The organism is Cohnella cellulosilytica (assembly GCF_042431195.1).
Classification (GTDB): Bacteria; Bacillota; Bacilli; order Paenibacillales; family Paenibacillaceae; genus Cohnella; species Cohnella cellulosilytica.
The window spans coordinates 1-115,343 of record NZ_JBHMDN010000020.1; the positions used below are offsets into that span (position 1 = coordinate 1).

Genomic DNA, 115,343 nt, shown 5'->3' on the forward strand with positions numbered 1-115,343 from the left:
ACCTTCTTCTTCGCGTAAGTTGGGTTCGCATCCGGTTTTCAAGGCGCAAGCCTTGTGAGAAAGCAATCTGGTCTGGTGATGAAGGCGGAGGGGTTCCACGCGTAACCATCCCGAACACGACCGTTAAGCCCTCCAGCGCCGATGGTACTTGGACCGCAGGGTCCTGGGAGAGTAGGACGTTGCCAGGCTGGATTGTTTTTATCTCTATCGCTGTGTATAAGTAAGGACCATGCTCTCATAGCTCAGTAGGTAGAGTGCATCCATGGTAAGGATGAGGTCACCGGTTCGATCCCGGTTGAGAGCTCCATTTCCCTACTATAACATGGCCCCTTGGTCAAGTGGTTAAGACACCTCCCTTTCACGGAGGTAACAGGGGTTCGAATCCCCTAGGGGTCACCATTTCTTTCTTCATACCGCACATCGTGGAGGCTTAGCTCAGCCGGGAGAGCATCTGCCTTACAAGCAGAGGGTCGGGGGTTCGATCCCCTCAGCCTCCACCATAAATTCCTTCCGTTGGGGATTAGCCAAGCGGTAAGGCAACGGACTTTGACTCCGTCACTCCTAGGTTCGAATCCTAGATCCCCAGCCATTCTCGAGCCATTAGCTCAGTTGGTAGAGCACCTGACTTTTAATCAGGGTGTCGAAGGTTCGAGTCCTTCATGGCTCACCATTCTTTCCGACACCGGGCAGAATGCAAGCGAATGCGCGCGTATGGCGGAATTGGCAGACGCACCAGACTTAGGATCTGGCGGGAGACCGTGGGGGTTCAAGTCCCTCTACGCGCACCATAAACCGTAATGGAACTCTTAGGATCAATTGATCTTAAGGGTTTTTTTGATTTCATTGGCTATCATTTACCAAAATGTACTCCGCTCGAAAGTCAGGGATAGAACTCGCATTGAGTAATGTTTAAATCGAAATAAAATGCATATACTAAGATGAAGTTCCAAAGGTTCGATTAGTTCCTTTGTTTCTGTTTAATCATATGGTAAGATAGAGGTGAGGAGGTTGATTGACATGTCTAAAGTTTTGGGATATGTAACCCTGCCGAAAAGTGCTGAAAATCGCCTGCACAGTGAAGCTGAAATTACACTTGCAAAAATAAGGCTGCTTCAGTCTGAACTACGTCTTCGAGAAGCACAAGTCGTACCGTTGCTTTCCGAGGAAACTCTAAGAGAAGTGGAAGAGTCAGTTAAGTCCGTTTATCCGATGAATTTCTCCGATTCTGCGCTTAGCCTGCCAATCGTGCCGGAATATCTATCCGTTCGTGACGTTAGCAAGCTTACAGGTCTGGTTCCACAAGTCGTACGTCGCCATTGTGCAAACGGCAAATGGGAAGCTGAGCAAGTTGCTGGGGAACATAGTACATGGAGGATCAAACCGGAACCTTTTATGAAGTTTTCAAACTGGGAGACTTTTTTGAAGGAACGGGAACGAGAAATGAAGGGTTCGAAGAAAATAGTGGACCATGCCCTGGAGCTTTGGGATGGCGAAGGTCCAGTGGATTATGGCACCAAATGAGGGAGGGAGAGAGCGGATAAATGCCTGCGTATTTATTAGATTCAAATCTTTATCGTTACATGCACAACGATAATAATCAAGCATATCAAGCGGCTGCAAAAGAATTTTTTACTACTTTACGACAAGAAATTGCCGATAGCGATGGGCAATCGTTCATTTTACTCAGTGCTGAAGTGAAATGCGAACTTGAAGTTCAAATGCAAACACTCAAAGATAGAGACCAACGAATCATTAGTGGCATGCTCGAGGGATATACACCAGTGAGTACCACTTTTCCAGCTGACCTCGAGCATGACCTTCGAAAATTTAGTAATTACATACGTTCAACCAAGTTCAATGGCATCTTCAAAGATCCAAACTACAGATTAGACTACTTACGCGTTTCTGATACACGTATTCTCGTCGATTCTTACGTAAATGACGCCGTTCTGGTGACCGCAAATATTAAGGACTTCATTACCTACTCAGTCTTTTGCGAACCAGGTGAAAAGAAGCTATATGATTTCTTAAACAAGCGATATATTGAAGTGTCCCCAGAAGCGAGAGCAATGCTTACGGAAGACCCATCGTATCTCTCCATTAGAGCAAAACTTGAAGCCCTCCAACTTTAAAATCGAAAACCGCAGGATTCTTGTAAAATTGCAAGAGTCCCTTTTGAGTCTTGGTATACAAATTATAAATTTTTATCTCCGATTTGTCGATTTGCATTCGAGTCAAGGCCGCGGTCTAGTATTTGAATTGTGGTCCAGCCCGCAAATTCATCGAATAGGGATTCTAATATACACCCCCGTTGCCCGACCGTGCTTGCTGCGGATGCGAAGTCCGTATTTTTCGCCGTAGGCAAGTTTTAGACGCTTGTTTGTATTGATTAGGCCGATATGGCTTGAATATTCGCTGTCCTCGTTCAGTCTTTTTCTGATCTCTCTAAGCGTATCCCCGTCCATTCCGAGGCCGTTATCGAAGATGCATATTTTCAAGTGCGAATCGTCCTCCGTAATTTTAATCTTGATGACGCTTGTCCCGTCCTTCTCCTTAATGCCGTGATAAATACTATTCTCAACCAGTGGCTGGAACAGAAGCTTCATGAATTTGTAATTCGTAATTTTATCGTCGTACTGCCAGACGACCCGGAACATATCTTTGTATCTCGATTTCTGGATCTCGATATAGCTCATCGTATTGCTGATTTCCTCGGACAGCGTAATCGTCGTATCGGGATTTCCCAGAGAGTAATGCAGGATATGGGTCAGGGAGTCGATCATTTTACTGACCTCGTTCTGTTCCCCCGTAAGGCTTATGGACTTCCAGAAGATTGTTTTTAAGGTGTTGAAGAGAAAATGGGGGTTTATCTGAGACTGGAGGGCAAGCATCTCCATTGTTTTCAGCCTGTACTTCTTTTCGGAAAGCTGGACTTTAAGATAACTCTGTTCGATAAAAGTTTTGATTATATTTTGCAGGATGTATCCGTACTCGTCCTTGACCCTGGAAGGAAGCGCCGGCAGCTCCGCCCCCTTCTCCGCCGATTTTATGGTGGAAATGATCACTTTGAGGTTATTATAATTTCTCTTTGTGAAATAGTAGGACAATACGAAACCCAAAATAAGCGAGACGAGAAGGAGAAGAACCGTAATCAACAGCAAGTTCTCCGGGACCTTGTAGATCGTTTTTTTGGGCACGATCGAAATATATCGGAGAGAATAGCGGTCGGAGCGGATCTGCGAAATCATGTAAGGTTCGTTCTTGAGCTTTAACTCCGAGAAATCGGCAGTCTGGTCTCCGATTTGCTGAAGAATGCCGTTATCCAGACGACTGGCGCCGGTGCTGCTGGAGAGGATCGTGTCGTTCTCGTCCAGAGTAAAGACCGCCTGATCCCGATAAGACGTCAGTCCGTTCAGCATATGATCGATGTAATCCCCCTTGAGGTTCATCACGATGACGCCGTCCGCAACTTTGGAACCGGAGGTGTAGGTTTTTTTGTACACGGTGAGCAGATTGGCAGGGGCGCTGTTGAAGGAATACAGGTTAACATGCCGCAATTCTATCCACGTATTGACGCTGCTGCTGTCCCGGTAATGGATATAGCTGTCGTACCAAGACTTGTCTTCATTGGTTTCGAGTTTGGAAATACCGGATTCCGAGGCGAGAAAGACGCCCTGTTTATTGTCGATATAGACATAAATAGATTGAAGATACGCCTTCGAATTGACGGGAGCATCGATAATATGTTTGAAAAAATTCAGCATGTCCATGCTGCCGTAATCGGTTAAACCGTTTTCAAAAAGGGATTTCAATTTGATGCTGATATAGGCGTTCATGTTGAAGTTCAGGCTAAGCGAATCTATTTCGTTAAAAATGAGTTCCATGCTTTCTTTGGTCTGGTTCAGCAATTTCTGATCATTCTTGTTGATATCGTTAATGACAAAGTTGCGCGTAAAGGCGATGGAGAAACCGCCCAATATAATTAACGGGATTAACAGGGGAACGATAAAAAACATAAGGTTCTTAATAAAAAATTTTCTTTTCATGATTATCCGTATCCTATAGTTGATCTTGTTTGTTGGATTTTCTGTTTCTGTATTCCCGCGGGTTCATTCCATAATAGCTTTTGAAGGTGCGGGTAAAATTGAACGAGTTGCTGTAGCCGACCATGTCGCTGATCTCGTAGGTTTTATATTGGATATCATCGAGCAGCTCCGCCGCTTTTTTCATGCGGATCTCCAGAAGGTATTCCGAGAAGTTCTGCCCGGTCTTCTGTTTGAAAAATTTGCTGATATAATCGGGATTCATATGCACCTGATTCGTAAGGTCTTCAAGCGTGACTTCCCGGTAATGCGTCTCGACATAGCTTTTAATCGTGGAAATAATCTTCTCGTTAAAATTCATTTCCGTTCGAACGGGCTGCCGCTTTTTTTTATTCGTCGCATTCGCGGCTTGTTCTTCGTCCAGCTCGGATTTTATTTTTGAAAACACCCGAATCAGCTCATCGTAGTTGGTGGATTTAAGAATGTAATTTTTGGCGCCGTATTCGAGCGCTTTCTGGGCATATTCGAAATCTTTGTAACCGCTTAAAAAAATAATCCGGGACATGCATTTTAAGGTGTTCAATTCCCGCGCCAGCTCGAGGCCCGTCATAACGGGCATGGCGATATCGCAGAGGATGACGTCCAACGGATTCGTTTTCGCGAATTCCAGCGCGGACTTCCCGTTTTCGGCTTGGCCGACAACATCAAATCCGATGGCGTTCCAGGGGAAAAAACGACAGAGCCCGTTTCTGATTTCAAATTCGTCGTCTACAACCAAAAGTTTGTACATAGGCCCTCCATAAAAGTGTGAGCGATTCCATCCTTAAATTGATTATATCCCTGATGAATGAAAATGGAAGTGGATAAAGCCCCGTGAAAGACGATAGGCCGATTTTTGATTTCTAAAATCAATTAATGATATTTTATATCAACTCAGATATCTTAAAGGCCTTGATAGCGGTTGCTATAATCGACTAGGAAGTTAATTACCGAGTCTCTGAGGGGGAAGCATTTTGAAGAAACAGGTGAAATGGCTTGGCCTGGCTTGCATGACGGCCGTGCTGGGCGCGTCGTTGTCGGCATGCGGCGGGGAATCGAACAATCATACGGCGGATCAGACGACCGGGCAGCCATCCGCTGCCGCGCAGCCGTCGGACAGCGGACCGGCGAAGCCGATTACGCTGAGATTCTCATGGTGGGGATCCGATCCGCGTCATCAGGCCACTCTTGCGGCTATTGAAGCCTACCGGAAGAAGTATCCGAATGTGACAATCGAAGGGGAATACCAGGGCTACGACGGCTACCAGCAAAAATTGATGACGCAGATCGCTGGCGGCGCGGCGCCCGACGTGGTTCAATTCGACAATGTCTGGAATCAGGATTTGGGCAATCAAGGGGACGTCTTTGTCGACTTTAATCAGGAGGCGGACGTTGATCTGACGACTTTCCCCGAGAAGGTGCTGCAGGAGTACGGCACGGTTAACGGAAAGCTGATCGGACTTCCGATGGGGACGAATGGCTTTGGCCTTGATATTAACAAGCAGTTTTTTGAAACGCATGGCTTGTCCGCCGATACCGAATGGACCTGGGACAGCTTTATTGAAGCGGGCAGGAAAATCCATGAAGCGGACAAGGAAGCCTATCTCTTCAGCACGGACCTGGCGGCGATGCCGATCGTCGTGTTTGACCCTTACCTCCGGTCGAAGACGGGCGCTTACTGGCTGAACGACGATTACCAGGTAACCGCCTCCAAGGAAGAGCTGGCGGACGGATTCTCCTTAATTAAAGAGCTCTATGAAAGCGGTACCTTGCAGCCGTTGGGCGAGGCGGCCCTCTTCACCAGCAAGCTGGAGCAGATGCCCAAGTTCGTCAACGGGCAGATCGGATCGTCTCTCGAATGGTCCGGAACGGTCGGAAAATATAAGGCCGTCCTGAATGAAAATTTTGCCGTGGCCAAGCCGATCAAGGTCAAAGACGGCATCGATCCATCGATCTCCTTCAAGCCTTCCATGCTGTTGGGGGTGTCCAGCAATTCTGCGAATAAAGCGGAGGCCGTCAAATTTGCCAACTGGCTGCTCAATGATCCCGAGGCTGCGCTGATTCTTACGGATCAGAGATCCGTCCCCACGTCGGAAGCGGCCAGACAGGCTCTGGTGGAAGCCGACAAAATCGATCCGGACATCGCCAAGGTGGTCGACTTTACGTCCCAGGACCCCGCTGCCGCGCCGCCGGTGCTTCTAAGCAATGCCGAAGTATTTGAAATCGAGAAGGATGTCCTGCAGAAGGTGGCCTTCGCCAGCTTAACGCCGGAGCAAGCGGCGGATGAGCTTACGGAGCGCGTTCAGGCCAAACTGGACGAGCTTAAAGAAAAAGCCAAGTAAAGTCGAAACCGGATGCGAATAAAGCTCCAGGGCGATGCCGTATAAGGGATCGCCCTGGAGCAAGACACGGCAAAAATTTAACGATGATTGGTGACTGGAATGAAAACAATGGCAGCGATGAAAAAAGGGCCGACAAAGAGGTATATCGGACTTGTTTATATCTCCCCTTGGATTTTGGGTTTTCTCGTCTTTCAGCTGTATCCTTTTATCTCGTCCTTTGTTTATTCCTTTACGGACTATTCCATTACGAATACGCCCAGCTACGTAGGTCTGAAAAATTATATTACGATGTTTACCAAAGACGAGCTGTTCTATAAATCCTTGCTCGTAACGATTGAATACGTATTGATGTCGGTACCGCTGAAGCTCGCCTTCGCCTTGCTTGTGGCCGTGATGTTAAACGTAAACTTAAAATTCGTCAACATTTTCCGCACTGTATATTATCTTCCCTCCATCCTGGGAGGCAGCGTTGCGGTTGCCGTGTTATGGAAATTTCTGTTTGCCAAAGACGGTTTTATCAATAGAGTTATCGCCGCCGTGCATGTTCCGGAGATCGATTGGCTGGGAAGTCCCAAGATCGCGCTCTTTACGATAGGCCTTCTCACCGTATGGCAGTTCGGGTCGTCCATGGTGCTCTTCCTGGCGGGCTTAAAGCAAATCCCCGCCGAGCTGTACGAAGCGGGAACCGTCGATGGCGCAAGCAAAGTCAGGATGTTCTTCACAATCACGATTCCGCTGCTGACGCCGATCATTTTCTTTAACCTGATTATGCAGATGGTGAATGCGTTTCAGGATTTTACCGGACCGTTCGTCATCACGAACGGAGGGCCTTTGAACTCCACTTACTTGTATGCGATGAAATTGTACGACGAAGGCTTCAAGTTTTTCAAGATGGGCTATGCCTCCGCGCTGTCATGGGTTCTGTTTCTGATCATTCTGGGATTTACCGCGCTGACCTTTAAATCATCGGCATCCTGGACCCACTACGAGGATGGAGGAGATTTCTAGGTGAAGAAAGAATACAATCCGTTTCAGAAAATGGCAAGATACCTGTTGCTAAGCGCCTTCGGCCTATTGATGATCTACCCTCTTATCTGGTTGTTCTTTGCGGCCTTCAAGCCTAATAACGAAATATTCGGTTCGATTGCGCTGCTGCCCAAGGAGATAGTCTGGGACGCGTTCGCCAAAGGGTGGAAGGGAAGCGGACAGTTCAGTTTTGGCGTTTTTTTCACGAATTCCTTTATGCTGGTCATTCCGGTTGTCCTTTTTACGTTGCTGTCCAGTACGTTGGTCGCTTACGGGTTTGCGCGCTTCAAGTTCCCGTTCAAGAAACCGCTGTTTATTTTGATGATCTCTACGCTCATGCTGCCTAACGCCGTCGTCATCATCCCCAGATATATTCTGTTTAAGAACTTTGACTGGCTTAACAGCTATTTGCCTTTTACGATACCTGCGCTGTTTGCCTGTTATCCGTTTTTTATCTTTATGCTGGTGCAATTTCTCAGAGGTTTGCCAAGAGAGCTGGATGAATCGGCCACGGTGGACGGCTGCAATTCTTTTGTTATTCTGGTGAGGATCTTGCTCCCGCTGTGCAAGCCGGCGCTGTTCTCCGTAGGGATTTTCCAATTCATTTGGACATGGAATGACTTTTTCAATTCGATGATCTATATCAACAGCGTCAAGAAATACACGATCGCTCTGGGCTTGAGAATGTCTCTGGATAATACGGCGGCCGCAAACTGGAACCAGATTATGGCGATGTCGATCGTGGCTATCATTCCATGCGTGCTTATCTTTTTCTTTGCGCAGAAGTACTTTGTGGAAGGCGTGGCCACAACGGGAATCAAAGGATAAATAAAGCGAAGGAGTTGAATGGACAACATGTTGACCGCGTTTAAGGCAGCAGCCAGAAAATGTGCAATTACGCTCTTGATCGCTTCCCTGTTACTCAGCATGTTTGTGACGGGACAGCAGCCTGCTTATGCGGCTGCATCTGCCGCAGAAGTAACTGTAAACGCTAACATCACGACCAATGAAGTCTCGCAGCTTCTGGTAGGCGGATTTGCCGAGGATCTGAATCTGGCCATGGACGGCGGCTTTTATGCGGAGAAGGTGTTTAACCGGTCGTTCGAGTTCGGCTCCGAGGATGCGGCGCCCTATAATACGCCTCTGGCCGGATGGACCAAGGTTAGCCGGGGCGGCGGCAGCGGAACCGCTGCCGTGGAAAACATGAACCCGCTTAACGCCGTGAATACGCATTATTTGCATGTAAACGTGTCTGCGGCGGGTGACGGCGTGGGCATTTCCAATGCGGGCTGGTACGGCGTCAGCGTCGAAGCCGGCGCGGTCTATAACTACTCGTTCTATGCCCGGAGAGGGGCCGATTTCAGCTCGTCGTTAACGCTGGCGATCGAAAGCACGGACGGCACAAGCTATGGCCATGCAACGATCGCCTCTCTGACCGGAGAGTGGGTGAAATACGAGGGCACCCTTACATCCGGTGCCAGCGATGCGGATGCCAGATTGGTCCTGCTGGCGAACGGCACGGGGAATGTGTACCTGGATTTTATCTCCCTGTTCCCGGCCGAAACCTACAAGAACCGTCCGAATGGATTAAGGGCCGATATCGGAGAAGCTCTGGAGGACATGCACCTTGGATTCCTGCGTTTTCCGGGCGGCTGCATTATTCATATGCCTTCCTACCAATACAACTGGAAGGATCAATTGGGACCCATCGAAACGCGCAAGGAATATCCCAACCCCCAATGGAACTCCATGGACCCCCGGGAACATATGACGAACGGCTTCGGCATGTTCGAGTGGCTGCAGCTGAGCGAAGATATCGGCGTGGTTGCGGTGCCGGTTCTTCCCGTGGGCGTAAAGCATATCGGCAGCGCTCTTAGCCCCGATTCCGCCGCGATGGACCAGCTCGTGCAGGACACGCTGGATTTCGTAGAGTTTGCCAACGGCAGCCCGACTTCGACCTGGGGCGCGAAGCGCGCGGCTATGGGCCATCCCGAACCGTTTGGTCTGGAGTATCTGGCATTGGGTAACGAAGAGCATGACAGCGCCAATGCCAGAGCGGATATTACCAGAATATACGATGCGGTTCATCAGGCGTATCCGTCGCTCAAGCTGATCGTAACGGCATCGGACTCTCATTCCATGTATGAATTCAGCCAGCAATTGGGCGCTTACGAAACCGACGGCCACTATTATTACGACAGAGGCAGTCTGGACTGGATTCATTTTATTTACAACTATGACCGCACCTATCCGAAGGTGATGATCGGCGAATACGGTTCCAATCAGCGGGACGCTTCCATCAACGATGCGTTGGATATGGCCAAAGACAAAGCGGTATTCGAGAAAAACGGGGATATTCTGGACATGTCCTCTTTTACGCTGCTGAGAAGAGTGATCGATTTTGACAATGCCCATGTGTTCAAAAGCAACTATTATCACGTAGACAAGATGTGGGCGGAAAATCTCGCGGATTACAATGTGAATTTCAGGCAATCGGGCGACACCAGCCTTGTCGTTGTCGCAGGCAAGGATAACGAAACCGGCGATTTGATCCTGAAGCTTATCAATAACGGCGCGAATACGATTAATCCGAAAATTACGCTGAACGGAATGACGGGCATCTCCCCAACAGCCGATGTGACCTACCTGAAGCCCAAAGCTGCAGGCAACAAGGAGGCCAAGGACAACAATTACAGGCTGGATGGCAAAGGTCAGAGCACCGATCTGAATGAAGTGGATTACGGTACGACTACGGCAAGCGTAACCGGCAATCAGCTCGACTATTCGGTTGAGCCGTATTCCTTCTCCATCGTCCGAGTTCACGGCGACATTTCTACGAGCGACGCTTCAACCCTGCATGAGGCGGAAATCCTGAACGGCGGAGCGACGATCGCCTCCGGCCGCGCATTAACAGCCGAGAAGGAACTGCTGACTACTCTGAACGCCAGCAATAGCGTCTGGAGCAAGGCCGATCTTAAAGCGGCAGGCGAATTTGTCCGATACAACAATTTCAATGTTGCCGAAGCCGGCATCTATAACGTTAAGGTGGGTTATAAAAGCGGCTCCAGCCGCGCGATACTGCAAATGTCGATTGACGGAATCGCTCAGGGCTCGCCCTTCGATCAATATGCCGCCGGACAGAATTTTATGGAGGTCGATTTGGGGACGGCGACTTTAAGCGCCGGCAAGCATCCTGTCCAATTTACCGCGACAGGCAAGCATGCGTCTTCTTCGGGTTATATGGCGGCGATAGATTACATCCTGCTGACCCCTCTGCCGAGCGCGCCCGAATGGCAGACCGTCGAGACGGGCAGCACGCAGGTCAAGCTTGACTGGTCGCCGGTTCCCAATGCGGCGGGTTACGTATTGCAGTATGGAACGGAGTCCGGCGTCTACGCCGAGACTGTGGATTGCGGCAATACGACAAGTTATATCGTGAATGGACTGACCAACGATACCGAATATTACTTCGTCGTGCGCACGAAGTATGCCGACGAGGAGCAGAGCGAGGCATCCGAAGAACGGACCGCAGCTCCGTCGGCCGACAAGCTCTTGGCCCCGCAGCTGGTCAGTGTCGCGCCCGGGAACGGCAAGCTGACCGCTCAATGGACGCCGGTGGCGGGAGCGGATCATTATCGCATTGCGTACGGAACGGCGTCCGGACAGTATAGCGAGACAGTGGACAATATCACGGGAACAAGCAGCGAGATCGAGCCTCTCCGGGATTGGACGAGATACTATCTTGTCGTAACGGCGGTTAACGGAAGCGTGGAAAGCGATCCGTCAAATGAAGGGAACGCCATGGTCGAATCCGCCGGGCTTCCAAGCGGCGATGCATCGTTAAGCCAGCTGGCCGTAAGCTCCGGCACGCTCTTGCCGGCATTCTCGCCGGAGATTCGGAGCTATACGGTCAGCGTTGCCGACAGTGAGGCAAGCGTCGACTTAACGCCGACGGCGGCATCTTCCGCGTACAGAAGCATCACTGTAAACGGTGCGCCCGCAGTATCGGGTGCCGCAAGCTCCGTGGGGCTGGCTGCCGGGGATAACCGCATTCCTGTAGTCGTCCAGGCGCAGGATGGCACAGTCGCGACCTACACGATCAAAATAAGAAAAGAAGCGGGTTCGGGTGGCAGCACCGGCATGATCCCGGTTGACGATCCGAATATCCGGTATGTCGGACGTTGGGACAAGAGCGATTCCGCCAAGTACGGCAGCCATTGGGGCGGCGCCTATTTGAAGACGAGGTTTACCGGAACGACGGCAAGCATCCATCTGGGGAAAACAGCCGATATCCTCGTCAATATAGACGAGACCGGCGACAAGCTGCTGTCCGGCGTGAACGGCACGGTGAACTTGACGCAGGTCCCGCTGGAGGCCGGAACTCACAGTCTGCGAGTTGCCGCCCGGTATGCCGACGATGAATTGGTCTTCCAGGGCTTGGTGCTGGATTACGGAGCGACCACGGTTGAACCGCAAATTCCGGCCAATCCCGTTGTGGAATTTATCGGCGATTCCATTGCCGCAGGCATGGGGAACGCCAACGGCAGCGGAGACTCTTATGCCTGGCTGGCCTCCGATATTTTAGGAAACGAACATACGCAGATAACCTATCCGAACCTGTCGCTGGTCGATGGAACATCGTCGGGGGGAACGGCGGGGATGGAGGAAGCCTACTGGAAAATGAAAACGCCGGCATCCGCCGCCTCGGCCGATTGGGATGTTCACGCGTCAGCTCCACAGGCCATCGTAGTGGATTTGGGGTCTTACGACCGATATAACGGCGGAGATCCTGCAGAATTCCAAAGCCATTATATTCAATTCCTGGCTTCGCTAAGGGACAAGTATCCGAATGCGGAAATCTTCGCTTTAAGATTGTTTAACGGATGGCTCGAAACCGAGGTATCCAATGCCGTACAAGCGAGAATCGAAGCGGGCGATACGAAGGTTCGCTTCGTGGATACGACAGGTTGGCTCGATGGATACGGAACTCCCGGATCGGGGGACTACCAGAGCGACGGGATGAGCTTTCTTCCTACCCGGTCGGGTCAAGCCAAAGCCGCGAACAAGCTGGCGGCGGTTCTAAAGCCGTATTTGGCGCTTCCTTATATTCAACTGTGGGTTGAAGCCGAAGAGATGACCCTATCGAAGTATACGGTCAAAGGCAACGATTACGCGTCCATGCAGAAACTGATCGAAGTCGCTTCCGGAACCGGCTCGGCAAGCTATGTATTCGATCAGCCTTCCGGCGTCTACGACGTACAGGTTAACTATTTCGACGAGAATGACGGCACTTCGTCCTACAAGCTGTATGTGGACGACAAGCTGATCGATTCGTGGACCGCCGACCGTAATTTGAGTTCGGATGCGCCCGATCTGGATTCGTTAACCCGCAGGCTCATCGCGAACGTGGATATACCGGCGAACAGCACGGTCAGAATCGAAGGCACCGCCAGCAACGGCGAGCAGGCGCGGACGGATAAGGTCAAATTTTTCTCGCCTCTGGACGGCGCGTCCTTAAGCGATCTGTCCATCAGTCAGGGGACGTTGACGCCGATTTTTTCACCCGTCATTAAAGACTATTCGGCCATTGTGGCAAACGTTGTATCCCGCATGGACATTACGCCGACGGCTACCGTTCTCGGATACGAGGCTCTGACCGTAAACGGCGAACCCGCGGTATCGGGAGCTGCCAGCAGTGTAAATCTCGAAAATGGCGAAAATCGCATTCCGGTAGTCGTCAAGGCGCTGGACGGTGCGACCGCCACCTACATGCTTGTGATTACAAGGGAAGCGGCTCAGAGCGGCATTGCATCGCTCAGCGGCCTGACCCTCAGTCAAGGCGCGTTAACTCCGGCGTTTACGCCGGAAAATAGAGATTACGCGGTCTTGGTTGCAAACGATGTATCCACGTTAGACATTACGGCAACCGCGACTTCGCCGACCTACCGGAGCCTGACTGTAAACGGTGAGTCCCTGATGTCGGGAGCCGCAGGGCGCGTGCATCTGGCAGTCGGAGCAAACGCGATCCCGGTGGTCGTCACGGCGCAGGACGGCACAACTGCCGTCTATACGATCGTCGTCACCAGAGATGCGGATCACAGCCGCGATAACTTTAATACCATGCCCGCTGGAAGCGCGCCTGTGGGATGGGGCGTGAACACAAGCGTAGGGACGGTAACCGTGCAGGACGTTCCGAGCGCCGCGGACAAGAGCGTGCTGATTAATAAAGTCGGTACCGCGACGGGCTCCAAGACATCCTTGTATAAAGAGTTTGCCCCGCTAAGCGGAACAGTGGTCATTGAGGCCAAGGTCAGGAGAGAGAGTACCGGCAATCTGTGGTGTCTGCCTTATGTGTACGGCAGCGACGGAACTACGATGGCTGCAACGATCCAATTTGACAATGGCAATATTAAGGCGTACAGCAACGGAGGCTGGCAGACGCTCCAGCCATTCGCCGCAAACACGTGGTACGAGTTGAAATTGGTCATCGACACGGATACCGACAAATTCGATTTTTATGTCGACGGCGTTCAGAAGGTAACGCAAGGAGCGCTTAGAAATGCGGTCTCGGATATTGGCAAAATCGAATTCTACGCGGCGGATTTTAACGCCGGCACGACCTATGTAGATATCGAAAGAGAGCCGTACTCGATTGGCGACGCTGCATTAAGAGCGCTGGAGATCAGCTCCGGCACGCTGTCGCCGGCATTTGCGCCGAACGAAATGAATTACGAGGCAAGCGTTGCAAACCGCGTAACAAGTATCGGCATTACGCCGACGGTATCCGCTTCTGTATATCAGAGCCTTACCGTAAACGGTGTGCCCGCAGCGTCGGGAACCGAGACCAGGGTAGAGCTTGTCGAGGGTATTAACGACATTCCGATCGTCGTAATCTCGGAGGATGGAACAGCTGCTACGTATAAGATCAGCGTGACAAGAGCAGACGAGCCGGACCCCGGCGAAGGAACCGATCCGGTCGACAAGACGGCGCTGCAGATCGAAGCGAATGCGGATTCAGGCAAACAGGAAGCGGACTATACGTCGGAAACCTGGGGCCCGTTCGCAGCCGCTCTGACCGCCGCGCATGCGGTACTGGCGGCAAGCGACGCGACGCAAACTCAAGTCGATCAAGCGCTGCAGCGTCTGCAGGAAACCCGCGAAGCGCTCAAAGAGGTCCCGCCGAGAGCGGTAAGCGGCAGCTTCGCGGAGGGAACAAACATCGTAACCGTGGCGTTTGATAGAGGCGTAGCCTTTAACGGCGGAGCTTCGCCAAGCGGGTTCACCGTCACGGTTGACGAACAAGCAGCAACGGTTACGGCTGCCGTATACGAAACCGATCCGTCGACAGTGATCCTGGCATTGCCGGACGATATCCGCTTGTCCGTTGACGCGAACATCCGCATCGACTACGACGGAGCAGGCCGGTTGGTCGGCACGGGCGATCAAGGCTCGCCTGTGGGAAGATTTACCCTCATGGCCGAAAATCCGTTCGCGGCGGCTCTTCGGATCGTCGGACCGAGCGGAAATACGACCAACGCGAGACCTGCCATTTATGGCGGCGTTCATCCCGATGCCGACGCACTGACGGTAGCCGTAAAAGATGCCAAAGGCAATGCTGTCGGCGTGAACGGGAAGCTGAACTGGAGCCCCGGCGACGCAGCATGGTCTTACGACCTGAATCAGACGCTGGCTCCGGGCGCCTATACCGTTGAAGCGACGGCGAGAGACGGCGAGCGCACGGTGATGAAGACGAGATCGTTCGCGGTTCAGCGGGTTTCGTCCCCGGGCGGAGGAGGGTCCGTTCCATCGGAATCTACGGAAACGTTGGCGGTTGATGTCGTAAGCGGCGACGACGACCAAGCCGATATGGCCCAAGTGGAGATCAAACGCACGACCGGAAGCGACGGGCGTATTCACGACGAAGTGGTCTACACCCGGGACAAGGCGCGGGAAACGGTCGACAAAGCGTTGGCGGGCGGAAAACGCGCCGCGCGGATCGTCATTCCGGACGACCGGGATGCGGTCAGCGAAGTCAATCTTGAAATCCCGCAAGAGACGGCCGCATTGCTGCGGGAGAACGGCATCGACCTTGAATTCTTCAATCCGAATGTTTGGATTCAAGTGCCGAACGGCTCGCTCGGAGAATTGGAGAATAGCGTTTATTTCAAACTCGTTCCGGTTAAGGACGTGGGCGAACGCAACGAGCTTGAGGCTCGTGCGCGCGCGGAAGACGTCGTTCGCCAATGGGCCGAAGACGAGCTGATCGACGTGGTGGCAAGACCGATGAAAGTCGAGACGAACTTGACGAACCGGCCGGTAACGCTCACCTTGCCGCTGCGCGGCGTTGCGCTTCCCGAGAAGGAGAGCGAGCTTGCCGCCTACCTGGCGCAGCTGGGGATCTTCATCGAACATTCCAACGGCGAGAGAGAAGTGGCCGCAGGTCTGCTCGTAACGATGCCGGATGGACAGCCGGGGCTTCAATTCTCCATCGCTCAATTCAGCACGTTCGCGATCATCGACTTTAATCGGGCGATCGCGTTAAACCCCGAGCAGGGGCGGCACGAAGCTTACGTCGGCGGTTTCCCGGACGGGTTGTTCAAGCCGCTCGAGAACGTGACGCGCGAGCAATTCGCAGCGATGATCGCGCGTAATCTGGGTTATACCGAAGGCGTATGGAGCGGAGAAGCGCCGTTTGCGGACGTATCGAAAACCTCGTGGTCCGCGGGAGCCATCGCTTTTGTCAAAGAAAAAGGGCTGATGCAAGGAAGGCCGGACGGCAGCTTTAAGCCGAACGAAGCGGTCACGCGCGCGGAGATCGCCACGGTGATCGCGAACTATCGCGATCTGGCCGTCGAGAAGGGCGGAACGCTCGGTTTTAATGACATTGCGGGTCATTGGGCGCAAGGGAGCATCCGTGCGGCGCTGGAGGCGGGGCTGATCAACGGGTACGCGGACGGCAGCTTTAAGCCGGGCCGCAGCGCGACCCGCGCGGAAGCGGTTGCGATGCTCAACCGGATGTTCGGACGCGGGCCGCTTAACGGCGTCGAACAACCGTCGTTCCCGGATGTGCCGGCCGACTTCTGGGCCTTCAAGGATATCGAAGAAGCCGCGGCAGCGCATTTCTACATCATCGACGATAAGCGTCAGGAAGTCATCAGCCGATAGGTTGAAACGCGAACGAGGCCGAGACGGCGGGGATTGTCCCGCTGTCTCGGCTTTATTTGCCGAAGAGCGAGGGAAGGCTTGCCACTTATGCGGAGAGTGTTATAATGGAGCCACGAAATTCAAGGCTGCATAAGGAGAAATGAATGGATTTTATTAAGCGTCAATTGCTTGAGCAGGGAGTCTCGTCGTCCGTAGCGGTGTATCTCGCCAGTATGATCGTCATCTTGCTTGTCGTCGGATTATGCGCGGTGGCGAACTTCGTGACCAAGAAAATCGTTCTGCGCGTCATCGCCTCGATCATTATGAAAAATCGCTTCACCTGGGACAATGTCTTTTTGGAGCGCAAAGTTTTCCACCGGTTTGCCCACATTGTGCCGGCTGTCATCATTTATTACTTCGCGCCGGTCTTCCCGCATTATCAGACGCTGATCGAGAAGGGTGCGGTCATCTCCATTATCATCGTAAGCATGATGGCGATCGACGCCTTCCTGAACGCGTGCAACGACATTTACAATACCTATGAAGTATCCAAAATAAAGCCGATCCGCGGCTACACGCAAGTGATCAAAATTTTCGTGTTCATTATCGGCGCCATTATTATCGTTTCCGGCCTGATCGGGCAGAGCCCTCTGCTGCTGCTAAGCGGCCTGGGAGCGCTGTCGGCCGTTCTGATGCTGATTTTCAAGGATTCGATTCTGGGACTTGTCGCCGGCGTACAGCTGTCGGCCAACGACATGGTGCGCGTGGGAGACTGGATCGAGATGCCGAAGTACAACGCGGACGGCGACGTGATCGATATTTCCCTGAACACAGTAAAGGTGCTGAATTTCGATAAAACGATTACGATGATTCCGAGCTATGCGCTCATTTCCGACTCGTTCCGCAACTGGCGGGGGATGAGGCAGGCGGGCGGGCGGCGCATCAAGCGGGCCGTCCATATCGATGCGAGCAGCATCGGCTTTTGTTCGCGCGAGATGCTTGGGAGGCTTCGGAAGATCCAACTGCTGGCCGATTACATCGAAAATAAAGAGCGGGAAATTGCCGAGCATAACGACCGCAACGGCGTCGACAAATCGCTGGAGGTGAACGGAAGGCAGCTGACGAATGTCGGCGTATTCCGCGTTTACGTCGAAAATTACTTGCGGCAGCACGCGCTGATTCATCGGGACCTGACGCTGCTGGTCAGGCAGCTGGCGCCGACGGAGCACGGCCTGCCTCTGGAAATCTACGCTTTCGTGCGAGATACGAACTGGGCCGTCTACGAGTCGGTTCAATCCGATATTTTCGACCACATTTTCGCCTCCGCTCCGACCTTCGGGCTGCGCATTTTTCAGAATCCGACCGGACACGATTTTACCCGGGCTCTGCGGGAGGAGACGCGATCGGCAGGTTCCTGACCTTATCCGAACGGTAAGGCTGCTTTGCAGGCCGGATGGCCTCGCGAAGCGGCCTTTTAGGCATGCTCCGGAAAGGTAAAGCCGCGCGGGAGAGGAGATGTCCGCATGATAAGATATGGATGCATGAATCTTGAAATCTTGCTATGGGTTCGCGGACGGGCCGTGTATACAATGAGGGCGTGGGGAATTTTAAGCTAAGAGAGGGGCAACAACATGACGCTCAAAAAGTTCTCGGTACTGGGATTAACGCTTGCTACGGCTCTGACGGCTACCGCTTGCGGAGGAGGAGGCGGCAAGGAAAACGCGGCTTCGCCCGCAGGAGAGCAGCAGAAGCAGCCAATGGCCGGCCAGAAAATAACCGTATTCGCAGTTAACCATCCTTGGACGGATGCGTTGAAGCCGGAGATCCCGAAGTTCGAGAAGGAGACCGGCATCAAGGTGGATCTGCAGGTGTTCGCCGAGGAGCAGCTGCAGCAGAAGCTGGCGGTTCAGTTCACGACCGGGGCGGATACGCCGGACGTCTTCACGTATCGTCCGTACATGGACAAAATCCTGTACGCCAAAAACGGCTGGACGGCTCCGCTGGACGATTACGCGAACCGCAACGCGGAGTACGACTTCGGCGATTTCTCCAAAGCGACGATCGAGGCCAGCACCATCGACGGCAAGCTGATGTCGATTCCGCTCTGGACGGACCAATTTATCCTGTATTACCGGAAAGACATTTTGGAGGAAAACAACATTCCCGTTCCGAAGACGATGGCGGAATTCGAGGAGGCGATGAAGAAGCTGCACAAGCCGAAGGACGACTTCTACGGCTTCGTGGCGAGGGGACAGCGGAACGCGCTGGTCACGGCAGTCTCTTCGTTCGTGTTCTCCGAGGGCGGGGATTTCATGGTCGGAGACAAGGCGGCGGTCAATACGCCGGAAGCGATCAGAGGCTTCAAGCTGTATGCCGATCTGGTGAAAAATTACGGCCCGCAAGGCGTTCTGAACATGAACTGGGCGCAGGCGATCGGCTTGTTCGCGCAAGGCAAGGCCGCATTCTACGTCGATTCGGCCGCGCTGTTCAAGAACGCGACCGACCCGGAGAAGTCGCTTGTGGCCGATAAAGTCGGCTTCGGCGTTTTCCCGGCCGGCAGCGCGGGAGCGAAGCCGTACAGCACGGCGTCGTGGTCGCTGGCGATGAATCCGCAGTCCAAGGGCAAGGACGCGGCGTGGGCGTTCATGGAATGGGCGACCAACAAGGAGAACGCGCTGATGATTCAGCAAAGCGGCGTTCCCGGAGCGCGGGATTCCGTCTGGGCTTCGAAGGAAGGAACGGCGGAATTCCCGGAGGATCTGGCCGCGGCCATTCAGGAGACGATGAACATCGGGGTCGATCATTTCGTGCCTCAGGTGATGAGCGTGACGGAATCCCGGGACGTCGTCGGAGCGATCGTCGTGAAGGCGATTCTCGGCGAAGACATCCAGGCGGCGGCCGATCTGGCCAACGAGGAGCTTCAGGCGATTATCGACAAGGATAACTCCCAATAAGGACAGCGAAGCGGATGGCGGGGCGGGCCTTGCGGTCGAAGACCGGGCTCGTTCCCCCATCCCAACAGAGAAGGAGGGAATGTCGTGGTCGCCATCGTCAACTGGCTGGATCGCCATCTCAAGTGGGTATTCGTGGCGCCGGCGCTGCTCTTTATTGCGCTTATGGTCGCTTTTCCGATATTCTATACGGCAAGACTTAGCTTGTTCGAATGGAGCATGTCGGCCGTGCAGCCGCCCAAATGGGTAGGGCTCGATAATTATGCGGCGCTGCTGGCGAGCAAAGCTTTCTGGCATGCGTTATGGATTACTTTCTATCATTCCTCGATCAGCATCGTGCTGGAGACGGTGCTGGGCGTCGGAATCGCCGTGCTGTTCTCGAAGAAGATGTTCGGAGCGAGGACCGCCAAAACGATGATGATGCTGCCGATGGTCGCTACGCCGGTATCCGTCGGCCTGGTCTGGCTGCTCATCTACGAGCCGTCGATCGGAATGGCCAATCAGCTGCTGAAAAGACTGGGCTTCGCAACGCAGGAATGGCTCGGCTCGGTGACGCAGGTTATGCCGTCGCTCATTATCGTCGACGTCTGGCAGTGGACGCCGATGATCGCCCTGATCGCGATCGCCGGCCTGGCCACGATTCCGTCGGACCCGTACGAATCCGCCAGCGTGGACGGGGCGAACGCCTGGCAGAAGTTTACGCGCATTACGCTGCCGCTGCTGCTGCCGACGCTGATCACGGCGATTACCTTAAGGGTCATCGACCTGGTCAAAACGTTCGATACGATCTACGCGACGACGCAGGGCGGGCCGAATTTCGCGTCGCAGACGCTTAATCTGATGATCTTCGACACGGCGTTCTCGGGCTTTAAGTTCGGATATGCTTCGGCGCTTCTGATCGTATTTTTCCTCATGCTGATCACGCTGGTGCTGGTATTGAACGGCCTGCGCGGAAAGGCGGGAAGCCTGCAATGAGAATTCCCTGGACCAAGCGGGCGGGGCTTGGGGCGCTGAACGCGCTCGTGCTGCTCGGCCTCCTGTTCCCGCTGCTGTGGATGCTGACGGCTTCGTTGAAGTCGCAAATTCAAATTCTGAACCCGGACAACCTGTTCCGGTTCACGCCGACCTTCAAAAATTACGTGTCCGTGTTCCAGGACTACGACTATGCGAAATATATCGCCAACAGCTTTGTCGTCGGAGCCTCGTCGACGCTCTTCGCTCTCGCGCTCGGCCTGCCGGCGGCGTACGCGATCGCCAAGTTCAAAATGCAGGCCGCCTCGATCGCGATTCTCGTAGCGAAAATCTTGCCAGGAATCAGCTATTTGGTGCCATGGTACGTGCTGTACAACGAGATCGGCCTGATCGATTCTTATCCGGGACTGATCATGAGCCATATGGTGATCGGGCTTCCTTTCATTATGTGGATCATGATTCCGTTCTTCGAGTCGTTCCCGAGAGAGGTGGAGGAATCCTCCTGGATCGACGGCAGCTCGAAAGTCCGCACCTTCTATCAGATGGTGCTTCCGATATCGCTGCCCGGGATCATCACCTCGTCGCTGCTCGCATTCATTTTTTCATGGAACAACTTTATGTTCTCGTTTATTCTGGCCGGCGAGAGGACGAAGACGCTGCCGATCGCCATCTACAATTTTCTCGGGGGCACCTCCATCGATTGGGGCGGCTTGATGGCGGCAGCATGCATCATTACGCTTCCGGTCATCGTCATTGCCGTGCTGGCGCAGAAGTACGTCGTCAGCGGCTTGTCCGCGGGGGCGGTGAAAGGCTAACGACAAGGGGCTGGGACCATGCATCACCGGTGGAATACGTTCAGCAAGATGGTCGTCTTGATCGCGCTGCTCATTTTGCCGCTCGTTCTCATCTACGGCTATTCGAACGCCGTGTCGGTCAACACGATCCGGCAGGAGCTGCAGGAGAAAAATTTGAACAGGCTCTCCTTCTTCACGAGCCAGGTCGACACGATTATCGATCAACTGTCGATCATGTCCATTATCGTGAGCAAGGATTCGAGCGTTCTCAAGCTGGGCGAATCCGACAGGCTGCTGGATTCCTACGAGCAAGTGCAGGCGCAGGAGGATATCGTCCAGAAACTCGGTTTGCTCAGCGTGACGAGCAGCTGGAGAAACACGATCATCGTCTATTTGCCGCGAACGAAGCAGTCGATCTCGAACGATTACTTCAGCTCGTACGACGAGGAGTATTTGCGCGCGCAGACGGCCAAATCCTGGACATATCATTCCGCGGGAAGCAAGGGAGCGGGAGGCTATTTCTCCAAGGTGCTGTTCAGCCCGCTGCTTGTGAACCGGAGCTTGCTGGAGGCGGACGCCGTCGTCGAGGTCCGGTTTTCCGAAAGCAATATGATTCGCATGCTGAGCGATTATAAAAACGAGGACAGAAGCGGAAGCTCCTTCTTCTATAGAAAAGGCGACGATCCGATCGGTGAACAAGGCCCGACCCGGGCGACGACGGAGGAGATTGCCGGATATCTGGACGGGCAGACGCTGGACGACGCGGGATACCGGACGATCGATATCGGCGAAGACCACTATCTGGTCAGCTACGCGAAGTCCGCAAGCCTCGGCTGGTACGCCATCGACTATTTGCCGCTCAAGCAGGTGCTGCAGCCGATCGTCAAAAGCCGGAATTTATTTTACGGAGCGCTCGCGCTGATTCTGCTGTTCGGGCTGATCGCCACGCTTGTGCTGTACAAGCAGCTGCGCAAGCCGATCATGCTGCTGGTCAGAGGCGTGCAGAAGATCCAAACCGGTTCCTATTCCCACCGTCTCAGCTATCGTCCGAAGAACGAATTCGAATTTCTGTTCGCCAAGTTCAACGAAATGACGGAAGAGATTCAGAGATTGCTGGAGAAGGTGTACGTGGAAAATATTCGTTTTCGCGAAGCCAAGCTCAAGCATTTGCAATCGCAGATCAGCCCCCATTTTCTGTCCAACAGCCTGTTTTTCGCCAAAAACATGATCGCCGTGGACGATAAGCAGGCGGCGACGGACATGATCATGAATCTGGCCGATTACTTCCGATACATTACGAAGCTGGAGCATACGATGACGACGCTCGGGGAGGAGCTGGCGCTGATCGAAAACTATTTGACGATCCAGAATTTGCGCATTCAGCGCTTCCATTACGAGATCGAGGTTCCCGAGGCGATGAAGGAGCTTCAGATACCGCGCTTGCTGATTCAGCCGATCGTCGAGAACGCCATCGTGCACGGCGTCGAGAAGAGCGAGAAATACGGCATTATCCTCATCTCGGGGGAAGAAAGGGACGGCGAATACCGGGTGACGATCGACGACAACGGCCAAGGGGTGACCGAGGAAACGGTAAGAAGCCTTCGACAGCGCATCGCCGAGCCGCTCGATCAGGAGAACGGCTGCGGAGTGTGGAACGTGCACCAGAGGTTGTCTTATCAGTACGATACGCAAGCGGGACTGACTTTCGAGCCGTCTTCGCTGGGCGGACTTAGGGTCGTCGTGCATTGGCCGAGCGATCCGCTCCGGCAGACGGAGGAGGAGGGATAACATGCTGCAGCTGCTGCTCGTCGACGACGAGATGAGCGTCGTGGATACGCTGGCCCATACGATTCCGTGGAAGTCGCTGGGAATCGGGGAGGTTCACAAGGCGTACTCCGCTTCCGAGGCGCTGAACATACTCAACATGCACGCGATCGATATCGTCATCACCGACGTTCGCATGCCGGGGACGGACGGCCTTGAGCTGTCGCGGCTCATCTCCCGACAGTGGAAGCATACGAAATGCATGCTGCTGACGGCTCACGCCGAATTCGATTATGCGCGGACGGCCATCCAGAATCATATATTCGATTATATTTTGAAGCCGATCCGGGACGAAGAGCTGATCGAACGCGTCGTTCGGATCATCGAGGTCATCCGCACGGAGAGGGAGACGCATAGTGTCGTCCAGCGCGCCATGGACGCGATGCGGGAGCATGTGCCCCGGCTGCGCGGAGAGCTGCTGCACGACTTGCTGCAGGGCAAGCGCGTTCCGGCCGGCAAGCTGGAGGAGAAGCTCCGGATGCTCGAGGTGCCGATCCGTATGAACGACGGCATCGCGATGATGCTGATTCGCTATAAGGAGCAATTTTCGGATTACGATCCGTTCGAAATGTCGTTGATGGAATACGCCATCTTCAATATGGCCGAGGAAACGTTCGAGGAAGGCTACCGGGTCTGGTGCTGTAAGGACGTGTACGATTATTTGGCTATCGTGCTCATCCCGAAGACGGAGACCGAAGAGAGCGCGGACGATCTGGAGGAGCGGCTAAACCGCTGGACGAACCAGTTCCAGATGAACGTGAGGCATTATTTGAAGCGGGACGTATCCGTACTGCTCGGGCATGGCGGGACCTTCCCCGCGGATCTGCTCAAGATGTATCACAATCTGCTGCTGCTGTTCCGCAAAAGGTTCGGCAACGGCCAGGATTTGCCGCTGTACGTCGCCGGCGGCGGAGAGTTGGCCGACATCAGCACGCTGCAGAGCCTGAACGAGCCTCCGGCGCTGCTGCATCTGATGGAAGCGGGAGACTGGACGGCCATCGAGACGCGTCTGGAGGCGATACTGAGCGAGCTGGAGGAGCGTTGGGCGGAATCGCCCGAGCATCTGATGGAAGCCTTCTTCGCCCTGTACGCCGCGTTCTCGAACCTGGCCCATACGAGCGGAAGGAAAATGATCGATCTGATCGGCGGCGATTATTTGCCGGTCAAGGAGCTGCTCCCGTGCAAGACGGTCGCTCATCTGGGCGAATGGACGCGGAGCGTGTTCGGCAAGTTCCGGCAGCAAGCGCGGAACGAGAACAGCACGGCCAGGCTGGCCGCGGTCAAAGAGGCGCAGAAGTACATTCTGTCCAACCTGTCTTACGATATCTCCGTGCAGTCGATCGCCGACCATCTGCGGATGCATCCGTCTTATGTCTCGCGCTTATACAAGCTGGAGACGGGAGAGAACATCAGCGACTACATTACGAAGCTGAAGCTGGAGAAGTCGGTTATGCTGCTGAAGACGAGCGCGAAGAAGATTTATGAAATTTCGGAGGAGATCGGGTACCACAATCCCCATTATTTCATCAAGCTGTTCAAAAAATATTACGGCACGACGCCGCAGGATTACCGCAATTCCCAGATGTAGCCGATGAGGGCGCGCATCTGTCGCGATGGCGCGGTCGGCGTCGATATCCCGATAAGAGAGGTTTAACGATGAGAAATATTGTGTGCGTGGAGCCGGGCGCGTTCGAGCTGCGGACCGGAGAGCGTCCGCGGCGCAAGCCGGGCGAGACGTTGGTCAAGGTGCTGGCGGTAGGCGTGTGCGGCACCGATTATCACGCTTTCCGCGGGAAGCAGCCGTACTTCACTTATCCGAGAATCTTAGGCCACGAAATTGCCGGCGAAGTGGCGGAAACCGACGACGACGGTCTGGACGGGTCCCGCGGGCTGAAGGTCGGCGATCGGGTGACGATCATGCCCTATATCGCCTGCCGGACTTGTATCGCCTGCCGCGCCGGACGGCCGAACGCTTGCTCCGAGCTGCGAGTGCTGGGGGTGCACGAGGACGGAGCGATGCGCGAAGCTATGTCGGTGCCGTCCGAATATGTCGTCAAGACGGAAGATTTGAGCCTGAACCAGACCGCGATCGTCGAGCCGATGAGCATCGGCCTTCATGCCGTGAACAGGGGAGAGGTCAAGCCGGGCGAGACGGTACTCGTCATCGGAGCGGGACCGATCGGGCTGGCGGCGATGAAGTTCGCGAAGCTGGCCGGCGCCAAGGTGATCGCGATGGATACGAATGTCGAGCGGCTGCGCTTCTGCCGGCAGTGGGCGGGCGCCGACGAGATCGTCGAGGCGACCGGCGACGTTGCGGCCAAGCTGGCGGATATCACCGGGGGCGAAGGAGCGGCGACGGTGTTCGACGCTACGGGAAGTCCGCAATCGATGATGAAGACGTTCGATTACGCCGCCCACGGCGGCAAAGTCGTGTTCGTCAGCCTGGTTCAGGCGGACATCTCGTTCCACGATCCCGCCTTTCATAAGAAGGAGTTGACGCTGCTGGCCAGCCGGGCCGCGACGCTCGCGGAGTTCGAACGGGTGATCGCCTGCATGCGGGCAGGACTCCTGGACGCCGACGGCTTCATTACGCACCGCGCTCCCTTCGGGAAGACGATCGAGGCGTTCGACGAATGGTTGAATCCGGGCAGCGGCGTGATCAAGGCGGTAATCGAATTTTAACAAGGAGGGAATTTATTGTGAAAATTTCGAATATTCAGTCCAATGTCTATCGATTGCCGCCAAGCGTGCCTTGGGAGGATGCGACGAACAAGGTCGACGGGTTGGAGTTTATTGTCGTGGAGGTGCAGGCCGACAACGGGATGACCGGCATCGGCCTGAGCTACACAGTCGATATCGGAGGAACGGCGATCCGGACGCTGATCGACGACTATCTGGCGAACCTTGTGCTCGGCATGAATCCGCTCGATTACGAGCGCATCTGGAACAAGCTGCAGAGGCAGTCCCGGCGGCTGGGGCTTGGCGTCAATTCGATGGCCATCGCGGCGATCGACGTGGCGGTCTGGGACCTGATCGGCAAAATCCACGGCCAGCCGCTCTACAAGCTGCTCGGCGGAGCGCGCGACCGGATTCCGGCCTACATCAGCGAGATCGATCTGCGAAGCGGCGGAACGACGGAGCAATTGACGGACCGGGTGAAGGACTATATCCGGCAGGGGTACGACACGGTCAAGATCAAGATCGGCAAGCCCGAGCTGGAGGAGGATATCGAACGAATCTCCAAGGTTCAGGAGCTGCTCGGGCCGGGCGGAACGGTGCTCGTCGATCTGAATCAGAAGTGGAGCGCGGCGGAAGCGATCCAGAAGGGTGCCCGTCTCGACCGGCTGAATCTCGGCTGGATCGAAGAGCCGACGCTGATGCATGACGTGCAGGGGCACCGTCAATTGAAGCAGGCGATTCGCACGCCGATTGCGCTGGGAGAGAGCCTGTACAGTCGGCAGCAATTCCTTGAATATTTGCGGGCGGACGCGGTGGACATCGTGCAGGCCGACGTCGCCTTCGTGGGGGGCATTACGGAATGGCTGAAAATCGCCCATCTCGCCAACGCCTTCGGTAAGCCCGTCGCTCCGCACTTTATGATGGAGCTGTCGCTTCATTTGCTGTGCGGCGTTCAGAACAGCTTCATGCTGGAGAATGTCGTCGGGGGCTCGTTGACCGAGCTGGGTCTGCTGGAGACGCCGATTGAGGTGAAGAACGGCATGGGCGTGCCTTCCGAGCTTCCCGGACACGGCATCGTGTTCGACCGTGAGGCGCTGCGCAAGCACCTGCTCGATCCGGCGAAGCTGAGGGACTCTTTTGCCGGGGGCAGTAAATAAAGGGGGACGAGAAGACGATGCAAACGTGGAATTCCGACGACGAGCTGTTTCGATTGATCAAGACCGAGCTGTATACGCCTGTCGTGGGCGATATTTTGGACGTGAAGGGACGGTACCACCAGTTTCTGCCGCAGCCGATTCAGCCGATGAAGGAGGCGATGGTCATCGCGGGACGGGCGATGCCCGTCTTGATGATCGACGTATACGGGGAGCAGGAGAAGCCGTTCGGCCTGCTGACGGAAGCGCTGGACCAGCTGCAGCCCGGGGAGGTGTACATCGCTTCCGGGGGACAAATGCGCTGCGCGTACTGGGGAGAGCTGCTGACGGCTACGGCCAAAAAGAGAGGCGCGGTCGGAGCGATCGTGAACGGCTTCCACAGGGATACGCCGATGGTGCTGGAGCAGAGCTGGCCGGTCTTCTCCCGGGGAAGATTTGCGCAGGACTCCTCCGTCCGCACGCAGGTCGTCAATTACCGATGCCCGATTGAGGTAGGCGAGGTGTGGATCAATCCGGGGGATTTGATCTTCGCGGATCTGGATGGCGTGCTTGTCATTCCCCAGGAACTGGAGCGGGAAGTCATCGCAGAAGCGCTGCAAAAGGTCCGCGGGGAGAAAGTCGTGCGCCGGGAGGTCGAGAACGGAATGTCCAGTACGGAGGCTTTCCAAAAGTACGGCATCTTGTAGAGGCCGGCCGAACGATCCGTCTCGATGCCGAAAACCGGACTTTTTGAACACGCATTTACGGGAGGACAACATGAAAATCGTCAAGTTCGAGACATGGTGGGTGCAGAGAAACGAAAGCTTGTTCGATGCCAAGAGGCAGGGCAACAGCCGGATGCCATGGGACGTCGTTGTCGTCAAGCTGACGACCGACAGCGGGATCGAAGGAATCGCGACGGCGCTGGCCGCGCGGTCGGGCGCGGTGACGGAAGCCTATCTGCACGACAACATCGCGCCGATCGTGATGGGAAGAGATCCCCACGACCGCGAGGCGATCTGGCACGAGCTGTGGAACGTCGACCGGCACCTGGGGTTTTTCCCCGTCTATCTGCCCGGACCGGTCGACGTCGCGCTGTGGGACATCGCGGCCAAGGCGGCGGACCTGCCGCTCTACAAATATATGGGGGCATGCCGGAAGCGGCTGCCGGTGTATGCCAGCGGACTGTTTCACGAGACGGTCGAGGAATACGTGAACGAGGCGCTGCACTACAAGTCGCTCGGAATCCGCGCCTACAAAGCGCATCCTCCCGGCCCGTGGCAGCTGGATATGAGCATTCATCAGGCTTTGCGGGACGCTGTCGGGGACGAGCACGTGCTGATGACGGATCCGGTCGCGGAATACAGCCTGGACGAGGCGATCAAGGTCGGACGTCATCTGGAGCAGTTGAACTATTTGTGGTTCGAAGAGCCGTTCAGGGATTTCGAGGTGAACAAGTACAGGCAGCTGTGCGCCGCGCTGGACATTCCGGTCGCCGCGACGGAGACGACCCGGGGCTGCCATTGGGGCGTCGCGCAATCGATCGCCGGGGACGCCGCGGATATCGTCCGGGCGGACGTATCCTGGAAGCACGGAATTACCGGAACGCTGAAGATCGCCCATCTCGCGGAAGCGTTCGGTCTTCGGTGCGAGATTCACACGACGACGATGAACTACATGGATATCGTCAACCTGCACGTATCGTGCGCGATTCGGAACTGCGAATACTTCGAGTATTTCGTGCCGGAGGACCGGTTCCAGCTTCCGATGAAAGGACGTCTGCCGATCGACGCGGAGGGGATGATCACGGTGCCGGAGGCGCCCGGCGTCGGAGCGGAGCTGGATTGGGAGCTCATCGAGCGGCTGTGCGTGTCCCATCGAACGATGGAAGCTTAGGAAGGGAGGACGGAGATGAAATGGCGAATCCATTTGATTTGGTCGGAATGCTGGCGCTCGTCACCGGGGGAGGAACGGGGCTTGGACTCGGCATTGCCCGCGCGATCGTGGGCGCCGGCGGCAAGGTCGTGCTGACGGGCAGAAGAGAGGAAACGCTGCAGAGCGCCTGCGAAGAGATGGGACCGGACTCGGCCTACGCCGTGCACGATATCGACCGCTTGGAGACGATTCCCGGGCTGGTCCGGGAGGTTGAGGACCGGTTCGGACCGATCGCGATTCTCGTCAACAACGCCGGAAACCACCTGAAGAGAAGCGCCGTGGAGACGGACGACGCGAGCTTCGCAAAGGTGCTGAGCACGCACGTGCAGGGCGGGTTCGCGCTCGCGCGGGAGACCGCGAAGCGCATGGTGCCGCGGGGGACGGGGTCGATCCTGTTCGTCGGCTCCATGGCGGCGATCATGGGAATCCCGCAAGTCGTCGCCTATTCCGCGGCGAAGACGGCGGTCGCGGGGATGGCGCGAGCGTTGGCGAGCGAGCTGTCTCCTCACGGAATCAGAGTGAATACAATCGTTCCCGGCTGGATCGAGAGCGAGATGACGCGCAAGGCGTTCGAGGGCGACCCGGAGCGGGCGCGAAAAATTCTGTCCCGCACTCCCGCCGGACGCTTGGGAACCTCCGAGGACATCGGCCAAGCGGTCGTCTACCTCAGCTCTCCCGCGGCCCGTTTCGTCACGGGGGTCGATTTGCGCGTCGACGGGGGAGCGGGCATCGGATTTTAAGTCGACTTCGCTTCCCGGCATGCCGGAAAATGCAGCCGAATTTCGGCTCGTGACGAGATACAGGGGCTTGGACGCAAGCCTCTCGATTTTTCCGCGGAGGCGGCGGACGAGCGCCGCCGCTTTCCGTTGGTCGCTTAGACCGTTCAGACGTCAGCCGTTCTGCGGATAATCGGTTCCGTATCCCGATCCCGGTGCCGCAGCGGGAAGTACGAGCATGCGGCGGGAAACCGAACGAAACAAAAAAATAAAAAAAATCGCTAAAGGGCTTGCAATCATCACGAGTATTTGCTATATTATTTCTTGTCGCCTCAAGCGCTTCGGGCTGCAAGAACAAGCGACATACGAATGCGAATATGCGGAAATAGCTCAGTGGTAGAGCATCTCGTTGCCAACGAGAAGGTCGCGGGTTCGAATCCCGTTTTCCGCTCCATATATGCGCCCTTAGCTCAGCTGGATAGAGCGTTTGACTACGAATCAAAAGGCCGGGAGTTCGAATCTCTCAGGGCGCGCCAGTTTTACTTACAGCTTGTCGGGACGTAGCTCAGCTTGGTAGAGCACCTGGTTTGGGACCAGGGGGTCGCATGTTCGAATCGTGTCGTCCCGACCATTTAAAGTTTTGTTGCGCGGGTGTAGTTCAATGGTAGAACTTCAGCCTTCCAAGCTGATAGCGTGGGTTCGATTCCCATCACCCGCTCCATTATGATTCGCGCAGAGCCTTCGGGCTTTTTTTTGACTCCGGTCGCTGAACGAGGCTTCAACTTCATATCGTCGGGACGTAGCTCAGCTTGGTAGAGCGCTTGGTTCGGGTCCAAGAGGTCGCATGTTCAAATCGTGTCGTCCCGACCATCCTAACATCAACAAACCGCGGCTTAACGGCCGCGGTTTTTTATATTTATGCCCGGGCATACCCGCAATGTGCCAAGGGAATACTGACAAGCCTCTATCCCGCTTGCATGCGGAGATGGACGGCTTTTTTTGGTGACCTTGGAAAGCGTGTGCGTTCAGGAACTCCGTTATCTTCACAGCCGTTATTATCCGAAAAGTATACGAACGTATAATTCCGTTCCGACGCAAGGGCGTGTTACTTTTGAGAACAGAGTGCGGCGGTTCGGAGAGGGCGAGCCGCCGAACGCTCAATACGAACATGCGCTGGAGGATGTGCGGTGAATTCAGGAATCGAAAACGGGAAATTACGCAAGAAAACGAAAGGATGGCTGCTCCTGTCCGTCCTGCTGCTATTGACGAACGCTTGGGGACTTGGGCCGGACAACCGGGCGGAAGCGTCGTCCGACAAGCTGATTATTTATGAGGAACAACTGAACGAAGCATTCGAAGACTATAGCTGGGCGCAGGTAGATCTGGCCGAGTCGGGCGTTGTTCATGGCGGAAGCCGGTCGATCCGCATGAAGCCGGATGATGACGACGGCCTCTACCTGTACAGCAATCGCGCGATTTTTACGGCGGACTATTCCGCGCTGGAGTTCTGGGCGAACGGCGGCGCAGGCGGCGGCCAGCAGCTCGAAATCGTGCTGCAATCGGGCGGAGAGCCGATTGTCGCCCTGCCGCTGAGCGCTTCGTCGTTCGTCCGGGATCAATGGACCAAGGTGAGCGTGGATTTGCAGGGGCTGCAAACGATCGCAGGGGTATTCGACGGCATTCTGATCCGCGGAACCGCCGGGAAACAGCAGGCTGACGTCTATCTGGACGATCTGATGCTTCTGGGCGGACCAAAGGAAGATCAGGAGTCTCCGGGAAGCGAGGACGATCCGGTTGTGGTACCGGATGAATCCGAGGAGCCTTCCACCGGCGAAGATGAGACGCCCGCCGGCGGAGGAACGCATTCGCCGGAATACGGGGAAGCAGACATTATGGTGTATGAGGATAACGGCTTGAATCCGGCGTTTCAGGATAACAGCTGGGCGCAGCACAATTGGCAGGACACCGCTTACGTGTATGCCGGCGAGAGCGCCGTATCCTTCGATCCCGGCAATCGGGGCGGACTTTATATGTACAAGGATAGCGGCGTGGTCGAGGTGAAAGCTTACGACCGGCTCGTCTTCTGGATTAACGGCGGCGCGGCCGGAGGGCAGCGGATCGACCTCGTATTCAACTCCGGGGGCGAAGAAGCCGCCCGCATGGACGTCGGCGGCCTTATCGAAGGCGGCCGGATTCCCGCGAAGGGCTGGACACAAGTTACGGTCGACTTGCAGGCTCTGCAGCTGAAGAACGGAATTTTCGACGGCATCCTGTTTCAAGGAGCGAAGGACGGAGCGCAAGCGGCCGTGTATCTCGACGATATTCAACTGCTGGAGAAATACGTGGCTCCGCCGGCGTTGATCGAAGGCGTGCTGTCGCAGTACGGAATGGTGCTGGCGCCGGGCGACCAAGCAGCCTTAAGCTTCGAGGCGCGCTACGCCGACGGGACGAGCGCCGATGTCAGCCGTCAGGCCGTGTGGACCTCCAGCGATCCGTCCGTGGCGACGGTGGAGCAAGGCACGCTGACCGCGGTCGGCGCCGGCCTGGTCAAGATCACCGCGGCATACGGCGAAGCGAACGCTGCAATGTACGCGCAAGTCACGAACTACGAAGCCGAGCCCGTGTTCGACGATCATCTTGCGGCCGGCTACAGCGATTGGAGTTGGGGCACGCAGAACTTCGCCAATTCAGCGCCGGTCGCCTCCGGCAGCCGATCGATCTCCTTCGCGGCCAAAGGCTATGAAGGCATCTGGATGCACCGCGACGTGACGATGGATCTCACCGGCTTCTACGGTCTGACGCTGAAAGTGTACGGAGGCTCGGGCGGCGGTCAGCAGCTGAGAGTCAATCTGATGGACGGCCGCAATTTCGTCGGGGATTTCGATCTGTCCGTCCAGCTTCCGGAGGGCGTTCCGGCAGACCGGTGGACCGAGGTGAAGCTGAAATTTGCCGATCTGGGCATGAGCGAGCTCAGCTTCGACGGCATTGTCGTATCCGCTTGGGGCGAAGAGGACCAGGGAACCGTTTATTTCGACGACGTGAGCCTGCTGAAGACGACTTCTCCGATTCAACTGCCCGAGCCGGAACTGCCGGCCGTGCAGGTAACGATCGATTCCGCGCAGCCGCTCAACACGCTTAGCCCCGGTATTTTCGGCTTGAATTTCGAGGACTCGCCCTCCGACAATCGTTCGGAGATCCGCGTGCCGATCAAGCGCTGGGGCGGCAACCAGATGACGCGCTACAATTGGCAGCTCAATACGACGAACCGCGGCGGAGATTGGTATTTCCTGAACGTGCCGTACGACGACGAAGGTCCGTCCAAGCTGCCGGAAGAAACCTTGTCCGACCGATTTATTCGCGATTCGATCGATACGGACACGGAGGTACTGCTGCAGCTTCCGACGATCGGCTGGACGCCGAAGAGCCGCGAGATCGGCTGGAGCTTCTCGGAGCGGAAATACGGGGAGCAGCAGAGCGACGAGTGCGACTGGCGCGAGGAATGGTGCAGGGCGGATGCCGGCAACGGAAAACGCAAGGACGGCAGCTACTTGACGGGCAACGACCCCGAGGACACGTCCAAGCAAGTCGGCCCCGATTTCATCGCCGATTGGGTCGAACACGTGCAAAGCCGCTTCGGAGACGCCGTGCACAATTACGCGCTCGACAACGAGCCGATGCTGTGGGGACACGCCCATTGGGACGTTCATCCGCAGATGACGACTTACGACGAAGTATGGGACTACACGCAGGCCTACGGGCAGGCCGTCAAGGAAGCCGATCCGCAGGCGAATATTTTCGGTCCGGTGCCTTGGGGCTGGTGCGAGTACTTTTATTCCGCGCTGGACGGCTGCTCGCCGGGTCCGGATATGGACGCCCACGACGGCAAGCCGTACCTGGAATGGCTGCTCGGCAAAAACGAAGACTACCGCGAGCAAAACGGCGTGCGCCTGATCGACACGCTGGACATTCATTATTATCCCGCGGAAGACAACGTGGCCTTCTCCAGCGACGAATCGCCGGCCATGACGAAGCGGCGGTTCAACTCGCTCAAGTCATTATACGATCCGGATTTCGTCGATCCGTCGTCATGGATTCAGGAGCCGGTGCGGCTGATCCCGCGCATGCGCGAGCTGATCGACGGCACGTCGCCGGGCATGAAGCTCTCCATCTCCGAATATAACTTCGGGGACGGCAGCGGAATCGGCAGCGGTCTGGCGCAAGCGGAGGCATTGGCTTTGTTCGCCCGCGAAGGCGTCGATTACGCGATGCGCTGGGGAGCGCTGGAAGCGGACACCCCGCTCGAGGACGCCTTCAAGCTGTACCTGGATTACGACGGACAAGGCAGCCGGGTGGAAGGAGAGGTCGTCGGGACGAGCAGCTCGAACCGGGACGCGGTCGGCGCTTATACGATTGTGTCGCCGCAGGGCCGAACCTTCGTGCTGCTGTTCAACAAAGATTCGGCTCCCCGTCAGACCTCTCTGACGGCGGACTCCAGCCTGTCCGGAACGGCCGAGGTATACCGGTTCGAAGCGCGCAAGCGTCTTTACAAGGCGGGCGACGTGCAAGTCGCCGACGAAGGCTTGACGCTGACGCTGCCTGCGAAATCGGCAACCTTGCTGGCGATCAATTAAATACGAGGTTGAGAGAGACGCTTCTCCTGATAGGAGGGCGTCTCTTTCTTTGTTTAAAGATTCAGAAAGGATAAAATTCGCTATTCTATCCTGAATCGTCTTCGACAAAACGCAATTCTGTGTCAAGAGGACGCCGAAGGCGTTTTTGCTTGCAAGGAGGGGTTTACCGAAAACGAAATTGCTTCTAGAATAAGGAGACAGCATTTGCATAAGCATCGGATGAATAGCCGGAGATCGGCATAAGGAGCGAGGGGGATGAATAGCGTAATCGGCGTCGACGAGGGTCCGGAAAATATTTTTATCGCGGAACGCGATCAGCAGCTCGCTCTGTTCGGCCAATATTTGTCGGAAGGAATCGCGGACGGCAAACGGATCTGGAACATCTACGGCACGGCCGGCATCGGCAAGAGCTTCCTCATGGACGCGTACCGCAGGATGGCGCTGCGCGCGGGAGCACTGATGCTGTTCCTGGACAGCCGGGATTTCAATCATACGGCGGACCAGTTCTGCCGACGGCTGCTGAGACAGGTGCAGCAGGTCGGAAGAGCGGATGCGCCCGCAAGCTTGCCGGAGGGAGAAACGGATGCGTTGGAAGCCTGCTTAAACGCCTTGCTTCAAATTTCCGCAAGCGCGAAGGTCGTTGTGGCGCTGGACACCTATGAAGAAATGGGCGAGCTGGACGGATGGCTGCGGGAACGGTTCTTCAAGCAGCTGCCGCCTGACGTTCTGCTGCTGCTCGCCGGTCGATACAAGCTGAAGGACCAGTGGATCGTCGCGCCCGCCCTGCGCGAGCAGATTCGCTACATGCCGCTCGGCCATCTGAGCGATGCGGCTTGCGACGCTTATTTGCGTCATTCCGGCATCTTGGACGACGAGCAGGTTGCCCGCATTCGGCTTAAGACGCACGGGCACCCGCTCGCGCTGTCGCTGTCCGCTTTTATCGGCACGCAGGCGGATTGGAGCGGAGACGGGACCGACGAGGCGGAATGGTTCGATCACTTGGCGAAGGCATGGCTGCGGGAGGTTCCGGACGCCCGGCTGCGCCAACTGGTGGAGGCAGCGGCCGTGCTGCTTCACGTCAATCGCGAAGTGCTGCAGTATATTATGGACAAGGAAATCGACGACGAAGCTTTCGAGCGGTTGATCGGGCTGTCGTTCGTCCGCCGCACGGATCGGGGCTGGATGCTGCACGACCTGGTTCGCGGGGCCATGCGCAAGCAGCTGGAGGAACGTACGCCGGCTTACTACGAGAAATTGAGAAGCAGGGCGGCTCATTATTTTGCGGCCCGCATTCGCCATTCGTCCGCTTATCGCAATACCGAGTGGGAAGTGGGAGAGCTGTTTTATTATACGGGCGGCGGTCTCGTTCGGGCCTCCATTCAGGCGCAGGCGAGAGGCAGATACGCTTGGGAAACGTTGACATCGGATAACGCGGACGAAGGCGAGCGCTATCTGAGCAGACGGAGGGGAGCGGCGACTCCGCTGACGCTTACTTTGGTGGATCCGGATACGGCGGTTCGGTACGACAATTTCGAAGGCGAAGAAGCGATGACGCTGGCGGTCAAGGATTTGGATTTGCGCGCCTGGATTGCGCTCGACTCTCGGTCGGTTATGCTGCTCCGATCCGCGGACGGAGAGGCGGTCGGCCTGGCGGCCATTATTCCGATCCATGCGAAGACGCTCGCTTATTTGCGCGGCGATCCGTTCGCCGGTCCTTATCTGTCATCGCTGACGCCCGACGAATATAGAAGACTTGAAGTCGCGCCTCCCGGGCAGGCCGGGTGGTTTATTCGATCCATCGATTTTGTCGATTGGAGCCGTCCGGACCTGGCCATCGAGGCCATGTTCCTGATGTTTTCCTATATGTGCGCGGGGGGACTGTTCGTCGCTTCTCCTCCGCCGGCGCCTTTTTTCGGAGAGGTTCACAGAACGCTCGGTTTTCAGGCCGTTCCCGGTCTGCTGCATCGGAACTACGACGGACGAACGCCAACGCCGACCTTCGTGCTGGATACGCGCGGGGAGAAGCTGGAGGCGTTCCTCGCTTTCCTGCTGAAGCGGGGCGGGTTTCCCGAAGAGACGACGATAACCGCCGCCGGCGGGTTGGACGAACGGCTGACGGAACGGGAACGTGAGGTGGCCGCGCTCGTGCTGGACGGAATGACCAATGCCGAGATTGCCGCGGAATTGTTCGTCAGCGAAATTACCGTAAAGAAACATGTCAGCTCGATCTACGGGAAGCTGTCGGTAAAGGGACGAGGGCAGCTGATCAAGCTGCTCGTCGGGAAGTCCGGCCGAGTCGCGCAATAGGCTAACAGAATATTCGAGCTTGCCCGCATCGATTCCGATGCGGGCTTTTTGGTTTGTTGCGGCGTGCGCCCCGCGATTCGCGGGCCTCAAAACTATACTTGCGTATAATACCCCGGCCGCCCGACTGGTGTTACAGTGAATATCGCAGCAGTCATTATAACAAAGGAGAGCACAAAACCATGATGGAATATGACGATCGCCGGACGATCGAAAATCCGATGATAGGGGATCGCGTCACCTTCGTGAAAACCGCGGTGGAAACGGGTGGCGAATACGAGCTGGTGCAGGTTGTGCTGCAGCCCGGCGGAGGCACTCCGCTTCACTATCACACGACGTACTCCGAGCAATTCGAAGTGGAGGAAGGGGAGCTGCACATCGACTGCGACGGCCGTACGCACGTGCTGCGGCCGGGAGATCGGGTCAATGCTCCTGTACGCTCGATTCACCGGTTTTACAATCCCGGCACGCAGCCCGTCGTCTTCCTGACGACAATTAAGCCGGCGCGGCATTTTGAAACTTTCCTGCGCATGTCCTACGGGTTGGCGCGCGACGGTAAAGTACGGCAAAGCGGCCTTCCGAAAAGCTTGTGGCATGCCGCGGTGTTTTTCCATTGGGGAGAGACGTACATGCCGAACGTTCCGCTGACGGCGCAGAAAGTCATTTTCGGCGTTCTTTATCGGATCGCGCGAATGCTGAACGTCGAGAAACAGCTGATACGGGCTTACTTGAACGGCTAACGAAGAGAGGAGCTGGAACGGGAATGTCCAGAAAAATGATTGTCGGCGCGACTCTGTATTTGGTGATCGGCGTGTTGATGGGGATGGGCATGTCGATGACGGAGAACTACACGCTAAGCCCGGTGCATGCGCATATCAATTTGCTCGGATGGGTGTCGATGGCGTTGGGAGGCATCCTCTATCATCTGTTTCCGAATGCGGCGAAATCCAGACTCGGCAAATGGCACTTCTGGCTGCACATGATCGGCATTCCGCTGATGATGGCGGGCTTGGCAAGCCTGCTGTTGACGGAGAATTCCAGTTTCGTTCCGCTGGTGTCCGTCGGGGGCGTCATGGTCGTTGCGGGCGCCGTTTTGTTGATGATCAATGCGGCCAAGCATATGCGTTAACCGCGCCATTCGAATCATGAGGCAAAGGAGAGAAAAAATTCAAAATGGGACGCAAAATGCGTAAAACGCTGAACCTCTTGCTGGTGGTCGCGCTCGGCGTCGGCGGTCTGTTGCCGCAGGTCGCCGAAACGCGCGCGGCCGCAGCGGATCGAGCGGCAAACGGCGCGATCTCGGACAATGGTCTTCGCAGCTTGCTGGCCGAGCTGACGCCCGAAGCATTTGCGGAGGCGTCAGGTACGCTTGCGGCTCCGCTGCTCGACCCGCTGCCCGCTCTTACGAACGAAGAGAGCATCGTTGTGGCCGGCAGCGCGCCGACAGACGCCGAGGTTACCGTGACCTACAGCGTCTCTTACGACCCGAACGATCCCGTAACCCGGGAGGAGCTCGCCGTGCTTATGCGGCGATTTGCCGGGACGCAGGGCTTCGCTCCCTCGCTGTCTGCGGGGGATGCATCGGAGCTCGATCGTTTCGCGGATGCGCGGAACGTATCCGATTGGGCGCGGGAAGCGGTAGGGCTAGCCGTTCGGCAGCGCTGGATGCAGGGCATGACGGAGACGGAGCTTAACCCGCACGGGCAAGCAAGCCGGGCGCAGGCCGCCTCGCTGCTCCTGAGATTGCTCACAAGCCTGGGCGTTATCGAACAATAGCTTTTCGCGCAACGGCACGGAATCCACGATTCCGTGCCGTTGTTTTCGAAACGCGTTTTTTTAACGATTCAGTAAAAAATCCCCTATCCGTATCCGAGTCGTCTCCGAATGATCCGCGCGGCGATCGCTTGCCCGCAGGGTTGATTAATCCCGGTTTCTGCCGCATAATAGATGTAGAGAATTTGTTAAACGTCGGGACGTAGCTCAGCTTGGTAGAGCGCTTGGTTCGGGTCCAAGAGGTCGCATGTTCAAATCGTGTCGTCCCGACCATACAGTTAAGATATCGCGGCCCTTGGGCCGTGTTTTTTTAGCTTTTGCTTCTATGTTTCGGAAAAGATGACTTTGCCTTGTTGCCGCATACTGATCCGAAGTTGTTTCACTAAATCATTTCATGTGGGGCGCTTTAATCCCTTTTAGACTTTATAACCAAAAACAAGAATACGCCGCGTGTTCGCCCAAGGTCCTTTTTTGTATTCGTGATATCCCGCTAATGGCATGATCGTGGAAAGTTGGCTGCGAATGGTTTCGATCAATTCAATTTGAAAGCGTTCGGTTTCTTGAGGGGTAAAATGAATACTGTGTATATTGGCAATCCGATTTAATCCGGTCTGGGCAAAAATAATTTTGCGCATTACTCGGAATGCTGCTTCTTAAGATATTGAATAGCTTCTTCAGCCGTATACATCCTTCCGGCCTTGATATCTTCGTCAGATGCCAGCAACATTTTCTGTAATTCCAAATCAGCTTCGATTTCGGAGGCAATGTCGTTCGTTTCGGCGCGATCGGCATGTTTCGTAATCACCGTCAATTTCACTTCCGTGCCAAAAACGTCGGCTATGACTTCATTCCGACCATGAAGAAGACTCCATAGCGATTTCTGAGTCTGACTATCCAATGTGATTTTCTTCAAGCCCGCCATTTTCTATCAGCTCCTTACGTCTGATTATAACCTGTTATGAAATGAATGGATACAATTCAGACTCGCGCCTGGAGAAGCATTAGGCGAAAAATAGGTTGGAGATTTAATAGATATTGTCAAGGCTTGGACAGGGACAACCGAAGTCTGCGATCTCCGTTCGCCCAGAAGATCTGATTGGAAATCGGCTTGGGCTCATGTTGATATGCCATCTGCACCAGCTCGAGGAAGCCGGAGTGTTTGGCCTGGGCGCGTGCCAGTTCCAGCGTATCCATACGATTTTTCGCAACATAGACGATTGCCATATCCTGTGCCGGTACAGCGATAAGAAAGTTAGGCGGCAAATGCCCCTGCGACAGGTCAGGCAGAAAAAACTGGTGCTGAAACGGATAGTCGGATTTGGCGAATACCTGGAAGTGTCCGTTGCTCGTTGGGGACGGCATGATCATATGGACCGAATTCCAGCCCCGCTTGCGAAGATTGACGAACGCCTGCTGCTTGATTTCTTCCTCGTTCATATAGACGAGTACCGGTTCGATCAGCTGTTTCGTCAAAAACAGGTAATAGGAGATATGATTCTCGATGAAAGCCGTTTGCATGGACGGAACATCGGCGCTTTTCAACATCTGCTCGCCGTCCTTCTGATGTTTGAAGAAATCCGCTGCCCGGAGGGACGGATAAATATTGAATAGGTCGATGCCTATAGAACCGTTCAGACTCCGTTGCGCGACATATTCCGCTGCCTTGAACTGGGCGTTGAGGAAATCGATCACACGGTTCAATTCGCCGGTTCGGGAATAGTCATGCCACAAGCTTTGAAGAAACAACGTCCCGGACAGGCTCGAGTCCGTATACGTGTACCGGTGCGTAAGCTCGTCCTCTCCCGGAGCGAACCGGATAGCCGGATGGAGCTCGGCGGCGCGCTCCAGTACGAATCGGGCTAACTCGGCTTTCGTTTCGAACGTTCTCGCAATCATGTGATCTCTCCTTTTCAGATTAGTCCGTACTGCGCGCTGTCCGATTTTTCGAATTTTTCCCTGTCTGCAGGTAGACAAAAAAAGCACGCGCCGCCGCACCTCCTGCTTCCAGCAGAAGATACGGTGGGCGCGTGCTTCGCGTCCCGACTTTTTTGTTTCTCAATGTCCTTATTTTATGGAATGTGTAATGATTTGTCAAACCGACCGGCCCAATATCGGCAAAATTCGGTGCGCGGATGCTCTCTCACGGCCAAGGCTCCAGCTGGCTCTTGCGTTTCTCCCGGCACGGTTCGCACCGTTTCGGCGGCTCCCAGCCGCGCATACGGAACTTGTCCTGCTCCTCGACGGTCCACTCTTCCCATTGTTTTAACAGCAGCTCCGACCTGTATTCGATCAGGATATCCCATCCCCGAACGTCAGCGAACGAAAATACCCGTATGCCGGGTTGTTGTCCAGCCCGAGCGCAAGCAGTTTCTTGTCGCGCGAGCCTTTCAAAATTTTGGCCAGCATGCTTCGGCCGGCTTGTCCGGCAATCCAATCGCCTGCAAGCAGCATGGCTCGCACATCGTCTTCCGTTACTGTGAGGGGGAGATTCGTCATAGGAACAAGGCCTCTCGGCTTCTTTTTTTGGGTATAATTATATCATAATTGATCCGGTTAATCTTATTGGCTTGCGTGAGAACGATTAGTCGCGCCGTGCGCGGGGAGTGCGGCAATTATTTCGAAAATCCGCAAAAAGGACGTCGGGAAGAGCCGGCAAACACGATATTTATCACGAAATGATGAATTAAAAGGAGATTTTCGCCGACCAATGTAGTATGATAAAAGTTAGAGCTTTTGGTGAACGATCGGTGAACAATGAGCTTGGTGATTCAGAAAGTATGAAATTCGCTCTCTTATCTGATATCGTCTCCGACAAAAACGGGCTCATCGTCCTATGGACGCCGCAGGCGTTTTTGCTCGGTGATTCAGAAAGTATAAAATTCGCATACTTATCTGAATCACCTCCGACATAAACGTTATCCCGCCGATCCCAAGGACGGCGTAAGCCGTTTATGCTTGGCTAGGCTTGTTTTCAAGTGTGATCGCTCGGAGAGTCGGCAATTCCCGTCCTAAGGGGCGGTTTGACATTCTAAATTTCGAGAAGCAAGGTTTGGGGTGAGTGAGATGACGGAAACGACTGTAAGTCAACGTTCCCCTTCCAATCATCTGCTGCGTAGAGACGTGCGCTTTCTGGGCAACATTCTGGGAGAAGTGCTCGTGCATCAGGGCGGTCGGGAGCTGCTGGAACATGTCGAGAAAATACGGGAAATGAGCAAGGCGCTGCGCGCGGAGTATTTGCCGGAATTGTACGAAGGATTCATTCAAACCGTCAGAGGCTTGGAGCCGGGAATCCGACACCAGGTCATTCGGGCGTTCGCGATCTATTTCCAGCTCGTGAACATCGCGGAGCAGAACCATCGCATTCGGCGCAAGCGCGATTACGAGCGTTCCGCCGGAGAGTCGGTTCAGCCGGGGTCGATCGAGAGCGTCGTACAGGATTTGAAGGAGAAAAACCTGCCCGTGGACGAGGTGCGCCATATTCTGGACGGTATTTCGCTGGAGCTGGTCATGACGGCCCACCCGACGGAAGCGACGCGCCGGGACGTGCTGGACATTCACAAGCGGATCGCGGACGAAGTGATGGAGCTGGACAACCCGACGCTGACGTATCGCGAACGGGAGAAGCTGCGCGAGAAGCTGCAGAACGAAGTGCTGACCCTGTGGCAGACCGACGAGCTGCGGGATCGCAAGCCGACCGTGCTCGACGAAGTGCGCAACGGCATGTACTATTTTCACGAGACGCTGTTCGAGGTTCTGCCTAACGTATACGAAGAGCTGGAGCGCTGTCTGACGAAGTATTATCCGGAAGAGCGGTGGCACGTGCCGACCTATCTGCGCTTCGGATCGTGGATCGGCGGCGACCGCGACGGCAACCCGTCGGTTACGGCGGAGGTAACGTGGCAGACGCTGAAGATGCAGCGCAACCTGGCGATTCACAAGTACGAGAACAGCCTTCGCGAGCTGAGCCGTCAGCTCAGCTTCAGCACGACGATCGTGAACGTGTCGGAGGAGCTTCTGGCGTCGATTAAGCAGGACGGCGAGAACGTGGAGCTGAAGACGGTCGAGGCGTGGACGAACGACAAGGAGCCTTACCGCGTCAAGCTGAGATACATGCTGCAGAAGCTGAAGAATATGAGGGAAGAGCAGTTCGAGGGCACGAAGCAGCGGTACGCGTCCGTCGAGGAGTTCAAGGCGGATATCGAGATTATCGACCGCAGCCTTCGCCACCACTATGCGGACTTTGTGGCGGATTCGCACCTGAAGAAGCTGATCCGTCAAGCCGAGCTGTTCGGGTTCCATCTGGCCGCGCTGGACGTTCGCCAGCACAGCAAGGAACACGAGAACGCGATGACGGAGCTGCTGGCCAAGGCCGGCGTCACGGGCGCGTACGCGGAGCTGGAGGAGCAGGAGAAAATCGATCTGCTTCACGGCTTGCTCGGCAGCGACGAGAAGCTGCTGCGGGACGGCATCGAGCTGAGCGAGTCCAGCCAGGAATGCCTGGACGTCTACGAGACGATCTATAAAGCGCAGCGGGAATTCGGAACGGCTTGCATTACGAGTTATCTGATCAGCATGTCCGAAGCCGCCAGCGACATTCTGGAAGTGATGGTCTTCGCGAAGGAAGCGGGCTTGTTCGGCCGCGACGGGAACGGCAACGTGTTCTGTACGCTGCAAGCGGCGCCGCTGTTCGAAACGATCGACGACCTGCACGCCGCGCCGCAGATTATGGATACGCTGTTCAAGCTGCCGGTATACCGGCAGAGCGTAGCCGCCATGGGCGATCTGCACGAGATCATGCTCGGCTACTCGGACAGCAACAAGGACGGCGGCATGGTGACGGCGAACTGGGAGCTGCGGGTAGCGCTGAACGAGCTTACGCGGACGGGCAAGTCGCATAACGTCCGCCTCAAGTTCTTCCACGGCCGCGGAGGCGCGCTTGGCCGCGGAGGCATGCCGCTGAACCGGAGCATTATGGCGCAGCCGCCCCATACGATCGGCGGCGGCATCAAGATTACGGAGCAGGGCGAAGTGCTGTCTTCCCGGTATTCGATGAAGGGAATCGCCTACCGCAGCCTGGAGCAGGCTACGGGCGCGCTGATTACGGCCGCTTATCTGTCTCGCAACCCGGAGCAGGAGCGTTCCACCGAGTCGCAATGGGAAGAAATCATGCGCGACATTTCCGTCGACGCCCAGACGAAGTATCAGGACTTGATTTTCCGCGATCCGGATTTCATGACGTTCTTCAAGGAGTCGACTCCGCTTCCGGAGGTCGGGGAGCTGAACATCGGCTCGCGGCCTTCCAAGCGCAAGGGCAGCGACCGCTTCGAGGATCTGCGCGCGATTCCGTGGGTGTTCGCCTGGACGCAGAGCCGGTATCTGCTGCCGGCCTGGTACGCCGCGGGCACGGCTTTCTCGAAGTTCGTGGGCGGCGATTCGGCCCGGCTGGAGACGCTGCGCACGATGTACCGCGAATATTCGTTCTTCCAGTCGCTGATCGACAATTTGCAGATGGCGCTCGGCAAGGCCGACTTGATGATCGCCCGGCAGTATGCGGGCATGATCGAGGATGCGACGATCAAAGACCGCATTTTCTCCCAGATCGAGGAAGAGTACGCGAAGACGCAGGATCTGATTCTTGCCATTACGGGGCAGGACGATATTCTGGATAACGTTCCGGTCATTCAGGAATCGATTCGATTGCGCAATCCTTACGTCGACCCGCTGAGCTATATGCAGGTTCAGCTTCTGACCGAGCTCAGGGGCTTGCGCTCGCAGAACGGGGACGACGCGGAGCTGCTGCGCGAAGTGCTGCTTACGATTAACGGCATAGCCGCCGGGCTCCGCAATACGGGCTGATTGATAAGCGAGTGGGAAGGGCCCGGGCGAAATCCCGGGTCCTTTTGCGGCTTTTGGCGGACGAAGCGTTCGCGCGGGAAGGCCGGGAGGCTGGTTCCCGCGATTTTACGAGTCGATTCGATGCGGATCGCCTTGCTTTTTCGGTTTCCGTGGATTACGATTTTGCTAGCCCGGATTTTCCCGGAACCGCATTTCCCTTGATTAGCTTTCATTACTCATTCTCACAGGCATCATGGCAGCGCAACGCAAGCCCCGGCAGGCTGCGGACGGGAAAGAAGGTGAGTCGCAACATTGAAGCCAGTTGAGACGCGATTGGCGCGTTTGGCCCTGAAAGGGGATCAGCGGGCGTTCGCCGAGATCGTTGACATGTACAAGGACAAGCTGTACCATCTGGCCTTCCGGATGACGGGCAATCGCCAGGAGGCGGAGGACGTCGTACAGGAAACCTTCCTTCGGGTATATAAAAATTTGGACCGATACGATCAGAACCAGAAGTTCTCCACCTGGATCTACCGGATCGCCACCAATTTGTGCATCGACCGTCTGAGGAAGCGGAGGGCCGTCTATTCGCTGGACGCGGAATCGGCGGACCACGAAGGGCTGGACGGCTACGCGATGCTCCCGAGCGACGATCGGACGCCGGAGAGCGAGCTGCTGCTCTCGGAGACGCAGCGGCTGATTCAGGAGTCGATTGCGACGTTGCCGATCAAGTACAAATCGGTGATGATTTTGCGTTATCTGCAGGATTTGTCCCTTCAGGAAATTTCGGATGTTCTCGACATGCCGGTAACGACCATCAAGACGAGGGTTCACAGGGGCCGCGAGTTTTTGCGGAAGAAGCTGGAGCATAAGCTGTGACCGCGGGCGAAGCGGAACCGGCTTCGGCGCGAGCGGCTTCGCGATCGAAGGCGGACTTCGGAACCGGTTCGGTCCGGGTCCAAGGAACCGTTTTCAGCGCCGATCGGACGGCCTCTTCAAAATAGGTGAAACCGTGCAGCGTAACCGCACGTACAGTATAGAAGCATCGATAGCGGGTGAGGGGAACCCGCCGAGGAAAGGGATGGCTGATATGGATTGCAACGTCGCCGTCATGTACATGCATGATTATTTGGACGGAGAACTGGCGCGCGAGGATGTCCTACAGTTGCAGCAGCATCTGCGAGAGTGCCCCGAGTGTCGTTCCCGCTTTGAAGCGTTGGAGCGCACGGACGCGCTCGCCAAGGCTCAACCTATAGAGAAGGCTCCGAGCGATCTCGGAGACCGGATAATGAAAGCACTGCCCAGCTCCAGGCGTCCTGCGGCATGGACCTCCTGGGTTCGCCGCCATCCGGCGGTATCCGCGGCGGCCATTTTCCTGGTTGTCATGCTGTCGAGCTTCGTGTCGATGTGGAATCAGAGCCAGGAGTTTTCCGTATCGGGACCGGATTTAGAGCACGTCGTCATCGAGGGCAAGAAAGTTATCGTACCCGAAGGGCAGAAGGTCGCCGGAGACTTGACGGTCGTGAACGGGGACGTTCAGGTGCTGGGCGATCTGGACGGCAATCTGATCGTGATCGACGGTCACTTGACGCCCTTGGCGTCTACGGCGCACATCGCGGGGGAGATCAAGACGATCGATCGCGCGGTGGACTGGTTCTGGTACAAGGTAAGCTCCTTTTTCGGAACGCTCGCTTACGGTACGCAGTAAGGGTTCGACGGCATCCGACACAACGTCTCGAACGACCGCCAGAGCGGGCAGCAGGAGCCTCTCCGATGTCGGGGAGGTTTTTTTGCGTAAACGACAGGAATTCTGGGCAATAGTAGAGAAGATAATTAAGGTTACACTTATGCGCAAATTCGACATGATTCGTCGCAACTAATCCAGCGCCGGGACGGGGGGGTCGCGTCTTGGACTATTTTGCCGGGCTGACACTAAAAAATTCGATCAAAGACATCGTCGATGTGCTGATCGTCAGTTACATTATTTACAAAGTGCTTATGATGGTGCGGGGAACGCGGGCCGTTCAACTGCTGCAGGGGATTTTCCTGCTGGTGCTCGTCTGGGCGCTAAGCAACCTGCTGAACCTATATACGCTCAAATGGCTGATGAACCAAATGTTTACTTTCGGGGTCGTAACGGTGCTGATCATTTTTCAGCCGGAGCTGAGAAGGGCGTTAGAGCAGATCGGGAGAAACAAGCTGTTTCAGCGTTCGTCGCCCGAGGAGCAGGACGTTAGTCACCGGGTGAACGAGATCGTTAAATCGGTTAATTATTTGGCGCGTAGAAAAATAGGGGCGTTAATCGTGTTCGAAAGGAACACCGGACTGAACGATTACATCGAATCGGGCATCAAGATGGAGTCGAAGCTCAGCTCGGAGCTGCTCAGCAACGTGTTCATTCCGAATACGCCGCTTCACGACGGTGCCGTTATTATACGGGGCGGACTGATCATGGCCGCAGGCTGTTATTTGCCGTTGTCGGAGAATCCTTTTATCAGCAAGGAATTGGGGACTCGCCATCGGGCGGCCATCGGCATTACCGAGGTGTGCGACGCGATCTCCGTCACCGTCTCGGAGGAGACCGGGCAGATTTCGCTGGCGATCAACGGGCAGATCGTGCGGGATATCAAAGAGGAATCGCTGATCTCCAAGCTGTTCGAGGAGCTCCGGCCGCAGTTCAAGGCGAAGAGTACGGATTGGGCCTTCTGGAAGCGGAAAGAAGGTGGCAAGCGTGGATAAATGGTTAAACCAGCCTACGATCGCCAAACTGGTCGCGCTCGCTCTCGGCATACTCATGTGGGCCGTCGTACACTTCGATCCGGAGGAGTCGTCCCCGAACAACGTCGCGTCCCTGTACGATACGAAGGTGATCGAGGGCGTGATCGTTCAGCCTTACGGGCTGGACGAAAGAAATTTCGTGCTGAACGGCATGGAGCCGCTTAAGGTCAACCTGACGGTCAGGGGGACGAAGAGCGATCTTCGGGTCGCCCAGACGAAGGATTACCGAATCCGGGTTGACTTGAGAACGGTAGGCGAAGGTCAGCATACACTGCCGTTAGAAGAAAATTTGCCTAAAGGCATTACGTCGGTTCTCGTATCGCCTTCCTCGGTCGTGGTCAGCATCGAGGCGCTTCAGACGAAGGAGTTCGAAGTGGCGATTCAGACGAAGGGGAACCCCGCGAAGGGCTATAAAGTGGGAACGCCGATCCTGAAGCCGGGCAATCGGGTTCACGTCACGCTGCCCAAGAGTCAGCTGGCCGAGGCGGAGAGCGTCGGGGCGACAATCGAGATCGACGGGGAGAAGGAGACGATCAAGAGCAAGAGCGTGAAGCTGGCCGTGTACGACAAGCAGGGCAAGCCGATCGAGGACGCGATTATCGATCCGGCCGTGCTCGAGGTCGAAGTGCCGATTACGAATCCGTTTAAAACGGTGCCGCTTCAGTTCAAGATGGTCGGACAAGTGCAATCCGGTCTGGGGGTTGCTTCGTTTAAGCCCGACGTCGAGCAGGTTACGGTATACGGCCCGCAGGACGCGTTGGACAAAATCGATTTTATCGAAGTGGAAATCCCGCTTGGCGAAGTGAAGAATTCCGGGAAAATTTCCGTGCCGCTCGCGGTGGAGCCTCCGATCATCGAGATTTCTCCGTCGACGATCGACATCCAGATCGAGGTGCTGCTGTCTACGACGCGGAAGCTCGAAGGGCTTCCGATCGAGCTGACCGGCTTGGAAGAAGGGCTCATCGCCAATATTCTCGATCCGGCAACGGGCAAAGCGGATATTACGATTCAAGGCGCTCCGCAGACGCTGGACCGGCTGAAGCCGGGAGACGTCGACGTCATGGTCGATCTCAGCGGAAGAGGTCCGGGCGTGTATACTCTGCCTTTGGTCGTCAGTCTGGAGCGGTTCATGGAGCAGGTGGGCGGAACGAAGAGCATTACTGTCGAGATTATCGACGAGGCTGCGGAGGAGACGTCCGCCGAAGGGGAGGAGACTCCTCCGCCTTCTCCATCGGATGAGGAAGCGCCGGAGGAGAGCGGCACTCCACCGCCGGAGGTCGGTGAAACGCCGGGGCCTACGGCATAGCGGAAATGCATTGAGGGATTCGGATGATCAGCAAGAATGGGCAACAACAGGACAGAAGGAGCAGATAGAGACATATGGGGAAATATTTCGGAACGGACGGCGTGCGCGGGGTCGCGAATCGGGAATTGACGCCGGAATTGGCTTATCGGATTGGACGCTGCGGCGGCGTGGTGCTCGCGGGCAAGGTAAAGCGCCCGAAGGTGCTGATCGGGATGGACACTCGCATCTCGGGTCAAATGCTGGAGAGCGCTTTGACGGCGGGGCTGCTGTCGATCGGGGCGGACGTCGTGAGGATCGGCGTAGTCAGCACGCCAGCGGTTGCGTATTTGACTCGCGTGACGGGCGCCGATGCGGGCGTTATGATCTCCGCGTCGCACAATCCGGTGGCGGATAACGGAATCAAGTTTTTCGGCGGAGACGGCTACAAGCTGCTGGACGAGACGGAAGCGGAAATCGAGCGGTTGATGGACGCGGAGGAAGATGTGCTGCCTCGGCCGATCGGCGGCGATATCGGGTCGGTAACGTCCGATAAAGGCGCCAAGAGCCTGTATATCGAATATTTGAAGTCTACGGTAAGCCAGTCGTTCGCCGGCGTCAAGCTGGTGCTGGATTGCGCCCACGGGTCGGCTTACGAGCTGGCGCCGGAAATTTTTCGCGCACTGGGCGCGGAAGTGATCGCATACGGCGCGGAGCCGAACGGGCTGAATATCAACGAAGGCGTCGGCTCGACGCATCCGGAGATGCTGGCCGCCAAGGTGAAGGAGCATGGGGCCGATCTCGGCCTGGCGTTCGACGGAGACGCGGATCGGCTGATCGCGATCGACGAGAACGGCGAGGAGACGGACGGCGACTATATTTTGTGCATTTGCGGCGATGCGATGCGGCGTTCCGGCAAGCTGGCGAAGGATACGATCGTGACGACGGTGATGGCGAACATCGGGTTTTTCAAGGCGGCGGAGAAGCTGGGGCTGAATACGGCCAAGACGGCCGTCGGGGACCGTTACGTCATGGAAGAGATGGTGAACGGCGGCTACAATCTGGGCGGCGAACAGTCGGGCCACGTTATTTTCCTCGATCATAGCACGACAGGCGACGGCATCCTGACGGGATTGCAGCTGCTGGATACGATCGTCGCGTCCGGCAAGAAGCTGAGCGAGCTGAAGCAAATGATGCGCAAGTATCCGCAGGTGCTCGTGAACGTGCGGGTCGCCGACAAGTCTCGCTATCCGGGCAACACGGCGATCGCAACGGCCGTCTCTGCCGCCGAAGAGGCGCTGGGGGACAACGGACGCGTGCTCGTGCGCCCCTCCGGTACGGAGGCGCTCATCCGCGTCATGGCCGAAGGGCCGGAGCGGGAAGAGATCGAGCGCTACGTCTCCTCGATCGTCGAGGTCGTGAAGACGGAGCTGGCTTAGCGGGACGCAGGTGGGCAGTAGGTGGTGGGCGCTGCACGCGAAGCTGGAGCGCTCTGGGAGCCATGGTGGTTCGGGAAGTGGGAGTAGGGGCTCTCGCTCGCTTGTGCTCTCGGCTGGATAAGCACGTGTGAAGTGCTTAAGACGGCGGAATGTGGCATGACTGGCGATATAAGTGCGTATGACGTGCTTAAGGCGGCAGAATGTGGCGCGATTGGTGATATAAGTATGTGTGACGTGCTTAAAGTGGCGGCGAGAAGATAGTGCACGGAGTTCGAATTGCCGTAGATGAAAGTCCGCGCAGAAGAGGACGTTTTCCGACAGGGGGGCGTTCTTTTTTTTGTAGAATATCGTCATTTCCAAGGAAATATTTGCGCCCAAGTTGCATCGTCTCGGCAAAACGAATAAGATATAGGAATAGATTCTGGAATGGAAGGGCAGGGTAGGGGAGAAAAGCAGCAATAGCGCCAGAACTTGTTGCAGGATGGAAGGAAGTCGAAATGCGCGGAAATCAGGAACGGGAAAGCTGATTCGAGCGATAAGCTTCGGCGGAAGGCCATGCGAAGACAAGTTGACGAGGTGGAGGCGTTCGAAACGTTCGGCGGGGACCTCCCGGCTCATCATCGGAGCCGATAGTCGGAACTCAAACCGCCCAGGGCAACCGGGCGAACAAAATTCCGGCACGATGTTGACAGAGGATCATGATCGCAATGCGATACGATCCAGATCGATCCGGCGGCCTGTAACCGGTCGCTTGAGAGCATAATGAGGCAAGGTGGGGAAGCGGCCCCTTTATTTAATGCGGGCTTCGCGCTCCTTATCTGAATCGGTCTCCGACAGCAGGTAGCTTACTGTCGCAGGAGACGCCGGAAGCGGATATTCAGAAGGATGAAATCCGCCGTCCTTATCCGAAGGAACTCGGACATAAGCGTTATGTCGTCGTTCCGCAAGGAGGGCGACTGCCGCTTGTGCATGGAATACGGCATATGCCGCTCGTTCGGCCCGGTTGCGGGTACTCGGAGAAGCATCGAGAACCCTATAAACGGAGGCTTATATAATTATGTGCGGAATCGTTGGATATATTGGATTTAGAGAGTCGCAGCCCATTCTGATCGAGGGGCTCAAGAAGCTGGAGTACCGGGGCTACGACTCCGCCGGTATCGCCGTTCAGACGGAGCAAGGCCTGGAAGTGACGAAGACGGTAGGACGGCTGGCCAACCTGGAAAGCCGGCTAAGCGGCGATCCGCTGCGCGGAACGGTCGGCATCGGACATACGCGCTGGGCGACGCACGGCAAGCCGTCCGACGTCAACTCCCATCCGCATACGGACAATTCGTTGAAATTTTCCGTCGTGCATAACGGCATTATCGAAAATTATTTGGAACTCAAGGAAGAACTCGTGCAGGCAGGACATCGTTTTCTGTCGGAGACGGATACGGAAGTCATCTCCCACTTGATCGCGGTCGAATACGACGGGGATATCGTGAAGGCCGTTCAACGCGCGGTCAAGAAAATGAGGGGCGCATTCGCTCTCGGCGTATTGACCGAACACGAACCCGATCGTTTGGTCGCGGTGCGTTACGCTAGCCCTCTCATTATCGGCGTAGGTGACGGAGAGAAGTATATCGCGTCGGATATTCCGGCGATTCTGGAGCATACGCGCGACATTTATATTCTGAACGACGGCGAGATGGCCGTCTTGACCCGGGATGCCGTGGAGCTGCTGACGATCGAGGGCAACTTCATTTCGAAGGAAATTTTCCGCGTGGATTGGGATCTGATGACGGCGGAAAAGGCCGGCTTCGATCACTTCATGCTCAAAGAGATTCACGAGCAGCCCAAGGCTTACCGCGACACGATGCTGGGGCGGATCAGCGAGGACGGGCGTTCCGTAGAGCTTCCGGAGCTGAAAATGACGGCCGAGCAGCTGAAAGGCATTAACCGCGTGCATATCGTCGCTTGCGGCACTGCGCTGCATGCCGGGCTCGTCGGCAAAAATGTCATCGAGTCGCTCGTGCGCGTGCCTGTCGAGACGGATGTCGCTTCGGAATATCGCTACCGGTCGCCGATCATTACGCCGGATACGCTTGTCATCGTCGTTAGCCAATCCGGCGAGACAGCCGATACGCTGGCGGCGCTGCGCGAAGCGCAGCGGTGCGGAGCCCGGGTATTGGCGATTACGAATGTCGTGGGCAGCTCGGTCGCCCGCGAAGCGGACGATGTGATCATCACGCTCGCCGGACCGGAGATCGCCGTCGCATCCACCAAAGCATATTCGTCGCAGCTGATCGCTTTCTTCCTGTTCGGATTGTACTGGGCGCAGACGGTCGGCACGCAGGATGATTCCGCCGCCGCTCAGGTGCTTGCCGCGATGCAGGCTCTTCCCGAGCAGGTCGAGAAAATTCTCGCGCAGGCCGAGACGATCAAGGAAGTGGCGGAATCGATCTCGCACCACAGCAGCCTGTTCTTCATCGGACGCGGCGTCGATTACGCGGTGGCGATGGAAGGCTCGCTCAAGCTGAAGGAGATTTCGTATATTCACTCCGAGGCCTATGCGGCGGGAGAGCTCAAGCACGGCACGTTGGCGTTGATTGAGGAAGGCACGCCGGTCATCGCGCTCCTCACGCAGGAGGACCTGTACGAAAAAATGCTTAGCAACATTAAAGAAACGAAAGCACGCGGCGCCCACGTTTTGGGCATAGTGAATGAAGGGCACGAGCAGGAGACAGCCAAGTCGGTCGATCGCCTCTTTGCAATTCCGCGTACGCTGCCGCTGCTGACTCCGGCTTTGTCGGTCGTCCCGTTGCAGCTGTTGTCCTATTATGCCTCCCTCGCTCTGGGGCATGACGTGGATAAACCGCGGAATTTGGCCAAGAGTGTTACGGTGGAGTGATTTTGGAAAGTAAAAAGTGTAGTTGTCCAATGATAAAAGTCATGAACCAGTAAAAATGCCGTGAACTAGTAAGGAAAGTCTTGAACCAGCTATGTCAGTCCCGATGAAGCAAGTGCTCATCGGGACTGTATTATTTTATAGGGGGTATTCGGATCGAAATTCTAGGAGGACGTATTAGGAGATAAGGAAACTCAACGAATTAAATCAGATTGAGTTTTCAAGACGGGTAGGGATATCATAAGCAACTTTGAGTGAAGGAACAGGACAAGATAATAAATTCCAAAAATACTGAAAGTTGATTTAACATGGTTGCTACTCGGAAGTTCTAACTTTAGCGATGAGAAAGTGAATATGAACAAAGAAAAAGAAGCAGAGTGGCTAGTGCATTTCAATAAATTCAGGTCAGTTGATAAAGGTGAAATTTTAGACTTATTTAAATGAAGCTGAACAGAGATTGAAGTATAGATAGCACGGTTGTTCGGATATTTAAATAGAAATGGGTACAAGGTTGGGGAGGTATTATGGACTAATGTAAATGTTTGCGATAAAATGGAAAAATACCAGAAGCGCCAGCATAACCTTGAAGCGGAGCACCGCGTCGGGGTTTTACTTTTATTAAGGATTGTTGAACTATTGATCTCGTGTGTGTTGTTAAATACAGATGTAGAGGAGTATGAGTTTCTTGTCATTAAGTGAGAATTCTTTACCTCAGGATGATGAGATCGCTGAGAAGTTCAGTTTGGAATTGAATGATACGATTGAGGCAGTAATAAAAGATCCCCGAAATCAAAAGATACTCTTGTTAAGGTTAGGTCTATTTGATGGGACATCTCATACTTTGCATGACATCGGAGATCAACATGGTATTTCACGTGAAAGAGTTCGGCAAGTTGTCAATGCCTCCTATCGGAAAATCAGATTTTCATGTCACTCTCGATATAGTAGAAATGATTATACGCATCCAAGTGTGATATTATTCCAAACACTTCGATCTTGGATAATGCCAGGAAATACTCAAGACACTTTTTACTTTTCATGTTTTTTGATGAGATTGTCATCCTTTCCGTCAATTCGGCTTATTGAACTAATATCAGAAATTGTTTTTGATAGTGATGAGCGCAGTGCAAAGAAAAGAGAAGTAGCTCTGCTATGTGAGAGAATGCAACAGGTATACATATCATTTTCAGGTGATCAAAAGAGGCAGAGAAAAATCTTTGAACGAATGTTTTCAAATACTATATGGCCTAAGAATCTTAAAAAAACAAGTCAAGCTGAATGGGTTAAACTGCATCCGAAGAGAACAGTTAATCAAGAGGGGGATGGCCAAGCCGGCTCATTCTTTAGTAAAAAGAATAACGTGAAAATAGAGTATGAATCGCTATTAGAGTACTCGTTCTGCCAGTATCTCGAGCAGTTGGCTGATGTTATTAAATATGTGCAACAACCATTTGCAATTCCCTATTCAACTGAAGGCGTAAATAGGACGTATTATCCTGATTATTGCTGTTTGTTCTCAGATGGCAGAACAGTAGTCGTTGAAATAAAACCAAGAAACCAAATGGGCCTGTTTGTTAATTTAAGAAAGTGGGATAGCTTGCAAAAGTTTTGTTCGCAAAATGGTTTTGGCTTTTTAATTATTGAAAAGACAAGAACGATAAATCACTATTTGTCACGGAATGTCGAACAGAGAAAAGTGGATGCAATTTTAAATGCAATCAAGGATCATGATGTTTATTGGGATGAGTTTAAGAAAATTAAAGTTGATCATGCAATTGAATGGTATGATTTCGTGGCAATCGTTATTCAAAATGATATCAAATGGACGCTAGGGCCATTTAAATTAGAGATGATATCTGAACCAACTTATGAGTTCATAGCTAATAATAAAGTACTTCACTTTCAAGAAAAGAGTTCTAGTGAGAATAATAACAAAAGTAATCACAAAAAGAAAAATGAGCCTTACGCACGCTGGACAATGGAAGAGGATGAATTATTAAAAACGAGGTTTGTATTAGAAAACAAGAGTATTAACGAAATGGCCAAATTGCATAATAGGACACTAGGAGCGATAGAAGCGAGATTAAAAAAACAAAAATTAATTGAATAGCTCCGCACTTAAAGTCTGCCGCTCAGCAATTAAAGTTTGTCACCAAGCCGACCAAATCTCAGGCATCCACCCCTGATTTTCGGTCGACTTTTTCTTTATAGCCGCAGTATGGTACAAGGATGTTCTCTCTTTTATGAATACGACAGTAGGTGACCTATATGGGGTCTATAATGGGGGGAGATTAACGAAAGGAGTCGCAAATCATGACACGAAAAATAATTTTGGATTTGGCGGTTACTTTAGACGGGTTTATTGAGGGAAAACAGGGTGAAATCGATTGGTGCATTATGGATCCCGAGATGGAGTTTAATCATTTTTTGGCTCAAATCGATACCATTTTATATGGAAGGAAAAGCTATGATTTATGGGGACAATTTACTCCGGGACTTGAACATGCGGATTCTGAAAAGGAATTTTGGGAACAAGTTCACAGCAAAGAAAAATACGTGTTTTCCAGGACGCAAAAGGGGACGGATCATAAAGCAATTTTCATAAATGATCGTATTCTTGAAAAAGTAAATGAATTAAAGAATAAGCCTGGTAAAGACATCTGGCTGTATGGCGGAGCAAGTCTTATTACGACCTTTATCCGTTTAGGACTGGTTGACGAGTTTAGATTATCCGTTCACCCTGTTGTTTTGGGAGAAGGGAAACCGCTGTTTGCGGATATAAAGCAGAGGCTGAATCTGAAAATGGTAAATACAAGAACGTTCTCCTCGGGCGTTGTACAACTGATTTATCATTTTGATGGGGACTAATTAGAACTCATAATATTGCGCAGGCCAATGAGAAGCGGGTTAAGCCGAACGAATTTCAGGAATCCCTCCTGATGTTCGCTCGGCTTTTCTTCGCTCGCTTTTGCGGCAACTATTTTTATTGACAAGGTTGAACGATATTAATAGGGTATAAATTAAAGATATTATTTGGGAGGTAGATCAATTTGTCGGTAGAAATTAACGACTTCCTAGTTCCTGATATCGGTTACTTGATTTTTAGAAAATGCACGCCAACATGGGAAATTGCCGAAAATGAAATTTCGTTTTGCGACATTACTTATGTCATAGAAGGGAGAGGAGTCTATATCATTAACGGTGTGCAGTACGAGGTGAAGCGCGGCGATCTTCTTTGCATTCCGCGGGGAAGTATTCGCATGGCCTACTGCATCGTCGATGATCTTATGAGTGTGTACTCCGCGAACTTCAAGCTCTATGAGATGAACGGACAATTTGCCGACCTTCCTCTTCCTTTGCTGTCGCACATTGGCATTAAAAGCGACCTCATCGGGCTCTTTCGCGAGCTGTCCAATGCCTGGGTCCGCAAGGAGACCGGGTACCACATCAAAACCAGAGGTCTGCTGCTTGTCATTATTCACAGATTGCTTGAGCTGATTCTCTTGAAGAAAGATCCCACGAGCATTGATTATCGGGTGAAAAAGGCGATCGAGTATATATCCGAAAACTACGCGAGCAATATTTCTGTAAAAGAGCTTGCCAATATGGCGGGGCTTAATACGGTATATTTTGGGGCGTTATTTAAAAACGAAACGGGAATACTGGTCAATCAATATTTGACGCAAACGAGAATTAACCATGCGGAGGATATGCTGCAAAACGGCGAATGCAACGTAAGCGAAGCTGCGGAGCGCTGCGGGTATAACGATCTGTCGCACTTCCGGAAGCAATTTAAAATGATCAAAGGTTATACGCCGTCGCAATGTCTCAGAATGGACCATACGGGCGAATAATCGTGTCTTTTTACAAAAAAAGATCTTTAATTAGGCATTGTTAACTATATTCAGTCTATTGTTGAAAGGTACCTTCGATGCTAAATTTAGATTAAGGAACAGGAGTGTTTTGATTAACTTCATAGGTGCTGCACGATGAACTTAACATGAAAAAAATGTTGAATTCGCACCCTATATTTTGTAGTTTATGAAAACGCTTTAATTCGTTTGTACAGAGGTGCTTCATGGATCACGCGGAACGTATATACTCCGAATACAATGCCTGGCTGCAGCCCAAATTCAGTCTGGAGCCTAAAGCTCTGCAAATCAGCGCCAGCTCCGATGTAGATTTTATCCATCAAGAATGTCGTCTGGGTCTAATTCGTCTATGGGGAGGAATTCAAGAAAGCGCCGAGTACACGCTGCGATTAAAAGTGGATGATTTGGAGCATGAGGGGTTTTCGCTTACCCCCTTGGAAAATGGATACGAGATCGCAGGAGGCAGCAAGAAGGGACTCTTGTATGGCGTTTATCGCTTCCTAAGCCGGCTTGCCGGCGGAGAAAGCATGGAGAAGATTCAGGAACATTCCGCACCCCAAGTGGACTATCGCATCATTAATCATTGGGACAACATGGATGGGCGCATTGAACGCGGATATGCCGGTCATTCGTTCTTCTTCCGTAATAATAAGTTTGACTACGATGAAGAAAGAATTACAAATTATGCCCGGCTGATGGCTTCCATCGGAATTAACGGAATTTGCATTAACAATGTAAACGTGAACCGAGTCAGCGCCGGTCTGATCGCCGAACCGCTGCTTTCCGACTTGGCGGAACTGGCTGCACGGTTTAGACCTTTTGGCATCCGATTATTGGTATCCGTCCATTTTGATGCGCCGATGATCATCGGCGGGCTTACAACCTCCGATCCGCTGGATGAGGGAGTCATGGAATTTTGGAAAGCTCAATCTGCGGTTGTATATGATAAAATCCCGGACTTATTAGGCTATTTGGTGAAAGCGGATTCGGAGTTTAGAGGCGGCCCGGAGGAATTTGGACGAACTCAGGCAGACGGTGCCAACACGATTGCCGCAGCGGTCGCTCCATTTGGAGGGGTAGTCTTTTGGCGATGTTTCGTCTATAACTGCCAGCAGGACTGGAGAGATACGCAAACCGACCGTCCAATGGCGGCTTATAAGCACTTCCAGCCGCTGGATGGCAAATTCGATCGGAACGTCATTCTTCAAATCAAAAATGGTCCTTTGGATTTCCAGACGAGAGAGCCGGTATCGCCTCTTTTCTCAAGCCTTAAGAATACGAACGAGGCCATTGAGTTTCAAATTGCCCAGGAATACACAGGCCAGCAAATCGACCTGTACAGTCTGGCGGTTCAGTGGGAAGAAATTTTGACGACTGAAGTGGATAAAGGAAAACAGCTGAAAAGTTTGTTGGGTCGAGAAATCCTGGCTATGACAGCGGTTGCAAACACGGGCGATAACATGAACTGGACAGGGAACACCCTTGCCCAATGCAATCTGTACGCCTTCGGGAGAATGGCGTGGAATCCGGAGCTTACCGCTAAAGAGCTGATCCGCGAGTGGGTTCGGGTCACGTTTGACACAGATGAACACGGACGCCGAACGGTCGAGGAGATGCTGCTTAAATCAAGAGGGATTTACGAGAGCTATACAGCGCCTCTTGGGATTGGCTTTATGGTTAATCCAAGTACGCACTACGGACCTAATATCGATGGCTATGAGTTTTCGAATTGGGGGACTTATCACAGGGCAAGCCTTGAGGCGATTGGTATCGATCGAACCTCCAAAGGAACGGGATTTACGCTTCAGTATCCGGAGCCGCTGCAAAGGATGTACGACCGGATTGAAAGTTGTCCGGAGGAACTGCTGCTGTTTTTCCACCGAGTCCGGTACGACTACAAAATGAAAGACGGACGAACATTGCTTCAGTACATCTACGACAGTCACTTTGAGGGCGCCCGGCAAGCGGAAGATTTGCTGCAATCCTGGGAGGGGCTGGAGAACCGAATTCCGCAGGAAACCTATCACTCGGTGAAAGAACGGCTTAAACTTCAACTGCTCAATGCCCGCGAGTGGCGAGACCAAGTGAATACGTTTTTCTACCGCAAAACAGGAATTGACGATGAAAAGGGAAGAAAAATTTACAGGTAAGGAGGTCCGGATGTGGTGATTACAAATACAAGTAAATCGCTCAGCTATATCAAACGTTACTGGATACTCTATCTGATGCTGCTGCTCCCGATGGCCTTCTTTATCATTTTCCGTTATATCCCCATGGGCTACATTCAAATTGCATTCAAAAACTACAGCATTGTCAAAAGTCCCTGGGAGATGGAATGGGCGGCCAATCACGGGTTCGAATATTTTATCAAGGCTTTTTCCAATCGCGACTTTCTTTATGCGCTTAGGAATACAATCCTTCTTAACTTTCTTGACCTGTTGTTGGGCTTCCCTGCCCCTATTATTCTGGCCATTCTTTTAAATGAACTCGCTTTCAAACGTTTTAAGAAGTTCACCCAAACCGTTGTCTATATGCCGCATTTTCTATCCTGGGTTATCATTTCGGGTTTGGCGCTTCAGCTTCTTGCACCGAGTACGGGGCTTGTCAACATCCTGCTCAACAAGCTGGGCTTTGCTTCGGTTCCATTTCTGAATGAACCTTGGTATTGGGTTTTCACCTACGTTTTTCTGGGGATATGGCAAAGCTGCGGTTGGAATACCATTATCTATCTGGCAGCCATTGCAGGGATTAACCCGGAGCTGTACGAGGCTTCAGCGGTGGATGGAGCAAGCCGTTTACGAAAAATTTGGCATATTACGCTGCCAGGACTTCGTCCTACGATTATTGTTTTGCTGATTCTAAGTCTGGGACACATTTTAGGCAGTGATTTTGAGCGACCTTACGCGCTTAGAAATACGCTTGTCACAGAAGTTTCCGACGTTATTTCCATATTCGTATACAATAACGGGATTCGCGGATTGCAATTTTCTCTCTCTACTGCCGTCGGTTTATTCCAATCCGTCGTGGGCGTCATATTTTTGTTCGGAGCAAATGCTCTGGCAAAAAGATCCGGCGAACGCGGCATCTGGTAGGAGGCTGTAACATGATCAAATCAAGAAGCACGAAAATTGGAGACTGGATTATCGCGATATTTTGTTTGCTGTGTGTGTTAGCCTGTCTCCTGCCGGTCTTGAATATCTTGGCCCGATCCTTAAGCTCTGCGCAATTCTTGATTAAAAATGAAGTTCTGCTTCTGCCTAAGGGACTTAATTTCGATGCTTACAGGATTGTGCTTGAAGATTCCAAATACACCTGGGCGTTGTTGTGGACCGCCATGCTAACCGTTGTCTCCACGCTTTGGTCCATGTTTATGACGGTTATGTGCGCATATCCGCTTATATATGACAACCTAAAAGGGAAAAAGCTTATCATGGCGCTTATCATCTTTACGATGTATTTCAGCGCAGGCATAGTCCCGAACTATTTGCTTATGAAAGAACTGCACTTGCTCAATAATCCGTTGGTACTGGTGCTGCCAGGCTCCATTAGCGTATTTTATGTCATCATCATGCGCAGCTTCTTCTTCGGGATTCCCGATAGTCTTAAAGAATCCGCAGAACTCGATGGAGCAGGACCGCTTAGGGTACTCACCAAAATCTATCTGCCGCTATCCGCTCCTGTGCTTGCAACGCTGGCTCTTTTCTATGCAGTAGGTCGATGGAACGGATACTTCGATGCCTTGATGTTTATGTCCGACAGAACCTACTTCCCGATACAATTGCTGCTTTACAACATCCTTAACAGTATCAGCAGCGTTGAGGTGGCTACACAGGAGGGCTTTTCAAGCCCAGGTCTGTCTGAAACGATTAAAGCGGCAACCGTTATGTTTGCAACCGTACCGATTTTGCTCATCTATCCGTGGCTGCAGAGATACTTTATCTCTGGCGTCACCATCGGAGCGGTCAAAGGTTAACTTTAACGCAGGATAGAAATTGGCTATGCCAATTTTTATAAATGAACATGAGGGGGAACGAATATGGGATTTCGCAAATCATTTTCCATTCTGGCCATTAGTACCGCTCTTGCATTAACGCTTTCGGCATGTACGAGCGACAACAAGGCTCCATCGGCTTCATCAGCTTCACCATCTTCACCAGCGTCATCGGCTCCATCAGCGTCTGCATCCGACTCTGGTGACGCCAACTCTGAAAGACTGGAGAAAATTGGTCTGGATTCCAATGTCAAATTCAAGGAGACTCGTAAGATCACAGTTGAGATTTATGACCGCGGCAATGACGGGGGATCCAAACCAGAGGACAACTTCTATACACAATATATCAAAGACGGAATGCTTCGCGACCACAATGTAGAGGTTACTTTTGTTCCTGTTCCGCGTTGGACGGAGGGCGAGGCGCTTAATAACCTGTTGGCAGGGAATCAAGCGCCGGATGTCAGTATTACTTATTCTTACCCAACCATCCAAACGTACGCCAATATGGGCGGTATCCTTGACCTGGCTCCCCTTGTCGAAGAGAACAAAGACATTCTGCCAGACATGTGGGAGTATCTGACCGAAGCCAACATCTATTGGGATAGAGATCCGAGCACAGGAACCTTGTGGGCATTGGAATCTCGTTTGAACACCCTTAACCGCATTAATACCTTTGTGCGCGAGGATTGGTTAAAGAAGCTCAATATCGAAGCGCCAACAACGCTGCAAGAATTTGAAAGCATGCTCGTAGCCTTTAAGGACAACGCTTCTACCCTGTTGGGAAGCGATGCCGACAAGATGATTCCTTTTTCAACGAGCTTTGACGTCGGCTGGCGTGCAGATCATTTGACTACCTCCTACGTGCCGGATAATATGACGGACAGAGACGTCTTCGTTTACGGCTTTGACGATCGGCATCTCCTCTTTCCGAATTACAAAGAAGGCATTAGAACGTTGAACAAGTGGTATAACCAAGGTCTGGTCTGGAAGGATTTCCCGCTGTATCCTGCCGGAGATAAAACGGAGGATAATCTCATGAAAGCGGGCTATGTGGGCGCATTTATTCACAACTGGGATTATCCGTATCGTGACGGCGACGAGGGCATTCATGCAAACCTTCAGCGGCTTGTCGGCCCGGATGCGGCTTATATTGCGATCGAACCTTTTGCCAACGATGCGGGTGTTTATAAGAAGTTTTTATCAGGTCCTGTAGACCGTAAAATTTTCTTCCCGGCTACAAACAAAGAACCGGTTGCTTCTCTGCTCTATATCAATTGGATTTCCAAGCTTGAGAATCGCGTGTTCCTGCAATTCGGAGAAGAAGGCGTTACGCACGAAAAGCTGCCTGACGGTTCCTTGAAGACCATTGCTGCAACTGGAGAAAAAATTATGAACTCTCCGGCAAACATCGACTACACGATTACAAGCAATGGTATTGACCTTGGAAATCCGGATTTGACAGTCAAGTCCATGGCCAACGCTTATGCCGGCGTTGACGCAAGATTTATCGAGGTAGCCAACCAAATTACCACTCATGACGGACGTGTAGGCAAAAATGCCAATGTGGGTGAAATCAAGGCGGAAGAAGGGCAAGGTCAAGCCCTTAAAGACAAACGGGATGCGTTCTTGGACAAAGCAGTTGTAGCATCTGTTGACCAATTTGACTCTGTATATGATTCAGGTATGAAGGATTACCTCACTACAGGCGGCCAAGCGATTATCGACGAGCGGGCAGCCGCATGGGAGAAATATTTCGGAACTGAAACCATGCTGAAATAGCATTCTGCGAGCAGGAGATTGATACTTCGCTTGCTAAACCAAGAAGCCTCGATCCGGGACATAACCGGATCGAGGCTTCTTGGTTTTAGGCTTATCGTTATACACTGACCTTTAAGGAGCGATTGTGGAGCCGGCTGCTTGAATTTCGCCGAACGCCCAATGCGTCCGGGGCACATCCGACCATCGCGGCGTTTGATCGTTCTGCGCGGAACGGCCGATCAGACGATGGATCAGAACGACCGCCTCTGCCCGGCTCAGCTCCCGATCGGGAGCAAAGCTGCCATCCTTATAGCCGTCGACCAGCTTGGCCTTAGCGGCAGCGGCAATGGCTGCGGAAGCCCAATGACCGTGCGTATCCGTAAAGCCGACGAATTCGCCGGAGAGGTCCAGCTTGGCCCATCTGGCGATTATCGCGGCGGCTTCGGCGCGGGTAACGGCACGGTCGGCGCGGAACGTACCGTCGTTATAGCCCTGCATCAAGCCAAGCGCCGATACTCGGCCGATATCGTCGACCGCCCAGGACGGGAACTGCGCCTCGTCTTGGTAGGAAGCCGTCGACGAGTTCACGGCCGTGCTGCCGTACGATCTGGACAGGATGGCGGCGAATTGACCTCGCGTTACCTGCTGCTCGGGACGGAAAGTGCCGTCTCCATATCCGAAGATATAAGGCTGCGGAAGCTCCGTGGATTCGACAGGGCCTATATCCAAAACCATGAACGTGCTAAACTTCGTTACCGTAAAACGAATAGCGCTGCCGCCCGAGAGATCCTCGGCCAACTCCCCCTTCAGCCATTCGGTAGTTCCGTCACTATGTTCGATGTAGATCCGTAAGCGATCGATCTGGCCGGCCGGATAGCTGCCGATTGGCAGCGCCAGCTCAACCGGATGCGATTGCAGGTTGGTCTCGATTGTCAGCGGCCGTCCCACGATGACCGCATGCGGGGAGGCTGCTGAGGAACCGTTCGCCTGAGCGCGTTCCGCGGCTTTCCGCTGCTCGTCCGTATCTTTGACGGGAACGACGCGGAAATAGAGGTCGCCCTGGGATGCTTTCAGCGACGCAGCCGGGATTTGGACAGACACCCCCCGCGTCTCGATCCGTAAATCGATCCCGGAGGCGGCCAAAACATTCAGCGCTTCCCGCGGGAGCGATACCTGAAGCTCGGCAACCTCGTCTTTGGCATCGGGAATCACGATGACCGCCTGGGACGCGCCGGCGGACTTCAGCGCTTCTGCCGCTGCAGCGGCCAGCTCCGATGTGAAGCTGACTTTGTCGCTTTTGCGGCCTTGATTATCCGTCGTACGTACGATTTCGACCTGGGAGACAACGCTTCCGGTGCGTGAGCCTCCCAACACGTCGGCCTTCAAAATTTCTTGAGTCTGGCCTCCCGAGCCCGACGACGAGGAAGACCCCGAGGGCGGCTTGGGAGGGAGCGTGACCATTTGCGTGACGGAGGCGTCGGGATAGCCGGCCGCGTGGATCACAATCTCCAAGCTGCCGACGGGGAGCGCACCGGCCGAGAAAACCAGCTTTCCTTCGGACAGCTCGTACGTTCCCGGCTCGGCCGTGCTGCCGTCAACGGCGACGCTGGTCACGGCGCCGCGCCATGCCGCATTGTCGGCAAACGTAAGGGTAATCTCGTTCGCCGTATCGTTTTTCGTCGTGTCGGCTTGGAGTACCGGAGCGGTAATCCGTACCTGCTGCTGCACGGTTGTCGTCTTGTATCCGTCGGCCTCAATCTCGATCAGATACGTCCCCGCGGGCAAGGCCTGCGGGAACCTCAACACTCCGGGATCAAATTCATATGCGGCAGAGATTGGCTCGTCGTCCTTCTTGATCGTAACGTTCGTGATCTTCGAACGCCAATCGTCGTTATCCTCAAACGTTAATTCAAGCGGATGAACATCGTCGTTATCCGTCACGTCCGGAGACAAGTCCGGAGGCGTCTGTCCCGTTGAGAAGTCTGGATTGGTCGTGCGAATCGTCTTCCCGTCGGCATCCAAAATATAATAATAGCCATCGTCGTAAGCGATGCCGTATCGCGCCTGGGCCAAGCTGTCCAAGGTCGCCCCTACGGTGAAGCCGAGATCGTCAACCCGGTAGATATACGCGTTCGGCGTCTCGCCGTTCATTACCAGCCCCGTAGCGGCGTGCATACCGCCATCGGAATCGGTATAAAGCTGCATGGACGCGCTGGGACTATCGGTGATTTCCACCCATTGCGGGGCGCTCTCGTCATATTTGTACAGTTTGGCCGAGTGGTTTAGCGGCTGCAGCGGACTATATTTACGAATATTGGCATACAGCTCGTTCGCAGCATTCACGGCCACGCCTGTATAGGCATAGCTGAACCCGTCCGCATCGGGCAGCACCGGAATTGAGGACCAGGTGCGGTTCTCGTCCAGCTTATAAATCGATTTCCCGTCGTTCAGGTACACGGCTTCGACGGAACTGACGACCAGCGGATTAAGAGCGCCGGATATCGTATAGCTCGAAGGCAAGGAATACGTGTCCCATGTCGCACCCTGATCGGAGCTAATACGCACATTGATCGTAATCGGAGATGTTATGCCGGTCGATGCGGCGTCGGCCGCGTACCACTTGCCGTTTCGTGCGATGAAGGAGAAGACCGTACCGAAGCCCTCGGCAGACAGGGCGGCGGATTGCCATTCCCTATCGGCAGGGCTCCGGAAATACACGGCGGGCATTCCGACCTGCGCCGCATACACGGCCTGATCCACCGATAAGGCCGGCGCGGCCAGGGCGAGATTTGCCGTAATATCGTACCAAACGGAAGGCGCCAAAGCGACCTGATGGACGGCCGTATCCGTCATGGCCAAAAGCCGCTTCCCATCGTCTTCCAAGGTCAATTTAATCGCGTGATCCTCCGTAATGTGCGTCCCAGCAGCTTGGGCTGGAACCTGACCCGCGATAAGGACGGGAAGCGCGATTACTAAAGCGAGCAGCAAATGCATCGCTTGCCTTGTGGCTGAATGTGCATTCATGAAGCTGATCTTCCTCCTGTCGATCCTTGTCGGATAGTTTCCTCATTAATTATAGCGAGGGCCTCTAAACGTATTCTCAACAAATAGATCGACTGCTTCAGGCTGCGGAAACTCGACACCTTAAATAAAATTCAATCCTTCCGTATACGGGAAGGGAAGCGGGAATAGAGCGGCTAGCCGTTCTTGAACGTCTGCGGGCGGCTGAACCGTCAGAGTCGGTGCGGGATCGAATAGGACGGAGACCAGCTCTTGTGGAGTCAAGACGATCTCGTCTCGTCCGAGATGCAGCGTATACCGACCCTCCTCGCTTTTCGTTACCCGCAGTTCTCCGCTTTGCACGTCAACGGCACCGTTCCAGTACGGCGCGGCCTGCTCCAGAAGCGCCTGCGGATCGGAGATAAAGACGGTGCCGCCGTTCCGCCTGGCCTGGGATGGCGCGTCCGGCAGCGCCTGCCGAAGCTCGGTTTCGTGCCAGGAGACGGAAGCTTCAAGCTTCTCCAGCGCGTACCGCTTCACGGCATCGGCGAAAATCGCCGCAACCGCTTTGGCCTCGCCTGCCCATTCCGGGGCTTGGGGCGCGGCCGACGTCCCGTACCGGCCGGGGACGGTCACGACGGCGAACGCAGCGAGCTTGCCGCCTTGCTCCGCGATGAGCGTGCGAAGCTCGTGCTTGCAATTGCTGGCTACCGCCTGCGAATGAATCAACTGTGCCAAATCCGTCAGACTTTGCTCGTAGCGGACGGTCCTCGATTCGGCAAGCGCGTGCAGCGCATACCAGTCGCGGGAGGCGAACTCGCGGACGGTATAGCCTTCGACGGCGCTGCGCGCGGCGATCGCCTCGGCGTTCTCGGGCAGCAGCGTATAGCGGTTGAAGCTGCCGAAATGGTAGCAATGATTGCGGGTGTACAGGGAACGATCCCCGGAAATCAGCAGCAGGGAAGCGCCAGCTTGGCGAATATGATCTTTAATGAGATCGAGCATCGTCCCGGCGTACCCTTTGCCGCGATAATCCGGGTCGGTGCATACGGCGCCGATCGCATACGCTTGGAGACGGGCGCCACCGATGTTGACGAGCCAGGGGACAAGCCCGATGAAGGAGACGAGCTTGCCCTCCTCGAAAGCACCGAACGACTGGCCGAAGTCCGGCCTGAAAATAAACGGGAACGCCTGTCCCATCGAAGTTTGCTCGTGATCGCGAAATACGCGGTCGGCCAGGCGCACCGCCTCATCCAAGTCGTCTGCGTGGCTCAATTGGCGATATTCTACCATGAATGACTACCTCCGGCTTAAGATGTATATTGTTCGCGGAAGAAATATTTGAATCCCCGGACGGAGCCCGGAAAATATGTCCTCGCCTACGTTAATCAAAATTATATCTGATATCGCGAGGGATTAGTATGTATGAAGTTATTAACAAGGTTATACACATCTTCACGGTACAGAAGTGAGCCGATACCGACAATCGTTAACGGCCGTCCACATATCCACAACATTTGTTATCCACACGTTAACAAACAACCGATAAAAGCGGGTCCGGAGAAGTTATCCTCAGGCCCGCCTTATTGCTGGATTCGGCCGGATTTTCGCTTTGTGCACATGTGGATAAAGGCCTCCGTTTCATACAGAGCGTGCTTTCTTGTCGGACGAGCGCCGCAAGGGGGAGCCGCAATTTGACATTTACTTTTCCCGGTTCTTTTGTTTACATATGACGTATACTTGAACCTACTATGCCGCAAGAGGAGAATACCCATGCCGTTAATCGGAATCTGGCGCAAATCGATTTTCGTCCGGCTGATGCTTACTTTCCTGCTGATTATGGTCCCGCTGTACGGGATCGGCATCGGGGCTTACCAATGGGGCGTTTCCGCGCTCAAGCGCGAGCTGTCCGGCGCGCAAACCTCGCAGATGGTCTACTATCTGGAGAAGATCGAGAAGGAAATCCAGGGCTTGAAGCTGGTGCAGTCCGAGACGCTGTACACCGAGGATATCCAAACGCTGGCCAACAACAACGAATATTTGACGGATTACGAGCGGGGATATTACTTAAACAAGCTGCAGCAGCGGTTGAATGCCATTAAGAACGGCAGCGTGTACGTGGAAAATGTAACCGCTTATATTCCGTCGATCAAGCGGTTGGTGCCGGCGGTCGGCAGCATCAGCGAGATGCAGGAGGCGGATTGGGAGCGGATGAAGCTGACCGATAACGCCACCCGCTCGCAGCTGGCCTATGCGGACAAGCGGTTGTTCCTCAACGCGTTCTTCCCGCCCAGCTACACCGGGGAAAATCCGCCGCTCAGCTATGCCCTGCTGATCAAGCTGTCGATTCCCGGCCTCAAGGACTCGCTTGCGCAGTTCGAGCGGAACGAATCGGGCAGCGGCGTTTTCCTGATGAGCGCGGCCAAGGATCTGCTGATCTTTAATGATCCGCCGGGCAGCGCGCAGGAAACGATTCGCGAGCTGGTGCGCAGCGAGCTTGCCGACGACCAAACTTCCGGCGACGGCAGCCAATCCGTCATGCTCGGCAAAGAACGCTATCTTTATCTCTATCAAACTTCCCCCTATCTCGGCTTGACCCTCGTAAGCTACACCCCCGAACGAGCGCTTTTTGCCGGATTGCAGAAATACGAGGTCTGGTTCTGGCTGTTGTCCGCCGCGGTGCTGCTGCTGATCGTATTGTTCTCGCTGGCGATCATCCGCTTTATCCGGGTGCCGCTGTACACGTTGATCCGCAGCTTTAAGCGAATCGAGAAAGGCGAGATGGATTTCGAGATCGTGCACCGTTCCAAGGACGAATTCGGATTCATTTACGAGCGGTTCAACTCGATGCTGGAACGGCTCAGCTCGCTGATCGACCAGAATTACCGCCAGCGCATCATGGTGCAGCGGGCCGAGCTTAAGCAATTGCAGGCGCAAATCAATCCGCATTTTCTTTACAACAGCTTTTTTATTTTGTACACGATGACCAAGCGGGGCGACTACGACGAATTGATGGCGTTCGAGCTGCAGTTGGGCGAATACTTTGAGTTTATTACGCGCAATACGTCGGACGAAGTAACGCTCGAACGCGAGGTGTCGCATGCGCGGACGTACAGCCTGATCCAGCAGAAGCGGTTCGGAGAACGCATCGCGGTAAGCTTCGGGGAGCTTCCCGAAAGCTGCGGCGGACTGATGGTTCCGCGGTTGATTCTGCAGCCGATCATCGAGAACGCGTACGAGCACGGATTGGAACGGATGGAGGAAAACGGACGGCTTGAGGTGTGTTTCGAACTGGACGACGACGCTCTGCGCGTCACGCTGCGCAATAATGGCGGGCGGATGGAGGAGGCGCGCTTGAATCAGCTTCAGGCGCTTCTGGAGACGGACACGTACGACGACGAGGTGACCGGCTTTGTCAATATTCATCGACGTATCCGATTGTACTTCGGCGACCGGGGAAGGTACGGCCTGACCGTATCCAACACGGAGGACGGAATCGAGGCGGTCCTGCGGCTGCCCAAACCCTAACAGGATAAGGCGGGAGAAACATGTATACCCTTTTGATTATCGACGACGAACCGATCATAGCCGACGGTCTGTATGAAGAATTCAAGCATTACCGGGATGAACGCGGCCTGGCCATGGACATTTATCGGGTTTACTCCGGGAAGGAGGCGCTTCGCATGCTGGCCGAACGCAAGGTGGATATCGTCGTCTCCGACATCCGCATGCCGGGCGTCGACGGCCTGGAGCTGCTGCGGCGGGTCCGCATGAGCTGGCCGGCCTGCCGGGTTATTTTCCTGACCGGCTACAGGGAGTTCGAGTACGCGCACGAGGCGATTGCACACGGCGTCGCCCGATATATTCTCAAAACCGAGGGCTACGCGAAGGTGATCGAAGCGGTCGAGGAGATGAAGCGGGAAATCGAACGCGGGCTGCAGGCGGACGCGCTGGCCGCGGAAGCGGAACAGAAGCTGCAGCTGGCCGAGGCGCTTCAGCGGCGCCTTTACTTGACCGACGTCCTGCACGGTCTTGCGCCTACGAACGGAGAGGAGCTGGACCGATTCGGGGCTCAGGGCGCAACCCTTCGCGCGGACAAGCCGGTCTGGTTGGCTGCCGGGCGATTCGACCAGCCCGGCTTTCACGACCGATTCCCGACGTACGAGACGCGGAAATCGGCCATGGAGACGGCGCTGCTGCTGGGCGAGCGGTACTTGTCGCCGCGGGCGGATTGCGCCGGCATTATTGCCGAATCCGGCACGCTGGTCTGGCTGCTGCAGCCCCCGGTCGGGGAAGCCGTCTTCGCCGACGATTTCGGACCTTTCCTGCGCGGCATGCTGGAGACGCTGCAGAACGCTTGCCGGCAGTCGTTAAACGCGACCCTCTCCTGCGCAGCCTCCGCCGAGCCATCCGGACTGTCCGGGCTCCCGGGCAACTATGCCAACCTGTGCGGCATTCTGAAGTACAAAGACGGGCTCTCCGCCAACGAGGAACTGCTTCATATGGGCCGCAACGGAGCCCGCGACCGGTCGACGGAGGAGACGATCGCCACGGTCAAGGCGTACGCCGAACGCCATCTTCACGAGGACATTTCTCTCGTCAAGCTGGCCGATCTGGTCGATTTGAACCCGACCTACCTTTCCCGGTTTTTCAAGCAGCATACGGGATTGACGCTGTCCGATTTCATTCAGGAGATGAGACTGGAGCGGGCCAAGCAGCTCCTCGCCGATCCCTCGGTGCGCGTTCAGGACATTGCCGTGGCGCTCGGTTACGGCTCGGCGTCCAATTTCGGCCGCTCCTTCAAGAAGCTGATGGGCCAGACCCCGCAGGAGTACCGGGAGGAAGCGTTCAAGTAAAGAAATGAATGGCGACTGTAAAGAGATGAAGATATGAAACCGCTTTAGCGGATTTTATAATGGGGGTACAGCCGGCCGCTGCCAATCTGCAAGCGAAAAAGGGGAGTTTACATGACCACAAACAGAAAGATCCGCACCCGATCGGCCATGGCGATTATGCTCGCAGTCGTAATGCTTACGGTCGCGGCATGCAGCGGCAATAACGATAAAAACGCTGCGCCGTCTCCAAGCGCTTCGACGGCCGCGAATGGATCGGGCAACGGAAGCGCCGCGAGCGATGAAGGATCGGGAGCGGCGGACGACCCGCTGGGCAAATACGAGACGCCGATTACGGTGACTACGGTGTTCGGTTTGTCCGACCAGGTGCAGAAGGCCGTCGCGATCAAAGACTCGGTCGTCGCGGACAACATCTGGACGCGCGGATATGAACGGGATCTCGGCATCAAAGTGGAGTACAAATGGACGGTGCCGGGCGTGCAATTCGAACAGAAGCTGAATGTCGCGATATCGTCGAACGATTTGCCGGACGTTATTCCGGCCGATGCCCGCCAATTCAAGATGCTGGTGGATTCCGGCGTCGCGATGGATATCACGGAGCTGTTCGAGCGGTACGCTTCGGATTTCACGAAGGAAATGATGGAGGCCGACAAGCATATCGGCCTTGAGCAGGCGACCGTAGCCGGGAAGCTGATGGCGCTGCCGCAGGTCGGAGGAGCGATCGATTCAAGCTCGATGATCTGGATTCGCGCAGACTGGCTGCGCAAGCTGGGGCTGGAGCCGCCGAAATCGATAGATGACGTGATGAAGATCGCCGAAGCGTTCACGACGCGCGATCCGGACGGCAACAGCAAGGACGATACGTACGGCATGGCGCTGAGCAAAGATTTGATCGGCAACGGCTTTGGTTTTGTGGACGGCTTCATGGAAGGCCACCACGCCTATCTCAATGGCTGGATCGACGACGGCGCCGGCCAACTGGTATACGGAAGCGTGCAGCCGGAAGTGAAGACGGCGCTCGGCAAGCTGGCGGAGATGTATAAGAACGGCTATATCGACAAAGAGTTTTCCGTCAAGGACAATGCCAAGGTCGCGGAATCCATTACGGCGGGCAAAGTCGGATTGGTATACGGCCAGCACTTCCTGCCCTTCTATCCGCTGCAGGACGCCAAGAACAAGGATCCCAACGCCGACTGGCAGGCGTTCCCGATCGTCTCCGTGGACGACCAGCCCGCACAGCCGATGATCGGCGGTTCGACCCCCACGTTCTATGTGATCAACAAGAACATGAAAAACCCGGAAGCGGCAATCAAACTGTACAACTATTATTACGCCAAGGACCCGGCATTAAGCCCGGATTTCGACCCGGCCTATCACGGCGTTAACGGAGAGCTTGAGGAGAAGCCGGATCAACTGCACGATCTGGCGCCGATCCGCTCCTATTATCCGCAGCAGAACCTGTTTATCCACCAAAGCGTCAAACGGTTTTTCACGGAAAACGACGAATCGGCCAAGGAAAACTATTGGGTCAAAGACAACGTGGAGCAGATCGAGAAATATAAGGCCGGCGACAACAAGCTGTGGAGCACCTGGGCGTGGTCCGGTCCGGAGAACAGCGCGTTTAACGTCATCGACGGCTACGAGCAGCAAGGTCTGTTCAAGCAGAACGGCTACATCAAAGCCGATACGCCGGCCATGACGCAGAAAGGCGCGACGCTTAACCAGATGCGCCTCGAGACGTTCACCAAGATTATTATGGGCGCGGCGTCGCTTGACGAGTTCGACAGCTATGTCGAGAAGTGGAAGAAGCTCGGCGGCAACGACATGACCAAGGAAGTTAACGAAGCGAAATAACCGGTCGACACGGGCTGCCGGAGCGGTCATCTGCTCCGGCAGCCTTTTGAAGACTGCCGACAAGGAAGTGAAATGCCCGTGAAGCTTGCTAAAACCGGAGACAAGGGGAGCCGGCTTCGGCAGCAGACTCCGATGCACTTGATGCTTCTGCCGTGCGTTCTGGTTCTGGCCGTCTTCAGTTATTATCCGATGATCGGAATCGTGATTGCCTTCCAGAACTACAATCCGACAAAAGGCTTCTTCAATTCTCCGTTCGTCGGATGGGAAAACTTCGAATACGTCTCTCTCATGCCGGAGACGCTGCAGGTGCTGTGGAACACCGTATTTATCGCGCTGCTCAAAATCCTGTTGGGCCTGCTCGTTCCGATTGCGTTTGCCATTCTGCTGGATTTGGTACGGAGAAGCGTGGTCAAACGGTTTGTGCAGACGGTCGTCTATATTCCGCATTTTCTGTCCTGGGTTATTCTTTCCGGCATTCTGATCGATATTTTGTCCCCGAGCGAGGGCATTGTCAATACGGCGCTCAAGAGCTTTGGCCTCGAGCCGGTCTTTTTCCTGTCGAATGAAACGATGTTCCCCTATGTGCTTGTGGTGACCGACGTCTGGAAGGAATTCGGCTACGGTACGATTATTTACCTGGCCGCCATTACGTCGATCAATCCGGCGCTGTACGAAGCGGCCGTCATGGACGGCGCCAACCGCTTCCGCCAGGCGCTGCACGTCACGCTTCCCGGCATTCTGCCGATAGTCGTTCTGATGGCGACGCTCAGTCTCGGCAACGTGCTTAACGCGGGCTTCGAGCAGGTGTTTAACCTGTACAGCCCGGCCGTGTACCGCACGGGGGACATTCTCGATACGTTCGTCTACCGGATTGGCCTGCTCAACAGCCAATACGGCGTGGCTACGGCGGTGGGCTTGTTCAAATCCGTCGTGTCGTTCGTCTTTATCGCGGTCGGTTACCGGCTCGCGGTCAAATATGCAGGTTACCGGATATTCTGACGGAAAGGAGCCCGGCTATCATGACACAACGCACGAGCGGCGCCCGTCTGTTCGATATCTTCAATTATCTGTTGCTTTTTCTGGCAACGGCGCTCTGCATTTTTCCGATTCTTCACGTTCTGGCCGTATCGTTCAGCTCCAGCACGGCGGCGGCCTCCGGCGAGGTTACGCTGTGGCCGGTCGAATTCAACTTTACCAGCTACAAGTATGCGCTGGCGAAGCCGCAGTTTCTCGATTCGTTCCTGGTTACGCTGCGGCGGGTCGGTCTCGGACTGGCCGTGAACATGCTGCTGACGATTCTCGCGGCTTATCCGCTCTCCAAGGAAAACAGCGAGCTGTCCGGCCGGAGCGCTTATGCCTGGTATTTCTTTGTCACGATTATTTTCAGCGGGGGACTGATCCCTTGGTACATGACCGTGAAGCAGCTCGGCATGATCGATACGCTGTGGGCGCTCGTGCTGCCGGGGGCCGTGCCGGTGTTCAACGTTATCATTCTGCTGAACTTTTTCCGTCAGCTGCCGAAGGAAATCGGCGAATCGGCGGTCATGGACGGAGCGGGGCACTGGACGATCCTGCTTCGCATCTATGTGCCGCTGTCCACGCCCGCGTTGGCGACCTTGATCCTGTTTACCTGCGTGGGACACTGGAATTCCTGGTTCGACGGCTTGATTCTGATGGGATCGCCGGACCATTACCCGCTGCAAACCTACTTGCAGACGATCACCGTCAATCGCGATATGTCCCTGTTTACTACGGCGTCGCAGGAGGAGCTTCAGGCGCTGTCGCAAATCTCCGACCGGACGCTGAAGTCTGCGCAAATCTTCATCGCGGCCGCGCCGATTCTGGCGATCTATCCTTTTCTGCAAAAATATTTTATGAAGGGCATTGTGCTGGGCAGTGTCAAAGGTTGACGGGAGGTTACACGAAGTGGGCGGAAGATGGAAGGCTTTGATGGACGGAGAGGCGGCGCCGGGAGCGATCGCGCCGTTGTTCTGGCAGCATGGCGAGGACGGCGCGCTGCTGCGCGAGGAAATCCGGCAGATGCGCGGGGCTGGCATCGACAGTTTTATCGTCGAGTCGCGGCCGCATCCGGATTATTTGGGCGACGGCTGGTGGCGCGACCTGGACATCATTCTCGAGGAAGCGCGCACGCTGGACATGAAGGTGTGGCTGTTCGACGATAACCGATTTCCGAGCGGCTTCGCGGGCGGACGGGTTCGCGATCATCATCCGGAGCATACGAAAACGTATTTGGCCGCAAGGCACATCGACGCGATCGGGCCGCTGCGGGGCAGCTCCTTTCTCGTTAAGCTGTGGCTGGAGGACGGGGAGCGGCTATTGGGCGTCGTCGCCGCCAAACGAACGGACGGCGAGGACGGCATCGACGGCGCGACGCTGACGGAACTCGGACATGGTGTGCAGGACGGCGTGCTGTACTGGGACGTTCCCGAAGGCGCGTGGCGGGTGTTCATTCTCGTTCGCACGCCGCTCGGCGGAGAGGAAAATACGAAGGACTATATCAATCCGATCGACGAACGGGCCGTCGCGCTGTTTATCGATTATGTGTATGAAGCGCATTATCGCCGATATGCGGACGATTTCGGCCGGACGATCGCGGGCTTCTTCACGGACGAGCCGCGCTTCGGCAATGCCGGCTCTTACGATGCGCGTATCGGAGCCAGGCGTCTGGATTATCCATACGGCGGCGAGCCCGGCAAATCCGGCTGCTCTCCGTACGTATTGCCATGGTCCGACACGCTGCTGGCGGAGCTGGACAAGGCCTGGACCGGCCTTCAAGGCGATAGCGGCGGGACGGCTTCGGGAGGATTTCTGCGCTATGCGCCCCTGCTGTGGTATGAGGGCGGCGACCGTACCTCCGCGACGCGCTTCGCTTTTATGGACACGGTCAGCAGGCTGTTCGGGCAAAATTTCATGCGGCAAATCGGCGATTGGTGCCGAGAGCGCGGCGTCAAGCTGATTGGCCACGTCGTCGAGGACAACGGAGCGCACGCGCGGCTCGGGTTCGGCAGCGGACATTTTTTTCGCTCGGTCAGCGGCCTGGATTATTCCGGCGTCGATGTCGTCTATCACCTGTGGCCGGAATTTACGGAAGGCAAGTTTCATTCGCCCTTCGGTTATCTGGACGCGGATTTCTTCTACTGGGGCTTGATCAAACTGGCCAGCTCGGCCGCCCACCTCGACCCCGCCAAGCAGGGCACGACGATCTGCGAAGCGTTCGGCGCCTACGGCTGGCAGGAGGGACTCAAGCTGATGAAATGGATCACGGACCATATTTGCGTCCGGGGCGTCAACTTTATCGTACCGCACGCGTTCTCGCCCAAGTATCCGGATCCCGATTGTCCGCCCCATTTCTATGCGCGGGGGGAAAATCCGCAATGGCGTTTTTTTGCGGAATGGTCCCGTTACGCCAACCGGGTATGCCATCTGTTGTCGGGCGGACGGCACAGCGCGCCCGTTGCGGTCGTCTATCATGCCGAAGCGGAGTGGACCGGGGAGTATCAGCCCTTCGAGAAGGTCGTCAAGGAGCTGGCGCTGCGCCAGATCGACTGCGATATCGTCCCGGTCGACACCCTTGTCGCGCAAGACGCCGACGCGGCGGTAGAGGACGGCCAATGGGCCGTCAACGAAGAACGTTTCAAGGCGGTGGTGGTTCCTTATGCGGAATGCTGGCCCGAAGCTCTGATCGACGCTTTGCTGGAGCTGGCGAGCCGGGGGGTTCAGGTGCTGTTCGCCGAGGGTTTGCCGCGCCGAAGCGTGGAAAATCGCTCCGGCTTTTCCCGGAAGCTGGAGCGATTGGAGCGGCTGACTGCCGTCTGCGCGACGTCCGGCTTGCCCGATTGGCTGGAGGCGGGCGGCTGCCGCGACATCGAGCTCGGCGAACGCGAGCCCTCGCTGCGGTATTGCCGCTATCTTCGCGACGGAGAGGAGCTTTATTTCTTTACCAACGAGAGTCGCAACCGCATCGTGCACACTACGGTCACGATGAGACGCGGCGACGGCGTAAAGCCGGTGGTCTACGACGCGCTGCGCCATGAAGCGTACGCAATCGCTTGCCGGAGCAGCGGAGAGACGACAACCGTCGAGCTGCGGCTGGAGCCGTACGAGTCCGTTTTTATCGTGTTTTCGGCTGCCGGGGACGCGTATGTCGACGAGGCGCGGCTCGCCGATTTCGCCTCGCGCCAAGCCGGCCGGCCGGTGGCCGAGCTGTGCGGACCGTGGACGGTCAGCCTGGCCGAGGCGCAGAGCTATCCGCGTTTTCGCCCGGCGGCGCAATTGGATGCATTGACGAACCTGGCAGTCCCCGAGCTGTTCCCCGCGTTCTCCGGCACGTTCCGATACGAAACGGAGTTCGAGATGGAGGCGGAGGAGGCCGAGTCGTGCGACACGCTCGATGTGCACGAAGCGCATGAAACCGTCGAGGCGTGGCTGAACGACCGGCCGCTCGGCATCCGGATTTGCCCGCCGTACCGCTACGCAATCGGCGAACACGTCAGGGCGGGGAAGAACCGCCTGCGCATCGAAGTAACCAATACGCTGGCCAAGCGGCAGCCATCCGTTTTCGACCGGGCCATGGCCCAGGAACCGTCGGGATTGATAGGTCCCGTAACCCTTACGAATAGCTGGAGGTTTAACCTATGACAGAGACAAACAAGGCCCAGGTTGCCGTATATTATTTTCCAAACTACCATGTTGATCCGATCAACGAGCAGACGCACGGGAAAGGCTGGACGGAATGGGAGCTGGTGAAACGCGCGACGCCCCGGTTTCCCGGACACGCGCAGCCCAAAACGCCTTTGTGGGGCTACCTGGACGAATCGAAGCCCGCGACCGCGGAACGGCAAATCGCCGCCGCGGCCGACCACGCCATCGACGCGTTTATTTACGACTGGTACTGGTATGACAATCGGCCGTTTCTGCACCGGGCGCTGGAGGAAGGTTATCTGCACGCCGCCAACCGCGATCGGCTCAAGTTTGCGTTGATGTGGGCGAACCACGATTGGCTGAACATTTTTCCGTACAAGCGCGGAATGAAGCATACGGTGCTGACGAGCGGCCTCGTGTCGTCCGAAGCGTTCGAGGCCGCTACCGATTATATGATCGAGAAGTATTTCTGCCAACCGTCCTATTGGCGTGTAAACGGCGGCTTATATTTCTCCTTCTACGAGCTGATGAGCCTCATCCAAAGCTTCGGCACGGTGGACGCGACCAAACGCGCGCTCGAACGCTTCCGGGAAAAGGTGCGCAAGGCCGGATTGGGCGAGCTGCACTTGAATGCGGTCGTATGGGGCATTCAAAATCTGCCGGGCGAGAAAAAGCTGGAACGGCCCGACGAGAGGGTGCGCGAGCTCGGGTTCGATAGCGTGACCTCCTACGTATGGGTTCACAACGTGCCGTTGGACGACTTTCCGACGGTCGATTACGCCAAGGTGGCCCGTAAGGCCGAACGGGACTGGTCCAAGTTCAAGGGTGAATTTACGGTGCCGTATTTCCCCAACGTCTCGATGGGATGGGATTCGACCCCGCGCACGGTTCAATCGGACGTTTACGAACGCGAGGCGCTCGGTTATCCGTTCACGCCGACGATCATCGGAAATACGCCGGACAAGTTCGAAGAAGCGATGCGAGCGGTGAAGAAGTTTCTGGAGCAGTCGGATCGGGATACGCCGCGAATCGTCACCGTGAATTCATGGAACGAATGGACCGAAGGCAGCTATATCGAACCCGATACGGTGCACGGAACCGCCTATCTGGATGCCATTCGCCGCGTATTCGGTTAGGGCGTGTAGGCAACTGTCCTCGGAGTATGCATACACGTCCTAGCCGCTGTCTACGATAAACCTTAGAGCCGAGCGAGTTTCAGGTATCCACTCCTGATTTTCGCCCGGCTTTTGGTTGTATGCTCTGAATGCGGCTTTTACGATAACGCGTTAGTGAAGTTATCCCCAGCAAGCAACCGTTAAAGAATATATCAGGTATATTTAAAAGCGCTTCAGACATAATGTTAGGTATCGTCTGTTTGTAGTTTGTTGGCAGTTTATCTTGCAGTTCATTGGCAGTTGGTATAGAATGGGGGTAATAAGAGGTGAAATTTATGCAATTTACCGCAGAGGATAAGAGAGTATTTGAAGAGTTTCTTGTGGAGACTTCCCATGTCCGAATGAAAGCAGAAGTCTTATTTAAATTGTTTTACAACCTTGCAATGAAGTTTAATGCTATCCCACCGGAGTTAGCCAGTGAGGTTCAACAATTTTTAGTACGTGAGTACAATGATGAAGCCTATGGTGTAGTCTTAAAAGGGTTAAAAGAAGTAGGCGTTACAATTCTATCTATTGCGGAAGAAGAAACTGCGCAATTATACACAACCGGACAACTAGCCAAGTATTTTGGTGTGAGCACCTCGACTATTAATAATTGGATCGATGCCAAACGCTTCATCGGTTTCAGTCGGGAGAAAAAGAACAAGCAAGCCCGTATTTCCGATTCAACCGTTTGGATTTCCGGTACAGGCGAAAATTTGACGGTAGCCGAGGTCGTAAAACTGTATGAAGAGAATCAAAAGCGTTTGCAGAGCAAGCCGGAATATGAAGATAAAATCGGATACATGCGTTATTTGGTCGAGACCGTGACTTATTATGAAACCAGATATGACAATCGCAAGTATGAAAATGTCGTTGCCGAGAAGGGAGATCCAAGTATGACCGATGACATTATCTGGTCACGAGAAGGAAAAGAGTGGCGATCTATTCTTCGCGAGGTCGATTTGGTTTGATCGGAAACCAAGCTTCAAACTTGGAATTATTGAAAAAGATATTTGGGTATGCCATTCAGCGCTTAGAGGAAACCGACAGTTCAGGTATGAAAAGCTCTGTTTTCGCCCAACGAGCCACCCTTATATTCAGCGATAATTCAAAGTTGTACGTAACAGAGAAGTTGGCGGGGTGAAGACGGCACCTGTTCCGAACAAGCGGAGCTGGTGTCGTCTTTTTATTACAACAGTTGACGGAGGAAATTGCGGAATATAAAATTGAAATAAATTGCGCAAAAATTTTACTAAAGGCGGGAGCGCACCAAGATGGCGTTGAAATTAACGGAAATTCAATTGCTGGAGAACGAGCTTTGGTGGGGAGGAGCGATCCACGACGGGGTTCGCATGCCTTACGGCGCGGCCGACGTCGAACATGATTTAAGAAACTTGTTCGAGAATTCCGGGGCTCCTTTTCTCGTATCCAACCGGGGCCGGTATATCTGGCAGGATAGGCCGTTCCGTTTCGAATTCCGTGACGGAACGTTAAGCATCGATTGCGAGGAGACGGTAAATCTGCGCGAAGGGCGCCCAGGCACGCTTAAGGAAGCTTTCCGCGAAGCGGCCGGGAGACATTTTCCCGCGCAGGGCCGCACGCCCGATCCGCTTGCGATTACCGCCCCGCAATATTGCACCTGGATGGAGATGCATTACGAACCGACGCAGCAGAAGACGATGGATTATGCGCGGGAGATTATCCGGCAGGGCTTCCCGCCGGGCGTGCTGATTATCGACGATAACTGGATGGAGGATTACGGGACCTGGAGATTCCATCCGCTGCGTTTTCCCGATCCGAAGCAGATGACGGATGCGCTTCATGACCTGGGCTTTAAGGTGATGCTGTGGGTATGCCCGTACGTCAGCCCGGACAGTCAAACGGGAAGACAGCTGGAAAAGAAGGGCTTGCTGGTTGCGGACGAAAAGGGGAAGACCGCTCTCCGCAGATGGTGGAACGGCTGCAGCGCCGTTCTGGATTATACGTTTCCCGAATCGCGGGCGTGGTTTAAGGGGGCGTTGGACGAATTGGCGGAGCGATACGGCATCGACGGATTCAAGTTCGATGCCGGAGACCCTGCCGACGATGTGAACGGCGATTGGGTAACGGGATACCGGTGGAAAGGGACGGATGTGCCTAACGAAGATTGCGCGGCTTACAGCCTTATGGGCTTGCACTATCCGCTCAGCGAATATCGCGCAAGCTGGAAGGCGGGCGGAGCGCCGCTTATGCAAAGGCTAAGGGATAAACCGCATAGCTGGGGAGAGGACGGAATACGGGCGCTTATTCCGAATTCGATCGCCCAAGGGCTCGTCGGCTTTGCGTTTAATTGCCCGGACATGGTCGGAGGCGGTTGGGACGGCGATCTGGGCGGAGGGGCGTTCGATCCGGAACTGTTCGTCCGGTACGCCCAATGCTCCGCGCTGTTTCCGATGATGCAATTTTCCACGGCGCCGTGGAAGGCGCTGGATCAACGGCTGGCGTCTTATTGCCTCGAAGCGGCGAGGCTGCGGGAACGTCTGGGAGCGGAGCTGCTGTCGCTTGCGGACGAAGCGGCCCGGGAAGGAACCCCGATCTTGCGGGCGATGGCATTCGAATTTCCGGAGGCGGGGCTCGAATTCGTAAAGGATCAGTATATGGTCGGAAGCTCGATTCTGGCTGCCCCCGTACTCGGCAAAGGAGAGACAAGCAGGGAAATCGCGTTCCCGGACGGAATATGGCAGGGAGAGGACGGAAGCAGGGTCGAAGGCCCGATCAAGCTGACCGTGCAAGCTCCGCTGTCTCGTCTGCCTTGGTATCGCCGCGAGGCGTCGTCGGTTTGACTCGTTCGGCGGCGCTCATTAAGATGAAAAGCATAGAGGTACCGGATTGGAGGAGAGGGGCCCATCAAGCTCAAGGAAATTGCCGACAAGGCGAACGTATCGATCAGCACCGTATCCCGGATTATCAATAACCAGGGGAATTTTAGCGAGGAAACGAGACGCAGGGTGTTGGAGCTTGCGAGCGAATATTTGAAGCCGGGCATCTCCCCGTCGAGGCTTCCCGGAGTCGCTTACCGCATTGCCGTCTTTGTACCCGAGGCCCATGATTTTTTCGATAACGATCCGTCCTCTTCCGCCGACTTGAACGACTTGAAGGAGCAATTCGAGGCTCAGGGGCATCAATTTCATATGACGGCCCGCAGCGCGGAGCTCTCCGTTTCTTCGCCGGCCTATCGCTTGCTGGCGGAGAAAAAGGTGGATGCGGCGGTCGTGTTCGATCCGTATGCGGACGACAAGCTGGTCGACGAGCTTGTTCGCCGCGGCATTCCCTATTTGGTGACGAACGGCAGAAGCTATGAAGGCTCGCAGAACTTCGTCGATTACGACAACCGCAAAGGCGCGTTCGAGGTCGTTCAGTATTTGCACAGCCTCGGACATCGGAAGATCGGTCTGATTGCCGGTCCGATCCGGCATTTGGTGAACGAAAATCGGCTGCGCGGCTGTCGGGACGCCTATCGCCAATTGGGGCTCGAATGGGACGAAACCAAAGTGCGGTTCGGAGCCTTCGATCCGGCGCACGGCTATCAAGCCGTGAAGGAGCTGCTGGCCGGGCACCCCGATCTTACGGGCATATTCGCGTTTAACGATATGATTGCCTTCGGGGTGATGAAAGGCTTGGCCGAGCTGAAGCTCAAAATCCCGAAGGACGTGTCTCTGGCAGGGTTCGACGATCTGAAGCTGTCCGAGTTTACGATGCCGCCTCTTACGACGGTAAGAAGGTTCAGGTACGATATCAGTCCCTTGGTCGTTAAAATGATTACGGAGCTCATGACGAACCCCTACATTTCGGAAGTCAATATCAGCTTAAAGACGGAGCTTATCGAGCGGGATTCGTGCGGGAAGGCTCCGCATAGAAATTAGTTCGGGAGCTGTCGTATAAGAAAAGATGCATCGAACGCTGAGCGATAGAGGGGGATTAGCGGCATCGCAAATAGATGATCAAATTTTTGCGCAAATAAACAAAGTGGGTCGTGTCAAATAAGAGGTGTTTAATCTACGAGGAATTCAATCATATTCTTAAAAATGGGGCCGGAATCTTAAGATTCCGGCCTTTATTTGTGTTTTTCGAAGGCTTATGATGAAGAGGTCAATAGCGCTGGTGATGATGGATGCGGAAAATTTGCGCAAATTTTCCTTGGAAATTCCGAAATGAGGATCATTTTAAGGGGGAACCGAACGTGGGGCATAAAAGCAAAAAATCCGGCCTGGTATTGGGCGCGATTCTCGCATTCGCGATGGTGATGACGGCTTGCGGCGGCAACGGCGACAAGAACGGCAACAAAGCCGGGGAATCGGCTTCGAACGAGCAGGCCAGTCCGCCCGCAAGCGAGCAATCGGCCAAGGAGGTTACAATCAGCTATACGATTTGGGACAAAAACCAGCAGCCCGCGATGGAGGCGATCGCCGACGAGTTTACCGCGCAGCATCCGAACATCAAGGTCAAGGTGGAGGTTATCCCTTGGGGAGATTATTGGACGAAGATGTCCGCCGCCGCTCCTGCCGGCACATTGCCCGACGTGTTTTGGATGCACGGGGGTCAATTCATTAAATACGGAACGGGCGGTTTCCTTGAACCGATTACGGATAAAGTGCAGGCCGGCGTCATCGACCTGAACAATTACGCCTCGAATCTTGGCTCCATCTATTCGCTGGACGGCCAGAACTATGGCGTTCCGAAAGACTTCGACACGATCGGCCTTGCTTACAACAAAGAATTGTTCGACCAGGCGGGCATCCCTTATCCGGACGATACATGGGATTACAACAAGCTCGCCGAAGTGGCCAAGCAGCTGTCCCAGCCCGACAAAGGCATTTACGGTTTCGCGGCCAAGATGGATACGCAAGTCGGCTATTGGAACGATATGCTGGCGAACGGCGGTTATATTCTGAACGACGATATGACCAAATCCGGATACGACGATCCCGCCTCGATCGAAGCCTTGAAGTTCCGTTATCAGATGGTGCTCGATAAAGCGTCTCCGACGCATCAGCAGCTTACGGACACCGATTCGACGGAGATGTTCAAATCCGGAAAGCTGGCGATGATCTTCGAAGGCTCCTGGCGCAACGGGGACATCGACAGCAGCGAAATCATCCATGGCAAATGGAACTGGGCCCCGCTGCCGAAAGGGAAGGTGAAGCGCGGCAACATCATTAACGGCCTCGGCAACGTGATGTCGGCGCAGGGGAAGCACAAGCAAGAGTCCGGCTTATTCCTGGAATTCCTGGGCTCCAAGCGGGCGGCCGAAATTACCGCGGAGATGGGCGCGGCGATCCCGGCGTTTAACGACACGCAGGGCGCATGGGTCAAGTCGAAGCCGGATTTGAACCTGCAGGTATTCATCGATCAAGCCGCGGATGCGGCTCCGTATCCAAGCGGATCGAAATCGTATCCCGTCTGGTTCGCCAAGGAGTCGGAGATCATGTCGCAAGCGTGGGGCGGAGCCATTTCCATCGAAGAAGGCGCCCGTAAAGTCGCCGAAATGATGAACCAGGCGATCGCCGAAGCGCAATAACGAATGAACGGGCTGTCCCCTAAGTCCGCTTAGGGGACGCCCTCTCCGATAATCCAGTGAGGTGACGGCGATGAATTCGAGAAGCAGATATGCATGGGCGTACATGATGATAGCCCCCACCTTGATCGGAACATTGGTGTTCTGGAGCTGGCCGGCTCTCTACTCTCTTTATCTGGGGTTCCTGAAATCCGAAAATTTCGGAATGGTGAGCCACTGGGTCGGGTTTCAAAATTACGAGAAGCTGTTTCGCGACGCGGAGTTTTGGCAAAATCTGCGCAACACGCTTTATTACATGGTGCTGTTCGTGCCGCTGACGATTGCGTTATCGACCTTTTTTGCCGTTTTGCTGAATGCCAAAATCAGAGGCCAATCCGCCTACCGCGTCATCTTCTTTCTCCCGCAGGTCACGATGCCGGCGGCGGCCGCCATGGTGTGGGTGGTCTTGTTCGCGCAGGATTACGGCTTGCTGAATTATATTTTGGGCACGCACATTTCATGGCTGTCGGACCCTCGGTTCGCCATGTACTCCGTCGTTATGGTAGGCGTGTGGGCGGCGATCGGATTCAATATGCTGCTCATTCTGGCCGGCTTGCAGGGAATTCCCAAAACGCTGTACGAGGCGGCCGAGATCGACGGCGCCGTCAGGTTCAACAAGTTTCGCTACATTACGCTTCCGCTGCTGACTCCGACGCTCTTTTTCACGACGGTCGTGCTGATGATCGGGGCTTCGCAAATTTTCGATTCGATTTATTTGCTTATCGGCAAAACCAATGTGGCGCTGCCTTCCGTCAGATCGCTCGTATACGCCTATTACCAGAACGCTTTTGTCTATTACGACCAGAACTACGGGGCTGTCATCGTGAATATTTTGCTGCTCATTAACTTGATTCTGACGGGACTGCAGTTTCTCTTCCAGAAAAAATGGGTCGTTTACGACTAAGGAGGCGCGAGATGAACGGCAGCGGGACTCTAACCCACAAGAAAACGAATATCGTCATTCATGCGGTGCTCATTTTAACCTCCGTAGCGATGATTTTGCCTTTTGTCTGGATGCTGCTGACTTCCGTCAAGACGCCGATGGAAGCGACGCAGATCCCGGTTAAAATATTCCCGTCCTCTTTCCGCTGGGAGAGCTACACGGAGGCTTTCGTGCAATCCTCTTTCAAATATTACTATCTCAATACGGCGTTCTCGGCATTGATGAAGACGGTGTTTCCGATTGTGTTCAGCTCCATGGCGGCTTTCGCCTTCGCGAGAATCCGGTTCCCGGGAAGGACGCTTTGCTTTTTTCTGATCATTTCCGTCATGATGGTGCCGAATCCGGTCTTCTACACCCCGCAATATTTAATGATGAGCAAGCTGGGGCTGGTCAACACGGTGACGGCGCTGTGGATCGCGGCGCTTATCAGCCCGTTTGCCACCTTTCTGCTGAGGCAGTTTTTCCTGGGCATCTCGAAGGAGTTGGAGGAGGCCGCCATTCTCGATGGGTGCAATCCGTTCCAGATTTACTGGCACATTATGCTTCCGCTCGTGAAATCGGCGCTCGTCGCGGTCGTCATCATCCAATTGCTGTGGGCGTGGAACGAACTGCAGTGGCCGCTGATCATCAACAGCTCTCCGGAAAAGCTGACCTTGTCCGCGGGATTGGCGACGCTTGTCTCCAAGTTCGCGACTAACTATCCCGTGCTGATGGCGGGAGCTTTTATGGCCGTCATTCCCATGATTGTCCTGTTCTTTATTTTCCAGAAGCGATTTATTGAAGGCGTGGCGTTCAGCGCGCATAAAGGATAATCGGAGGAGCATGCCAAGCGCAAGCCTCTGTCCCGCCGTTTAAGGGGACGGAGGCTCTTTGTCCTTAAATTTCGGGCATGGATTCTTGAATTGCGGGCCTATTCAACGGCCGAAGGATCATGTAACCTGAAAGGGAGACAGGCCCGGCAAGATGAGGGTCTGATTTGCTTTTACGCCGAATGGGGGTTCTCTGCTTCATGCGCAAACGTACGGGATTGGCCGTCTCGGCGCTCGTATTGGTCGGCTTATTGTTAAGCGCTTGCTGGGGCGACGGGTACGAGGAGAATACGCCGTCCGCGTTCGGGGGCGGGGCGGACCCGTTCGTCAAGCTGAAAATGATTATGCCCGGCGACGAATCCGCGCGGATGCGGGAGTTCGTGGATAACGAGCTTAACGCTCGCTTAAAGAAGGATTTGAACATGGAGCTGGATTTGACCTATATCCCGTGGGCCAATTATCAGCAGAAGCTGGAAATGGCCCTCTCCACGGGGGAAAAGTACGACTTGTTCTGGTATGGCACGCCCTTCGTCTCCGGTTATATGAGCCAGGGCTACATTCAGCCGCTCGACGAATTGCTCGAACGCTTCGGCGCCGATCTGATCGCGAATATTCCGGCCGATAACTTCAAGCTTCACCGCATAGAAGACAAGCAGTGGGCGATTCCGTCCCAAGCGTTCACGTCCGCGGGCAAGTTTACGTCGGTGCTCGTTCGTCAGGATTTGCTGGAAAAGGCTGGCATGACGGAGATCGGCACGATCGACGATCTGGAATCCTTTTATGAGAAAATGCATGCGATAGACCCCGGCTATTACGGTTATCTGGAGACGGACCGCGGCCTGGACATTCTGTGGAGGGAAATTACCGACAAAAACTACACGATGCTCGACGAGCGCCAGCTGTTCGCGGTGGACGAAGACACGGGAGAGCTGATGAACTACGTGGAATCCGAGCTTTACGAGCAGACCGTTCGGATTCGCGAATCCTGGGTGGCGAAGGGGATTATCGACACGGATCTCGTCGGGAATCCGGCGGCCAAGATCGATCAGGAGAACGCCGGAAAGCTGCTCTTCCGCGTCGGTGCCGTCTCGCGGGCGATGGAAAATTGGCAGACGGCCCAGAAGGCCGATCCGAAGGCAAGGCTTCGCGAGTATTACCTGTCGCCCGACAAGCCCAAATATATTACCGCGCCCAGCAACGAAGCGTATATGATTCCTTCCGCCGCCGCAAACCCCGAACGCGCCATGAAGTTTATGAACTGGATACTGCAAAGCAAGGAAAACTACATGTTTATTATCTACGGCGTGGAAGGCAAGGATTACGAGCTCAAGGACGGGAAGATCCGGCTGCTTACGAACGACCAGCTCATGTACGAATGGATGTGGAGAAACAAAAACTATTTCACCCCGCCTTCGATCGTAGATGACGAAGTGATCGACGATATGCTGCATAACGACGACGCGGCCAAAATCTCCAAGCTGTTCGGATTTCATTTTAACGAGGAGCCCGTTAAAAACGAACTGGCCAAAGTATTGACCGTCTACAAGGAAAAATTCGAGCCGATCAACTTCGGACTTGTCGGCTATGACGAAGGCTACGAGCAGGCCGTTCATTCGCTGAAGAAGGCCGGTCTCGATATCGTGTTCGAAGAAGTTCGCAATCAGTTTCAGGCCTTTCGCGAGAAGACGGGGGACGGGCATGAATAATTTCGGCATTTTCGCGAAGGTGACGTCGACGCTGTTTGTCCTGCTTACCCCGATCTTGATTTTGTATGCGTTCTCCAACCGAACAAGCGTAGATCTGCTGAAGGATGAAATCATGAAGGTTAAGCAAAACCAGATCGGCACGTTCGCCGGCCAACTGGATCATACGCTGCTTCAGCTGGATACGTATCAAAAAATGCTGTACGAGAGTACGGACGTTCGCAATTTGGCGTATCCGGATCTGCTCGACGACATTCTGCAAAAATACAGAACGGTCCGCACGGTGTCCGAGGAGATCAACCGGCTGGCCGGCTACGGGGAATGGAAGGCCGTCATCGCCGTCTCCTATCCGAAGGCGGGGAACGCGATCAGAAGCAATTCGAGCCTGAACGCGCTGCCTGCGCGTTTGCCCGACGGAGATATGACGTGGCAATATTTCGAGGATCCGGATGGGGCCTATTTCCTGGAGGTTTTATCTTACCCGCGGAGCTCGGGAGCGCAGGACGATTCCGATATGCGGGTCGTTGTGAAAATGGACGTGGTCGAAATCAAAAGCGCCTTGTCCGATTTCAAAACAAGCGGCTCGGGCGATCCTTTCCTGTACCAGCCGGGCAGCGCGCCGATCTATAACTATTCTTCCGACCGCGAATTGATAGACGAGTTGTTGGAAGGGTTCCAGTCCGAATTGTCGTTGGACAACGGGTATTTTCTAAGTCAGGCGGGGCGCTCAAGCTATCAAATCCACTATCAGAAGGTGGATTCTCTGGGGTGGTACGTCGTGGATTACGTCCCGATCTCGCAAATTATGGCGCCGATCGAACGCAATCGCACGATGTTCTATGCGATCAGCTCCATGATGCTGTTCATGGCGATTTTTTTGGCTTTTGTCGTCTACCGCAACGTGCAGATTCCGTTTCGCAAGCTTATGCAGAGCATGAATCTGATCGAGAAAGGAATCTATTCCATCCGGATGAAGGACAGGCCGAAGGGGGAGTTTCGATATGTGTACGACCGCTTTAACTCGATGGCTTCCCGGATCGAAGCGCTGATCGAAGACGTCTTCAAGGAGCAGCTGCGTTCCAAGGAGGCGACGCTTAAGCATCTTCAGTCGCAAATCAACCCGCACTTTCTGTACAACACGCTGGCCTATATTAAGAGCATGATCGAGCTGGGGGAGAAGGAATCGGCGATCGCGATGACGATGAGCTTAAGCAAGTATTACCGCTACACGACGAAGACCGGAAGGAAGCTGGCGACGCTTGAGGAAGAGCTGGACATGGTGTCCCATTATTTGCAAATCAACGGCTCGCTGATGGACGGATTCGAGTACGAGATTGAAGTCGAGCCCATCACGCTGCGGATGGAGGTTCCCCGCCTGATCGTTCAGCCCATCGTGGAGAACGTAATCGTGCACGGCTTCAAAAACCAAAGCGGATTCGGGATGATCCGTATCCGGGGAACGACGGACGGCGATCATGCGCGGTTAACGGTTGAAGACAGCGGCGTCGGGATGGAGCCGTCCGTCATGGAGGCCATGAACCATCGTCTTCGCGCGGCCAACACCGAGGAGATCGAATCCGGCATGAAAAACGTGCATCAAAGGTTAAAGCTGCTGTACGGAGAGGGTTCCGGACTGACGCTGCGGGAATCGCCGCTCGGCGGCGTGTGCGCGGAACTGATCTGGAAATGCCCGGAGTAGAGGAACGGAAGGAAGGAGAGGGCTGCCTTGTACGAAATTTTGCTCGTGGACGATCACACCCATCTGGTCGACAGCCTGGCAATCGCGCTTCCGTGGGAGCGGATGGGCATTGCCGCCGTGCACAAAGCCTATTCCGGCGAGGAAGCGCTGGAGCTGCTCGCTTATCATTCGATCGACATCGTCGTAACCGATATCCAGATGAACGGAATGAGCGGGCTTGAGCTTATCGCCTGCATCAATGAAAAACGCCGTAACCTGAAAACGGTAATCCTGACGGGCCACGACGAATTTCAATATGCCAAAGAGGCGCTGCAAAATCGCGTATCCGAATATTTGCTCAAGCCGGTGCCCAACGATGAGCTCGAACTGACGCTGCGAAGATTGATTGCCGAGATTGAGCGGGAAGGCAAGCAGCTTATCGATCAGCGGAAGCTCGCCGAGCTGTTCCGCGAAAGCTTGCCAAGGCTCCGCGAATCGCTGCTGTCGGACCTGCTCTCGGGACAAGCCGTGCCCGCGGTCGCTTTGCAGGAGAAAATCCGTCTGTACCGTCTGGACTTCGACTTGGACGAGCCCGCCGCTTTGCTCTGCATCCGAGTCGAAGAGGATTACGCGGTTACGGATCTGTACAGCGTCTCCCTCCTGGAATACGCCTTGCGCAATATTGCGGAGGAAGTATTCTCGGAGCGTTATCGCATTTGGCAGTGCAAGGACCCGTACGATTACTTCATCATGCTCGTTCAGCCGCTGGTAGGCTCCGGCCGGGGCAGTGGCAGGGGCGAGCCGGAAGCGGGCGGTTCCCTCGAGGATCTGGCCAGACACGTTCAACGCCAAGTGAAGTTGTATTTGAAAATGAAGGTTTCGATCGTCGTTAGCCCCGGAGAAACGGTTCGTCGCGACTTGGCGGGCATGTACCGTGCGGCTTTGTCCACGTATTCGGATTTGATCGGCTATCAGACGGAGAGCTACCTGAACGTGGTCGAGGACCGGACGATGATCGAGCTGCGGCCATTGTCCTCCCTGTACGCGACCCCGACGCTGATGCAGTTGATCGACGTCGAGCAGTGGGGCGCGTTCGAGAAGAAGCTGACGGCGATCTTCGACGAGCTCGACTGCCAGGCGGGCAACACGAACGAGTATGGATTCGAAATCTATACCGCGCTGCTCCAGGCTTTTACGTATTACGTTCATAAAAAGGGCAAACGTTTCTTCGAGGTGTTCGGCAGGGACATCGACCGGATGCTGAAGGCGGAGGCCAGCTGGAGCGCGGTGCCGCTGCGCGAGTGGGCGTTCGTCAGCTTTAAGCTCCTCAAGGAAAGCAGCAGCCGGCGTTCCGACAATTTGCGGTCCGAGCTGATGGAGCGGGTATACCGTTTCGTGGCGGAGCATCTGCGCGAAGTCACGCTGCAAGCGGTAGCCGACTACGTGCATCTGCATCCCGTATACGTGTCCAACTTGTTTAAGCAGGAAAGCGGCGAGAATTTCTCCGCCTTCGTCCTGCGGCTGAGAATGGATAAGGCCGTTCAGCTTCTGAAGCACAAGGAGCTGAAGGTGAGCCAGATCGCGCTGGAGGTCGGCTATCAGAAGCCGCAATATTTCATCAAGCTGTTCAAAAGCCACTTCGGCATGACTCCCCAGGATTTCAAAAACAAGAACGAGGACTCGAGCGGGGACTAACGCGACCGGGAAAGGTGAAGCCGAGGGCCGTGATCTTGGAACGCGGGGAGCCGGGCAAGCAGATTCTGGAACGGGCGAAGCCAGAGGCCGCAAATCCTGAAATAGGCGAAGCCGAGAGCATCTGTATACAAAAGGGGGCATATCTTCTAAAATATTGGGTGACAAATTGAAAGCGCAGTCATCAGCCATTCGGGTGTACGTGAACCCGGGCCATGAACGGAGGAAACCGACAATGAAACAAGCGGCGGTAACATTGCCAAGAAGCACGGCCGAAGCGCAAGGCATCCCCTCGGAAGCGATTGCGGGTTTTCTGGACGATCTCGCCGGTCAATCGATCGAGGCGCACAGCTTCATGATCGTCCGGAACGGGCACGTCGTGGCCGAGGGAGCCTGGCGGCCCTATCGAATAGAGGATCGGCATATGCTGTTCTCCCTTAGCAAAAGCTTTACCTCGACGGCAATCGGCTTCGCCGCCGCGGAGGGGTTGCTCTCGCTGGACGATCAGGTCGTCCGCTATTTTCCCAAGGACCTGCCGGACGAGGCGTCGCCGCTGCTGGAGGAAATGCGGATTCGCCATTTGCTGACGATGAGCACCGGCCACGAGAAGGATACCGTGCCCCTCGGCAGCGATCGGAGCGAGGACAATTGGGCGAAGGCGATTTTGAGCCAGCCGGTTGTTCATCCTCCGGGAACCCATTTCGTCTACAACTCCGGCGCGACGTACCTGCTGTCCGCTATTTTGCATCGGGTAACCGGGGTTCCGCTTCTGGAGTATTTGGGTCCGCGTCTGCTCGAGCCGCTGGGCATCGCGAACGCGACGTGGGAAACCTGTCCGCGCGGCATCGCCGCCGGCGGGTGGGGATTGCGCGTCGCTGTGGAGGATATCGCGAAGTTCGGTCTGCTGTACCTGCAAAAGGGGATTTGGGAAGGGAAAAGAATACTTCCGGAGGGCTGGGCGGAGGAGGCGACCTCCAAGCAGATCGACAACGGAAGCGATGCGGATAACGATTGGCATCAGGGGTACGGTTACCAGTTTTGGCGATGCCGCCATGGCGCTTATCGGGGAGACGGCGCGTACGGACAATTCTGCATCGTGCTGCCGGAGCAGGCGGCGGTCGTAGCGGTTACGTCGGGTACGGACAATATGGGCGCCATTATGCAGGCGGTCTGGGACAACTTGCTGCCGGCGATGAGACCGGAACCGATCGGGGACAACGATCGAACGGCCCGGTCGCTGACGGAACGGCTTCAATCCTTGCGCTACGATCCGCCGTCCGCGGAAGCGGCCAACCCGGCCGCGGAGCAGCGGATGAACGGAATCGTCTATCGGCTCGACACTAATTCGGCTGAACTGGAATCGATGGCGTTCGTTTTCGATGAAGACCGGATTTCCGTTACGATGGTGAATTCGCGTGGAGAACAGTACGTCTCGGCTGGCCGGAGCGTCTGGCGGGAGAGCGTCTGTTCGCTGCTCGACGATTCGGAACAGACGGTCGCGGCAAGCATCGCATGGAGCGATTCGGAGACATTCAGGCTGAAGCTTCGTTTCGTGGAGACGCCGTTCACCTTTGACGTCGTCGTTCGTCCGATGGATGACGGTACCATCGAAATCGAGGTGCAGGAGTTTGCCGACAAGAAAGATAGTCCCCAAATTATAGGCCGGGCTTGAGTGTGAGCGGGTGGACGATGCGAGAGAGTCGGATGCGTCCGTAACGATGACGATTACGGATAGGGCTGCGATTGATGCCGATTGCGGATGGAGTGGGGAGCGAAGAGAATGGGAAGGCAGGGGAAGGGATGACGGCTTACGGGTTTCCGATGATCGGGGCGCATACCGGATGTTTGAACACGCCCTATAATACGGTTGAATCGTTCATGGAGGGCATCGCGTCGGGAGCCGATGTGGCGGAGGTGGACGTTAGAGCGGCCAAGGACGGAACCGCCATCCTGTTCCATGACGATTCGCCATTGTTTCGGGAAAAGACTTACGAGGAACTGAACGCCCCGGAAATCCGGGCGCGGCTCGGCCCGATTTACGAGACGCGGGATGTCGTTCGGCTTGAGCGCATACTGGACATTGCCGCGATGAACCGCATCCGGCTCAATCTGGATATCAAATCCGAGGAAGCGATCGAACCGACGATTCGACTCGTGAGGCGGTACGAATTGGTTGATAGAACCTATATTACCGGAGAGAGCGGGGATCTTACGATCCGGCATCCCGATATTCGGGTTTTATGGAATGCGCCTTCCTCGGCGAGAGCGGAACGGAGCCGGTATTCGCTCTATGTCGAACAAGTATGCCGCAAGGCGCGGACGGAGGGTTATCACGGCCTTAATTTGCATTATGCCGATTGTTTGCCGGAATTGGTCGAGCAGGCCCGTGCCCAGCAGTTGAAGGTCTGGGTGTACACGGTTAACGAGCGTCGGGATATGGAAAATTTAGTTGCGATGGGGGTCGATCAGATCACGACAAAGGCGGTTGACGAGCTGGTTCGATTAAAGAGGGAGAGAGCGCTTTGACCGCGACTGTGGGCTCGAGGAATCGGGCTGCGCGACTGTGGGTTCGAGGAATCTGCAGGTGGCAGGTGAGGGAGTCGTGCTTGCGCACGGCTTCTTTCTGTTTTAAAGCATTTTGTTCTTAGAAGGACATTCTGTTCAGAGAGAGTTGACGTAATACGATATATCGTTATAAAATATAAAAGTAACGATATATCGTATTGAGGAGCGTGAATGGAATGAAAGGAAACGATGATCGCTATCGGCAGGGACGGAATCACGGTTGGGTACGGCACGCTTATGAAGGCGGTCGGGAGGAACGCTTTTTCAGCCGGTTTCATGGCGGAGGGTGGGGTCGACCGGGAGGCCGCGGGGAAGGCAAACGCTTTTTCATGCGGGGCGAATTCAAATTGGCGCTGCTGGAATTGCTGGAATCGGAGCCTATGCACGGATATCAATTGATCAAGGCGATGGAGGAGAAGACGGGCGGAATGTATTCTCCGAGTCCGGGCTCCATCTACCCGAACCTTCAACTGCTTGAAGATATGCAGTTGGTCAGCAGCAGCGAACAGGACGGGAAGAAACTATACCGAATTACGGAAGAAGGGAAAGCTTATCTCCGGGAGCAGGCGGCCGTCGGAAGGGCTGAACCGGAGAGCCGCTGGGAGCACCGGGGCGGACGTCGTCCGGATGGGCGGGCCGGCAGGTACGAACTGCGGGAATTTATTAAACAGTGGCCGGAAGCGGTTCGTTTGCTTCTCGACGAGGCCGGAGCGGCTCGCCAGCAGCCGAATTCCGAAAGAGCGGAGCGATTCCGCCGGTTGATGGTTAAGCTGCAGGAGGATTTGGCCGCGAACTCGGATTCGACCCCATCGGATTCAATCCCGCCGGATTCGACTCCGCCGCAAGGAGATTCGTCCGAGTAAAGCGTCGCCCATCACGCTGCGGACCGAATAAGAAGGCCAAGCATAGAATCCGAGCCGCCTGCGAGGCCGCTCGGATTTTTTGGGCGCCGGAAGTATAAAATCCGCTTTCCGGGCCGAGATGTTCTACAGAATCGATTATCTTCGCGCGAAAAGCCTCTTTCCGGGCTGGGATGTTCTACAGAACCGATTATCACCGCGCGAAAAGCCGCTTTCCGGGCGGGGATGTTCTACAGACTCGATTATCTTCGAGCCAAAAGCCTCTTTCCGGACCGAGATGTTCTACAGAATCGATTATCACCGCGCCAAAAGCCGCTTTCCGGACCGGGATGTTCTACAGAATCGATTATCCGCATCGGCTTCGATGGGGCTCTCAGGAAAAGAAGAGTTATCTCGCAACAGGGCTCCGATGATATGTCAGATAACAGAGAAGATTTCCGGAACCCCGTCAATCGAGTCTCCCAACAGCCTCAGAGAACGAATGCAAGCGAACGGGTCAGACGTCGTCTTCGACAAAAGTGCCTTCGCCGCTCAAGGGATGTCTTGTTCCACCAATGGTGCTGTCAGGGCTGCCCGAGGCCAGCTTCCATTTCATGCTGTGCGGCCGAGCCGGGGTTTGCTAGAATGGTAGTGCATGCGACCGAGCGGAAGTGCATGATACTGGGCGGTAGTGCATGCCACCTAGCGGGAGTGCATGAGACTGGGCGGTAGCGCGTACGACTGAGTGGGAGTGCATGATACTGGGCGGTAGTGCATGCGACCGAGCGGAAGTGCATGATACTGGGCGGTAGTGCGTACGACTGAGTGGGGGTGCGTACGACCGAACGGGAGTGCATGCAACGGAGCAGGTGCGGATGCGAGTATTGCCGCGGGACACCGTTCGAAGATCCGTGCGGGCAGCCGCTTCGCAGGACGACATGGACATTGGGGGAAGGTACATGAATTCCGGACAGCTTGATCGTACTTATTGGATCGCTATGTTGAGGCGCATCGCGGACCCGGTGCTCGTTCATCTTGCAAGGCGCGAACTGAAGCTGAAAATGCCTGTCGAAACGAGCGGGACGGAAAGAGAGAAGTTTACCCATCTGGAAGCGCTCGGCCGTGTGCTGTGCGGGGTGGCGCCCTGGCTGGAAACGGGAAGCGACGAGGGAGAGGAAGGGCGGCATCGCAGAACCTGCGCGGAGCTTGCACGCGAAGCGATCGATGCCGGCACCGATCCGGAATCGCCGGATTATATGAATTTTACTTACGGAGGACAGCCGATTGTCGATGCCGCTTTTTTGGCGCACGCCCTTCTAAGGGCTCCGACGGAGCTGTGGGACAAGCTGAGCGGGAAAGTCAAAGCGAACGTGATCGCCGCTTTGAGAGCGACGCGAACGCGCAAGCCGGCCTATTGCAACTGGCTGTTATTCTCGGCGATGATCGAGACGGCCTTGTATCGGGCAGGCGAAGAATGGGATCCGATGCGCGTCGACTACGCGATTCGCGAGCACGACAACTGGTACAAGGGAGACGGTGTGTACGGAGACGGGCCGGATTACCATGCCGATTATTACAACAGCTTTGTCATTCAGCCGATGCTGATCGATATTTTGGATATCGTGCATCCGCTGGATGCGGATTGGCATGCCGTCCGCGAACGAGCTTTGCCGCGGGCCGCGCGTTACGCGTCGCAGCTGGAACGGCTTATCGGACCGGACGGCACGTTCCCGCCGCTTGGCCGTTCAATCGCTTATCGCTGCGGCGCGTTCCAGCATCTGGCGCAGGCGGCCCTTCAGCGCCGGCTGGAGGCGAATATAGCACCGGCTCAAGTACGATGCGCGCTGTCGGCGGTCATTCGCCGCACGATGGAAGCGCCGAATACGTTCGATTCGGAAGGGTGGCTGAGGATCGGGCTGTGCGGACATCAACCGGACGCGGGAGAGCCCTATATCTCCACCGGCAGCTTGTACTTATGCGCTGCGGCGTTCGTGCCGCTCGGTCTGCCCGGGAACGATCCGTTCTGGCAGGGAGAAGCCGCCTGGACCCAGGCGAAAGCGTGGAGCGGCTTGGCCTTTCCGGCGGATACGGCGCTTAAGTCGTAATTTCGAGAGCGCTGGAAGCGGGCTCCGTGCCGCTCGGATTTGCTTTTCCGACTCCCCGGAATCTAAAATAAAACGGAAGACTGATTACTTGGAGGTTATCGAATGTATCGTACTGCAGCAGATTTTGTGGCGGATTGGACGGTATCGGCGGCGGGTACGCTGAACGTCATTCAATCGATTACGGACGACAAGAAGGATTTTGCGATCGTGGAGGGCCATAGCTCGTTGAACTGGCTGGCCTGGCACTTGACGAGCACGGCGTCGGGGTTCGGGAGGATCGCCGGATTAAACATTCCTGCTATCGAACGCGGAACGCAAGCGCCGGGCAGCGTGGCCGACATCGCGGCCAAATACGAGGAGATCAGCGAAGCTTACAAGAACGAAGCGGCAAAGCTCACGGACGAGCAGCTGGCCGAAGAGATTGACGCGTTGGGTGGAAAAATGATTCGCGGCAAGCTGCTGCGGCTGCTGATCGATCATCAGACGCACCACCGCGGCCAAATGACCGTGCTGCTTCGTCAAGCAGGCCTGCCGGTTCCCGGCGTCATGGGACCGACGCAAGAGATGAGGAAATAGACTTTGCGGATTTGATTCCGGTTAACGGAGCTGCTTCTTGTGCGCACCTGCACAGGAGACAGCTCCGTTGTTTGTCGTGCCGTAACCTGCGCTGCGCTCCCCGCGCAGTCAGCTTGTTCGGAACGGATGGCTTTCCGCGGCTGCCTCCAATCGACGAAGCAGGCGGCTTGCTTCCGGTTCCATGTTCCCTGGAGGAGTCGCAGGCGGCAGCCCCAGACTGTTCAGCAAATATCGAGCCATGGCCAGATTTCCATACGCGTTCAGATGAAGCCAATCCCGCATCAGCTTGCGATAATCGGCCGGGTCGATCCGATAGAGCGGCTCGAAATGCAAGTATTGATCCACGAGAACGGTTTTTAGCTCGTCCGCCGTTTCCCGAACGGCATCCATAGTGCCTTCGAATCGCGGCCGGATGCCGGCTATCCCGCTGTCCTCGTAATCCGGACAGTAATAGGTTTGGAGCACCGGCTCGGCGCCGAGGGAACGAATGCTCGAGCAGATTCGTCGCAAATTCGTTTTGTACCGCTCCAGCGGCATTTCCGTAACCGTATCGTTGCCGCCGATCGTCACAATGACCAGCGAAGGCGATAACGGTTCGACGTCGCGTCCGATTCGGTCCAGCAGATGATCGGTCGTCTCTCCGCCAACGCCTTGATTGATGACGGAGACGTGGCTTCCGAGATGCTCTCGCGCCTGCACAAGCAGCCACTCCACCCAGCTGAGCCGTCCTTCGTTTTCCGCGCTTAAGGCCGTATTGCTTGAACCAAAGGCGACGATCCGCCTGGCTATTTCCGGGCGCTGCTTCCAATCCGTCAAGTTCATGTTCGACATCCTTTCTTCTCGGTGAGTAGAATAGGTCCCGCGGTTTCGCCCGGCCTTCGTCAATTCAATCCGGACAGACGCTCAGCCGATCAGCAGAATCAGTCCGCCCGTTATCGGTACAGCGACGATCGCTCTTTGCAGCCATTGCACGGGAACACGCCCCGTCAGCTTGGCGCCCAGATAGGAGCCGAGCATGATGCTGGGAGCGACCGCCGCCAGCAGCCACGGATCGAGGTGGCCCGTCCGGTAGTAGCCGAGCCCGCCGCCAAGCGCGATCGGGACGATGATCGCCATCGTCGTGCCCGCGGCCAGACGCGCGGACAGGCCGAGCACGGCGATCAGGCCAAGCTGGATAAACGGGGTTGAGCCGATCCCGAACAAGCCGGACGCCGTGCCCGTCGCGATCCCGATAGCGAGCGCATACAGCCGGTTTCGCGGCGTTCGGAGCGGGTCGTCATTGGCCTGAGCCAAGCCGCCGCCCGCCTTCCCGGTCTTCTCGGCGACCGCATCGTCGTCGGCCGAAGCCAAGCCGCTACCCGCCTTCCCGGTCTGCTCGGCGACCGCATCGCTGTCAGCCGAAGCCAGGCCTCTACCCGCCTCCTCGGTCGACTCGGCGACCGAGTCGCGCCGCGCCGCATAACGCAGCCTCGCCCATAGAGCCGCCCCGGACAAAATCAGCATTCCCGCGGTCAGCATGCCCAGCGTCCTTCCGGGAATGTCCACCGCAAGCCCGGAGCTCCACCACGCGCCGGCGGCTCCCCCGATTCCGGCGATGATGCCGATGCCAAGCCGCATATTGCCCTGCCTGTAATGGCTGAACGCTCCGGACAGCGACGACAGCAGCATAGCGAGCAAAGCGGTTCCCAGCACGGTGTGGATCGAATAGCCGAAGCCGACCGTCAGAATGGAAATAATGAACCCCGAGCCGCCCGCTCCGACGAAGCCCAGCAGCAATCCGATCGCCAGCATCGATATAGCGACTTGCACAAGCATGAAGCCAAGCCATCTCCTTTCAAACCTAGTCCTAGTAAAGCATAGCTTTTGAGATAAGTGAAATGCATCATTTGCAGTATAATGATGTTATAATTGCATCGGAAAAAGGAGGATGTCCGGATGGAGTGGCAGCAGCTTGAATATTTCCGCGCGGCGGCGCAGGAAGAGCATTTCACGAAAGCGGCGGAGCGGCTTTCCGTCTCGCAGCCTGCGCTCAGTCGATCTCTGGCCAAGCTGCAGCGGGAGTTGGGCGTCGAGTTGTTCGACAGACAGGGGCGAACCGTCCGGTTAAACCATTATGGCCGCTCGTTTTACGCCAGGGCCGCGAGAATTTTGCAGGAGATGGACGAAGCGAAGCTGGAGCTGCATCGCATGCGGCAAATGCAGTTCGGAGAAGTGTCGCTGGCCTTCCTGAAATCCCTCGGGATCGCCTTCGTTCCCCGGCTGCTCGGCAGCTTCCGGGAGCGGTATCCGCAGGTTTCCTTTAAGCTGCACCAGAACGCGACGGCGGCCATGCTGGAGCAGCTTCGGCGGGGGGAGGTCGACTTGTGCCTCTCGGCGGTGGCCGACACGACGCCGGAAATCGCTTGGCGGAGCCTGTGGACGGAGGAAATGTTCGTGTTCGTGCATCGAAGCCATCCGTTCGCCGGCCGCCGATCGATCGAATTCGCGGAAATTGCGGATGAGAGGTTTATCGCTTTGAAGCCGGGGTTCAGCAGCAGGACGCTGCTGGACAAGCTGTTTTTGGACAACGGCCGGGAGCCCCGGGTGATCTTCGAGGGCGAGGAGACGATCGGCATTCTCGGCTTCGTCGCCGCCAATCTCGGGATCGCCCTGCTGCCGCGAATCGACGGAGTGGCGATGAAGGACATTGCCGCGCTGTCGCTGGCCGATCGTTCCCTGCATCGCGCGATCGGTCTCGCGTGGGTGAGGAATCGGGCCTTGTCGCCGGCCGCTTCGCTTTTTCGCGAGCACCTGATCGAGTTCAGCCAGAACGGCGCGTCTTCCTGACGACTAAACGGACCGGAGCTTTTTGAAAAAAGGGGGAAGCGGATTTGCGCTGGCTTAAAGGAAAGTATGCGGGGATGTCGATCCGGGACAAATTCATCGTTTGCAGCGTGATTATCATCAGCTTTCTTGTGCTGGCTTTGATTTTCTCGACCCGCTTTCTCGTAACCAGAACCGTGACGCAGACCACGACGGAAAATTACATGCAGAAATTCGATATCGTATCCAACAACCTTCTGCGGCTGTTTGCAAGCACGGAACAATTATCGAATATCATCATTACCGACTCGGAAGTCCAACTGCTGCTTAAAAACATGAATTCGTTTAACGCCGTGGATAAAATGAATCAGAAAATCATGGTGGAAAACTATTTGGACTTCCTCGACAGCACCAAATCGTATAACCAATTCAGCAACATTGCAATCATTATGAACAATCTGGACGTCGTGACGACGAATAAAATCCGTACCCGAATTCAGGAGGAACTGGCGGTATACCGAATGATTCAGGAGGAAAAGCCGCGCAAAACCTGGTATGATTTCTACGACCCGCAAGCCTCGAGGCTCGGAGACAAGCGCATCACTTTCGCCAAATCCGTCATTGACTACACTTCGGGGCTTTCCATCGGCAATGTGGCGATCGATATTGACGGCGACATATTGACGGATCATTTCTCGGAGCTGAACTACGGAGAGAGAGGAAGCTATCTGGTGTCGGACCTGAACGGGAACGTCAAGATCCGTTCGGATGGCCAGCTAACGGGCGTGTTCAAGGAGAATATCGGCACGGAATCGTTCTTTGCATGGGCGGTGGATCATCCGGGCAAAGGCAAAGTATTCCGGTTCGAAACGGGCCGCTATCTGATCACCACCACTACCTTGGACAAGCTGGGCTGGGTGATGTTCGGCATTATCCCCCTTAAGGAATTGACGGAAGTGGGCGACCAAATCATCGCTACGATCTATGTGATCGGATTTCTGGCCTTGATTATCGCGGTTGCCCTTACGCAGTACTTGACGGCCAACATTACGAAGCCGATCAAGGTTCTATCGGTGAGCATGAAGCGCTTCGGTTCGGGGGATTTCAACATTCGGGTTCCGACGCAGTCCAACGACGAAATCGGCTTGTTGTCCACCGTGTTCAATCGAATGATCGCGCAAATTACGGAGCTGATCGAGCAGGTGAAGAGCGAACAGCGCAACAAGAGCCATTTTGAATTTGCCGCCTTGCAGGCGCAAATTAATCCCCATTTTCTATACAATACGCTGAGCAGCGCCTGTTCCTTGATTGCCATGAATCGCAACGACGAAGCGTTGACGATGATCAATTCGATCAGCTCGTTCTACCGTACCGTCCTCAGCAGCGGAGAAGAGATCATTTCGATCAAAGACGAAATCGAGAACATCAGCAGCTACATCCAGATTCAAAAAATACGATACGGCGATAAAATCAAATACGAGTTGGACTTCCCCCCGGATTTGTTTGACAAAAAAATCGTCAAGTTCTCCCTGCAGCCCATAGTCGAGAACGCCATTTACCATGGCATCAAAAACACGGAGGACGGAACCGGACGGATCGCGGTCAGAGGGCGGTCGGAAGGCAACGAGATCGTTCTGCAGGTTGAGGATAACGGAATCGGGATGCCGCAGGAGACCATTCATCGATTAACGAACGGGACGGGAGACAGAGAGGGGAAATCCTCCTTCGGGATTCGCAGCATCGATAAAAGAATCAAACTGTACTTCGGCCATTCCTACGGAGTGGCGATCTCCAGCGTTGACGGCCGGGGAACGAGCGTTACGATTCGTTTACCTTCAATATACGGCAAAGGAGCCTACAGCTATGTTGAAAGTTCTGGTCGTGGATGACGAGCTGCTGCAGAGGCAATTCCTGAACCAGCTCATCGATTGGGAAAGCCACGGCATGCAGGTCGTCGCGGAAGCCGAAACCGGAATCGAAGCCATTCAGCTCTGCGAGCGTCACCGGCCGGATATTGTCGTCATGGACATCAATATCCCGCGGATGAACGGAATCGAGACCTCCAAAAACATCAAAAGCAGGTTTCCTTCCTGTCAAATCATCATCCTTACCGCGTACGGGGAATTCGAATACGCGAAGGAGGCTCTGGAAATCGGAGTCGTCGGTTACGTGTTAAAGCCGCTGGATCCCGCGATTTTCGTCAAGGAATTGAAAAAGGCCCAGTCCGAAATCGAGAAGGAGAAAAGCCGGTTTGCTTATGTCGAACAAGCGCAAATCATTCGCGAGCTTGCCGGCCATCGCGACGAGCTTTTCTCGATTCTGAGAATGAACGACTCCGCAGGATTGACCCGCAAAATCGAGAAGCTTTTCGGCGGGATCGAGGAGACCGGTCCGACCAGAGAGCTTGCCGTCTTCACCTCCGTGAATCTGCTTCTTCTGTATACGGAATATCTGGAGGAGAGAGGGGCGAAGGCCAAGACGTTTCATCTGGAAAAGGACGATCTCTTCAAGCGGCTGAACGGATGCGGTTCGCTTACGGAAATCAAACGCGCGGTCACAGAGTTTCTCTGCATTCATCTGGAGAAAGTCAGCGCTCTGGCCAAGCCTCCCGCGGCGAAGAAGGTAGAGGAGGCGAAACGGTATATCGAAACGCATTACGGCCGGAGCGACCTGGATTTAACGCAAATCGCGGAAAGCGTCGGGTTAAATGCAAGCTACCTAAGCAATATTTTCAAAAACGACGGCGGCACTTCCCTAAGCAGCTATATTCTGACCGTTCGGATGAAGAAAGCCAAGGAACTGATAGACAGCGATCCGAAGTCTACGCTCGCCGTCCTGGCGGAGAAGGTCGGTTACAGCGATTCCTATTATTTCAGCAAGTCCTTCAAAAACTACTACGGCGTCACTCCGACCCAATATATGGGCAGAAAATAGATCAAAGTCCGGCGACTACGCCGGCTTTTTTTTTCGAAAGTCTGTAAAGAGGCGCTCTACAACATCTTCCCGACATACTGGAATGGTAGGATTGTTAATTGTGCGATGAGATATCGAACGCTTTTTATCCCGAGACTGTAGAAAGGAAAACGTACGATGAGGCTGAAAATGACCAAGTTTGGCTTGTTGATGATCGTGTTGATGCTGGTAGGTTCGATGCTGGTAGACGAGCAGGTAAAGGCGGCAACAGTGAAAACCAAACAGGATCTTACAGGTGAGGGCTGGTGGTATGATTCAACGAACGGATTTGTGCAAAGTTGGTCAATGGCATACAGTTTTCTTGCCCCTAAAGGAAGATTTTTTAACAGCTCTGAAGCATCGGGAAGTGTGACGATCGAGACTGGCGAAGGGTTCAATGGGACTTTTACGCTGAATTCAATCCATTTTAGCGCTAAAAAACCAACCGCGTTAAGTACATTTAGGGTGACTATTACAGGTTGGGATATTTCGAACGGCGAGGTTGGCAGTATTGTATTTGATACAACGGATGAACCAGCAGACAAAACGTATTCCGATTGGGATGAATACAACAAAAGTTTGAGCGGACTGACAGGGGTCTCAAAGTTTACAATCACAGTAGAAAAGCTGAGCGGCGCTCTGCGTGATTTTACTTTGATGGGTTTTACAATTAACGGTATTAATTACGCTCCAACAAATATAGCGCTGAGTAAAGCCAATGTGAGACAAAGCCAAGGTGCGAATGCCGTGGTAGGGAGTTTGTCGACTTCGGACCAGAATGGAGGCTCCGGCTTTGATTATTCACTTGTAAGCGGAGTAGGGGACGCCGATAACGAAAACTTTAACCTCTCAGGCGATCAACTTATGGCGAACAACGCGTCCAGACTGGCGGCGGGGGATTATAGCGTCAGAATTCGATCCACGGATAGCGGCGGTTTATATGTTGAGAAGACTTTTTCGATTGCTGTAGAGGATGATGTACCGCCGGATTTCTTAGACGGCTTCCCTTCGCTTTCAGGCATAACGACGGACAGCGCGATATTAACGGTGCAGTTAAATGCTGCGGGAACCGTTTATTACGCGGTTGTGAATGATGAGGCGACGGAGCCGGCTTCGTCTCAGGTGCGAGCGGGGCATGACCATGAAGATGCCGAGGCAAAAGTCTACGGTTCAATCAGGGTAGACGAAGCTGGAGCCGGCTTTGCCGATCATGTGGATTTATCGGGCTTGAAGCCGCTCACCGATTATGACCTGTATGCTGTTGCTGAAGATGAAGCGGGAAATCTGCAAGCAAGTGCCATGAAGATCGATTTTACAACATTAAACAATGTGCCGGTCGCAGCCGAGGATTCATACAACACGGACGAAGACACTGTGCTAACCGTGGGTGCCCCTGGGGTGTTGGCAAATGATACAGATGCCGATCATGATACATTGACTGCCGTCATCGCTGTCGATCCCTCGCACGGCACGTTGATCCTGAACGCTGACGGCTCTTTTACCTATACGCCCTACGCAAATTATAACGGCTCCGACAGCTTCGCATACAAAGCGAATGACGGGACGGCGGATTCGAATGTGGCGACGGTGAACCTGACCGTCAATCCGGTGAACGACGCTCCGGTTGCCGTCGCGGACGATTACCACACGGCCCAGGATACTCGGCTCATCGCAGCAGCAGGCGATGGGGTGTTGGCCAACGATTCGGATATAGATACCAATCACGACGAGCTATTGGCTGTTATCAAAGACGGTCCCGGAAACGGCAGCCTCATCTTGAATGCGGATGGTTCGTTTACGTATACGCCGAATGCAGGCTTTTTCGGAAATGACAGCTTCACCTACTATGTGAACGACGGCCAGATGAGTTCGGCAGCGGCTACGGTATCTATCGCGGTATACGACAATGTTCCTCCGATCGCGCCAACCATCGACCTGAGCCGGACGGGATGGACGAATTCGACGGTTACCGCATCCGTTTACGGCGAAGTCGGGGCCTCCATCGAATATCGGATAGGCGTTGATTCGGATGCGGACTGGCAAAGCTACACGGGCCCGTTGTTCTTCGATCAAGAGGGCGAATATCGGGTGTTCGCGAGACAAACCGACGCTTCTGGAAATTTGGGCGAAATGACCGCGCAGGCAACGATTCAAATTGACAAAACAGCGCCAATCCTAACCCTGATCGGGGATGCCGAAGTATCCATTTATGACGGAAGCTCCTTTACCGATCCGGGTGTCGAAGTATCGGACAATTACGCTGCGGGGCTAACGGCAACTGTGACCGGCAGTGTGTATGCGAATAAGGTTGGCGATTATGTTTTACGCTATAGCGCCGTCGATCTTGCGGGGAACGCCGCGGAGACGAAAACCAGAGTCGTGCACGTTGTGGCCAAACCGACAGGACTCCGCTTTGACCAGCCCGCTTATAAGCTGAAAGTCGGTGAGACGGTTCCGTTTTCTGTCATTCTGACATACTCGGATACCCATGAAGAAAGGATTACGGCCCTTAGTCATTACACTTTTGATCCAACGGGAATTGCCAGTCTTGCATCCGCTGGCCTGATCTCCGGAGATCAGGCTGGAATGACCGTGCTGACGGCAGTCTACGGCAGCCAGAGCGCTTCGGTTAACGTTGAAGTGTCAGCGCTGAACGCCAATGCGGATTTGATAGGTATTGCGCTTTCCAGTGGTACGCTGTCGCCGACATTCTCGGCCGATCAGACAAATTACAGCGTATCGGTCGGAAATGCTGTCAAGGATATAATTGTGACGGCAAATGCCGCTTCCGGACTGTCGGCGGTAAGCATGGATGGCGCGGCGGCAACGGCGGGAGCACAATCCGCTTCCATCGCTTTGCATACCGGGCACAACAATATCGATATCGTTGTTACGGCGGAGGACGGAAGCGCGAAGACGTATCATCTGGAAATCGTGCGTGCGGCGTCTAGCGGCAATGACGATAACGATAATGGTAACCGTTACGAAGGCGGCAGCGGGGGAGCTAATATCGGCCCGGACAATGTGATCGCAGAAGACGATGCACAGAACAACAATTCGCTAACGATCGAGCGCGAGAAGGCGGAGCAGAACAAGCCGGAGCCCCCGCGGCGGTCTTTCAACGATATGGATGGCCATTGGGCAGAACGATCCGTTAAAGAAGCGGTGGAAAAGGGATTTATTAACGGCTATCCGGGAGGCGCCTTTAAACCGAATCATTCGGTTACCCGCGCGGAGTTTGTTGTGATGCTCGTCAGGACTTTGCATTTGGAAGACGGGAATGCCGCGCTCCTATTTACCGATAATGATCAAATTGGCGGATGGGCGGAATCAGCCGTGGCATTGGCGGTACAGGCCGGGATTATCGCAGGATATGACGACGGCAGTTTTCGCCCCAACGCGAAGATTACCCGTGCGGAGATGGCGGCGATAATCGCGCGGGCAATGCGCCTGCCGGCGGGTAGCGAGGCATCCACCGGTTTCGCCGATGATGCGGACGTCCCGGTGTGGGCGAAAGGCGCGGTGGAAGAAATCCGCAAGCTTGGCATCGTCAGCGGCCGCGGCGGTAACCAATTCGTTCCGAACGATACCGCCACTCGTGCCGAGGCGGCGGTCATCCTGCTTAGAGTAAGTAACAGGACATAAAACCTGAACATACCCCTAGACGTTGATACGAGGCGGACACTCGGGAAACACCTTGAGGAGGCCCTAGGGGGAGCCATCGTTATGTGCAGCAACAGCCCTCTGCCGCTTTCTTCAGCGGTTTGAGGGCTGTTGCTTGTGTGCTTCTGTTTAATAAAATTTTTTTGATCCAAAAAATTTACCAACGATCGAAAGCGATTACATTCTCAGAGGGGTGAAATTGCGATATGTTTAGTTGGCAACCGGTTGCATCGAGAGATTAGGAGGACGGTCATGGCGCGAAACGAAATCAGATCGAGACAAATTCATTTGGATTTTCACACGAGCGAGCTCATCCGCGATATCGGATCGCGGTTCGATCCCGAAGAGTTTGCGCAAACTCTTCAGAACAGCAGGGTGAACTCGATCACGTTGTTCAGCCGATGCCATCACGGTATGCTGTATTACGATTCCAAGCGGTTTCCGGAACGGGTTCATCCGCATCTGGCCAATCGGAATTTTCTTAGAGACCAGGCGGAGGCCTGCCGCAAGCGGGATATCCATATTAACCTGTACACGACGGTGTGCTGGGACAAGTGGGTGGCCGATCGGCATCCGGAATGGATATGCATCAACGACAAGGGAGAACTCGACGATTTTAAGGGGAAGTCGTATTTCGAAGCCGGATTTTACAAAAATCTGTGCGTCAACACGGGCTATAGAGATTATCTCAAGCAGCAGTTCGGAGAAGTCATGGCGACGATTCCTGCCGCCGGGGTGTGGTTCGACGCGGCTTTCGTCACGGAATGCTCCTGTTCCGCGTGCATCCGGCTCATGCAGGAGGAAGGGCTGGACCCCACCGATAAAGAAGACCGGAAAAAATTCAGCGTGATTTCCCACTATCGGTTCGTAAACGAGATGTCCGACTTCGCGAAGAAATTTAACCCGGACTATAACATTTTCTACAACAAGGGACATGTAGGCACTTTGGAGAAAGGCGTGCAGGAGGCGTATACGTATTATTCCTTCGAATCCCTTCCGGGCGGGGAATGGGGCTACATGGATTTCCCCGTCTCGGTGAAGTACAACCGGAATTTCGGCAAAGAGGTGCTGGGACTAACCGGACGTTTCCATACGGAATGGGGAGATTTCCACTCGTTTCGGAATCAGGCCGCGCTCGAATTCGAATGCTACTCGATGATCGCGCAGGGGGCGAAGTGCACGATCGGGGATCAATTGGATCCGTCCGGAAAGCTTAACCCCTATATGTACGAACAGATAGGCGCGATTTATGCCGACATTGAGCGGAAAGAGCCGTGGTGCGAAGGAGCCGCGGCGGTAACGGAAATCGGGGTGTTTACCGCCGAGGAGTTTTACGAGGCCGGCGTCGGCGTCATTCCCAAAGCGACGGAAGGCGTTGCCCGGATGCTGAACGAGCTGGCGCATCAATACGATATTATCGACAGCGAATCGGCGTTCGAAAGGTATAAGCTGTTAATTTTGCCGGACGTGATTCCCGTATCCGCGGCCTTGGCGGAGAAGCTTGAGAATTACGTGAGCAAGGGCGGCAAATTGCTCGTCTCCCACAAGTCCGGTCTTAACGAGGAAGAAACGGCATTCGCGATGGATTCCCTGGGTCTGGAATATTTGGGGGACGCGCCGTTCAGTCCCGATTTTATCGTGCCGCAGGGCCCGATGGGGGAAGGCCTTCCGCCTTCCGAACACGCGATGTACAGCAAAGGCGCGTTAGTCAAGGCGCGTCACGGAGCCGAAGTGCTGCAGGAAGCGATTGTGCCCGTGTTCAACCGGACCTGGGAGCACTTCTGCTCGCATCTGCACTCTCCCTCGTCGGGCAAAGCGGGTTACCCGGCGATCGTGAGCACGGAGTCCGCCGTTTATTTTATCCACCCGGTGTTTACCCAGTATCAGCACAATGCGCCCGCATGGTACAAGAAGCTGGTCCGGAATGCGTTGTCCAGGCTGCTGCCGAAGCCGCTGGTCCGACATTCCGGTCCGTCCACGGTTAACGCTTCGCTCATGGGGCAGCCGCAGGAAAATCGCTGGGTCCTGCACCTGCTGCATTATATTCCGGAGAAGAAGTGCGACACGCTGGAGATTATCGAAGACGTTATTCCGCTGCACAACGTTCAGGTCACCGTTACCGTTCCAGGTCCCGTAACCGGCCTGAGCGCCGTGCCGGAGCAGCGGGAGCTGCCCTTCCGTCTTGACGGGGACCAACTGACGTTTACCGTTCCGGAAATTCGCGGACATCGGATGATCTCCATCCAATTCGAAAATGAACAAACCATCCAGAGGAGGCCATTTTAACCCTATGAAAAGTCTGAAAAAAATCAGCGGCGCAGCGCTTGTGCTCGTATTCGTTTTTTTGGCCGCATGCAGTTCGTCAAACAATAGCGGCACTTCGTCGGATGGCGGCGTACCGCCTGCCGGAGGCTCCGGCACAACGCCGGACGGCGGGAAGATCAGCATCGTTTTCATGAGCCGGAACAGCGGAGACGATCCGATGGCGAAAATCTATGAAAAGCAAATCGAGGAGTTCATGCAGCAAAACCCCTCTATCCAAGTTCAGAACGATTCCATTTACGACGAAGCCGCTTACAACAATAAGCTCAAAGTAGCCATCTCGACGGGGGAAACGCCAAGCATTTTCTACTATCCCGCGATTGCCGGCCTGAGCGAATGGGCGAAAAACGGGGTTATTATGGACCTTACGGAAATTCTGGACGCGGATCCGGAATGGACAAAGGGATTCATCGACGGTCCATTGGAAGCCTACCGTCTGGATAAATACGGGGTGCCGGGCATCTATGCCTTAAACAACGAGATGAACGTCGACGGCGTGTTTTACAACAAGAAATTGTTCGAACAAGCGGGCATCGCGAATCCGCCGGAAACGATGGACGAATTTTACGAAGCCATCGGCAAGCTGAAGGCGGCAGGCATTACGCCCATTGGCGTAGGAGGCAAGGCCACTTGGGTGATGGGCCATATTTTCAACAACGTATTGTTCAAACGGATCGGCCTGGACGGCGTCATGGATTTGGGGACCCACGAGAAGAAATGGACGGATCCCGACGTGATAGAAGCGCTGCAGATCGTCAAGGATCTGAAGGAGAAGGGCGCTTTCGCCGACGGCTTCGAGGGCATGGATTACAATACGCAATTCACGCAGTTCATCAACGGTCAGACGGCGATGATCTCGCACAGCAGTCCCTTTATTTCGGATTTGTACGCCTCCGATTCTCCCGTCAAAGAGGACATCAGCTTCTTCCCGTTTCCTTATTTTACGGACAAGCCGGAATTCAAGGATACCCGGGTCGTCTATACTTCCAGCCTCATGCTGAGCGGAACGATGAGCGACGCGGAGAAGGAAGCAAGCGTGAAATTCCTGAAATATATCACGAGACCGGAAGCCATTCAGGAAAGAATGAATATTTTGCGCATCGCGCCGAGCAAGGACGTTACCCCGGCGGCCGATGCTCCGCAAATATTCAAGGACATGATCGCTTATACGTCGACCATTCAGAAATCCGGCGGCGAATATTTCGAATACGATACGACGCCTTCCCTTGTCGACGTGTCCCGCAATAAAATTCTGGACATGATGTTGGCCTTGTCGGCGGAGGATATCGCCAAGGGCATTCAGCAGGAAATCGACAAGTACGACGCTTCGGCCGAATAAACGCGAATTCAAGCCGCGGAACCGTTCAAGAGAACGGAGTGAACGGTTCCGCCCTACAACGTGGAGGTTAGGGTGAACAGTTACAGGAAAAACGTAAAAAGCATTGCGCTGCTTCTATTCCCTGCCCTTGCTGTCTATTTATTTTTTCTTATCGTACCCGTGGCCATGACGATTTTTTTCTCTTTTCACCAATGGCCGGGCATTCAAAGCGTGCCGCTCAAGTACGTGGGACTAAGCAACTATAAAGCTTTGTTTTACGACGATTTGTTCCGGAAATCCCTGGTTAATGTTCTCGTCTATGTATTCTGGAGCCTGCTGTCCCAGATTCCGATCGGGTTCGCGTTGGGATTTGCGATCCACAAAGTAACCAAGGGCGTAAAGTTTTTCAAAGCGGCATTCGTAATCCCGATGATCATTTCGATTTCGGCCGTTTCCTTGCTCTGGAATTTCATTTATTTTCCCGCCGATCAAGGAGTGCTGAACCAATTCCTTAACTTTCTGGGCCTGCCGGAGTTGAAGCGCAACTGGCTGATGGATCCCGTCACCTCTCTCGGAAGCGTCATCGTCGTATCGACCTGGACAAGCATCGGCTACTATATGATCATCTGCCTTTCCGCTATGTCGGCGCTGCCGAAATCGACGCTTGAGGCCGCCGAAATCGACGGGGCGGTAGGCTTTCGGAAAATTCGTTCGATCGTGCTTCCGATGATATGGGGATCGGTGCAGGTATCGATTATTTTGGTCGTGACCGGCGTGCTGAAGATTTTCGACACGGTGTATATTTTGACGCCTAACGGAGGCGTGAACGGCTCGACGATCGTTCCCGCCCTGCTTATGTACAATAATGCTTTCAGGTACAACGACTACGGCTCGGGCAGCGCGATCGCCACCGTCATTTTCGTATTGAGCATCCTTATTTCGGCCATAAGCCTGCGATTAACAAGAAGGGAAAAGGCCGCTGAATTTTGAGAAGAGAGATGAGCAGATTGAGGATCAACAAGTCGCGGATCGCTAATGCGAGCATTTACCTGTTTTTGGGCGTTTTCGCCCTGGCCGATATCTATCCTCTGTATTTCTCGTTGATTTCTTCGTTAAAAAGCAATTCGGAAATCTTCCAGTCGTTCACTTCTCTTCCGACGCAGTTTAAATTCGAGAATTATGTTACGGCATGGCGGCTGGGAAATATCGGGCGGTACACGTTAAACACGTTTTTTCTGACGGCAGCGTCGTTAATTCTGACGGCGATCTTCGGGGCGATGGCCAGCTATGCCCTGTCCAAATTCGTGTTCAAGGCCAGAGGGATTTTCCATTTGTTCTTCATCGCGGGAATGATGATCCCGATCCAAGCGATTATCATCCCGCTGGCGTATCTCTTCGGTATGCTGGGCGGAATGAATAACTACCCGATGTTGATCTTGCTGTATACCGCGTTCAACATTCCGCTGACGATACTGATTCTTGCCAATTACATGAGGGAGATTCCCGCGGAAATCGAAGAAGCCATCATTATGGACGGGGGTTCCACCCTCCAGGTGCTTCGTTACGTCATATTTCCATTATCCCTTCCGGCGATCGCCAGCGTCACCATTTTTAATTTCATTCAGGTGTGGAATAATTTGATTTTTCCGCTCGTTTTCATTACCGAGAAGAAATTGGGAACGATTACGATGGGGCTGCTTGCGTTTTTTGGAGAGAGAAGCAACGATTACGGAACGGCGATGGCGGCTATCTTCCTGACGATGCTGCCGACTCTGTTCATTTATGTTTTTTTTCAGGAGAAATTGGAGAAGGGGATGGCCAGCGGCGCCGTAAAGGGATAACAGCAGCTTTGCAAAAGGGAGACGCCGGGATCGCATGATCCGGCGTCTCTTGCGAAAAAAATGTAAAGCGAATCCAAGGAAGCTATTGACAGAAACGAAAAGGCAGATTATATTCTAAATGAAAGCGCTTTTCTATGGATGTAACCCGTTTCATTCGGAATGACCGCGGATGCTTCGTAAGACAGCATCCTTGTTATTTCGACAATATGTAACCGGATTCATGAAACGGGTTTCATATAATCGATGTTGGAGAGGCCTTGTCCTGAAAGGGATATCGGGTTTCGGGAAAGAAGGAGGAAAACGAATGCTGCCCAGCGTTGCTCCCGTTCAGTTGTCACAAGAGGCTCTTCGGATTCGCGGTCAGGCGAAAATCGTGCTGTGCGCTTCCGTCTTTTACTTCCGCATCCCCCGGGAGCGGTGGGCGGAGCGGCTGGCCGCGCTTCGGGCGCACGGGTACGATTGCGTCGACGTTTACTTTCCGTGGAATTACCACGAGGAGTCGGAAGGGGAATGGCGCTTCGACGGCGACCGCGACGCGGGGGCTTTCCTGGACGCGGTGCGCGAGGCCGGTCTGCTCGCCGTCGCCCGTCCGGGTCCCTACATCTGCTCCGAGTGGGACGGCGGCGGCCTGCCCGCCTACCTGCTCGCCGAGGACGGCATTCGTCTGAGGGATAACGATCCCCGCTATCTGCGGCACGCGTCCCGCTGGTACGAGCGGATTCTGCCGATTCTCCGCCGGCATCAGCTGTCGGAGGGCGGCCCGATTCTCTGCGTGCAGCTCGAGAACGAGCTGGACTTCTACGGCTGCCAGGACCCCGCGGGTTACATGAAGGCGCTGCGGGAGATGGCGCTGCGGCACGGCATCGACGTTCCGCTCATTGCCTGTGCCGGGCAAGGCGGGCTTTTCGAAGCGACGGGCGATGCGGAAGGCGTCGTTCCGGCGTGCAACTTCTATCCGCACGACCGGGACCCCGAGTTCGAAGAGAAGGTGCTGCGTTATCGGGAGCGGCTTGCGGAACGCAACTATCCGCTGCTCGTGACCGAGACGAACCGCTCCCATTTCCTGCTGCGCAGGCTGCTGGGCTGCGGCGTCAAGCTGCTCGGTCCTTATCTGCAGGTATCGGGGACGGACTTCGGCTTCTCCAACGCGACCAACAACTGGGGCGAGCCGCTCGCCTTCCTGACCTCCGACTACGACTTCGGAGGGATGATCTCGCCCGAAGGCCGTATCCGTCCGGAGGCTTGCGAAGGCAGACTCCTAAGCCGGCTGATCGACGCTTACGGCGAGTCGCTGGCCGAAGCGGTTCCGCTGACCGGCGCCCCGGCAGTTGGCTTGGGGGACGGCGCGCCCGAAGCCGTTCTGGGCCCCCGGGCGCTCAGCTTGAGCCGCGGAGGGCAGCTCGTCTTCCTGCACCATGCGGGCGAGCCGTCCGGGGAAGGGACGGAGCGGGCCGAAGCCGTTCCGCTGCGGCTTCCCGACGGCAGGGAGGTCCCTCTCCGCCTGGCGGCGGGCGAGTCGGTCGCGCTGCCCGCGAACGTGCCGATCGCCGGGTGGGGAACGCTGCTTCATTCGACCGCGGAGCTGTTTCTGCGCCGGGAAGACGAGAACGGGCTTCTGCTCGCGTTCCATGCGGAAGGGGCGGGAGAGCTGGCTCTCGGCGGATGCGCCGAGGCGCTCGCCTGGAAGACGGAGCAAGCCGAGCTCGCGAACGAGACGGGCCGAATTCGCTTCTCCTTCGGGGAACAAAGACCGGCGTGGATTCGCGCCGAGGCGCCGGATGGAGCCCGCTTGAGGCTGGTCATCGTCGACAGGCGGACCGCTCTGGAGGCGGAGCGGATCGGAGCGGACGGGGAGATCGAGACGCGGAACCGCGAGCCCGGCGCCGACCTGCCCGTCCCGACGGGGCTGCGGTGGACGACGGCCGCGGCCGATCCGGCGGCTCCGCCGGGAGGAGCCGAATTCCGCTCCATTCCGCGCCCGGACTTCCTGGAGAAGCAGGGCATCTACCGGGGCTGCGCCTGGTACGAGGCCGAGCTCGGGGAAGCCGCGGCGGGCGAGCGGAAGGGCTGGCTGCTGCGCCGGGCGAGCGACGTTCTGTCGCTCTACGCCGACGGAGCTTACCGCGGAACCTTCGTTCCGGGCGGGTCCGACCGTTACGTGGAGTCTCCGGAGACGGCGGTCCGCAGGCTGACCGTCCGCGCGGAAATCTGGGGGCATTCCAACTTCCACGATGCCCGTCTGCCGGGGCTTGATCTCGCGTCCGCGAAAGGGCTGAAGAACGTCGTGTCGGTCGCCGAGGTTCACCGGCTCGGAGGCAACTGGCGCACGCGATACGTCAGAGGTGCGCAGCGGGAACGGCTCGCCGAATGGGCGGACGCGGAGCTGGACGACCGCTCCTGGACGATCGCCGGCTTCGGCGGCTGGCTGTCCGCGGAGAGACCGGCGCTGGAATGCTTCAGACGGTCGTTCCCGGCCGCGAGGGACGCCGATTCGTGGACGGTTCATTTTCGCGGGCTGCAGGGCCGCGTTCGCCTCTTCGTGAACGGCGCCGATGCGGGGAAGGCCGATCCTTACGATCCCTACTTGGACATTACGCCGTATGTCGTTCCCGGCGAGGCCGCGCTGCTCGCGGTGTTTCTGGAGCGCACGACGGAAGCCGGAGCGGGGGACGTCGTCGTCTACGAAGGGAATGCCGCCCGGAAGTGGAGGCTCGCCGGGGCGGGAGAGCGGGAGCTCGCGGCGGAAGCGCGCGACCGGTCCGCCGGAGCGGCGGGAGAAGCCGCCGAATGGCCCTGCCGGCTGGAACCCGGGGAGATGCGCTGGCTGTTCGCACCGCTTCCCGCCTCTCCGAGCGCCGAAGGCTGGCGCGTCCGCGTTCGCGGAACCGGGCTGAAGCTGAGCGTCCTGGTCGGAGACCGCCTCGTCTCGCGCCTCTGGCTCGAAGGGGGAGAGGAGCGCCCGACCCTGCGGGGAGGAGACGCAAGCTCGTTCTGGATTCCCGGCCCCTGGCTCGGCGACGGCGGCTCCGGGGAACGGCTGTCGCTTCTGCTCGAGGCGGTCGATCCGAATGCGGCCGGCTTGCTTGAACAACTCGATTTTATACCGGCCTGACCATTCCGGAGGAGGTGCCGCCGATGCTGCTGCAACGGTTATGGACTCATCGCACGCTGCTGCTCATGTGCTGTCCCGCCATCGTTTTCTTCCTTGTTTTCGCTTACCTGCCGATGCCGGGCCTGTATTTGGCTTTCATTAAGTACAACTACACCGACGGGATTTTTCGCAGTCCCTTCGTCGGGTGGGAGAACTTCCGTTTCCTCGTGATTAACGGAGACTTGACCCGTCTGACGATCAACACGATTTTGTATAACTTAGCCTTTATCCTGCTGGGCAACGCCCTGCAAGTGTTCGTGGCGGTGCTGCTCAACGAGCTGCGGAGAAAATGGTTCAAAAAAATCGCCCAGACGTTCCTCTTCCTGCCGTACTTCATCTCCGCGGTGCTCATCGGGCTGATCGCGTACAATTTTCTCAGCTACGACTACGGGGTATTGAACAGCTTGCTGGTTTCCGCAGGGCTCGATCCGGTCAAAACGTATTCCAACCCGCACATCTGGCCTTTCATTATCGTGATCGTGTATTTGTGGCAGACGACGGGTTACGGTTCGATCATCTACTTCGCGGCGATTATGGGCCTCGACCACGAGATCGTCGAGGCGGCGGAGATCGACGGAGCAAACGCGCTGCAGCGCATTGTCCATATCGTCCTTCCCTGGCTTAAGCCGACCTTCATCATCCTGCTCCTCTTCTCTCTCGGCGGCGTCCTGAAGGGCAACTTCGGACTGTTCTACAACCTCGTCGGCGCCAACAACACGATGCTGTATCCGACCACCGACATTATCGAGACGTACGTGTTCCGCACGCTGATGAACAATTTCAATTTCTCGACGGGCAGCGCCGTCAGCCTGTATCAGTCGGTCTTCGGCTTCGCGATCGTCGTAACCTGCAACTGGATCGTCCGCAAAACATCCCCGGACCACTCTTTGTTCTAGGAGGGCGAAATCTATGGAACAGATTTCCCGAAGCATTCGTTCGGGCCTGTCGGAGCGTCTTGTCCGCTTCGTCGGCTATGGCTTTATCGGCGCATTCGCCCTCGCGTGCGTGCTGCCGTTCGTGCTCGTCCTGAGCACATCGCTGACCACGGAACGTTCGATCCAGACGAGCGGCTTTAACTTCTGGCCGAAGGACTTCACGGTGTTCGCGTACCGGATCG

At 55.1% G+C, this 115,343-nt stretch carries 78 protein-coding genes, 12 tRNA genes and 1 rRNA gene (1 of these 91 running past the window's edge); 81 read left to right on the forward strand and 10 right to left on the reverse strand.

Annotation, left to right across the window (positions count from 1 at the left end):
* The first annotated feature begins 71 nt into the window (after positions 1-71).
* The 9 genes from rrf to ACFFT4_RS15315 all read left to right on the forward strand — a co-directional run bounded on the left by rrf (position 72) and on the right by ACFFT4_RS15315 (position 2,132).
* Positions 72-188 (forward strand): 5S ribosomal RNA (gene rrf, locus ACFFT4_RS15275).
* A 43-nt stretch (positions 189-231) separates the two neighbouring features.
* Positions 232-307, forward strand: a tRNA-Thr gene (locus ACFFT4_RS15280).
* A 17-nt stretch (positions 308-324) separates the two neighbouring features.
* Positions 325-399, forward strand: a tRNA-Glu gene (locus tag ACFFT4_RS15285).
* 25 nt (positions 400-424) lie between these two features.
* Positions 425-500: transfer RNA gene (locus ACFFT4_RS15290), tRNA-Val, on the forward strand.
* Between the two features lie 14 nt (positions 501-514).
* A tRNA-Gln gene (locus ACFFT4_RS15295) sits at positions 515-589 on the forward strand.
* Between the two features lie 5 nt (positions 590-594).
* Positions 595-670 (forward strand) — tRNA-Lys (locus ACFFT4_RS15300).
* A 35-nt stretch (positions 671-705) separates the two neighbouring features.
* Positions 706-788 (forward strand) — tRNA-Leu (locus ACFFT4_RS15305).
* Positions 789-1,017: 229 nt separating this feature from the next.
* Entirely contained in the window at positions 1,018-1,521 is a 504-nt protein-coding gene (locus ACFFT4_RS15310; RefSeq protein ID WP_378049021.1) for a hypothetical protein, read from the forward strand.
* Between the two features lie 20 nt (positions 1,522-1,541).
* Entirely contained in the window at positions 1,542-2,132 is a 591-nt protein-coding gene (locus ACFFT4_RS15315; RefSeq protein ID WP_378049023.1) for a PIN domain-containing protein, read from the forward strand.
* Positions 2,133-2,279: 147 nt separating this feature from the next.
* Here ACFFT4_RS15315 and ACFFT4_RS15320 read toward each other — a convergent pair whose 3' ends face one another.
* Both ACFFT4_RS15320 and ACFFT4_RS15325 read right to left on the reverse strand, forming a co-directional pair.
* Positions 2,280-4,046, reverse strand: coding sequence for a sensor histidine kinase (locus tag ACFFT4_RS15320; protein WP_378049025.1), 1,767 nt, complete (start codon positions 4,044-4,046; stop codon positions 2,280-2,282).
* 13 nt (positions 4,047-4,059) lie between these two features.
* Positions 4,060-4,833: a response regulator transcription factor gene (locus ACFFT4_RS15325; RefSeq protein WP_378049027.1), complete on the reverse strand. Its 774-nt coding sequence runs from the start codon at positions 4,831-4,833 to the stop codon at positions 4,060-4,062.
* A gap of 223 nt (positions 4,834-5,056) precedes the next feature.
* On the opposite strand from ACFFT4_RS15325, the gene ACFFT4_RS15330 reads away from it, so the two are divergent.
* The 26 genes from ACFFT4_RS15330 (at position 5,057) to ACFFT4_RS15455 (ending at position 38,579) form a co-directional block, all read left to right on the forward strand.
* Positions 5,057-6,424, forward strand: coding sequence for an ABC transporter substrate-binding protein (locus tag ACFFT4_RS15330; protein WP_378049029.1), 1,368 nt, complete (start codon positions 5,057-5,059; stop codon positions 6,422-6,424).
* A 108-nt stretch (positions 6,425-6,532) separates the two neighbouring features.
* On the forward strand, positions 6,533-7,432 hold the full coding sequence (locus tag ACFFT4_RS15335) for a carbohydrate ABC transporter permease (protein WP_378049031.1): 900 nt from the start codon (positions 6,533-6,535) through the stop codon (positions 7,430-7,432).
* Complete coding sequence (locus tag ACFFT4_RS15340; protein WP_378049033.1) at positions 7,433-8,278, forward strand: carbohydrate ABC transporter permease; 846 nt, start codon at positions 7,433-7,435, stop codon at positions 8,276-8,278.
* Between the two features lie 18 nt (positions 8,279-8,296).
* Positions 8,297-16,615, forward strand: a complete 8,319-nt coding sequence (locus ACFFT4_RS15345) for a cadherin-like beta sandwich domain-containing protein (RefSeq protein ID WP_378049035.1) — start codon at positions 8,297-8,299, stop codon at positions 16,613-16,615.
* A gap of 143 nt (positions 16,616-16,758) precedes the next feature.
* Entirely contained in the window at positions 16,759-18,012 is a 1,254-nt protein-coding gene (locus tag ACFFT4_RS15350) for a mechanosensitive ion channel family protein (protein WP_378049037.1), read from the forward strand.
* Positions 18,013-18,225: 213 nt separating this feature from the next.
* On the forward strand, positions 18,226-19,548 hold the full coding sequence (locus ACFFT4_RS15355; protein WP_378049039.1) for an ABC transporter substrate-binding protein: 1,323 nt from the start codon (positions 18,226-18,228) through the stop codon (positions 19,546-19,548).
* A gap of 84 nt (positions 19,549-19,632) precedes the next feature.
* Positions 19,633-20,520, forward strand: coding sequence for a carbohydrate ABC transporter permease (locus ACFFT4_RS15360; RefSeq protein WP_378049040.1), 888 nt, complete (start codon positions 19,633-19,635; stop codon positions 20,518-20,520).
* Entirely contained in the window at positions 20,517-21,332 is an 816-nt protein-coding gene (locus ACFFT4_RS15365; RefSeq protein WP_378049042.1) for a carbohydrate ABC transporter permease, read from the forward strand. The genes ACFFT4_RS15360 and ACFFT4_RS15365 overlap by 4 nt, the downstream gene beginning before the upstream one ends.
* An 18-nt stretch (positions 21,333-21,350) precedes the next feature.
* Complete coding sequence (locus ACFFT4_RS15370; protein ID WP_378049044.1) at positions 21,351-23,099, forward strand: sensor histidine kinase; 1,749 nt, start codon at positions 21,351-21,353, stop codon at positions 23,097-23,099.
* A gap of 1 nt (position 23,100) precedes the next feature.
* A complete protein-coding gene (locus tag ACFFT4_RS15375; RefSeq protein ID WP_378049046.1) occupies positions 23,101-24,723 on the forward strand; it encodes a response regulator transcription factor in 1,623 nt (540 codons plus the stop codon).
* 68 nt (positions 24,724-24,791) lie between these two features.
* The gene (locus ACFFT4_RS15380; protein WP_378049048.1) at positions 24,792-25,817 is read left to right on the forward strand and encodes a zinc-binding alcohol dehydrogenase family protein; all 1,026 of its coding nucleotides are present in this window, start codon (positions 24,792-24,794) and stop codon (positions 25,815-25,817) included.
* A 17-nt stretch (positions 25,818-25,834) separates the two neighbouring features.
* Positions 25,835-26,971, forward strand: a complete 1,137-nt coding sequence (locus ACFFT4_RS15385; RefSeq protein WP_378049049.1) for a mandelate racemase/muconate lactonizing enzyme family protein — start codon at positions 25,835-25,837, stop codon at positions 26,969-26,971.
* 17 nt (positions 26,972-26,988) lie between these two features.
* On the forward strand, positions 26,989-27,654 hold the full coding sequence (locus ACFFT4_RS15390) for an RraA family protein (protein WP_378049051.1): 666 nt from the start codon (positions 26,989-26,991) through the stop codon (positions 27,652-27,654).
* Between the two features lie 70 nt (positions 27,655-27,724).
* Positions 27,725-28,843: an enolase C-terminal domain-like protein gene (locus ACFFT4_RS15395; protein ID WP_378049053.1), complete on the forward strand. Its 1,119-nt coding sequence runs from the start codon at positions 27,725-27,727 to the stop codon at positions 28,841-28,843.
* A gap of 20 nt (positions 28,844-28,863) precedes the next feature.
* Complete coding sequence (locus tag ACFFT4_RS15400) at positions 28,864-29,622, forward strand: SDR family NAD(P)-dependent oxidoreductase (protein WP_378049055.1); 759 nt, start codon at positions 28,864-28,866, stop codon at positions 29,620-29,622.
* A gap of 355 nt (positions 29,623-29,977) precedes the next feature.
* Positions 29,978-30,052: transfer RNA gene (locus ACFFT4_RS15405), tRNA-Gly, on the forward strand.
* Positions 30,053-30,057: 5 nt separating this feature from the next.
* Positions 30,058-30,134: transfer RNA gene (locus ACFFT4_RS15410), tRNA-Arg, on the forward strand.
* Positions 30,135-30,152: 18 nt separating this feature from the next.
* Positions 30,153-30,229 (forward strand) — tRNA-Pro (locus ACFFT4_RS15415).
* A 16-nt stretch (positions 30,230-30,245) separates the two neighbouring features.
* Positions 30,246-30,319, forward strand: a tRNA-Gly gene (locus ACFFT4_RS15420).
* A gap of 72 nt (positions 30,320-30,391) precedes the next feature.
* Positions 30,392-30,468 (forward strand) — tRNA-Pro (locus tag ACFFT4_RS15425).
* A 317-nt stretch (positions 30,469-30,785) separates the two neighbouring features.
* Positions 30,786-34,229, forward strand: a complete 3,444-nt coding sequence (locus ACFFT4_RS15430; protein ID WP_378049057.1) for a glycoside hydrolase family 44 protein — start codon at positions 30,786-30,788, stop codon at positions 34,227-34,229.
* A 255-nt stretch (positions 34,230-34,484) separates the two neighbouring features.
* Positions 34,485-36,536 (forward strand): LuxR C-terminal-related transcriptional regulator, encoded by a 2,052-nt coding sequence (locus ACFFT4_RS15435; protein WP_378049059.1) that lies wholly within the window; start codon positions 34,485-34,487, stop codon positions 36,534-36,536.
* Between the two features lie 179 nt (positions 36,537-36,715).
* Entirely contained in the window at positions 36,716-37,273 is a 558-nt protein-coding gene (locus ACFFT4_RS15440) for a cupin domain-containing protein (protein WP_378049061.1), read from the forward strand.
* 23 nt (positions 37,274-37,296) lie between these two features.
* Positions 37,297-37,662, forward strand: a complete 366-nt coding sequence (locus ACFFT4_RS15445) for a cytochrome-c oxidase (protein ID WP_378049063.1) — start codon at positions 37,297-37,299, stop codon at positions 37,660-37,662.
* A 44-nt stretch (positions 37,663-37,706) separates the two neighbouring features.
* Positions 37,707-38,309 carry an S-layer homology domain-containing protein gene (locus ACFFT4_RS15450; RefSeq protein ID WP_378049064.1) on the forward strand — a complete coding sequence of 201 codons (603 nt, stop codon included), beginning with the start codon at positions 37,707-37,709 and terminating at the stop codon, positions 38,307-38,309.
* A gap of 193 nt (positions 38,310-38,502) precedes the next feature.
* Positions 38,503-38,579 (forward strand) — tRNA-Pro (locus tag ACFFT4_RS15455).
* Between the two features lie 143 nt (positions 38,580-38,722).
* Here ACFFT4_RS15455 and ACFFT4_RS15460 read toward each other — a convergent pair.
* From ACFFT4_RS15460 to ACFFT4_RS15475, 4 genes are all read right to left on the reverse strand, one after another.
* Positions 38,723-38,941, reverse strand: a complete 219-nt coding sequence (locus ACFFT4_RS15460; protein WP_378049066.1) for a hypothetical protein — start codon at positions 38,939-38,941, stop codon at positions 38,723-38,725.
* A complete protein-coding gene (locus ACFFT4_RS15465) occupies positions 38,941-39,228 on the reverse strand; it encodes a hypothetical protein (protein WP_378049068.1) in 288 nt (95 codons plus the stop codon). The genes ACFFT4_RS15460 and ACFFT4_RS15465 overlap by 1 nt, the downstream gene beginning before the upstream one ends.
* A 116-nt stretch (positions 39,229-39,344) precedes the next feature.
* Entirely contained in the window at positions 39,345-40,202 is an 858-nt protein-coding gene (locus tag ACFFT4_RS15470; protein ID WP_378049070.1) for a DUF1444 domain-containing protein, read from the reverse strand.
* A gap of 393 nt (positions 40,203-40,595) precedes the next feature.
* Positions 40,596-40,802: an RQC domain-containing protein gene (locus ACFFT4_RS15475; RefSeq protein WP_378049072.1), complete on the reverse strand. Its 207-nt coding sequence runs from the start codon at positions 40,800-40,802 to the stop codon at positions 40,596-40,598.
* Between the two features lie 567 nt (positions 40,803-41,369).
* On the opposite strand from ACFFT4_RS15475, the gene ppc reads away from it, so the two are divergent.
* From ppc to ACFFT4_RS15545, 14 genes are all read left to right on the forward strand, one after another.
* Positions 41,370-44,162: a phosphoenolpyruvate carboxylase gene (ppc, locus tag ACFFT4_RS15480; protein ID WP_378049074.1), complete on the forward strand. Its 2,793-nt coding sequence runs from the start codon at positions 41,370-41,372 to the stop codon at positions 44,160-44,162.
* Positions 44,163-44,453: 291 nt separating this feature from the next.
* Positions 44,454-45,020 (forward strand): RNA polymerase sigma factor SigW, encoded by a 567-nt coding sequence (sigW, locus tag ACFFT4_RS15485; protein ID WP_378049076.1) that lies wholly within the window; start codon positions 44,454-44,456, stop codon positions 45,018-45,020.
* A 211-nt stretch (positions 45,021-45,231) separates the two neighbouring features.
* Positions 45,232-45,849: a zf-HC2 domain-containing protein gene (locus ACFFT4_RS15490; protein WP_378049078.1), complete on the forward strand. Its 618-nt coding sequence runs from the start codon at positions 45,232-45,234 to the stop codon at positions 45,847-45,849.
* Positions 45,850-46,049: 200 nt separating this feature from the next.
* On the forward strand, positions 46,050-46,880 hold the full coding sequence (gene cdaA, locus ACFFT4_RS15495; RefSeq protein WP_378049080.1) for a diadenylate cyclase CdaA: 831 nt from the start codon (positions 46,050-46,052) through the stop codon (positions 46,878-46,880).
* A complete protein-coding gene (locus ACFFT4_RS15500) occupies positions 46,873-48,225 on the forward strand; it encodes a CdaR family protein (protein ID WP_378049081.1) in 1,353 nt (450 codons plus the stop codon). The genes cdaA and ACFFT4_RS15500 overlap by 8 nt, the downstream gene beginning before the upstream one ends.
* A 74-nt stretch (positions 48,226-48,299) precedes the next feature.
* Complete coding sequence (gene glmM, locus ACFFT4_RS15505; protein ID WP_378049083.1) at positions 48,300-49,640, forward strand: phosphoglucosamine mutase; 1,341 nt, start codon at positions 48,300-48,302, stop codon at positions 49,638-49,640.
* Between the two features lie 1,057 nt (positions 49,641-50,697).
* Positions 50,698-52,530 (forward strand): glutamine--fructose-6-phosphate transaminase (isomerizing), encoded by a 1,833-nt coding sequence (gene glmS, locus ACFFT4_RS15510; RefSeq protein WP_378049085.1) that lies wholly within the window; start codon positions 50,698-50,700, stop codon positions 52,528-52,530.
* A 682-nt stretch (positions 52,531-53,212) separates the two neighbouring features.
* A complete protein-coding gene (locus tag ACFFT4_RS15515) occupies positions 53,213-54,637 on the forward strand; it encodes a TnsA endonuclease N-terminal domain-containing protein (RefSeq protein ID WP_378049087.1) in 1,425 nt (474 codons plus the stop codon).
* A 203-nt stretch (positions 54,638-54,840) separates the two neighbouring features.
* The gene (locus ACFFT4_RS15520) at positions 54,841-55,395 is read left to right on the forward strand and encodes a dihydrofolate reductase family protein (protein WP_378049089.1); all 555 of its coding nucleotides are present in this window, start codon (positions 54,841-54,843) and stop codon (positions 55,393-55,395) included.
* Positions 55,396-55,577: 182 nt separating this feature from the next.
* Positions 55,578-56,381, forward strand: a complete 804-nt coding sequence (locus ACFFT4_RS15525; protein ID WP_378049091.1) for a helix-turn-helix domain-containing protein — start codon at positions 55,578-55,580, stop codon at positions 56,379-56,381.
* A gap of 224 nt (positions 56,382-56,605) precedes the next feature.
* Positions 56,606-58,549 carry an alpha-glucuronidase gene (locus ACFFT4_RS15530; RefSeq protein WP_378049093.1) on the forward strand — a complete coding sequence of 648 codons (1,944 nt, stop codon included), beginning with the start codon at positions 56,606-56,608 and terminating at the stop codon, positions 58,547-58,549.
* A 12-nt stretch (positions 58,550-58,561) separates the two neighbouring features.
* Positions 58,562-59,491 (forward strand): ABC transporter permease, encoded by a 930-nt coding sequence (locus ACFFT4_RS15535; RefSeq protein WP_378049095.1) that lies wholly within the window; start codon positions 58,562-58,564, stop codon positions 59,489-59,491.
* 11 nt (positions 59,492-59,502) lie between these two features.
* Positions 59,503-60,372: a carbohydrate ABC transporter permease gene (locus ACFFT4_RS15540; RefSeq protein WP_378049096.1), complete on the forward strand. Its 870-nt coding sequence runs from the start codon at positions 59,503-59,505 to the stop codon at positions 60,370-60,372.
* 63 nt (positions 60,373-60,435) lie between these two features.
* Positions 60,436-62,169 (forward strand): type 2 periplasmic-binding domain-containing protein, encoded by a 1,734-nt coding sequence (locus tag ACFFT4_RS15545; RefSeq protein WP_378049098.1) that lies wholly within the window; start codon positions 60,436-60,438, stop codon positions 62,167-62,169.
* A 111-nt stretch (positions 62,170-62,280) separates the two neighbouring features.
* On the opposite strand, the gene ACFFT4_RS15550 is transcribed toward ACFFT4_RS15545, so the two are convergent.
* Complete coding sequence (locus ACFFT4_RS15550) at positions 62,281-65,172, reverse strand: hemoblobin-interacting domain-containing protein (protein WP_378049099.1); 2,892 nt, start codon at positions 65,170-65,172, stop codon at positions 62,281-62,283.
* A 120-nt stretch (positions 65,173-65,292) separates the two neighbouring features.
* A complete protein-coding gene (locus tag ACFFT4_RS15555) occupies positions 65,293-66,441 on the reverse strand; it encodes a GNAT family N-acetyltransferase (protein ID WP_378049101.1) in 1,149 nt (382 codons plus the stop codon).
* A gap of 480 nt (positions 66,442-66,921) precedes the next feature.
* On the opposite strand from ACFFT4_RS15555, the gene ACFFT4_RS15560 reads away from it, so the two are divergent.
* The 21 genes from ACFFT4_RS15560 (at position 66,922) to ACFFT4_RS15660 (ending at position 96,177) form a co-directional block, all read left to right on the forward strand.
* Positions 66,922-68,676 carry a sensor histidine kinase gene (locus ACFFT4_RS15560; RefSeq protein ID WP_378049103.1) on the forward strand — a complete coding sequence of 585 codons (1,755 nt, stop codon included), beginning with the start codon at positions 66,922-66,924 and terminating at the stop codon, positions 68,674-68,676.
* A 20-nt stretch (positions 68,677-68,696) separates the two neighbouring features.
* Positions 68,697-70,004 carry a response regulator transcription factor gene (locus tag ACFFT4_RS15565; protein WP_378049105.1) on the forward strand — a complete coding sequence of 436 codons (1,308 nt, stop codon included), beginning with the start codon at positions 68,697-68,699 and terminating at the stop codon, positions 70,002-70,004.
* 111 nt (positions 70,005-70,115) lie between these two features.
* Positions 70,116-71,855, forward strand: coding sequence for an extracellular solute-binding protein (locus ACFFT4_RS15570; protein WP_378049107.1), 1,740 nt, complete (start codon positions 70,116-70,118; stop codon positions 71,853-71,855).
* 72 nt (positions 71,856-71,927) lie between these two features.
* Positions 71,928-72,854 (forward strand): ABC transporter permease, encoded by a 927-nt coding sequence (locus tag ACFFT4_RS15575; RefSeq protein ID WP_378049109.1) that lies wholly within the window; start codon positions 71,928-71,930, stop codon positions 72,852-72,854.
* 20 nt (positions 72,855-72,874) lie between these two features.
* Entirely contained in the window at positions 72,875-73,765 is an 891-nt protein-coding gene (locus tag ACFFT4_RS15580) for a carbohydrate ABC transporter permease (RefSeq protein WP_378049111.1), read from the forward strand.
* Positions 73,766-73,781: 16 nt separating this feature from the next.
* Positions 73,782-76,514, forward strand: a complete 2,733-nt coding sequence (locus ACFFT4_RS15585) for a glycosyl hydrolase family 2 protein (protein ID WP_378049113.1) — start codon at positions 73,782-73,784, stop codon at positions 76,512-76,514.
* Positions 76,511-77,653: a glycosyltransferase WbsX family protein gene (locus tag ACFFT4_RS15590; protein WP_378049115.1), complete on the forward strand. Its 1,143-nt coding sequence runs from the start codon at positions 76,511-76,513 to the stop codon at positions 77,651-77,653. Before ACFFT4_RS15585 ends, ACFFT4_RS15590 begins: the two co-directional genes overlap by 4 nt.
* 305 nt (positions 77,654-77,958) lie before the next feature.
* Positions 77,959-78,645, forward strand: coding sequence for a helix-turn-helix domain-containing protein (locus tag ACFFT4_RS15595; protein ID WP_378049117.1), 687 nt, complete (start codon positions 77,959-77,961; stop codon positions 78,643-78,645).
* Positions 78,646-78,948: 303 nt separating this feature from the next.
* Positions 78,949-80,496 (forward strand): glycoside hydrolase family 31 protein, encoded by a 1,548-nt coding sequence (locus ACFFT4_RS15600; RefSeq protein WP_378049119.1) that lies wholly within the window; start codon positions 78,949-78,951, stop codon positions 80,494-80,496.
* A gap of 78 nt (positions 80,497-80,574) precedes the next feature.
* On the forward strand, positions 80,575-81,576 hold the full coding sequence (locus ACFFT4_RS15605; protein ID WP_378049470.1) for a LacI family DNA-binding transcriptional regulator: 1,002 nt from the start codon (positions 80,575-80,577) through the stop codon (positions 81,574-81,576).
* Positions 81,577-81,893: 317 nt separating this feature from the next.
* Positions 81,894-83,231: an ABC transporter substrate-binding protein gene (locus ACFFT4_RS15610; RefSeq protein WP_378049120.1), complete on the forward strand. Its 1,338-nt coding sequence runs from the start codon at positions 81,894-81,896 to the stop codon at positions 83,229-83,231.
* Between the two features lie 70 nt (positions 83,232-83,301).
* The gene (locus tag ACFFT4_RS15615; protein ID WP_378049122.1) at positions 83,302-84,171 is read left to right on the forward strand and encodes a carbohydrate ABC transporter permease; all 870 of its coding nucleotides are present in this window, start codon (positions 83,302-83,304) and stop codon (positions 84,169-84,171) included.
* Positions 84,172-84,182: 11 nt separating this feature from the next.
* Positions 84,183-85,022: a carbohydrate ABC transporter permease gene (locus ACFFT4_RS15620; protein WP_378049124.1), complete on the forward strand. Its 840-nt coding sequence runs from the start codon at positions 84,183-84,185 to the stop codon at positions 85,020-85,022.
* A 197-nt stretch (positions 85,023-85,219) separates the two neighbouring features.
* Positions 85,220-86,725, forward strand: a complete 1,506-nt coding sequence (locus ACFFT4_RS15625; RefSeq protein WP_378049126.1) for an ABC transporter substrate-binding protein — start codon at positions 85,220-85,222, stop codon at positions 86,723-86,725.
* Positions 86,718-88,421 carry a sensor histidine kinase gene (locus ACFFT4_RS15630; protein ID WP_378049128.1) on the forward strand — a complete coding sequence of 568 codons (1,704 nt, stop codon included), beginning with the start codon at positions 86,718-86,720 and terminating at the stop codon, positions 88,419-88,421. Before ACFFT4_RS15625 ends, ACFFT4_RS15630 begins: the two co-directional genes overlap by 8 nt.
* Before the next feature lie 27 nt (positions 88,422-88,448).
* On the forward strand, positions 88,449-90,095 hold the full coding sequence (locus tag ACFFT4_RS15635) for a response regulator transcription factor (protein WP_378049130.1): 1,647 nt from the start codon (positions 88,449-88,451) through the stop codon (positions 90,093-90,095).
* A gap of 232 nt (positions 90,096-90,327) precedes the next feature.
* Positions 90,328-91,764, forward strand: a complete 1,437-nt coding sequence (locus ACFFT4_RS15640; protein ID WP_378049132.1) for a serine hydrolase domain-containing protein — start codon at positions 90,328-90,330, stop codon at positions 91,762-91,764.
* 128 nt (positions 91,765-91,892) lie between these two features.
* The gene (locus ACFFT4_RS15645) at positions 91,893-92,618 is read left to right on the forward strand and encodes a glycerophosphodiester phosphodiesterase (RefSeq protein ID WP_378049134.1); all 726 of its coding nucleotides are present in this window, start codon (positions 91,893-91,895) and stop codon (positions 92,616-92,618) included.
* Between the two features lie 215 nt (positions 92,619-92,833).
* The gene (locus ACFFT4_RS15650; protein ID WP_378049136.1) at positions 92,834-93,520 is read left to right on the forward strand and encodes a PadR family transcriptional regulator; all 687 of its coding nucleotides are present in this window, start codon (positions 92,834-92,836) and stop codon (positions 93,518-93,520) included.
* 935 nt (positions 93,521-94,455) lie between these two features.
* Positions 94,456-95,601, forward strand: a complete 1,146-nt coding sequence (locus ACFFT4_RS15655; RefSeq protein WP_378049472.1) for a DUF2264 domain-containing protein — start codon at positions 94,456-94,458, stop codon at positions 95,599-95,601.
* A 102-nt stretch (positions 95,602-95,703) separates the two neighbouring features.
* A complete protein-coding gene (locus tag ACFFT4_RS15660; protein ID WP_378049138.1) occupies positions 95,704-96,177 on the forward strand; it encodes a DinB family protein in 474 nt (157 codons plus the stop codon).
* A gap of 108 nt (positions 96,178-96,285) precedes the next feature.
* Here ACFFT4_RS15660 and ACFFT4_RS15665 read toward each other — a convergent pair whose 3' ends face one another.
* Positions 96,286-96,999 (reverse strand): SGNH/GDSL hydrolase family protein, encoded by a 714-nt coding sequence (locus ACFFT4_RS15665; RefSeq protein WP_378049140.1) that lies wholly within the window; start codon positions 96,997-96,999, stop codon positions 96,286-96,288.
* An 81-nt stretch (positions 97,000-97,080) separates the two neighbouring features.
* Positions 97,081-97,992 (reverse strand): sulfite exporter TauE/SafE family protein, encoded by a 912-nt coding sequence (locus ACFFT4_RS15670; RefSeq protein WP_378049142.1) that lies wholly within the window; start codon positions 97,990-97,992, stop codon positions 97,081-97,083.
* Between the two features lie 120 nt (positions 97,993-98,112).
* On the opposite strand from ACFFT4_RS15670, the gene ACFFT4_RS15675 reads away from it, so the two are divergent.
* The 11 genes from ACFFT4_RS15675 to ACFFT4_RS15725 form a co-directional block, all read left to right on the forward strand.
* Positions 98,113-99,003 (forward strand): LysR family transcriptional regulator, encoded by an 891-nt coding sequence (locus ACFFT4_RS15675; RefSeq protein ID WP_378049144.1) that lies wholly within the window; start codon positions 98,113-98,115, stop codon positions 99,001-99,003.
* Between the two features lie 44 nt (positions 99,004-99,047).
* Positions 99,048-100,868 carry a sensor histidine kinase gene (locus tag ACFFT4_RS15680; RefSeq protein ID WP_378049145.1) on the forward strand — a complete coding sequence of 607 codons (1,821 nt, stop codon included), beginning with the start codon at positions 99,048-99,050 and terminating at the stop codon, positions 100,866-100,868.
* Positions 100,843-101,913 (forward strand): response regulator transcription factor, encoded by a 1,071-nt coding sequence (locus tag ACFFT4_RS15685; RefSeq protein ID WP_378049147.1) that lies wholly within the window; start codon positions 100,843-100,845, stop codon positions 101,911-101,913. Before ACFFT4_RS15680 ends, ACFFT4_RS15685 begins: the two co-directional genes overlap by 26 nt.
* Before the next feature lie 156 nt (positions 101,914-102,069).
* Positions 102,070-105,576, forward strand: a complete 3,507-nt coding sequence (locus ACFFT4_RS15690; RefSeq protein WP_378049149.1) for a cadherin-like domain-containing protein — start codon at positions 102,070-102,072, stop codon at positions 105,574-105,576.
* Between the two features lie 270 nt (positions 105,577-105,846).
* Positions 105,847-107,880 (forward strand): alpha-amylase family protein, encoded by a 2,034-nt coding sequence (locus ACFFT4_RS15695; RefSeq protein ID WP_378049151.1) that lies wholly within the window; start codon positions 105,847-105,849, stop codon positions 107,878-107,880.
* Between the two features lie 4 nt (positions 107,881-107,884).
* Positions 107,885-109,255: an ABC transporter substrate-binding protein gene (locus ACFFT4_RS15700; RefSeq protein WP_378049153.1), complete on the forward strand. Its 1,371-nt coding sequence runs from the start codon at positions 107,885-107,887 to the stop codon at positions 109,253-109,255.
* 72 nt (positions 109,256-109,327) lie between these two features.
* On the forward strand, positions 109,328-110,224 hold the full coding sequence (locus ACFFT4_RS15705) for a carbohydrate ABC transporter permease (protein ID WP_378049155.1): 897 nt from the start codon (positions 109,328-109,330) through the stop codon (positions 110,222-110,224).
* A gap of 8 nt (positions 110,225-110,232) precedes the next feature.
* Positions 110,233-111,075, forward strand: coding sequence for a carbohydrate ABC transporter permease (locus tag ACFFT4_RS15710; protein WP_378049157.1), 843 nt, complete (start codon positions 110,233-110,235; stop codon positions 111,073-111,075).
* 304 nt (positions 111,076-111,379) lie between these two features.
* The gene (locus tag ACFFT4_RS15715) at positions 111,380-114,187 is read left to right on the forward strand and encodes a beta-galactosidase (protein WP_378049159.1); all 2,808 of its coding nucleotides are present in this window, start codon (positions 111,380-111,382) and stop codon (positions 114,185-114,187) included.
* Between the two features lie 23 nt (positions 114,188-114,210).
* Positions 114,211-115,122, forward strand: coding sequence for an ABC transporter permease (locus ACFFT4_RS15720; RefSeq protein ID WP_378049161.1), 912 nt, complete (start codon positions 114,211-114,213; stop codon positions 115,120-115,122).
* A 13-nt stretch (positions 115,123-115,135) separates the two neighbouring features.
* Positions 115,136-115,343: the 5' portion of a carbohydrate ABC transporter permease gene (locus ACFFT4_RS15725; RefSeq protein ID WP_378049163.1), read on the forward strand. The gene runs 698 nt beyond the window's last position; 208 of the gene's 906 nt are visible here — the first part of the coding sequence; its start codon is at positions 115,136-115,138; its stop codon lies beyond the right edge, outside the window.

Coding starts and splice junctions, on each gene's coding strand:
- ACFFT4_RS15310 (WP_378049021.1), top strand. CDS start 1,018: ATGTCTAAAGTTTTGGGATATGTAACCCTGCCGAAAAGTGCTGAAAAT.
- ACFFT4_RS15315 (WP_378049023.1), top strand. CDS start 1,542: ATGCCTGCGTATTTATTAGATTCAAATCTTTATCGTTACATGCACAAC.
- ACFFT4_RS15320 (WP_378049025.1), bottom strand. CDS start 4,046: ATGAAAAGAAAATTTTTTATTAAGAACCTTATGTTTTTTATCGTTCCC.
- ACFFT4_RS15325 (WP_378049027.1), bottom strand. CDS start 4,833: ATGTACAAACTTTTGGTTGTAGACGACGAATTTGAAATCAGAAACGGG.
- ACFFT4_RS15335 (WP_378049031.1), top strand. CDS start 6,533: ATGGCAGCGATGAAAAAAGGGCCGACAAAGAGGTATATCGGACTTGTT.
- ACFFT4_RS15345 (WP_378049035.1), top strand. CDS start 8,297: ATGGACAACATGTTGACCGCGTTTAAGGCAGCAGCCAGAAAATGTGCA.
- ACFFT4_RS15350 (WP_378049037.1), top strand. CDS start 16,759: ATGGATTTTATTAAGCGTCAATTGCTTGAGCAGGGAGTCTCGTCGTCC.
- ACFFT4_RS15355 (WP_378049039.1), top strand. CDS start 18,226: ATGACGCTCAAAAAGTTCTCGGTACTGGGATTAACGCTTGCTACGGCT.
- ACFFT4_RS15365 (WP_378049042.1), top strand. CDS start 20,517: ATGAGAATTCCCTGGACCAAGCGGGCGGGGCTTGGGGCGCTGAACGCG.
- ACFFT4_RS15370 (WP_378049044.1), top strand. CDS start 21,351: ATGCATCACCGGTGGAATACGTTCAGCAAGATGGTCGTCTTGATCGCG.
- ACFFT4_RS15375 (WP_378049046.1), top strand. CDS start 23,101: ATGCTGCAGCTGCTGCTCGTCGACGACGAGATGAGCGTCGTGGATACG.
- ACFFT4_RS15380 (WP_378049048.1), top strand. CDS start 24,792: ATGAGAAATATTGTGTGCGTGGAGCCGGGCGCGTTCGAGCTGCGGACC.
- ACFFT4_RS15390 (WP_378049051.1), top strand. CDS start 26,989: ATGCAAACGTGGAATTCCGACGACGAGCTGTTTCGATTGATCAAGACC.
- ACFFT4_RS15395 (WP_378049053.1), top strand. CDS start 27,725: ATGAAAATCGTCAAGTTCGAGACATGGTGGGTGCAGAGAAACGAAAGC.
- ACFFT4_RS15400 (WP_378049055.1), top strand. CDS start 28,864: ATGGCGAATCCATTTGATTTGGTCGGAATGCTGGCGCTCGTCACCGGG.
- ACFFT4_RS15435 (WP_378049059.1), top strand. CDS start 34,485: ATGAATAGCGTAATCGGCGTCGACGAGGGTCCGGAAAATATTTTTATC.
- ACFFT4_RS15440 (WP_378049061.1), top strand. CDS start 36,716: ATGATGGAATATGACGATCGCCGGACGATCGAAAATCCGATGATAGGG.
- ACFFT4_RS15445 (WP_378049063.1), top strand. CDS start 37,297: ATGTCCAGAAAAATGATTGTCGGCGCGACTCTGTATTTGGTGATCGGC.
- ACFFT4_RS15450 (WP_378049064.1), top strand. CDS start 37,707: ATGGGACGCAAAATGCGTAAAACGCTGAACCTCTTGCTGGTGGTCGCG.
- ACFFT4_RS15460 (WP_378049066.1), bottom strand. CDS start 38,941: ATGCGCAAAATTATTTTTGCCCAGACCGGATTAAATCGGATTGCCAAT.
- ACFFT4_RS15465 (WP_378049068.1), bottom strand. CDS start 39,228: ATGGCGGGCTTGAAGAAAATCACATTGGATAGTCAGACTCAGAAATCG.
- ACFFT4_RS15470 (WP_378049070.1), bottom strand. CDS start 40,202: ATGATTGCGAGAACGTTCGAAACGAAAGCCGAGTTAGCCCGATTCGTA.
- ACFFT4_RS15475 (WP_378049072.1), bottom strand. CDS start 40,802: ATGACGAATCTCCCCCTCACAGTAACGGAAGACGATGTGCGAGCCATG.
- ppc (WP_378049074.1), top strand. CDS start 41,370: ATGACGGAAACGACTGTAAGTCAACGTTCCCCTTCCAATCATCTGCTG.
- ACFFT4_RS15490 (WP_378049078.1), top strand. CDS start 45,232: ATGGATTGCAACGTCGCCGTCATGTACATGCATGATTATTTGGACGGA.
- glmM (WP_378049083.1), top strand. CDS start 48,300: ATGGGGAAATATTTCGGAACGGACGGCGTGCGCGGGGTCGCGAATCGG.
- glmS (WP_378049085.1), top strand. CDS start 50,698: ATGTGCGGAATCGTTGGATATATTGGATTTAGAGAGTCGCAGCCCATT.
- ACFFT4_RS15520 (WP_378049089.1), top strand. CDS start 54,841: ATGACACGAAAAATAATTTTGGATTTGGCGGTTACTTTAGACGGGTTT.
- ACFFT4_RS15530 (WP_378049093.1), top strand. CDS start 56,606: ATGGATCACGCGGAACGTATATACTCCGAATACAATGCCTGGCTGCAG.
- ACFFT4_RS15540 (WP_378049096.1), top strand. CDS start 59,503: ATGATCAAATCAAGAAGCACGAAAATTGGAGACTGGATTATCGCGATA.
- ACFFT4_RS15545 (WP_378049098.1), top strand. CDS start 60,436: ATGGGATTTCGCAAATCATTTTCCATTCTGGCCATTAGTACCGCTCTT.
- ACFFT4_RS15550 (WP_378049099.1), bottom strand. CDS start 65,172: ATGAATGCACATTCAGCCACAAGGCAAGCGATGCATTTGCTGCTCGCT.
- ACFFT4_RS15555 (WP_378049101.1), bottom strand. CDS start 66,441: ATGGTAGAATATCGCCAATTGAGCCACGCAGACGACTTGGATGAGGCG.
- ACFFT4_RS15560 (WP_378049103.1), top strand. CDS start 66,922: ATGCCGTTAATCGGAATCTGGCGCAAATCGATTTTCGTCCGGCTGATG.
- ACFFT4_RS15565 (WP_378049105.1), top strand. CDS start 68,697: ATGTATACCCTTTTGATTATCGACGACGAACCGATCATAGCCGACGGT.
- ACFFT4_RS15570 (WP_378049107.1), top strand. CDS start 70,116: ATGACCACAAACAGAAAGATCCGCACCCGATCGGCCATGGCGATTATG.
- ACFFT4_RS15575 (WP_378049109.1), top strand. CDS start 71,928: ATGCCCGTGAAGCTTGCTAAAACCGGAGACAAGGGGAGCCGGCTTCGG.
- ACFFT4_RS15580 (WP_378049111.1), top strand. CDS start 72,875: ATGACACAACGCACGAGCGGCGCCCGTCTGTTCGATATCTTCAATTAT.
- ACFFT4_RS15590 (WP_378049115.1), top strand. CDS start 76,511: ATGACAGAGACAAACAAGGCCCAGGTTGCCGTATATTATTTTCCAAAC.
- ACFFT4_RS15600 (WP_378049119.1), top strand. CDS start 78,949: ATGGCGTTGAAATTAACGGAAATTCAATTGCTGGAGAACGAGCTTTGG.
- ACFFT4_RS15615 (WP_378049122.1), top strand. CDS start 83,302: ATGAATTCGAGAAGCAGATATGCATGGGCGTACATGATGATAGCCCCC.
- ACFFT4_RS15620 (WP_378049124.1), top strand. CDS start 84,183: ATGAACGGCAGCGGGACTCTAACCCACAAGAAAACGAATATCGTCATT.
- ACFFT4_RS15625 (WP_378049126.1), top strand. CDS start 85,220: ATGCGCAAACGTACGGGATTGGCCGTCTCGGCGCTCGTATTGGTCGGC.
- ACFFT4_RS15630 (WP_378049128.1), top strand. CDS start 86,718: ATGAATAATTTCGGCATTTTCGCGAAGGTGACGTCGACGCTGTTTGTC.
- ACFFT4_RS15640 (WP_378049132.1), top strand. CDS start 90,328: ATGAAACAAGCGGCGGTAACATTGCCAAGAAGCACGGCCGAAGCGCAA.
- ACFFT4_RS15645 (WP_378049134.1), top strand. CDS start 91,893: ATGACGGCTTACGGGTTTCCGATGATCGGGGCGCATACCGGATGTTTG.
- ACFFT4_RS15650 (WP_378049136.1), top strand. CDS start 92,834: ATGAAAGGAAACGATGATCGCTATCGGCAGGGACGGAATCACGGTTGG.
- ACFFT4_RS15655 (WP_378049472.1), top strand. CDS start 94,456: ATGAATTCCGGACAGCTTGATCGTACTTATTGGATCGCTATGTTGAGG.
- ACFFT4_RS15660 (WP_378049138.1), top strand. CDS start 95,704: ATGTATCGTACTGCAGCAGATTTTGTGGCGGATTGGACGGTATCGGCG.
- ACFFT4_RS15665 (WP_378049140.1), bottom strand. CDS start 96,999: ATGAACTTGACGGATTGGAAGCAGCGCCCGGAAATAGCCAGGCGGATC.
- ACFFT4_RS15670 (WP_378049142.1), bottom strand. CDS start 97,992: ATGCTTGTGCAAGTCGCTATATCGATGCTGGCGATCGGATTGCTGCTG.
- ACFFT4_RS15675 (WP_378049144.1), top strand. CDS start 98,113: ATGGAGTGGCAGCAGCTTGAATATTTCCGCGCGGCGGCGCAGGAAGAG.
- ACFFT4_RS15685 (WP_378049147.1), top strand. CDS start 100,843: ATGTTGAAAGTTCTGGTCGTGGATGACGAGCTGCTGCAGAGGCAATTC.
- ACFFT4_RS15690 (WP_378049149.1), top strand. CDS start 102,070: ATGAGGCTGAAAATGACCAAGTTTGGCTTGTTGATGATCGTGTTGATG.
- ACFFT4_RS15695 (WP_378049151.1), top strand. CDS start 105,847: ATGGCGCGAAACGAAATCAGATCGAGACAAATTCATTTGGATTTTCAC.
- ACFFT4_RS15700 (WP_378049153.1), top strand. CDS start 107,885: ATGAAAAGTCTGAAAAAAATCAGCGGCGCAGCGCTTGTGCTCGTATTC.
- ACFFT4_RS15710 (WP_378049157.1), top strand. CDS start 110,233: ATGAGCAGATTGAGGATCAACAAGTCGCGGATCGCTAATGCGAGCATT.
- ACFFT4_RS15715 (WP_378049159.1), top strand. CDS start 111,380: ATGCTGCCCAGCGTTGCTCCCGTTCAGTTGTCACAAGAGGCTCTTCGG.
- ACFFT4_RS15720 (WP_378049161.1), top strand. CDS start 114,211: ATGCTGCTGCAACGGTTATGGACTCATCGCACGCTGCTGCTCATGTGC.